General features: G+C 36.0%; 112 protein-coding genes, 1 pseudogene and 2 riboswitches (2 of these 115 only partly in view). Of the genes and pseudogenes, 67 read left to right on the forward strand and 46 right to left on the reverse strand.

Translation table 11 applies throughout. From position 1 onward, the window contains the following. The 19 genes and pseudogenes from mutL to E7B10_RS01460 all read left to right on the forward strand — a co-directional run. Nucleotides 1-1,316, forward strand: the 3' portion of a protein-coding gene (gene mutL / locus E7B10_RS01370; protein ID WP_287510705.1) for a DNA mismatch repair endonuclease MutL. The gene continues 736 nt to the left of window position 1, outside the view; the window shows 1,316 of its 2,052 coding nt (coding positions 737-2,052); its start codon lies off the left edge, out of view; its stop codon occupies nucleotides 1,314-1,316. Between the two features lies 1 nt (nucleotide 1,317). Further along, nucleotides 1,318-2,130 (forward strand): class I SAM-dependent methyltransferase, encoded by an 813-nt coding sequence (locus E7B10_RS01375; protein ID WP_021148121.1) that lies wholly within the window; start codon nucleotides 1,318-1,320, stop codon nucleotides 2,128-2,130. Continuing rightward, entirely contained in the window at nucleotides 2,127-3,056 is a 930-nt protein-coding gene (gene miaA / locus E7B10_RS01380) for a tRNA (adenosine(37)-N6)-dimethylallyltransferase MiaA (protein WP_021148122.1), read from the forward strand. The genes E7B10_RS01375 and miaA overlap by 4 nt, the downstream gene beginning before the upstream one ends. Next, nucleotides 3,053-4,291 (forward strand): methionine gamma-lyase family protein, encoded by a 1,239-nt coding sequence (locus E7B10_RS01385; protein WP_021148123.1) that lies wholly within the window; start codon nucleotides 3,053-3,055, stop codon nucleotides 4,289-4,291. The genes miaA and E7B10_RS01385 overlap by 4 nt, the downstream gene beginning before the upstream one ends. A gap of 198 nt (nucleotides 4,292-4,489) precedes the next feature. Next, nucleotides 4,490-5,551, forward strand: a complete 1,062-nt coding sequence (mnmA, locus tag E7B10_RS01390) for a tRNA 2-thiouridine(34) synthase MnmA (protein ID WP_021148124.1) — start codon at nucleotides 4,490-4,492, stop codon at nucleotides 5,549-5,551. Nucleotides 5,552-5,589: 38 nt separating this feature from the next. Beyond that, nucleotides 5,590-7,389 carry a translation elongation factor 4 gene (lepA, locus tag E7B10_RS01395; RefSeq protein WP_316055448.1) on the forward strand — a complete coding sequence of 600 codons (1,800 nt, stop codon included), beginning with the start codon at nucleotides 5,590-5,592 and terminating at the stop codon, nucleotides 7,387-7,389. A 4-nt stretch (nucleotides 7,390-7,393) separates the two neighbouring features. Continuing rightward, nucleotides 7,394-8,578 carry a radical SAM family heme chaperone HemW gene (hemW, locus tag E7B10_RS01400; RefSeq protein ID WP_077708391.1) on the forward strand — a complete coding sequence of 395 codons (1,185 nt, stop codon included), beginning with the start codon at nucleotides 7,394-7,396 and terminating at the stop codon, nucleotides 8,576-8,578. An 81-nt stretch (nucleotides 8,579-8,659) separates the two neighbouring features. Further along, nucleotides 8,660-9,262: a nitrite and sulphite reductase 4Fe-4S domain protein gene (locus E7B10_RS01405; protein ID WP_004695732.1), complete on the forward strand. Its 603-nt coding sequence runs from the start codon at nucleotides 8,660-8,662 to the stop codon at nucleotides 9,260-9,262. Between the two features lie 397 nt (nucleotides 9,263-9,659). Then, nucleotides 9,660-10,689: pseudogene (gene hrcA, locus E7B10_RS01410) on the forward strand (heat-inducible transcriptional repressor HrcA). Beyond that, a complete protein-coding gene (grpE, locus tag E7B10_RS01415; RefSeq protein WP_287510712.1) occupies nucleotides 10,689-11,234 on the forward strand; it encodes a nucleotide exchange factor GrpE in 546 nt (181 codons plus the stop codon). The pseudogene hrcA and the gene grpE overlap by 1 nt, the downstream one beginning before the upstream one ends. 27 nt (nucleotides 11,235-11,261) lie before the next feature. Further along, nucleotides 11,262-13,103 carry a molecular chaperone DnaK gene (gene dnaK / locus E7B10_RS01420; RefSeq protein ID WP_004697142.1) on the forward strand — a complete coding sequence of 614 codons (1,842 nt, stop codon included), beginning with the start codon at nucleotides 11,262-11,264 and terminating at the stop codon, nucleotides 13,101-13,103. Between the two features lie 16 nt (nucleotides 13,104-13,119). Beyond that, on the forward strand, nucleotides 13,120-14,277 hold the full coding sequence (gene dnaJ / locus E7B10_RS01425) for a molecular chaperone DnaJ (RefSeq protein ID WP_316055449.1): 1,158 nt from the start codon (nucleotides 13,120-13,122) through the stop codon (nucleotides 14,275-14,277). 55 nt (nucleotides 14,278-14,332) lie between these two features. Beyond that, entirely contained in the window at nucleotides 14,333-15,196 is an 864-nt protein-coding gene (locus tag E7B10_RS01430) for a 50S ribosomal protein L11 methyltransferase (RefSeq protein ID WP_021148129.1), read from the forward strand. Next, entirely contained in the window at nucleotides 15,193-15,924 is a 732-nt protein-coding gene (locus E7B10_RS01435) for a 16S rRNA (uracil(1498)-N(3))-methyltransferase (RefSeq protein ID WP_060919782.1), read from the forward strand. The genes E7B10_RS01430 and E7B10_RS01435 overlap by 4 nt, the downstream gene beginning before the upstream one ends. A gap of 24 nt (nucleotides 15,925-15,948) precedes the next feature. Beyond that, complete coding sequence (mtaB, locus tag E7B10_RS01440) at nucleotides 15,949-17,244, forward strand: tRNA (N(6)-L-threonylcarbamoyladenosine(37)-C(2))-methylthiotransferase MtaB (RefSeq protein ID WP_004695745.1); 1,296 nt, start codon at nucleotides 15,949-15,951, stop codon at nucleotides 17,242-17,244. A gap of 11 nt (nucleotides 17,245-17,255) precedes the next feature. Then, the gene (locus tag E7B10_RS01445; RefSeq protein WP_004695748.1) at nucleotides 17,256-17,600 is read left to right on the forward strand and encodes a histidine triad nucleotide-binding protein; all 345 of its coding nucleotides are present in this window, start codon (nucleotides 17,256-17,258) and stop codon (nucleotides 17,598-17,600) included. A 157-nt stretch (nucleotides 17,601-17,757) separates the two neighbouring features. Continuing rightward, complete coding sequence (gene rpsU, locus E7B10_RS01450) at nucleotides 17,758-17,937, forward strand: 30S ribosomal protein S21 (RefSeq protein WP_004695751.1); 180 nt, start codon at nucleotides 17,758-17,760, stop codon at nucleotides 17,935-17,937. An 82-nt stretch (nucleotides 17,938-18,019) separates the two neighbouring features. Then, entirely contained in the window at nucleotides 18,020-18,463 is a 444-nt protein-coding gene (locus E7B10_RS01455) for a GatB/YqeY domain-containing protein (RefSeq protein WP_004695753.1), read from the forward strand. 236 nt (nucleotides 18,464-18,699) lie between these two features. Beyond that, entirely contained in the window at nucleotides 18,700-20,604 is a 1,905-nt protein-coding gene (locus E7B10_RS01460; protein ID WP_287510715.1) for a glutamine synthetase, read from the forward strand. Nucleotides 20,605-20,709: 105 nt separating this feature from the next. Here E7B10_RS01460 and E7B10_RS01465 read toward each other — a convergent pair whose 3' ends face one another. Further along, the gene (locus E7B10_RS01465; protein ID WP_004695756.1) at nucleotides 20,710-21,105 is read right to left on the reverse strand and encodes a phosphate-starvation-inducible protein PsiE; all 396 of its coding nucleotides are present in this window, start codon (nucleotides 21,103-21,105) and stop codon (nucleotides 20,710-20,712) included. A gap of 107 nt (nucleotides 21,106-21,212) precedes the next feature. Beyond that, complete coding sequence (tpx, locus tag E7B10_RS01470; RefSeq protein WP_287510716.1) at nucleotides 21,213-21,728, reverse strand: thiol peroxidase; 516 nt, start codon at nucleotides 21,726-21,728, stop codon at nucleotides 21,213-21,215. Between the two features lie 411 nt (nucleotides 21,729-22,139). On the opposite strand from tpx, the gene E7B10_RS01475 reads away from it, so the two are divergent. From E7B10_RS01475 to E7B10_RS01525, 11 genes are all read left to right on the forward strand, one after another. Beyond that, nucleotides 22,140-23,867: an ABC transporter ATP-binding protein gene (locus E7B10_RS01475; protein WP_287510717.1), complete on the forward strand. Its 1,728-nt coding sequence runs from the start codon at nucleotides 22,140-22,142 to the stop codon at nucleotides 23,865-23,867. Next, nucleotides 23,854-25,599: an ABC transporter ATP-binding protein gene (locus E7B10_RS01480; protein WP_024061682.1), complete on the forward strand. Its 1,746-nt coding sequence runs from the start codon at nucleotides 23,854-23,856 to the stop codon at nucleotides 25,597-25,599. The genes E7B10_RS01475 and E7B10_RS01480 overlap by 14 nt, the downstream gene beginning before the upstream one ends. 1 nt (nucleotide 25,600) lies before the next feature. Continuing rightward, nucleotides 25,601-26,395, forward strand: a complete 795-nt coding sequence (locus tag E7B10_RS01485; RefSeq protein WP_024061681.1) for an RNA methyltransferase — start codon at nucleotides 25,601-25,603, stop codon at nucleotides 26,393-26,395. Nucleotides 26,396-26,554: 159 nt separating this feature from the next. Next, nucleotides 26,555-27,409 carry a ChbG/HpnK family deacetylase gene (locus E7B10_RS01490; protein WP_105086513.1) on the forward strand — a complete coding sequence of 285 codons (855 nt, stop codon included), beginning with the start codon at nucleotides 26,555-26,557 and terminating at the stop codon, nucleotides 27,407-27,409. Continuing rightward, nucleotides 27,406-28,398, forward strand: a complete 993-nt coding sequence (locus E7B10_RS01495; RefSeq protein ID WP_024061679.1) for a lysylphosphatidylglycerol synthase transmembrane domain-containing protein — start codon at nucleotides 27,406-27,408, stop codon at nucleotides 28,396-28,398. Before E7B10_RS01490 ends, E7B10_RS01495 begins: the two co-directional genes overlap by 4 nt. 13 nt (nucleotides 28,399-28,411) lie before the next feature. Next, nucleotides 28,412-28,861, forward strand: coding sequence for an ACT domain-containing protein (locus tag E7B10_RS01500; RefSeq protein WP_004695770.1), 450 nt, complete (start codon nucleotides 28,412-28,414; stop codon nucleotides 28,859-28,861). Nucleotides 28,862-28,885: 24 nt separating this feature from the next. Then, nucleotides 28,886-30,175 carry a homoserine dehydrogenase gene (locus E7B10_RS01505; protein ID WP_024061678.1) on the forward strand — a complete coding sequence of 430 codons (1,290 nt, stop codon included), beginning with the start codon at nucleotides 28,886-28,888 and terminating at the stop codon, nucleotides 30,173-30,175. A 2-nt stretch (nucleotides 30,176-30,177) separates the two neighbouring features. Continuing rightward, on the forward strand, nucleotides 30,178-31,092 hold the full coding sequence (gene thrB / locus E7B10_RS01510; RefSeq protein ID WP_004695774.1) for a homoserine kinase: 915 nt from the start codon (nucleotides 30,178-30,180) through the stop codon (nucleotides 31,090-31,092). A 55-nt stretch (nucleotides 31,093-31,147) separates the two neighbouring features. Continuing rightward, nucleotides 31,148-32,023: a zinc metalloprotease HtpX gene (htpX, locus tag E7B10_RS01515; protein WP_105086512.1), complete on the forward strand. Its 876-nt coding sequence runs from the start codon at nucleotides 31,148-31,150 to the stop codon at nucleotides 32,021-32,023. A gap of 22 nt (nucleotides 32,024-32,045) precedes the next feature. Next, nucleotides 32,046-32,453, forward strand: coding sequence for a nucleoside-diphosphate kinase (ndk, locus tag E7B10_RS01520; RefSeq protein ID WP_004695778.1), 408 nt, complete (start codon nucleotides 32,046-32,048; stop codon nucleotides 32,451-32,453). Nucleotides 32,454-32,516: 63 nt separating this feature from the next. Further along, entirely contained in the window at nucleotides 32,517-33,032 is a 516-nt protein-coding gene (locus E7B10_RS01525) for a cob(I)yrinic acid a,c-diamide adenosyltransferase (protein WP_287510720.1), read from the forward strand. Between the two features lie 46 nt (nucleotides 33,033-33,078). On the opposite strand, the gene E7B10_RS01530 is transcribed toward E7B10_RS01525, so the two are convergent. After that, the gene (locus tag E7B10_RS01530) at nucleotides 33,079-33,414 is read right to left on the reverse strand and encodes a hypothetical protein (RefSeq protein ID WP_004695781.1); all 336 of its coding nucleotides are present in this window, start codon (nucleotides 33,412-33,414) and stop codon (nucleotides 33,079-33,081) included. 63 nt (nucleotides 33,415-33,477) lie between these two features. On the opposite strand from E7B10_RS01530, the gene cobU reads away from it, so the two are divergent. The 29 genes from cobU to E7B10_RS01675 all read left to right on the forward strand — a co-directional run bounded on the left by cobU (nucleotide 33,478) and on the right by E7B10_RS01675 (nucleotide 58,029). Continuing rightward, nucleotides 33,478-34,056, forward strand: coding sequence for a bifunctional adenosylcobinamide kinase/adenosylcobinamide-phosphate guanylyltransferase (gene cobU / locus E7B10_RS01535; RefSeq protein ID WP_004695782.1), 579 nt, complete (start codon nucleotides 33,478-33,480; stop codon nucleotides 34,054-34,056). Beyond that, nucleotides 34,049-35,566 carry a cobyric acid synthase gene (locus E7B10_RS01540; protein WP_004697395.1) on the forward strand — a complete coding sequence of 506 codons (1,518 nt, stop codon included), beginning with the start codon at nucleotides 34,049-34,051 and terminating at the stop codon, nucleotides 35,564-35,566. Before cobU ends, E7B10_RS01540 begins: the two co-directional genes overlap by 8 nt. A 12-nt stretch (nucleotides 35,567-35,578) precedes the next feature. After that, nucleotides 35,579-36,571 (forward strand): adenosylcobinamide-phosphate synthase CbiB, encoded by a 993-nt coding sequence (gene cbiB, locus E7B10_RS01545; RefSeq protein ID WP_004695785.1) that lies wholly within the window; start codon nucleotides 35,579-35,581, stop codon nucleotides 36,569-36,571. Further along, a complete protein-coding gene (cobS, locus tag E7B10_RS01550) occupies nucleotides 36,571-37,464 on the forward strand; it encodes an adenosylcobinamide-GDP ribazoletransferase (protein ID WP_287510721.1) in 894 nt (297 codons plus the stop codon). Before cbiB ends, cobS begins: the two co-directional genes overlap by 1 nt. A gap of 73 nt (nucleotides 37,465-37,537) precedes the next feature. Further along, a complete protein-coding gene (locus E7B10_RS01555) occupies nucleotides 37,538-38,422 on the forward strand; it encodes a GHMP kinase (protein WP_008713891.1) in 885 nt (294 codons plus the stop codon). Nucleotides 38,423-38,446: 24 nt separating this feature from the next. Then, entirely contained in the window at nucleotides 38,447-39,577 is a 1,131-nt protein-coding gene (locus E7B10_RS01560; protein ID WP_008713893.1) for a histidinol-phosphate transaminase, read from the forward strand. Nucleotides 39,578-39,584: 7 nt separating this feature from the next. Next, nucleotides 39,585-40,223, forward strand: a complete 639-nt coding sequence (gene cobC / locus E7B10_RS01565; RefSeq protein WP_004697091.1) for an alpha-ribazole phosphatase — start codon at nucleotides 39,585-39,587, stop codon at nucleotides 40,221-40,223. Next, a complete protein-coding gene (locus tag E7B10_RS01570) occupies nucleotides 40,223-40,921 on the forward strand; it encodes a pseudouridine synthase (RefSeq protein ID WP_287510723.1) in 699 nt (232 codons plus the stop codon). The genes cobC and E7B10_RS01570 overlap by 1 nt, the downstream gene beginning before the upstream one ends. Nucleotides 40,922-40,991: 70 nt before the next feature. Further along, nucleotides 40,992-42,065, forward strand: a complete 1,074-nt coding sequence (locus E7B10_RS01575) for a Xaa-Pro peptidase family protein (RefSeq protein ID WP_101928266.1) — start codon at nucleotides 40,992-40,994, stop codon at nucleotides 42,063-42,065. Between the two features lie 15 nt (nucleotides 42,066-42,080). Next, a complete protein-coding gene (gene efp / locus E7B10_RS01580) occupies nucleotides 42,081-42,638 on the forward strand; it encodes an elongation factor P (RefSeq protein WP_077708408.1) in 558 nt (185 codons plus the stop codon). Nucleotides 42,639-42,773: 135 nt separating this feature from the next. Further along, entirely contained in the window at nucleotides 42,774-43,154 is a 381-nt protein-coding gene (locus E7B10_RS01585; RefSeq protein ID WP_077708409.1) for an Asp23/Gls24 family envelope stress response protein, read from the forward strand. A gap of 11 nt (nucleotides 43,155-43,165) precedes the next feature. Then, nucleotides 43,166-43,561 carry an Asp23/Gls24 family envelope stress response protein gene (locus E7B10_RS01590; protein WP_077708410.1) on the forward strand — a complete coding sequence of 132 codons (396 nt, stop codon included), beginning with the start codon at nucleotides 43,166-43,168 and terminating at the stop codon, nucleotides 43,559-43,561. Next, entirely contained in the window at nucleotides 43,551-43,955 is a 405-nt protein-coding gene (gene nusB / locus E7B10_RS01595; RefSeq protein WP_077708411.1) for a transcription antitermination factor NusB, read from the forward strand. Before E7B10_RS01590 ends, nusB begins: the two co-directional genes overlap by 11 nt. Next, the gene (locus tag E7B10_RS01600) at nucleotides 43,955-44,908 is read left to right on the forward strand and encodes a metallohydrolase (protein WP_077708412.1); all 954 of its coding nucleotides are present in this window, start codon (nucleotides 43,955-43,957) and stop codon (nucleotides 44,906-44,908) included. The genes nusB and E7B10_RS01600 overlap by 1 nt, the downstream gene beginning before the upstream one ends. A 2-nt stretch (nucleotides 44,909-44,910) precedes the next feature. Then, the gene (gene xseA / locus E7B10_RS01605; RefSeq protein WP_077708413.1) at nucleotides 44,911-46,134 is read left to right on the forward strand and encodes an exodeoxyribonuclease VII large subunit; all 1,224 of its coding nucleotides are present in this window, start codon (nucleotides 44,911-44,913) and stop codon (nucleotides 46,132-46,134) included. Then, the gene (xseB, locus tag E7B10_RS01610) at nucleotides 46,109-46,315 is read left to right on the forward strand and encodes an exodeoxyribonuclease VII small subunit (RefSeq protein WP_008713906.1); all 207 of its coding nucleotides are present in this window, start codon (nucleotides 46,109-46,111) and stop codon (nucleotides 46,313-46,315) included. The genes xseA and xseB overlap by 26 nt, the downstream gene beginning before the upstream one ends. A 9-nt stretch (nucleotides 46,316-46,324) precedes the next feature. Further along, nucleotides 46,325-47,203 (forward strand): polyprenyl synthetase family protein, encoded by an 879-nt coding sequence (locus tag E7B10_RS01615; protein ID WP_077708414.1) that lies wholly within the window; start codon nucleotides 46,325-46,327, stop codon nucleotides 47,201-47,203. A 28-nt stretch (nucleotides 47,204-47,231) separates the two neighbouring features. Then, a complete protein-coding gene (locus tag E7B10_RS01620) occupies nucleotides 47,232-47,711 on the forward strand; it encodes a divergent PAP2 family protein (protein WP_004695814.1) in 480 nt (159 codons plus the stop codon). Continuing rightward, nucleotides 47,708-48,511, forward strand: coding sequence for a TlyA family RNA methyltransferase (locus E7B10_RS01625; protein ID WP_077708415.1), 804 nt, complete (start codon nucleotides 47,708-47,710; stop codon nucleotides 48,509-48,511). Before E7B10_RS01620 ends, E7B10_RS01625 begins: the two co-directional genes overlap by 4 nt. A gap of 9 nt (nucleotides 48,512-48,520) precedes the next feature. Beyond that, nucleotides 48,521-49,405 (forward strand): NAD(+)/NADH kinase, encoded by an 885-nt coding sequence (locus E7B10_RS01630; protein WP_077708416.1) that lies wholly within the window; start codon nucleotides 48,521-48,523, stop codon nucleotides 49,403-49,405. Nucleotides 49,406-49,429: 24 nt separating this feature from the next. Beyond that, nucleotides 49,430-50,005: a class I SAM-dependent methyltransferase gene (locus E7B10_RS01635; protein WP_021148148.1), complete on the forward strand. Its 576-nt coding sequence runs from the start codon at nucleotides 49,430-49,432 to the stop codon at nucleotides 50,003-50,005. Nucleotides 50,006-50,325: 320 nt separating this feature from the next. Continuing rightward, entirely contained in the window at nucleotides 50,326-50,781 is a 456-nt protein-coding gene (gene argR / locus E7B10_RS01640) for an arginine repressor (protein ID WP_004695825.1), read from the forward strand. 4 nt (nucleotides 50,782-50,785) lie between these two features. Next, nucleotides 50,786-52,450: a DNA repair protein RecN gene (recN, locus tag E7B10_RS01645; protein ID WP_287501874.1), complete on the forward strand. Its 1,665-nt coding sequence runs from the start codon at nucleotides 50,786-50,788 to the stop codon at nucleotides 52,448-52,450. 41 nt (nucleotides 52,451-52,491) lie between these two features. Then, nucleotides 52,492-52,664: riboswitch (Lysine riboswitch) on the forward strand. 76 nt (nucleotides 52,665-52,740) lie between these two features. Next, nucleotides 52,741-53,538: a 4-hydroxy-tetrahydrodipicolinate reductase gene (dapB, locus tag E7B10_RS01650; RefSeq protein WP_287510727.1), complete on the forward strand. Its 798-nt coding sequence runs from the start codon at nucleotides 52,741-52,743 to the stop codon at nucleotides 53,536-53,538. A gap of 23 nt (nucleotides 53,539-53,561) precedes the next feature. Then, entirely contained in the window at nucleotides 53,562-54,593 is a 1,032-nt protein-coding gene (locus tag E7B10_RS01655; protein WP_021148151.1) for an aspartate-semialdehyde dehydrogenase, read from the forward strand. A 21-nt stretch (nucleotides 54,594-54,614) separates the two neighbouring features. After that, nucleotides 54,615-55,502, forward strand: a complete 888-nt coding sequence (gene dapA, locus E7B10_RS01660; protein ID WP_287510728.1) for a 4-hydroxy-tetrahydrodipicolinate synthase — start codon at nucleotides 54,615-54,617, stop codon at nucleotides 55,500-55,502. Nucleotides 55,503-55,774: 272 nt separating this feature from the next. Continuing rightward, nucleotides 55,775-56,167 (forward strand): aspartate 1-decarboxylase, encoded by a 393-nt coding sequence (panD, locus tag E7B10_RS01665; protein WP_316055450.1) that lies wholly within the window; start codon nucleotides 55,775-55,777, stop codon nucleotides 56,165-56,167. Between the two features lie 72 nt (nucleotides 56,168-56,239). Next, nucleotides 56,240-57,082, forward strand: coding sequence for a pantoate--beta-alanine ligase (panC, locus tag E7B10_RS01670; protein ID WP_287501980.1), 843 nt, complete (start codon nucleotides 56,240-56,242; stop codon nucleotides 57,080-57,082). Nucleotides 57,083-57,093: 11 nt separating this feature from the next. Next, nucleotides 57,094-58,029: a bile acid:sodium symporter family protein gene (locus E7B10_RS01675; protein WP_287510729.1), complete on the forward strand. Its 936-nt coding sequence runs from the start codon at nucleotides 57,094-57,096 to the stop codon at nucleotides 58,027-58,029. A gap of 57 nt (nucleotides 58,030-58,086) precedes the next feature. Here the strand turns inward: E7B10_RS01675 and lexA are convergent, their stop codons facing one another. Then, the gene (gene lexA / locus E7B10_RS01680; protein ID WP_008600953.1) at nucleotides 58,087-58,758 is read right to left on the reverse strand and encodes a transcriptional repressor LexA; all 672 of its coding nucleotides are present in this window, start codon (nucleotides 58,756-58,758) and stop codon (nucleotides 58,087-58,089) included. Between the two features lie 254 nt (nucleotides 58,759-59,012). On the opposite strand from lexA, the gene E7B10_RS01685 reads away from it, so the two are divergent. Continuing rightward, nucleotides 59,013-59,324, forward strand: coding sequence for a LysM domain-containing protein (locus E7B10_RS01685; RefSeq protein ID WP_101928276.1), 312 nt, complete (start codon nucleotides 59,013-59,015; stop codon nucleotides 59,322-59,324). Nucleotides 59,325-59,447: 123 nt separating this feature from the next. Here the strand turns inward: E7B10_RS01685 and E7B10_RS01690 are convergent, their stop codons facing one another. After that, entirely contained in the window at nucleotides 59,448-60,458 is a 1,011-nt protein-coding gene (locus tag E7B10_RS01690) for a site-specific integrase (RefSeq protein WP_287501569.1), read from the reverse strand. 106 nt (nucleotides 60,459-60,564) lie between these two features. Between E7B10_RS01690 and E7B10_RS01695 the strand changes: the two genes are divergently transcribed. Both E7B10_RS01695 and E7B10_RS01700 read left to right on the forward strand, forming a co-directional pair. Beyond that, entirely contained in the window at nucleotides 60,565-61,911 is a 1,347-nt protein-coding gene (locus E7B10_RS01695; protein ID WP_101928278.1) for a VanW family protein, read from the forward strand. Between the two features lie 364 nt (nucleotides 61,912-62,275). Beyond that, nucleotides 62,276-62,719, forward strand: a complete 444-nt coding sequence (locus tag E7B10_RS01700) for a phosphatase PAP2 family protein (RefSeq protein WP_316055451.1) — start codon at nucleotides 62,276-62,278, stop codon at nucleotides 62,717-62,719. A 185-nt stretch (nucleotides 62,720-62,904) separates the two neighbouring features. Here the strand turns inward: E7B10_RS01700 and E7B10_RS01705 are convergent, their stop codons facing one another. Then, nucleotides 62,905-64,203, reverse strand: coding sequence for a WG repeat-containing protein (locus E7B10_RS01705; RefSeq protein ID WP_316055452.1), 1,299 nt, complete (start codon nucleotides 64,201-64,203; stop codon nucleotides 62,905-62,907). Between the two features lie 226 nt (nucleotides 64,204-64,429). Between E7B10_RS01705 and E7B10_RS01710 the strand changes: the two genes are divergently transcribed. Continuing rightward, nucleotides 64,430-64,579 carry a hypothetical protein gene (locus tag E7B10_RS01710; RefSeq protein WP_009352573.1) on the forward strand — a complete coding sequence of 50 codons (150 nt, stop codon included), beginning with the start codon at nucleotides 64,430-64,432 and terminating at the stop codon, nucleotides 64,577-64,579. Between the two features lie 65 nt (nucleotides 64,580-64,644). On the opposite strand, the gene E7B10_RS01715 is transcribed toward E7B10_RS01710, so the two are convergent. The 4 genes from E7B10_RS01715 to E7B10_RS01730 all read right to left on the reverse strand — a co-directional run bounded on the left by E7B10_RS01715 (nucleotide 64,645) and on the right by E7B10_RS01730 (nucleotide 68,171). Next, nucleotides 64,645-65,394, reverse strand: coding sequence for a DUF4241 domain-containing protein (locus tag E7B10_RS01715; RefSeq protein ID WP_024062572.1), 750 nt, complete (start codon nucleotides 65,392-65,394; stop codon nucleotides 64,645-64,647). Between the two features lie 45 nt (nucleotides 65,395-65,439). Next, the gene (locus E7B10_RS01720; protein ID WP_287510734.1) at nucleotides 65,440-66,183 is read right to left on the reverse strand and encodes a DUF4241 domain-containing protein; all 744 of its coding nucleotides are present in this window, start codon (nucleotides 66,181-66,183) and stop codon (nucleotides 65,440-65,442) included. 1 nt (nucleotide 66,184) lies between these two features. Further along, nucleotides 66,185-67,093, reverse strand: coding sequence for an HAD family hydrolase (locus tag E7B10_RS01725; protein ID WP_024062570.1), 909 nt, complete (start codon nucleotides 67,091-67,093; stop codon nucleotides 66,185-66,187). A 139-nt stretch (nucleotides 67,094-67,232) separates the two neighbouring features. Then, nucleotides 67,233-68,171: a DUF1848 domain-containing protein gene (locus tag E7B10_RS01730; protein ID WP_287510737.1), complete on the reverse strand. Its 939-nt coding sequence runs from the start codon at nucleotides 68,169-68,171 to the stop codon at nucleotides 67,233-67,235. A 146-nt stretch (nucleotides 68,172-68,317) separates the two neighbouring features. Here E7B10_RS01730 and E7B10_RS01735 point away from each other — a divergent pair, with 146 nt between their 5' ends. Further along, on the forward strand, nucleotides 68,318-69,067 hold the full coding sequence (locus E7B10_RS01735) for a class I SAM-dependent methyltransferase (RefSeq protein ID WP_316055453.1): 750 nt from the start codon (nucleotides 68,318-68,320) through the stop codon (nucleotides 69,065-69,067). Nucleotides 69,068-69,178: 111 nt separating this feature from the next. Here E7B10_RS01735 and E7B10_RS01740 read toward each other — a convergent pair whose 3' ends face one another. The 10 genes from E7B10_RS01740 to ribD form a co-directional block, all read right to left on the reverse strand. Further along, nucleotides 69,179-69,841, reverse strand: coding sequence for a hypothetical protein (locus E7B10_RS01740; RefSeq protein ID WP_316055454.1), 663 nt, complete (start codon nucleotides 69,839-69,841; stop codon nucleotides 69,179-69,181). Between the two features lie 108 nt (nucleotides 69,842-69,949). Then, nucleotides 69,950-71,239, reverse strand: coding sequence for an amidohydrolase (locus E7B10_RS01745; protein WP_287511157.1), 1,290 nt, complete (start codon nucleotides 71,237-71,239; stop codon nucleotides 69,950-69,952). A 118-nt stretch (nucleotides 71,240-71,357) separates the two neighbouring features. Further along, nucleotides 71,358-72,602, reverse strand: a complete 1,245-nt coding sequence (locus E7B10_RS01750) for an adenosylhomocysteinase (protein ID WP_004697218.1) — start codon at nucleotides 72,600-72,602, stop codon at nucleotides 71,358-71,360. A 175-nt stretch (nucleotides 72,603-72,777) separates the two neighbouring features. Next, complete coding sequence (mtnA, locus tag E7B10_RS01755; RefSeq protein ID WP_024061654.1) at nucleotides 72,778-73,842, reverse strand: S-methyl-5-thioribose-1-phosphate isomerase; 1,065 nt, start codon at nucleotides 73,840-73,842, stop codon at nucleotides 72,778-72,780. A gap of 42 nt (nucleotides 73,843-73,884) precedes the next feature. Beyond that, nucleotides 73,885-74,679 (reverse strand): S-methyl-5'-thioadenosine phosphorylase, encoded by a 795-nt coding sequence (mtnP, locus tag E7B10_RS01760; RefSeq protein ID WP_021148163.1) that lies wholly within the window; start codon nucleotides 74,677-74,679, stop codon nucleotides 73,885-73,887. A gap of 109 nt (nucleotides 74,680-74,788) precedes the next feature. After that, nucleotides 74,789-75,667 carry an Hsp33 family molecular chaperone HslO gene (gene hslO, locus E7B10_RS01765; protein WP_287511159.1) on the reverse strand — a complete coding sequence of 293 codons (879 nt, stop codon included), beginning with the start codon at nucleotides 75,665-75,667 and terminating at the stop codon, nucleotides 74,789-74,791. 198 nt (nucleotides 75,668-75,865) lie between these two features. Next, nucleotides 75,866-76,327 carry a 6,7-dimethyl-8-ribityllumazine synthase gene (gene ribE, locus E7B10_RS01770; protein WP_316055455.1) on the reverse strand — a complete coding sequence of 154 codons (462 nt, stop codon included), beginning with the start codon at nucleotides 76,325-76,327 and terminating at the stop codon, nucleotides 75,866-75,868. 69 nt (nucleotides 76,328-76,396) lie between these two features. Then, nucleotides 76,397-77,599 carry a bifunctional 3,4-dihydroxy-2-butanone-4-phosphate synthase/GTP cyclohydrolase II gene (locus E7B10_RS01775; RefSeq protein ID WP_155086223.1) on the reverse strand — a complete coding sequence of 401 codons (1,203 nt, stop codon included), beginning with the start codon at nucleotides 77,597-77,599 and terminating at the stop codon, nucleotides 76,397-76,399. Between the two features lie 15 nt (nucleotides 77,600-77,614). Continuing rightward, nucleotides 77,615-78,271 (reverse strand): riboflavin synthase, encoded by a 657-nt coding sequence (locus E7B10_RS01780; RefSeq protein ID WP_024061652.1) that lies wholly within the window; start codon nucleotides 78,269-78,271, stop codon nucleotides 77,615-77,617. After that, the gene (gene ribD, locus E7B10_RS01785; RefSeq protein WP_119562968.1) at nucleotides 78,252-79,466 is read right to left on the reverse strand and encodes a bifunctional diaminohydroxyphosphoribosylaminopyrimidine deaminase/5-amino-6-(5-phosphoribosylamino)uracil reductase RibD; all 1,215 of its coding nucleotides are present in this window, start codon (nucleotides 79,464-79,466) and stop codon (nucleotides 78,252-78,254) included. Before ribD ends, E7B10_RS01780 begins: the two co-directional genes overlap by 20 nt. Before the next feature lie 67 nt (nucleotides 79,467-79,533). Then, nucleotides 79,534-79,649: riboswitch (FMN riboswitch) on the reverse strand. 293 nt (nucleotides 79,650-79,942) lie between these two features. Here ribD and poxB point away from each other — a divergent pair. Continuing rightward, entirely contained in the window at nucleotides 79,943-81,685 is a 1,743-nt protein-coding gene (poxB, locus tag E7B10_RS01790; protein WP_270278718.1) for a ubiquinone-dependent pyruvate dehydrogenase, read from the forward strand. 95 nt (nucleotides 81,686-81,780) lie between these two features. Here the strand turns inward: poxB and E7B10_RS01795 are convergent, their stop codons facing one another. From E7B10_RS01795 to E7B10_RS01820, 6 genes are all read right to left on the reverse strand, one after another. Beyond that, nucleotides 81,781-82,239: a hypothetical protein gene (locus E7B10_RS01795; protein WP_119562970.1), complete on the reverse strand. Its 459-nt coding sequence runs from the start codon at nucleotides 82,237-82,239 to the stop codon at nucleotides 81,781-81,783. A gap of 56 nt (nucleotides 82,240-82,295) precedes the next feature. Then, a complete protein-coding gene (locus E7B10_RS01800) occupies nucleotides 82,296-82,505 on the reverse strand; it encodes a hypothetical protein (RefSeq protein WP_021148165.1) in 210 nt (69 codons plus the stop codon). 127 nt (nucleotides 82,506-82,632) lie between these two features. Next, nucleotides 82,633-86,424: a PolC-type DNA polymerase III gene (locus E7B10_RS01805; RefSeq protein WP_287511161.1), complete on the reverse strand. Its 3,792-nt coding sequence runs from the start codon at nucleotides 86,422-86,424 to the stop codon at nucleotides 82,633-82,635. Nucleotides 86,425-86,426: 2 nt separating this feature from the next. Next, complete coding sequence (gene holA, locus E7B10_RS01810) at nucleotides 86,427-87,404, reverse strand: DNA polymerase III subunit delta (protein WP_287511163.1); 978 nt, start codon at nucleotides 87,402-87,404, stop codon at nucleotides 86,427-86,429. An 11-nt stretch (nucleotides 87,405-87,415) separates the two neighbouring features. Further along, nucleotides 87,416-89,644, reverse strand: coding sequence for a ComEC/Rec2 family competence protein (locus E7B10_RS01815; RefSeq protein ID WP_287511165.1), 2,229 nt, complete (start codon nucleotides 89,642-89,644; stop codon nucleotides 87,416-87,418). Then, nucleotides 89,601-90,170 (reverse strand): ComEA family DNA-binding protein, encoded by a 570-nt coding sequence (locus E7B10_RS01820; RefSeq protein ID WP_287511167.1) that lies wholly within the window; start codon nucleotides 90,168-90,170, stop codon nucleotides 89,601-89,603. Before E7B10_RS01820 ends, E7B10_RS01815 begins: the two co-directional genes overlap by 44 nt. A gap of 111 nt (nucleotides 90,171-90,281) precedes the next feature. Between E7B10_RS01820 and E7B10_RS01825 the strand changes: the two genes are divergently transcribed. Next, nucleotides 90,282-91,511, forward strand: a complete 1,230-nt coding sequence (locus tag E7B10_RS01825) for an aminopeptidase (RefSeq protein WP_004697444.1) — start codon at nucleotides 90,282-90,284, stop codon at nucleotides 91,509-91,511. Nucleotides 91,512-91,589: 78 nt separating this feature from the next. Here E7B10_RS01825 and E7B10_RS01830 read toward each other — a convergent pair whose 3' ends face one another. From E7B10_RS01830 to E7B10_RS01840, 3 genes are all read right to left on the reverse strand, one after another. Continuing rightward, on the reverse strand, nucleotides 91,590-92,069 hold the full coding sequence (locus E7B10_RS01830; RefSeq protein ID WP_004697136.1) for a dCMP deaminase family protein: 480 nt from the start codon (nucleotides 92,067-92,069) through the stop codon (nucleotides 91,590-91,592). Between the two features lie 83 nt (nucleotides 92,070-92,152). Next, nucleotides 92,153-94,621, reverse strand: a complete 2,469-nt coding sequence (gene leuS / locus E7B10_RS01835; RefSeq protein ID WP_004697073.1) for a leucine--tRNA ligase — start codon at nucleotides 94,619-94,621, stop codon at nucleotides 92,153-92,155. Between the two features lie 90 nt (nucleotides 94,622-94,711). Next, nucleotides 94,712-96,394, reverse strand: coding sequence for a glycosyl hydrolase family 18 protein (locus E7B10_RS01840; protein ID WP_060919823.1), 1,683 nt, complete (start codon nucleotides 96,392-96,394; stop codon nucleotides 94,712-94,714). A gap of 157 nt (nucleotides 96,395-96,551) precedes the next feature. On the opposite strand from E7B10_RS01840, the gene lgt reads away from it, so the two are divergent. Continuing rightward, a complete protein-coding gene (gene lgt / locus E7B10_RS01845) occupies nucleotides 96,552-97,376 on the forward strand; it encodes a prolipoprotein diacylglyceryl transferase (protein WP_008713970.1) in 825 nt (274 codons plus the stop codon). Nucleotides 97,377-97,484: 108 nt separating this feature from the next. Here the strand turns inward: lgt and trmFO are convergent, their stop codons facing one another. The 17 genes from trmFO to E7B10_RS01930 all read right to left on the reverse strand — a co-directional run. Then, nucleotides 97,485-98,801, reverse strand: a complete 1,317-nt coding sequence (trmFO, locus tag E7B10_RS01850; RefSeq protein ID WP_287511169.1) for a methylenetetrahydrofolate--tRNA-(uracil(54)-C(5))-methyltransferase (FADH(2)-oxidizing) TrmFO — start codon at nucleotides 98,799-98,801, stop codon at nucleotides 97,485-97,487. Then, nucleotides 98,791-101,166 (reverse strand): type I DNA topoisomerase, encoded by a 2,376-nt coding sequence (gene topA / locus E7B10_RS01855; RefSeq protein ID WP_287511171.1) that lies wholly within the window; start codon nucleotides 101,164-101,166, stop codon nucleotides 98,791-98,793. The genes trmFO and topA overlap by 11 nt, the downstream gene beginning before the upstream one ends. Next, the gene (dprA, locus tag E7B10_RS01860) at nucleotides 101,156-102,382 is read right to left on the reverse strand and encodes a DNA-processing protein DprA (RefSeq protein ID WP_077708447.1); all 1,227 of its coding nucleotides are present in this window, start codon (nucleotides 102,380-102,382) and stop codon (nucleotides 101,156-101,158) included. Before dprA ends, topA begins: the two co-directional genes overlap by 11 nt. 106 nt (nucleotides 102,383-102,488) lie before the next feature. Beyond that, the gene (locus E7B10_RS01865; protein WP_024061636.1) at nucleotides 102,489-104,195 is read right to left on the reverse strand and encodes a YifB family Mg chelatase-like AAA ATPase; all 1,707 of its coding nucleotides are present in this window, start codon (nucleotides 104,193-104,195) and stop codon (nucleotides 102,489-102,491) included. A 12-nt stretch (nucleotides 104,196-104,207) separates the two neighbouring features. Next, nucleotides 104,208-104,606: a YraN family protein gene (locus E7B10_RS01870; RefSeq protein WP_004696986.1), complete on the reverse strand. Its 399-nt coding sequence runs from the start codon at nucleotides 104,604-104,606 to the stop codon at nucleotides 104,208-104,210. Nucleotides 104,607-104,899: 293 nt separating this feature from the next. Beyond that, nucleotides 104,900-105,697: a ribonuclease HII gene (locus E7B10_RS01875; RefSeq protein ID WP_024061635.1), complete on the reverse strand. Its 798-nt coding sequence runs from the start codon at nucleotides 105,695-105,697 to the stop codon at nucleotides 104,900-104,902. Further along, nucleotides 105,690-106,595: a ribosome biogenesis GTPase YlqF gene (ylqF, locus tag E7B10_RS01880; protein WP_287508229.1), complete on the reverse strand. Its 906-nt coding sequence runs from the start codon at nucleotides 106,593-106,595 to the stop codon at nucleotides 105,690-105,692. Before ylqF ends, E7B10_RS01875 begins: the two co-directional genes overlap by 8 nt. 181 nt (nucleotides 106,596-106,776) lie before the next feature. Continuing rightward, on the reverse strand, nucleotides 106,777-107,118 hold the full coding sequence (gene rplS / locus E7B10_RS01885) for a 50S ribosomal protein L19 (protein WP_004695921.1): 342 nt from the start codon (nucleotides 107,116-107,118) through the stop codon (nucleotides 106,777-106,779). 142 nt (nucleotides 107,119-107,260) lie between these two features. Next, nucleotides 107,261-107,647 carry a MarR family winged helix-turn-helix transcriptional regulator gene (locus E7B10_RS01890; RefSeq protein WP_024061633.1) on the reverse strand — a complete coding sequence of 129 codons (387 nt, stop codon included), beginning with the start codon at nucleotides 107,645-107,647 and terminating at the stop codon, nucleotides 107,261-107,263. Nucleotides 107,648-107,813: 166 nt separating this feature from the next. Next, complete coding sequence (gene glyS, locus E7B10_RS01895) at nucleotides 107,814-109,865, reverse strand: glycine--tRNA ligase subunit beta (RefSeq protein ID WP_287511175.1); 2,052 nt, start codon at nucleotides 109,863-109,865, stop codon at nucleotides 107,814-107,816. Between the two features lies 1 nt (nucleotide 109,866). Further along, a complete protein-coding gene (gene glyQ / locus E7B10_RS01900) occupies nucleotides 109,867-110,742 on the reverse strand; it encodes a glycine--tRNA ligase subunit alpha (RefSeq protein ID WP_060919832.1) in 876 nt (291 codons plus the stop codon). A gap of 370 nt (nucleotides 110,743-111,112) precedes the next feature. After that, nucleotides 111,113-111,550, reverse strand: coding sequence for a hypothetical protein (locus tag E7B10_RS01905; protein ID WP_101928302.1), 438 nt, complete (start codon nucleotides 111,548-111,550; stop codon nucleotides 111,113-111,115). Between the two features lie 283 nt (nucleotides 111,551-111,833). Beyond that, the gene (locus tag E7B10_RS01910) at nucleotides 111,834-112,199 is read right to left on the reverse strand and encodes a hypothetical protein (RefSeq protein ID WP_257876752.1); all 366 of its coding nucleotides are present in this window, start codon (nucleotides 112,197-112,199) and stop codon (nucleotides 111,834-111,836) included. Between the two features lie 639 nt (nucleotides 112,200-112,838). After that, nucleotides 112,839-113,297: a hypothetical protein gene (locus tag E7B10_RS01915; protein ID WP_257876753.1), complete on the reverse strand. Its 459-nt coding sequence runs from the start codon at nucleotides 113,295-113,297 to the stop codon at nucleotides 112,839-112,841. Nucleotides 113,298-113,386: 89 nt separating this feature from the next. Further along, the gene (locus E7B10_RS01920) at nucleotides 113,387-113,740 is read right to left on the reverse strand and encodes a hypothetical protein (RefSeq protein ID WP_257876754.1); all 354 of its coding nucleotides are present in this window, start codon (nucleotides 113,738-113,740) and stop codon (nucleotides 113,387-113,389) included. A 136-nt stretch (nucleotides 113,741-113,876) separates the two neighbouring features. Further along, nucleotides 113,877-115,196 (reverse strand): amidohydrolase, encoded by a 1,320-nt coding sequence (locus tag E7B10_RS01925; protein ID WP_316055456.1) that lies wholly within the window; start codon nucleotides 115,194-115,196, stop codon nucleotides 113,877-113,879. 132 nt (nucleotides 115,197-115,328) lie between these two features. Then, on the reverse strand, nucleotides 115,329-115,343 hold the end of the coding sequence (locus tag E7B10_RS01930) for a hypothetical protein (protein ID WP_004695934.1). Its footprint extends 447 nt past the window's final position; only the last 15 of its 462 coding nucleotides appear in the window; its start codon lies beyond the right edge, outside the window — the gene reads right to left on this strand; its stop codon occupies nucleotides 115,329-115,331.

A 115,343-nucleotide genomic window follows, 5' to 3' on the forward strand; every position in this document is an offset into this window, starting at 1 on the left:
CAAGGATATGGCAGACCATTATCGTCAATAATCGCGTGATTTCTGATAAAACCATAATGAAGGCTATCGATAATGCATACCATGCACTATTGCCGAAAAATGGTCATCCTTTAGTGGTACTAAATATTACTGTGCCTGCGAGAATGGTTGATATAAACGTACATCCTCGCAAGAGTGAAGTTAAATTCTCAGATGATAAGATTATATTTAAAGCCGTATATCACGGTATCTTAAATGCTTTAAATAATCCACTCCATGAGAGATACGAACGAGAGTCATCATCTTATATGACTGGTACAGTTGCTAACATATCCGATAAATATGGTAATGATATTGCTAGTAATAGTAATAGTAATAGTGATATTAAGAATTTTAGTTCTAATAGTACATTCTTAGCTGGTAATACTACTTATGATTCTTATCAAGCACCTACTGTTGTACACGATTCGATGCAGTCAGCTGAACATATAGCAACAGCTATAGATTATGATAAGGTTTTTGGTGGACGCCGTACAAAAGGCTATGAAGTCATGCGCGGTGAAACTTCGCAGTTTGTGGAAAATCTTAAAACAAAGGGGTATACACCACCTGCACCTAAAGCTACTTATGAACAATCCTCTTTTGTAGATGAAAGTTTTGAAGCTGTTCCTACTGCATACACTAGTTATACTTCGGAAGATGTAGAGAAGTTTAAATCCTTGTCTCACGATATTCGTAACGAAGAGATAGAAGAACGTACAATTCAAAACTCGGGCTTTTTACCAATGGGTCAAGTTGCATCTTGTTATATATTAGCTAAAAAAGGTGATGATCTATATATCATAGATCAACATGCTGCACATGAGCGTGTGCGTTATGATAAGTTGTGTAAGTCTTCTGAATCGATTCCTATGCAATCTATTTTGGTTCCTCAGTATAGTGAGACCACAAATGATGAAATGAATTTAGTAGAGGAAGAACGAGAAACATTACTTGATCTTGGCTTTGATGTAGAGTTAGGTGGTCCTACTAAGATAAAATTAGTAGGGGCTCCAGTAGATTTAGTAGAGTCAAAAGCATTTGAAATTCTGCAATATATATTCTCTTACTTACATGATCATCAACAGCCTACTAAGGCCCAATTACGACATGAAATGTTAGCTTATGCATCTTGTAGAGGGGCCATCAAGGCAGGTCATAATTTAAATATGTATCAAATGACTACCTTAATTGAGGACTTATTTAGTACCGAAAAACCATATGTATGTCCTCATGGTCGTCCTACGATTATCAAATTTACACCTGATGAATTAGGTAAATTATTCTTACGGTCTTAATATGAATATATTAACTACAGCTCAAAAATCTAATGAGGCCATTCAAGAGGAAGCCAAAGCTTTGGCTTCCTCTATGCATATGGCCTATATAAAAAGAGGAAAATTATCTATACCAGCATTATTTAATGCTCATCCATGTGATTTTATTGCTGTTCTTTCTGGTAATGGCTTAACTATTCATTTTCCTGATAATCAGCAACATAGCTTTCATTTATCCATGGCTCAATTACGTATACTACGTTTGCAACGTGGAGAAGGAGATCATTTAATTAATGCTGTTCAGACAATACTAAGTACTAATGAAATAACTGATAAAGAAGAATTTTCGTTTCTTGATTGTACAATTGGTCTTGGTAGTGACAGTATCGTCATGAGCTATGCTTTTCCTCAGGCTAAAATAAAAGGTCTAGAAGGTTCTCTATCTATATGGCTTGCCACATCTTATGGTTTATCTCATTATTCGCATAATGTGAAAAGTGTGACGGACGCATTACGTCGTATTGAGGTAAGTTATGATACCTTTGAAAACTATGTACCTAATCTACCAGATGAAAGTATAGATATTATTTATTTTGATCCTATGTTTGAGGTCCCTGTAGAGGATAGTCCTCAATTTAAACCACTTCGTGGACATACTGTGGAAAGTCGTATTGATGATAAAATTATGGAGGAAGCTATGCGTGTTGCCTCTTATGGTGTTATTATTAAAGAACGACCATTTAGTTCTGTCTTTCAGAAATATCCACCTCACCAATGGGTGGGGGGAAAATATAGCCGTATAGGTTATGGAATATATATGAAGGAGTTATTGTGAATCCCTTAATTACCATCGTTGGACCTACTGCGGTAGGCAAAACAGATCTTACCTTGGAATTAGCAGAACAGCTACATGCTGAGGTTATTTCTGGTGATGCTTACCAGGTTTATAAACAACTTAATATTGGTACCGCTAAACCATCGGTGGATGAACTTAATCGGGTGAAACATCATCTCATCGATATACTGGAACCAAATGATTCATATTCGGTATCTATTTTTCAAAATCAAGCTAAAGAAATAATTGCAAGATTAAAAGATAGAAATATTCTTCCTATTCTGTCTGGTGGTACAGGACTGTATGTCCAATCATTATTGGAGAACTACAACTTTAATGATGTTAAACCTGACGAATATTTGCGAGCAGAACTCGATGAGATCTATAGTACAAAAGGTATTGAAGGCTTACGAGACTATGCTTTCACATTAGGTAAAGAGCATAATATAGAGATACAATATAGCGACAAACATCGTTTGTATCGAGCTATTGAGATATTACATCATGGTGATGTAGATTCGTTGCGAAATCAGACAAAAGATGGTGTATCCTATAAAGGACCTGTTATCGGTCTTATGAGAGATCGTGATAAACTATATGAGCGCATCAATTTACGGGTTGATATGATGTTTGATGCAGGCTTGATTGAAGAAGTGGAACAACTCATAAAATTTGGTGTGAAGCCAGATTGCCAAGCATTTAAAGGTATTGGCTATAAAGAAGTTGTTGACTATATAAATGGCAATATAATATTAGATGAGTGTCGTGACTTAATTAAGAAGAATACACGTCACTTTGCTAAGCGCCAAATTACATGGTATAAACGTATGCCATATATAGAATGGATACATATTGATAGCAATACATCTAAAGATTTTATATTTAATAAAGCTATGGATTTAATCCGTAGAGAAGGATTAGCATGACATTAGAAGAAATACGTAGTAAAGCCCTAGAAATGGCTGAACCAGAATTTAAGAAATTTGAACCTATTGCATTGGCCAATACAAAAAAAGTATTAGAAGCCTTTAAGGAATGCCAAGTATCTGATTATCATTTCACTGGTACTACTGGTTATGGATATAACGACGTAGGGCGTGAAAAATTAGATGAAGTATTTGCCTATGTATTTAAAGGTGAAAAGGCTATCATTCGTCCTCATTTTGTTTCTGGTACACATGCGTTAGCTACTACATTAATTTCTTTGATGGGAAATGGCTCTAAAGGGACAGAGTTTATCTATGCCGTAGGGGCTCCTTATGATACGATGCAATCCGTTATCGGTGCCGCTCGTGAAGTACGTGGTTCTTTAGTAGAAAAAGGCTTTACCTATACTGAGGTACCATTGAAAGATAATACTTATGATGTTGAAGCTATTGCTAACGCTGTTAACGATAATACGCGGGTAGTAGTCATTCAACGGTCTAGAGGCTATAGCACTCGTGAACCTTTATCTATTGCAGATATTAAGATTATTGTAGATGCTGTAAAAGCTAAAAATTCTAAAACGATTTGTTTCGTAGATAATTGTTACGGTGAATTTACAGAGCTGCAAGAACCATTAGAAGCTGGTGCTGATATTATGGCTGGCTCTCTCATTAAAAATGCAGGTGGCGGTTTAGCACCAACTGGTGGTTATATTGTTGGTAGAGAAAACCTTGTAGAGGATGCAGCGTATCAATTGACAGCTCCTGGACTTGGCGATCATATGGGTTCATATGCTCCTGGTTATCGCTTGTTCTTCCAAGGTTTATTTATGGCACCTCACGTAGTATTACAAGCTCTTAAAGGTGCTGTATATACGGCTGCTGTAGGTGAGTTACTAGGCTATGATGTATTCCCTAAGGTAAATGCTGATCGCTATGATTTGATTCAAGCCATTAATCTGAAAAATGGGGAAGAAATGGAGCATTTCTGTGTAGGTATGCAAGCCTATTCTCCTGTAGATGCTCACGTACATCCTATTCCTGGGGATATGCCTGGGTACGAAGATAAAATCATCATGGCTGGTGGTACCTTTGTACAAGGTTCCTCTATTGAACTCAGTGCCGATGGTCCTATACGTCCACCATATACAATTTTCATGCAGGGTGGCCTAGTATTTGAACATTCCATGCTTGGTATTTTAGGAGCTGCTGAAGAACTATTAAAACATAGATAATATTTAGAATCTCTTTCTTTTGTGAAAGGGATTCTTTTTATTTCAAATCTTTTCAATATACCTATTTCTAGGCTATAATATAAGTTGCTATAATTTTATAGCAATACTACTCGGACTTTTACACCGAACTAGTGTTTTACACGTCAGGCTTTCACCCTGATTAGTTTTATGATCAAGAGATCATTAAAAGGAGAAAGTATGGAAAAAGTTATCGCTGTAGCTATGAGTGGCGGCGTAGACAGTTCTTTAACTGCTGCAATGCTATTAAAACAAGGCTATAAAGTATTTGGTATTACCCTATGGTTATGGGTGAGTGGTACGCCCTATGATGAGGTGCCTCTTGCCGTAACTGATGCTAAGAAGATGTGTGATTTTCTTGGTATCGAGCATCATGTTATCGATGCTCGTGATGTATTCTACGAAAACGTAGTAGATTACTTTGTAAAAGAATATGCCTATGGTCGTACGCCAAATCCTTGTGTATTTTGTAACAAGAACATCAAGTTTGACTTGATGCTCAATCGTGCTCTTGAATTAGGTGCCACACATATGGTAACTGGTCATTATGCACAAGTAAATTATAATGAAGAAACAGGTCTATATGAGTTACATAAAGGTGTTGATCCCACAAAAGATCAAAGTTATGTTATGTACAATATGAACCAACGTATTTTGAGTCATCTTATGTTCCCATTAGGTGGTCAATGTAAGACTGAAACACGTAAATTAGCTGCTGAATATGATTTGCCAGTCGCTAAAAAACCAGATAGCGTGGATATTTGTTTCTTGCCTCATGGGAACTATCAAAAGCTAGTGGTCGAAGAAATGAAGGGTAAACCAGAGTCTGGTAATATCGTTACCGAAGATGGTGAGGTATTAGGTAAGCACAACGGCTTATTTAATTATACGATTGGTCAACGTAAAGGTCTTGGTATTGCATATAAACACCCTTTATATGTTATTGGATTTAATGGGGATCGTAATGAGGTCATCGTGGGTCCTAACGAACGTCTCTTTACAAATCGCATGATTTGTAAGTTCTATAACTTCTTAGATGATACAATTCATAAGGAATTGAAGGCAGAAGGAAAAATTCGCTATGCAGCTAACCCTTCTCCTTGCATAGCACGTATTTTAGATGACGATACAATGGAGGTTATTTTTGAAGAACCACAACGGGCTATTACCCCAGGTCAGTCTGTAGCCTTTTATAATGGCACTCAATTATTGGGAGGTGCTGTTATCGATCGCGTATGTTAGAAAGGAGAATACAAGTTCTTTGAACTTGTTTACATAGTATGTCAACGAAAAAGATTCGAAACTTCTGTATTATAGCTCATATCGACCATGGTAAATCAACCATCGCTGATAGATTAATTGAATATACTGGTACATTACAAAAACGTGAAATGGAGGCTCAAGTTTTGGACTCCATGGACCTTGAACGTGAACGCGGCATTACTATTAAAGCGCAATCTGTTCGTATTTTGTATAAAGCTCAAGACGGTGAAGAATATATTTTGAATCTCATTGATACTCCGGGCCACGTCGATTTCAGCTATGAAGTATCTCGTTCTCTTGCAGCCTGTGAAGGGGCATTACTCGTAGTCGATGCTGCACAAGGTGTGGAAGCACAAACGTTGGCAAATGTATATCTCGCTTTAGAACATGATCTTGAAATCATTCCTGTTATTAACAAGATTGATTTGCCGTCAGCAGATCCTGATCGCGTTAAACAAGAAATTGAAGATATTATTGGTTTAGACGCTTCTGATGCTGTATTATGCTCTGCCAAATCAGGTATCGGTATTCCTGATATTTTAGAAGCTATTGTAAATAAAGTTCCTGCACCACCAGATAAATCTGATAAGCCAACAAGAGCCTTGATTTTTGATAGCCGTTTTGATGCGTATAAAGGTGCTATTGCTTATCTCCGCGTAAAAGAAGGGTCTATAAAAGCAAAAGATACAATTCGCATGATGCATGATAAAAAGGACTTTGATGTTACAGAACTCGGTATTTTTACTCCCAATCTTGTACCTGTGCAAGAATTACCATGTGGCTCAGTAGGTTGTATTGCAGCTAGCATCAAAAATGTAAAAGATTGCCATGTAGGCGATACTGTAACATTAGCTAATAATCCTGCATCAGAACCATTGCCTGGTTATCGTAAGGCTGTATCTATGGTGTACTGTGGCCTTTATCCAACAGAATCTAAAGATTATGAAAACCTTCGGGATGCATTAGAAAAGTTACAGCTTAATGATGCTGCCTTAGAATATGAAGCAGAAACATCATTGGCATTGGGTTTTGGTTTCCGTTGTGGGTTTCTCGGTCTTTTGCATATGGACGTAATTCAAGAACGTTTAGAACGTGAATATAACTTGACGCTTATTACGACGGCTCCATCTGTAAATTACAAAGTGTACAAAACAAATGGGGAAATGCTCGAAGTCGATAATCCTGCTAAATTACCACCTCCAACGGAAATTGACTATATCGAAGAGCCTTATGTAAAGGCTACAACAATTGTACCTAAAGATTTTGTTGGTACTATCATGGAATTATCTCAAGATAAACGCGGTGAATATCAATCTATGGAATATTTGGATGAAACACGCGTATCTGTCGTTTATCACTTGCCATTGAGTGAAATCATTTATGATTACTTTGATAAATTAAAATCCGCTACAAAGGGATATGCATCTCTTGACTACGAATTGATTGGATATAAACAATCTCCAATGGTTAAGATGGATATTCTCTTAAATGGAGATCCTGTAGATGCATTATCCATTATTGTACACAAAGACCGTGCAGCTACACGTGGTCGTGCATTAGCTGAGAAATTGAAAGAATTGATTCCTCGTCAAATGTTTGAAATTCCTATTCAAGCGGCGGTAGGTACAAAAATTGTGGCTCGTGAAACTGTAAAAGCTTGGCGTAAGGATGTTTTGGCAAAATGTTACGGTGGTGATATTTCTCGTAAGCGTAAATTACTTGAAAAACAAAAAGCCGGTAAGAAACGCATGAAGTCCGTCGGTTCCGTAGAGATCCCGCAAGAAGCATTCATGGCGATTCTCAAGGTTGAGGACTAATAAAATGAAAACAGATTCTGATATTCTGAATCTGTCTACGCTGAGGGATATGGGGCTGTATGTCCATATCCCTTTTTGTAAACAGAAATGTATGTATTGTGATTTTCCTGCTTATCAAAATTTACAAGATTATTACGAAACCTATGTATATGCTTTAGTTCAAGAAATCGATTTATGGGTCTTTGAACATCCAGAGTCTACATCTAAAGCTATTGATACAATTTATTTTGGTGGAGGTACGCCTACAGAATTATCGATTCAACAACTACAGATGATTCTTGATAAAATCAAAAATACTTTTACAATTTCTGACGATTGTCATATGACTATTGAATCAAATCCTGGGGAAGTAGATCTATCGTATTTAACGAAACTTGTTAAACTAGGATTTAATCGTATAAGCTTTGGTGTTCAAACATTTGATGATAAGGCGCTTACATTGCTTCATCGCAGTCACAACGGGGAACAGGCAAAACAAGCCGTTTATGATGCTAAAGAGGCGGGCTTTACCGATATCAATATTGATTTGATTTATGGTTTGCCACGACAAACATTAGAGGATATTCAACATAATTTAGATATTGTAAAAGATTTACCGATTAATCATATTTCAACGTATGGACTTCAAGTTGAGGTAGGAACGTATCTATATCATTTAGTACAAAAGAACCTTATTTCTATTCCTAGTGAAACCATTGATGAATCCATGTATGATACGATGATGGAAGGATTAAAAGATTTAGGCTTTGAACGATATGAGATTTCAAATTTCGCCAAGGCTAATTCCTATAGTCGTCATAATTTAAAATATTGGCACTATATAGATTATTTAGGCTTTGGTGCTGGTGCTCATTCCTTCTATGACGGAGTACGCCGTAGTAATAATCGTAATGTAATGCCCTATATACAATCTGTTGACAGATATATTATGCCTACTATCGATACGGAGACGATTACTTTAGAACGAGCTCAAGAGGATTTTTGTTTTTTAGCTCTTCGCACTAAATGGGGCCTTGATAAGCAAAAATTCGAAGATAAATTTGGCGTATCTATCCATGATTTGTTTGCTACTACTTTAGAGGATTTAGTTAGTAAAGGTCTATTAGAGTATCAAAATGCAAGTTATCATTTAACCGCTGAAGGTGCCAAGCATGGGAACTATGTATTTAGTCAATTTATTCGTGAGTAATTTCTCACAGTTTCTCAAAATCTAATATGTTAGTATAAATAGGATGATGGTGAATAAGCATGCTAGTTTTGAGGAGGAGCGATGAAGACATCTGTAATATTACACGGTTTACATAATGAATTTACTTTAGATCAAATGAAAGCATGCATAGAACTTGCTGAAAAATATGGTGGATCCTTCCGTCATGTTGTAACAGGTATACAAATTACAGGTATTGAAAAAGATGATAAGGAACAGTTTATTTCTGAATTGCCTGATGGCGTGACAACTGTTATTCATAGAGGTGTTAATTCCTTAATTGCTTGTGTAGGTAAAGGCCATTGTAAAAATGGACAAATGGAAACTAAAGAATTGGCTGATTATGTAGAGAGAAAACATTACGGCCGAAAAACCTCTCACAAGTGCAAAATCGGCATCAGTGGATGTGGACGTAACTGCCCAGATGCAATGGTAAAGGATATTGCCTTTATCGGTACATCTCAAGGTTTTATGTTGGCTGTTGGTGGTAATACAGGCATGAGACCTGAAGCAGGAAAAATTTTAGCAAGAAAACTAACTATTGAGCAATCTAAAAAAGCTGTAGATATTTTGATTGATTGGTATGCTAAATATGGTGAACCTCGTGAACGTATGGGGAAACTGTTGGAGCGTCTTGGTAATCCATTAGAAGGGGTAGATCTATAAATTAATTAGTACATTTTAGTTCTAATTGATTTATAGTTTATAGTCCGTAAATTCTTGGGCCAAAAAAGTATTTTAACTAAGAGTTTATTGACAACTAAATTATTATATATAAACACTTATACTATTTCAGGTTTTAATAATATAAATTTTATTAGACCAATATATTCTAATATTTAAATTTTAGGATATGACATAAACGTAGATAGTATAAGTGTTTTCTTATTGTTACACTTTGATTTTTTGACCAATTAATTAAAAATATTGAATTGTCTTTTTGACTAAATAGATATTATTTGACTTTTTAAGGATTTTTCTGCTTGACATTTTTTTTGAATATGATAATATTATACATGCGATTAGCACTCAAAGTTAATGAGTGCTAACAAGAGGTGTCATTATGGATGAAAGAAAACAGCGCATCTTGCGAGCCATAATTGAAGACTATGTTAAGTCCGCAGAACCTGTAGGATCTCGAACGATTGCTAAAAATTATGATCTTGGCATCAGTCCTGCTACGGTGCGGAACGAAATGTCCGATTTAGAGGAATTAGGCTATTTAGAGCAACCTCATACATCGGCTGGGCGTATTCCTTCAGCTAAGGGCTATCGCTTATATGTTGATTCTATGTTGAGTCGACAACCTGTTCCATTACAGGATGCTGAAAAAATTGAAATGTTATGGAAACATTCCAATAGGTCAACGAGTGAACTCTTTCTAAATATGGCTAAACTACTTTCACAGGTAAGCCATAGCATGAGTTTATTCTTAGCACCAGCCCATGATAGAGCATTAATCAAATACATTCATGTATTACCGCTAGATAGTCATCAAGCCATTATGGTTGTTATCACTGAAACAGGGGCACTCGATAATGAGTTGATGTACTTTGGTGAAAGTGTTTCACCAGAGCTTCTACAAAGTCTAGCCATGCAATTTAGCAATGCACTACAGAATGTAAGTATTGGTCATGTAACGGCTGAGGCTTTAGGAACTGTATTGGTCCATATGGAAGGTCCGCAAGGAATTTTATTAATCCTTTCGGAAACATTATTACGAGTTATTAATAAACGTAAGTTGTTCTATTCGGTAGGTACCACAGAGTTGTTGAATCAACCAGAGTTTAAGTCTGTTGAGAAGGTGCAACCCTTGCTTTCATTAGTGGAAGAACAAAATCAATTAGGACAGTTATTAAAAGATGATTCCCCAACACCTGTTAAGGTTAAGATAGGAATAGAAAACCAAACTGAAGCACTTCATTCTATGAGTGTGGTACAAGCTGATTTTACGAATCAAGATCAGCCTATAGGAACTCTTGCTATTCTTGGCCCAACGAGAATGGAATATGGACGTATCATTGGCATGTTGTCCCATATGAAACATATAATGGAAACTATGGTAAAAGAACAAAAATAGAAAGGGCATATAATGGCTGAAGAACAAGACATTAAACAAGAAATAGTGGAGGAAACAGTGGACACTACGAATGTAGAGGAACCAACTGTTGAGGAAACTGAAGAGGTTGTGGCTGATGCTGCTCAAGTGTTAGAAGAACTTAAAGCCGACTTTGATAATCGATATAAACGGTTACAAGCGGACTTTGAAAACTTCAAACGTCGTACTAACCAAGAAAAAGAGCAACTTGCTGGATATGTAAAAGGGGATGTATTAACGGACCTTCTTCCTGTATTGGATAACTTTGAACGGGCCGTTCAAAGTCCTGCAGAAGGGGAAGCAAAAGTATTCCTCGATGGATTCATTATGATTCATCAAAATTTGATGGCTATGTTATCTAAACATGGTTTAGCTGTTATTGAAGCTGTGGGTCAACCATTTGATCCAAATTTCCATCAAGCGATTATGCGTGTACCGTCAGATGAATATGAATCCGATACGGTGTGTGAAGTTTTGCAAACTGGTTATACTGTTGATGGTCGTTGTATACGTCCAGCAATGGTAAAAGTTGTTGAATAGATTATAAAGTTTTAGGAGGTATATATTATGGCAAAGGTAATTGGTATTGATTTAGGGACAACAAACTCTTGTGTTGCTGTTATGGAAGGCGGCGAACCTACGGTTATTACAAATCAAGAAGGTGCACGTACAACTCCTTCCGTTGTTGGGTTTGCAAAAAATGGAGAACGTTTAGTTGGTCAATTGGCTAAACGTCAAGCTGTATCCAACCCAGAAAACACAATCATTTCTATTAAACGTCACATGGGTACAGACTACAAAGTAACTGTAGAAGGTAAATCTTATACTCCTCAAGAAATTTCTGCAATGATTCTTCAAAAAATCAAAGCTGATGCAGAAGCTTACTTGGGCGAACCTGTAAAACAAGCTGTTATTACAGTTCCTGCATACTTTACAGATGCTCAACGTCAAGCTACAAAAGACGCTGGTGCCATTGCAGGTCTTGAAGTACTTCGTATCATCAACGAACCTACAGCAGCTGCTCTTGCATATGGTGTAGATAAAGATGAAGATGGTAAAGTTCTTGTATTTGACCTTGGTGGTGGTACATTCGACGTATCTATCCTTGAACTTGGTGATGGTGTATTTGAAGTATTAGCAACATCTGGTAATAACCACCTTGGTGGCGATGACTTCGACCAACGCATTATGAACTACCTTATTGAAGAGTTCAAAAAAGAAACTGGTATCGATTTGTCTAATGATAAATTAGCTGATCAACGTTTAAAAGAAGCTGCTGAAAAAGCAAAAATTGAATTGTCTGGCGTAGCTAGCACAAATATCAACTTGCCATTTATCACAGCTGATGCTACTGGTCCTAAACATTTGGATGTAACATTGACTCGTGCTAAATTTGAAGAATTAACTGCTGATTTGGTACAAGCTACTATAGAACCTACTCGTAAAGCTATGAGTGATGCTGGCTTATCTGCATCCGATATCGATAAAGTATTGTTAGTTGGTGGTTCTAGCCGTATTCCAGCTGTACAAGAAGCAATCAAAAAAGTATTGGGTAAAGAACCAACTAAAAATGTTAACCCTGATGAATGTGTAGCTATTGGTGCTGCTATTCAAGGTGGCGTATTAGTAGGTGAAGTTAAAGACGTATTGTTACTTGACGTAACGCCATTGTCCCTTGGTATCGAAACAATGGGTGGCGTATTCACACGTATTATCGATCGTAACACTACAATCCCTACATCTAAATCTCAAGTATTCTCCACTGCCGCAGATAACCAACCATCTGTAGATATCCATGTATTGCAAGGTGAACGTGAGTTCGCAGCAGATAATAAAACATTGGGTCGTTTCAACTTGGATGGTATCCCAGCTGCTCCTCGTGGGGTTCCTCAAATCGAAGTAACATTTGACATCGATGCTAATGGTATCGTACATGTAAAAGCTAAAGATTTAGGTACTCAAAAGGAACAAAAGATTACCATTACTTCTTCTAGCGGCTTGAAAGAAGAAGAAATTGACCGCATGGTTAAAGAAGCTGAAGCTCATGCAGCGGAAGATAAAGCTAGAAAAGAAGAATTAGATGTTAAAAACAATGCTGATTCCTTAGTATATCAAGCTGAGAAAGCATTGAAAGACCTTGAAGGTAAAGGCGATGCTGCTTTGATGAAAGAAGTAGAAGAAGCGAAAGATAAATTGAAAAAATCTATCGAAGCTGGCAATATCGAAGACATCAAAAAAGATAGTGAAGCTTTGGAACAACCATTACATAAATTAGCAGAACAAATGTATGCAGCAGCTCAACAAGCTCAACAAGCAGCTGGTGGTGCTGAACAAGGTCAACAACAAACAAAATCTGATGACAATGTAGTTGATGCTGATTACACAGTAGTGGATGATGACAAGAAATAAGAAGGGTTGGTAACGAATGGCACGAGATTATTATGACATCCTAGGGGTTAGTAAAAATGCCTCTCAAGATGAAATCAAAAAAGCCTTCCGTAAAAAGGCACGCCAATACCATCCAGATGTAAATAAAGATAATCCAAAGGAAGCGGAAGCAAAGTTTAAAGAAGCTAACGAAGCTTACGAAGTATTGTCTGATGAAACTAAAAAAGCTCAATATGACCAATTCGGCCACGACGCCTTCAAACAAGGAGGCGGCGCTGGTGCCGGTGGTTTCCAAGGTGGCTTTGGCGGTTTTGGTGGTCAAGCTGGAGGCTTTGGTGATATCTTTGGCGACATTTTTGGTGGCATGTTTGGTGGTGGACGCCAACAACAAGGCCCTCAAAAAGGTAATGACTTGCGTGAAGATATCGATATTTCCTTTGAAGATGCAGCCTTTGGTAAATCTATGGAAATTGAAGTGCATCGTCATGAAGAATGTGATCACTGTCATGGTACTGGTGGTGAACCAGGCTCTCGTGTCGATACTTGTCCAAACTGTCATGGTTCTGGTCAAGAAGCGGTTATTCAAAATACTCCATTTGGACGTATGCAGTCCGTTCGCACTTGTTCCCACTGTCATGGTACGGGTAAAAGCATTGAAAAACCTTGCTCTAAATGCCGTGGTACTGGTGAAATGTTGGCTAAACGGAAGATTTCCATTAAGATTCCAGCTGGTGTAGATAGCGGATCTCGTTTACGTGTAGCTAATGAAGGGGAACCTGGTATTTTAGGCGGTCCTAAAGGGGATCTCTATGTATATATCTTTGTTCGTCCTCACAAGGAATTTGAACGAAATGGTAATGACGTTATTAGCCGTGTAAATATTAGCTTTGCTCAAGCTGCTCTTGGTGCGACTATACAAGTTAACACCTTAGATGGTAAAGTAGAGTTAAAGATTCCGGAAGGTACTCAAACGGGAACGGCATTCCGCGTAAAGGGCAAAGGTATTCCATATTTGCGTAACCCTAACCAAAGGGGTGATCAACACATTGTGGTAACCGTCCAAACGCCTAAGAAGTTGACAGACACTCAACGTGAGCTATTGTTACGCTTTGCAAATGAAAGTAATGAAGATGTAAATAACTTACAAGTGAGCAAAAGTCTCTTTGAAAAAATCAAGGACTGTTTAACGAAATGAACAGCTCATGTGAAGGAATGGTTTGTTCCATCACATTCCCTATAAAGGAGCATATATGCAATGGATAGAAATATCCGTTGTCTGTGAAAGAGTAGCCACCGATGAGGTGACTACTCTTTTTGACAATTATGCAGACAATGGAATTATAGAAGAAGATGTTGAAGATCAGCCTAATTTAATAAAATTGTCTATGTACAGTGATCCATCACTAGATGACGATATGATTAAGTCTGATTTGAAAAAACGTCTTACAGAAGCAAATATTGGAATTATATCGATAGATACACATATTCTTGATGAGTCAACTTGGTTAAACTCTTGGCAACAGTATATTGAACCTACAGAAATTTTACCTAACTTAGTCATTAAACCAGCATGGCAGGAATACAATAATGTAGATAATAAAACTATTATTATAATCGATTCAGATATTTCCTTTGGTACCGGGTCTCATGAGACAACACGGACTTGTGCAGAGTTATTAAAATCCTATAGTGAATCTATGGATCTTGATACAGCTACTTGTTTGGATATTGGTACTGGCACAGGTATTCTTTTATTAGTAGCAGCCCATTTAGGTATTAAAAATTTAGTTGGTATAGATATAGAAGAGTATGCTGCAAATCAAGCTCGAATTAACTGTGAGAATAATCATGTATCTGCTGAAATCATTTGTGGTAATTTGGATAGTGATTTCAATAGTACTGCCCAATTAATTTTAGCTAATTTAACAGTAGATCCCCTTAAAATACTATTACCTCAAATTGGTAAGAAACTGGATGATAAGGGCATTTTGATTATTAGTGGCATTATTGATGATCGTTATGATGAAATCATGCCATATATTGAGGCTCATTGGCATATTATTGAGGAGCGCGTTGCAGGACCTTGGCATACATTTGCGCTAGAAAAACGATGAAAAAGATTTTTATTCCTACACCATTAGATGAAATAATAGAATTGCCGAAAGATGTGACCCATCATGTACTACATGTATTTCGCCATAATATTGAGAAGCCTATAACTGTAACAGGTAGTGACAATCGTTGTGGTACATATCAAATTACAGAAGAAGTAGACGGTAAAGCTCAAGCAAAACTGATTGAATATGTAGATGCAAATCTAGCATCGTATCGTACTATTCTAGTTCAATCATTATTAAAAGGTGAAAAGCTAGAATGGGTGTTACAAAAGGCGACGGAGTTAAATGTGGATACAATTTATCTTGTGCCCACAGCTAACTGCGTAGCTAAATATGATGAAAAAAAGCTTCAATCAAAAGTAAATCGTTGGGAAAAAATAATGCTAGAAGCAGCTCAACAATGTGGACGAAATCACTTGCCTACACTCGTAGTAGGAGAGACGCTTTTACAAGCATTAGACATTGAATCTGAGGCGTTGAAATTGGTAGCCTATGAAAATGAAGCAGGGCAGACTATCAAAGATGTACTTAAAACTTTACATTCCGATAAGTCTGTAACTGATGTTTTAATTTGTATAGGTCCTGAAGGGGGCTATCAAGAGAAGGAAATCAATGCTATTATAAAATATGGTGGAAAATCAGTATCGCTGGGAAATACAATTTTACGGGCTGAAACTGCTGCTATTGGATCGTTAGCGATGATTCGATATGAATTAGAATTATAAATTAAATAAGAATAGAGAGGTGCAATGAAAACCGTTGCTTTTACAACCTTAGGGTGTCGCGTAAACCAATATGATACAGATGCCATGAAAGGTTTATTTTTACAAAATAATTACGAAGCGGTAGACTTCGATGAAAAAGCTGATATATATGTAATTAATACCTGTTCTGTAACGAATATGGGGGAAAAGAAATCCCGTCAATTAATCCGCAAGGCAAAGCGTCAAAATGAAGATGCCTATGTTATTGTAACTGGTTGTTATGCTCAGCTTGATCCAGATGCGATTGCCGCTATAGATGGTGTTAATCTCGTTATTGGTACCAATAATCGCTCTAAAATTGTTGAATTAGTAGAGCAATTAGAATCTACAGAACGACAAATTAATGCTGTTCGGGATATCATGAAGGAATCTAACTTCGAGGAAATGCCGTTATATGGTAATGAATCTGACAAAGCTCGTGCGTTCATGAAAATTCAAGAAGGTTGTAATAACTATTGCGCCTTTTGTATCATTCCTTATACTCGAGGAAAGTTAAAATCTCGTAAAGTTGATGATATTGTACAAGAGGCAAAACGTTTAGTAGATCATGGATTCCATGAAATCGTATTAACTGGTATACATTTGGGTAATTACGGTGTCGAATTACCAGGTCGTCCAACATTAGCTGATGTGGTAAAAGCTTTATTAGAGATTCCTAATTTATACCGCATTCGTTTCGGGTCCATTGAATCCGTAGAGGTTTCTGATGAGTTAGTAGAATTAATGGCTACCAATAAACGTGTTTGTCCTCATTTACATTTACCATTACAAGCTGGTTCTGATCATGTATTAAAGTTGATGAAACGCCATTATACATTACAAGAATATAAAGATTTAATTACAAGTTTACGTTCTCGTATTAAAGATTTATCAATTACAACTGATATTATTGCTGGTTTCCCTCAAGAAACTGATGAAGACTTCGAAGAAACATTGAATACAGTACGTGAAATTGGATTTACGCACATTCATGCCTTCCCATACTCCATTCGTGAGGGTACACCTGCAGCCACCATGGCGGATCAAGTACCAGAAGCTGTTAAGAAGACTCGTGTAGCACTTTTAAATGGCCTTAGCCAATCTGGTTATGAACGATACGCAAAATCTCGCATTGGTAAGCCTGGTGAGATTCTCATCGAAAAGGAAGAGAATGGATACTATATGGGCTTAACAAATGAATATATAAATGGTAAAGTTAAGTCTGATGGGACACGTAAAATTGGTGATCTCGTTGGTGGAACTGTTGTAGGTTTAGAAGATAATTATTTAATTATTGAGTAAGGAGTTAGATTATGAGTGACTGCATTTTTTGCAAAATTATCAATGGTGAAATTCCGTCTAAAAAAGTGTTAGAAAATGATAAATTCTATGCTTTTTATGATATTCAACCTGTAAAAAAAGTTCATGTATTAATCGTACCTAAAAATCACGTGTCTAATATTGCACATCTTAATGAAAAGAATGCAGATTATGTTGAAGGGTTACTGCCATTTGTTCGTGATGTAGCAAAAGAGCTTGGTATCTCTAAAGATGGATATCGTTTAATTTTTAATACTGGTGAAAAAGCAGGCCAAACTGTATTCCATATGCATGCACACCTTTTAGGTGGAGAAGAGATGGGCTGGCCAGAAGCCTAATTTTGAGTATTATGCATTCTTTTTATAATACTCATTAAAAAACCTATAAAATATACTTGAAAATATTGACAACATCTATACCTATACATATAATATTATATGTGCGTATGTAAATTATCAGCACTTCCCGAGATTATTTTTGGAGGGAGGGATATAGATGTCTGAAATCAAAGTCGGTAAAAACGAAACGCTTGAAAGTGCTCTTCGTCGATTCAAACGCTCCTGCCAAAAAGCGGGTGTTTTGTCTGAAGTAAGAAAACGCGAACACTATGAAAAACCAAGCGTAAAAAGAAAGAAAAAATCTGAAGCAGCAAGAAAACGCAAATTCAGAGCATAAGATGATTACCCTAATTCTGCCTTTTCATGGCTTTATGAAATCCAGAATTAGGGTTTCTTTATTATATACATAAGGAGGAAATATGAGTTTAAAAGATCAATTAAAGGAAGATATGAAAGCAGCTATGAAAGCTCGTGAAGAAGGTAAAACAGCGTTATCTGTAATTCGTATGGTCAATAGTGCCATAAAAAATACAGAAATCAATGACAAAATTGAGTTAGATGATGCTGGCATTCTTGGCATTTTAGCTAAGGAAATGAAAACTCGTCAAGATTCCTTAACAGAATTTGAAAAAGCAGGCCGTGAGGACTTAATTAGTCATGTAAAAGAAGAAATGGCTGTATTACAAAAATATTTACCAGAGCAATTGAAAGAAGATGAAATTCGTACAATTGTACAAGAAGCCATTGCTGCATGTGGTGATAACGTAAATATGGGCAATGTTATGAAACATGTAATGCCAAAAACAAAAGGGCGTGCAGATGGTAAGGTTGTCAATAATATTGTTAAAGAATTACTTGGATAATATATAGTGATATCAACGACCATTCTATATACAGTTATTGATTAAAGTTGATAGTATTGGATGTGTTAGATGTAACTTTAAAAGAATAATGAAATTCTATAGAAAGTTATTGACATATATTTTCAACATATGATAATATGAACTCAATAAAATAATTGGTCAACGAAGACTCCACTTTAGATATATAGATTTATATATTTATTTGTTGGAGTCTTTTTCTTTTAGGAGGAACAAATATGTCGACAACTAACGAATTATTATATTACATTCCGGCGGGTCAATATGGGAAAGAAGGCGTTCTTGCATTATTAGAACAACATCCTGAAATCAAGTTCGTATCTCTTGTAGGGATTGACTTAGCAGGTAATGATACTGATGAAAAGATTCCTATGTCAGCATTCTTCGATGACTACGAATCTTTCTTTGAAGGTCGTGCTGTTCAAACAGATGGTTCCTCTGTAGTACTTACAAATATTGCTACATTAAATAATGCTCGTGTAGATATGTGGGGCGATCCAAGTGTAAACTGGTTTGTTGATTACAACTACGAAAATATTGATCCTGTTACAGGATTACCAACTGGTACACTTCGTATTCCTGCATTCTTGATGCATAACTATCGCTATGTAGATTCTCGTTCTATTTTAAAACGCAGCTGCGACTATGTACGTGCTGAATTATTGGCTTTGATTAAAGAACATGGTTTACCTGGTATGCCGCATGTGAAAGCTGATGAAGTTGTAGATATCATTTTCACATCTGCAACAGAACTAGAATTCTGGGTAAAAACTCCATCTAGAACAGTTACCAAAAAAGAATTATCCGTATCCCAAAAATTACAAGAACAATACTGGCAACGTACTCATGGTACAGTTCGCACTGCATTAGAACAAGCTGTTGAACGTCTTGATAGATATGGTATGGTTGCTGAAATGGGTCATAAAGAAGTAGGTGGCGTTAAAGCTAAACTTGATGAAGATGGTCATGAAGCAGTTGTATTAGAACAATTAGAAATCGACTGGAAATTCTCAAATAATCCATTACAAACAGCAGATAATGAATTACAAGCTCGTATCATTGTTCGTGAAGTATTCCGTGAAAATGGTCTTGATGTAACATTTAATGCAAAACCAATAATTGGTGTAGCTGGTTCTGGTGAACATACTCATTTTGGTGTTATGGCTAAATTAAAATCTGGTAAAGTTGTTAACTTATTTAGCCCAGAAGATATGCGTAAAGAATCTGCTAGCTCTTTAGGCATTGGTGCAATTATGGGACTTTTAAAACACTATGAAGCCATTAATCCATTCATCAGCTCTACAACAGATTCTTTAAACCGTTTAAAACCTGGGTTTGAAGCGCCAGTATGTATTGTTACATCTTTAGGTACTGATCCATCTGAACCTAGCCGTAACCGTACAATCCTTTGCGGTTTAATTCGAGATATCGATAATCCTATGGCGACACGTTATGAATTGCGTTCTCCAAATCCTTACACTAATACATATACTGCTTTAGCATTGATCTTTATCTCTGCATTTGATGGTATGAAATATGCCATTACATCTGGTAAAACACAAGCTCAATTGGAAGCAGAGCTTTCCAAAGAAGTAGGTGAAACATCTGATTATCTTGCTACAAATCGTGCATACCGTACTGAAAAAGATGTGTTTGATGATTTCACACAAGAAGAACGTAATCAAATGTTTGGTGTTGCTCCAGCTACTGTATGGGAAAATATAAAGGGTTACCAAAATAATCCTGAATTAGTAGAAACATTGGCTCAAGGCAATGCATTTGCTAAAGATTTAATGGACTCTTTTATTGCGTCCATTCTTAAACGCTGGAAACTAGTATTGGCTAACCGCTTAATCCCAAACAATTTGGATACAGTTCGTAGCATGGTTGCAATTCATACTGACAGCCGAAATAGTGTAGATGATAAACGCTTTGCAGAAGTTAATGACTTACGTTTCTACCTTGCGAAAGATAGTGATGATCGTAAATCCTTATTCACTCGTTTAATTGATGTACTTAATGATGGTGAATATGATTTAGCATCCCAATTACAAATCGAAATGAATGATAAAATGGAAGAATTAGAAGCTAAGTACGCTAACTACGCTAAAAATATCTTCTAATAAAATCAATTTATTAATAAAAATGGCCTCTACTACGGTAGAGGCCATTTTTCATTTAAATATATCTAAATAAATTAGATATATTCAAACAAAACGATTTAAATTTTATTCGTTATGTCCAATAAATTTTTCTACTAATACTAAGCTACATACAAGTACAAAAATTGCAACAGACCAAATTAAATTATCAAATGATGATTCATGATTGATAATTAGAAGTCTTACAATTGCAGTTATGCCAATGTATAAAAAGAAGTTAAGCGGAAAGTGGAAGTTATTTTTAAAATATTTAACGATGAGTGCAATAAACTCAAAGTATAGAAAGAAGGTAATTAGTTCTTCAATCAATAAAGAGTATGTACTATAACCTTGAATATTCGCCCACGTAACATAGACAAGACTAATCAATGTATTAATAAGTGCAATACAAAGTGCAATACCAACGCCTACAAGGGCTATATTTTTTATCGTTAATAATAGTTTAGAAATACGAATCCACATATATAATTCACCTACAATAAAAATCTAAATACTATACTACATAAAAAAGACCGTACACCGTACGGTCTTTTTACCTTTATATTAAGCTATTAGCAAAAATCTTAAGATTAGATATCAGCTTTAATAGCTTCTAATGCAGCATCGAAGTTAACTGCTTGAGTTACTTCAGGTACATATTCAACATAAGTTACTTTGTTATCTTTGTTGATTACTACAACGCCACGAGTTAAAAGACGAAGCTCTTCAATCAAGAAACCATAGTTTTCACCGAAGGAAGCATCTTTGTGGTCAGACAAAGTAATAACTTTATCTACGCCTGCAGCACCACACCAACGTTTTTGAGCGAATGGTAAGTCCATAGAAATTGTCAATACGACTACATCTTCGGAAAGTGCTGTTGCATCTTGGTTGAACCAACGAGTTTGAGCATCACAAACACCTGTATCAAGGGAAGGAACAACGGAGATAACTTTTACTTTACCTTCGAAGTCTTTTAAAGTTTTAGCTTGCAAGTCATTGCTCAATACAGTGAAGTCTGGAGCTTGTTGACCTACTTTAATTTCTGGGCCAACTAATGTGATAGGGCCACCTGCAAATGTTACTACGCCAGTACGTTTTTTCATGTTGTATTCCTCCTAAGAGTTTTAATTCTAATTATGTAAAATATAATTTCTTTATATGCATAGTATAACATTTACATTACCATAAGTAAACTAAAAAATTCGATATAGTATTAATTAAAAAGATCTTTACGATTGATTACTGTAAAAATTTAAAGAGGCCATTTAACTAATATTAATATTGATGAAATAGAACTGCTACTGTAATAAAATATTTAATCTAACTGTTATACGTATAGGTGTATTAATGTATCATAAAAAATGTGTATACTATAAAGAGAAAAGTTAACGTAATAAAATTTGTTGATTTAGCTTTTACAGTATTGATTTAAATTCAATTACAATATAATGATACTAGTAATTATATAGGCAATGATTTTGATTAGACTTAATAGGATATGTTAGAGAGGACCTATGAAACCAATAGATTTATTTATGCAGTTTTTCCGGCGTGAAGGCTGGATCTATGCCATTGGCTTAACTATGTTGATGGCAATTGACGTGGCTTTTTTATTTGTTCCTCAATTTATTGGTAATGCTATAGATACGTTGAGCAATAATAAGGAAGGGTTAGTCACTTATATTTTTTATTTCATTTTATTATTTATTATTATCACTATTTTAAAAGTTATCTCACGCAGAACCCTATTAGGCTCTATTCGTCGCATGGAGTATCTTTTTCGTGAGATTTTGTGTAGTAAAGCATTACAAGTAAAAACAACGTACTATGAGGCTAATGGACCTGGTAAGGTTATGGCGCTCATGACTAACGATGTAACATCGCTACGTGTTGCCCTTGGTCTAGGTGTAATGATTATAGTGGATATTATTTTCTATTCCATTGTGGGCTCCATAATTTTAATTCAAAAGATTAATACTGTATTAGCTTTTAAAATTATGACACCTGTATTCTTAATTATTGTGGCTATATTTGTACTAGGCAGAAAGCTACGTATTAAACAACGTAGTGCACAAGCTACTTATAGCGATTTAACAGAGTTTGGACAAGAGTTATTTCAAGGGATGGATGTTATTCGAGCTTTTAATCGTGAAAGTATAATCTCTAATTCTTTTGAAAAAATAAATAAACTTAATTATAAGAAGAATATGGATGTTGCACTACTAGATGCAATATTAACACCGTTAACAAGAATTGCACCCTTTATTTGTATCAGTATTAGTATATTTATTTGTGGACATTTAGCTGTAGAAGGCAAAATGACTATAGGCGAATTTGTTACTATCAATTCTTTTATCATGTTAATTGTAGGGCCTTTAATAGGCTTTGGGGGACTTATTTCTATTGTACAAAAAGGTCTTGCTTCCTTAGATCGTATCATGGATTTCTTGCATTTGCCTACTGAAATAATAGAGGATACTGATGAAGTATTGCCGCTTGAGGATATTCATATTCGATACTTAGATTTTACTTATGAAAACTCTAAAGGGCATGCATTATCTCAGTTGACAACGACAATACCAAAAGGTTTATTTATTGGTTTAGTTGGTAAACCCGGTTCTGGCAAAAGTACATTGTTTAAATTGCTTATTGGATTACAAGAGTGTCCGGAAAAATCTATTTATTTTGGCAGTCAAGATTTAGCTACTGTTTCTTTATCAAAGCTTAGAAACTCAATTGCTTATGTGCCGACACAATCTTACCTATTAAGTACGACCATTGCTGATAATATTAAATTTGGTAAAGATTTATCCATGCATGAAACTGTAGAGTTGGCAGCACAAAAGGCAGACTTATATAGAGATTTAGGCGATTTGTTAAACGATGATTTACATGAGCTTGCTGAAGAAGGTCATGATTTATCAGGTGGACAGAAACAGCGAATCAATATGGCTCGCGGCTTTTATAAAAATGCGCCATATGTATTGCTAGATGATTGTTTTTCCGCTTTAGATGCAGTAACAGTTACAACAATATTAAATTCATTACATAATGTAAAAGATCAGACGATTCTATGTATTTCACAACGACTAGAGGTTGTAGAGAAAGCAGATAAAATACTAGTATTTGATGAGGGGCGTATCGTAGAAGAAGGTACTCATGAGGAATTATTAGCTAACAATGGTTTATACCGTACCTTATATGAAGCGCAGAATGGAGGAGACCATCATGAAGAAGCGTGATCTAAGAAATGACTGGGCTCTATTCTTCTATATAACTGCCTACATTAAGCCTTATTTAGGTATTCTATTTTTAGCAACTGTTGCGCTCGCAGGAAATTTAGTACTATTACTTTTACGCCCATATTTAACTAAGCAAGTTATCGATCTTGGATTTGCCACTAATGATATCGCTGTTATTGAATACTATGCTTTAATGTATGGCTTTACTATAATTGGTAGTGTATTATTTATCTTTGTAGAGAATTACTTTTTAAAAAGTTTTGGTCAAAAAATTATCTATAATATTCGTAGTATTATATTCCAAAAGATTCTTAATAAACCACATGATGAATTTTATAAGTTGCCAATTGGGAATTGGGTAACTCGCATTACTAATGATGTAGAGTCATTACGTACATTATATACAGATGTAATTCTGAATTTGGCAAGTAGCGGTTTAATGATTATTGGTATATTAGGATTTATGTATGCCATTAATGTACCTTTAGCAATAATCATGACAATTTTACTACCTATAATGGGTGGAATTATTTGGGTGTTTCAAAAGTTTTCTCGCAAAGCATTCCGTCAGGTAAGACGTTCTGTAGCGGCTTCTAATGCAAGCATCAAGGAACTGTTAAATTATATTGTAATCGTAAAATCCTATGGTGGCGAAAGAGCAATTGAGGAACGTTATAATACTGTTAATAAAGGTTTCTTAGAAGCAGGTCTTTTTGAGGTTACCACATTTTCTATTTTTAGACCGCTCGTAGATGGTCTATTCTTTGTTGCGTTAATTGTTATTTTTACAACTACGAATTTAATAGACTCCGTAGCTGATGCTGGTACAGTATTTGCCTTTATACAATATATGGACCGATTTTTCCAACCATTAAAGGAAATTGCAGATAAATATAACTCCCTACAAAGCGCATTAGCTGGTGCTGAAAGATTAGTTCCCTTATTAGAGGAAGAAGAGCGTCAGATGGCTAATGAAGTTCCTGATGAATTTAAACATATAGAGACTATTGAATTCGAGCATGTATGGTTTTCCTATGAGAATAACGACGTTTATGCGCTAGAGGACTTTACATTCACTATTAAAGCTGGAGAATTCATAGGTATTGTAGGCCCTTCTGGTAGTGGTAAATCAACACTTTTATCATTGTTGATGGGAATCTACAAACCAACAAGAGGGGCTATCTATATTAACGGTATAAATATTGCTCAATATGATAGTTCTGTGCTTCGTCATTTAATGGGATATGTTTTTCAGCAAGCTTATCTATTTAAGGGTTCCATTAGAGATAATTTAACACTTTTTGATACATCAATTTCTAATGAGGATATGGTCAATGCAGCAAAACAAGTTAACTTGCATTCTATGATTGAACACCTTCCGGAAGGGTATGACACACCGGTTGGTTATTTAGGCTCTTTATTATCTGATGGGCAAAAGCAATTATTGGCTTTTGGCCGTACCTTGATTAAAAAAACACCTATTCTATTGTTAGATGAAGCAACGGCTAACATTGATAGTCATACGGAGAAGCAAATTCAAGCAAGTATTGAAAATATTCGAGGTAGTAAAACAATCGTAAGTATTGCTCATCGCCTTTCAACAGTTAAAGATGCCAATAAAATAGTGTATATGGAATATGGTAAAATAATAGAAATAGGATCTTTTGATGAACTTATCAACTTAAAAGGGGCCTTTTATAATCTCTGGAATAATCAACACAGTGGGAGTTAGTATGGAATATATCCAATCTAAAGATAATAAGACCATTAAGCGAATTATCTCTTTAGGGCAGCGTAAAAATCGCCAAAAATATGGAGAGTACATTGTTGAAGGTATTCGATCTATTCGAGATATTGCAGCTATGGGGGCAGTAAAAACAATTGTTATACGTGAATCTAAAGCGCAAGATAAACATGTATTAGATTTATTAGACTTAGATACTGTTCAATTTGTACCTAAATTTATTGCACAAGATCCAATATTTGATAAGGTGGATAATACCGTAAATGGACAAGGTGTAGTTGCTATTGTATCAAAACCAAAATACGATATGGAAAGCATTCACATTGATGATGGTTTATATATTACATTAGATGGAGTTCAAGATCCTGGCAATCTAGGTACCATAATTCGTACAGCAGTTGCAGCAGGTGTAAAAGGTATATTTTTGATGAAAGGAACTGTGGATCCTTTTAATGACAAGACAGTGCGCAGTACTATGAGCGCCTTACATAAAATACCTTTATATGAGGATATTACCTTATCTCTGTTACATGATATGGTAACTGAGTCTAATATGACTACCTATGTAACTGCTTTAGAACATTCCAATCCTTATCATACTGTACGTTATGCTAAGCGAACTATGCTAGTATTAGGAAACGAAGGGAATGGCGTAACACCAGAGGTTATGAATCTATGTACAAATCGTATTATGATTCCTATGTATGGTGATATGGAATCCTTAAATGTAAGCGTAGCTGCTGCATTATGTATGTATAAAGTACAAGAACAATTGATGCCTTAGTATATATGATAAAAATTTATGACCTTATAAAAAGTCCTCTACTAGTATACAAGTAGAGGGCTTTTGTATTGATTTTTTAGTTGTGTATTTGGTACAATAACATATATCCTTTGTGGGAGAACAAAGTTCTCCCTTTTTTTCATGAAAAGGAAGATAACTATGTCCAAATTAATTGTAAATGCAGACGATTTTGGCCTTCATAGTGCAGTTAATGCTGGTATTATTGATGGTCATCGTAGGGGTATTATTACCAGTACCTCTTTAATGGCAGGAGGAGAAGCTTTTACAGAAGCCGTAAGTATGGCAAAACAGAACCCTAAGTTGGGCATTGGTATTCATATTACCTTGGTAGGTGGGGTGAAACCAGTATGTGATCCATCAGAAGTTTCATCACTTCTCACACCAGAAGGTGTATTTCCAGAGAACTATGTAGAATTTATTAAACGTATTTACTCTGGCAAAATCAATTATAGTGAATTACGTAAAGAGATTCATGGACAAATAGCTCAAATAATGGATACCGGCTTAAGGGTAACTCATATTGATGGACATCAACATATGCATGTTCTACCAACGGTATTGCCAATTGTGATTGAACAGGCAAAATCCTTTGGTATACATGCTATACGTATACCCGATGAGTCTACTGGTTTTATGAATTATATGTATTCCCCAATTCGATTTCTTGGTAAAGTTGGTTTATCAACGGTTGCGGCTAATGCGCGACCAATCATACGAAATAATTGTATGACTACAACCCAATATTTTTGGGGCATGGCAAATGGAGGCCATATAAATCAGAAATCTCTAATGGGTATCCTAAAAGCGGTAAATAAACATTCTGGTACCCATGAATTGATGGTTCACCCAGGTAGTAATAGTAGTATTCTTAGTAAGCTTTATAATTGGGGTTATCATTGGGAAGATGAGTTGCAAGCACTCTGTTCCAGTCATACGCGATTATATATAAGTCAACATGATATAGAGCTCATTAATTATGGAGACTTGGTATGAGTAAAATGATGAAGAGAGGCATCTTTATGTTTCTCTTGTTGTTGGCTGTATCAATCGGTATCATTTACTATACTATTGATTTAGATGCATTGAAAGCCATATCATCTTTTAATAGTATTTCCTTATTATTAGCTGTAGTTGCTTTAGTATCAGGTATGTATTTTGATGGATTACGACTTCAAAGGCTCGTAAAAATTGGTGGTTACAAGTTATCGATACGAGCAGTGCTACGAGTTATTTTTAGTAATTATTTTATGGCTATGTTGACACCTGGAGCTAGCGGGGGGGCTGTCGCGCAAGTACTGGTGTTGAGAAGTTATGGCGTACCTATATCTAAAGGTACACCGATTGTATTAATACGTACCGTATTTTCCATTATGTTTTTGGTCATTATGCTGCCATTAGTATTCTTACGAGATGCTATTGAAATTCCATATATCTCTCGTGATATGCTTTTGATTTTTGCCGTGCTTGCTGTTATAGCGGCCTTAGTGGGAACTTATATATTACAGACTAAATATATGCGTCAATTTGTCTATAATCTAGCACAACGATTTAAAGCACATAACACTAAAGATTGGCTTTCTAAATTAGAAACATTAAATCAAGGTCTTGGTTTACTTTATAAACAACCTGTCCAATCTTTAATAGTTTTTATTGAATCTGGTTTGAGTTTATTATGCTTATATTGTATTGCACCCGCTTTAATGTATGCTTTCACACCAGATATTCCTATTATCGATATTTTAGATCGCATGATTTTATTAAATCTTATTTTGTATTTTGCACCAACCCCAGGGGGAACAGGCATTGCAGAAGGTCTATTTGTAGTATTATTTAGTGCCTTTGTACCTAATGGAACAGTGGGCATCATCGCTGTAGGATGGCGTGTTGTGGCTGAATATATGCCATTCTTCATCGGTATGTATGCAGTATTAACATTATATGGACGACAATTCGTTGCCCAAGAAACTTCAAGAGAACAATAAGGGAGTGTGCTCTATGTCTAAACCAAAAAAAGATAAATTTTATCTGGTTCAAGAAGATATTTTACCAGAGGCTATAAAAAAGACGATAAAAGTAAAAGAAATTCTAAAACTAGGTGAGGTTAAAACAATTAACGAAGCAGTTGAAAAAATGGATTTAAGTCGATCTGCGTATTATAAATACAAGGATTATGTTTTTCCATTTTTTGAAATTGCTCAAGGGAAAATTGTTAGTATTTATGTTTCTATGTCAAATGAATCTGGTATGTTATCAAGCGTTTTGAAAGCCATTGCTGAACGTAACGGTAGTATTTTAACGATTAATCAAGATATTCCATTACAAGGCATTGCGAATAGTAGTATTTCTTTTGAAACCAAGGATTTACAAGGTTCATTAGAAGATTTATTGCTAGATATTCGCTCTATGAAGGGTATTATCAAGGTAGAGATTTTAGGCCAAGCATAGGCTAATTAAGAGAGTAGGACGATTATGACCACTATAAAAATTGCTTTATTAGGTTTTGGTACTGTTGCACAAGGTACTTTTAACTTATTGCAAGACAATGCTGAATTAATTAAAAATCGTACAGGTGTCAATGTTGAAATTTCAAAAATTTATGTACGAAATCCAGAAAAATATAGTCATATTACATTACCAGAAACAGCTAAATATGTAACTGATATTGATGAAGTGTTAAAAGACGATTCCATCCAAATGGTAGTGGAATTGATGGGTGGTACAAACTTTGCAAAAAATTGCGTAGAAGGAGCCTTAAAAGCTAAGAAGAATGTGGTAACTGCAAATAAAGACTTACTAGCAGAAGCTGGTCCATACTTATTAGACTTAGCGAGTAAAAATGGGGTAGATCTACGTTTTGAAGCATCTGTTCTAGGTGGTATTCCTATAATCCGCACATTATATGAATCGTTAGCCGGTAATCGTATTACTGAAATCATTGGTATTATGAATGGTACTACAAACTTTATTTTGACTAAAATGTCTGAAGAAGGTTTAAGCTACCAAGATGTATTGAAAGAAGCACAAGATTTAGGATATGCAGAGGCAGATCCTACAGCTGATGTAGAAGGACTTGATGCAGCTCGTAAATTGGCAATCCTTGCATCTATTAGCTTTAACCGTCGTATTTTCTTTGAAGATGTAACTGTAGAAGGTATTACTTGTATTGATACTGAAGATATAAAATTTGGGAAAGAGTTTGGTTACAATATTAAATTATTAGGTATTGCTAAAGAAACTGCTCAAGGATTATCTTTAAATGTATATCCTGCATTTATTCCTACGACACATCCATTAGCATCTGTTCGAGGATCCTACAATGCAATTTATGTTAAGGGCAATGGTATCGATGATGTCATGCTATATGGTCGTGGTGCAGGTAGCTTACCGACAGGTAGTTCTGTAGTATCTGACATAATGGAAGTGGCAAAGAATGTCTCTTATAATGAAACAGGGCGCTTGAAACCGTTCTATTATGATCAAAAAGATATTTATTCTCCAGGTAAAATCCAATCTAGCTACTACTTGCGTTTAGCAGTGGATAATAAAACAGGTGTTCTAGCAAAAATCTCTGCAAAATTAGCAGAACAAAAAATTTCTGTTTTATCCATCGTTCAACGAAATATGGATCCAGAAACTGCAGTTCTTGCCATTGTTACATCTAAATGCCCAAGATCTTATATTTTAAATCTTATAGACTCTTTTAATAGCTTGCGCTCCGTTAAGGCTGTTAATAGTGTTATTCGTATTATGGAAGCTTAATTATGAATACTGTTCGTGTACAAGTACCTGCCACTAGTGCAAACTGTGGCCCAGGTTTTGATTGCTTAGGATTAGCACTAAATCTTTATAATATATTCAGCTTTACACCAGATGAAAATGCTACAGAATATACATATACTTTTGAAGGTTTTGGTGCAGATATTTTACGCGCTGAAGATCCTAAAAAGAATCTAATTGGTTTCGCTATGGATCAAGTTTTTGCTACTGCTCAAGAACCAATTCGATATGGTCATATAACTTCTGAAACCTTGATTCCTCCCTCTCGTGGACTAGGTAGTAGTAGTACGGCTATAGTAGGGGGACTTTTACTGGCGAACGCATTAGTAAAGCATCCACTTTCAAAAGAAGAGTTACTGGTTATAGCAAATCGTATGGAAGGTCATCCAGATAATGTAGCGCCAGCTATTTACGGAAATTTATGTTGTGCTACAGGTTTAAAAAATAAGGTACTAAACACGGTCATTTCTATTCCTCCGGAGCTACATTTTGCTGTTGTAGTACCAGAAGTCATGGTATCTACTGAGTATGCTCGTTCTGTGCTACCAAATCATATTCCATTCAAAGAAGCTGTACAAAATGTAAGTCATGCTTCATTATTTGTAACAAGCTTAATTACGCATCAATTAAGTAATTTATCTGTTGCCTTAGATGACAACTTGCATGTACCTTATCGTAAGACATTGATTCCTCATTGTGATGAAGTTTTTGAAGCCGCAAAAGTTGCTGGAGCTTACGGTGCTACTATCAGTGGATCGGGTTCTACTCTAATTGCATATGTTGATAAAGCTCATGTACAAGAGGTAGCAAAGGCTATGGGGGCTGTATTCACAGCAAATGAGATTGAAAATAAAATATATTGCTTAGAAGCTGATACAACTGGAGCGTTAATTATATAGTTTATGGTATAATTATAGTGTTAGGCATAGTCCATAACAATAATTGGAGGAAACTATGAACAATATAAAAACAACACTTTTGTTAGCTACGCTAACGGCCATTTTAGTGGTTATTGGTGATATGATTGGCGGCAGAAGCGGTATGATTATGATGTTTGTCATATCCATGGGTATGAATTTTATGTCTTATTGGTACAGCGATAAAATCGTTTTAGCCCAATACAATGCTCAACCTGTTACTGCACAGTCTAATCCAAAACTATATGCAATGGTAGAGAAATTGACTAAAAATGGTAATTTACCAATGCCAAGGGTTTATATCATTCCCAGTGAAGTACCGAATGCATTTGCAACAGGTAGAAATCCTAGTCATGCAGCAGTTGCTGTTACAGAAGGTATCCAACGTCTATTAACTGATGAAGAATTAGAAGGTGTGCTTGCACACGAATTAACACATGTTAAGAATCGAGATACATTGATTAGTACAATTGCAGCTATGATGGCTGGTGCTATTTCTATGATAGCCAATATACTTCAATTTACTGCCATATTTGGGCGTTCCGATGATCGAGAAGGTACTAACCCTTTGGCGCTTCTTGGTACAATAATTATTGCACCTATCGCAGCTGGTCTTATTCAGATGAGTATTTCCCGTACTCGTGAGTTTTTAGCTGATGAGGGGGGCGGAGATATGTGTCGCAATCCATTAGCACTGGCTTCTGCACTTGCAAAAATTGACTACTACTCTAAACATGGTGCATTGCCTAATGCAAGTAATGCTACAGCCCATATGTTTATTATTAACCCTATGATGGGAATTGGTGAAAGCTTGAGCAATCTTTTTAGTACACATCCTCGCACGGAAGAACGTATTCAAAAGTTAAAGAAACAAGCTATGAATCCAAAGTATAAAGAAAAGGCAATATTATAATTAGTATCTACTGGAGGGTATTATGCAAGAAACATTAGTTTTAATTAAACCAGATGCAGTTAAACGTCAATTAAGTGGTGAAATTCTTAGCCGTTATGAACGTAAAGGCCTTGTTATTAAAGCATTAAAACTCTTACAAGTACCTCGTGAATTAGCGGAAGAACACTATGCAGAACATAAGGAAAAGCCATTCTTTGGTGAATTAGTTGATTTTATTACATCAGGCCCAGTTCTTGCTTTTGTGTTAGCTGGTGAGAACGCAATTGTATCCGTACGTGCTTTAAACGGAGCAACAAATCCTGTAGATGCTGCCCCTGGTAGTATTCGTGGTGACTATGCCCTAACAATGGATGCTAACGTAGTACATGCTTCTGATTCTCCAGAAGCCGCTGCTCGTGAAATTCATCTTTGGTTCCCTGAATACAAATAATCTCAAGGTTGGGATTCTTTAGCTTTTATTTCTACATCCATGTTATCTATAGGAGGTAATCATATGGCAAGTAGCGTTTATACAAAAACAGGTGATGCTGGTACAACTGGTTTATACACGGGCGAACGTGTACAGAAATCATCTTTACGCGTAGAAGCTTATGGTACAATCGATGAATTACAAGCTTTTTTAGGATTGGCTCGCGCTTATGCTGAAAATCCACGTGTTGCTGCTGAATTATACGATATTGAGCGAAACTTATGGACATTAATGGCCGATATTGCAAGTTTAAATGCCGCTCCGGTAATTACTGAGCAATATGTAAAGCATTTAGAAAAAGTTATTGATCGCTTTGATGCAAAGTTAGAACCTTTATCTAGTTTTGTCATTCCCGGTGAAAAACAATCTTCTGCTTATTTACATGTAGCTAGAACGATTATTCGACGTGCGGAACGCGCTTTATGGCGAGTATTAGACGCTGGTGAAAGTGTTCACGAATCTAATTTAAAATACTTAAATCGTCTATCCGACCTTTGCTTTATCTTGTGTCGTGTAGAGGAAGAACTTGGGGCTGAATAAACAAAAAAAGCTATGTATTTTACATAGCTTTTTGCTCGTTATAGACCTATTGTGAAATTGTTTGGTTTAAAACATCTTGAGGGCTAGGATAGTAAAAGAAGATATGAGGAATTTCATAACGGAATTTTTCTCTTAATAAATTGGCTAATGTTGTTTCAAAGTTTATAATTTTATCAGCGCCGAAATCAAAGTCTTCAACTAATACTAATAGTTGTGCTTCAACTTGCGGTGCGTTTTCAGGTAAAGCTTCTGGTGGTAGAGGAACATTCACTACTACTCGTGCAGTACCAATATATTTACCTTGTCCGTCATCGATGGCAACACGATATGTATTATCCCATAGCGTAGCCATCATTTTTAGTTTCATATTCATAATTTCCATAGTATCGCTCCTTTGTTATACTTATAATGATACTGAAATTATAAATTCTTGTATAGGTGCATTATGAAATCACAAATTATATTGTGTTCCGGTGGGGCACGCAGTGGAAAAAGTGAATTTGCTGAACGTTTAGCATTGGCTACAAAGGGGCCAAAAGCTTATGTAGCTACGGGCCAAGCTTTTGATGAGGAAATGGTGGATCGCATCAAAAAACATCAAGAGCGACGAGGAAAAATATGGAATAATTTTGAAGTACCTTTACATTTAGCTGATGAATGGGAAAATATCAGTCAATCAGCAGATGTAATTCTTATAGATTGTTTAACCATGTTCACTACCAATCACATGATGGCTTATGGCTCCATTCGTGGTCAAGAAGATGCTAATAGATTAGAACAGACAATACTTTCAGAATTAGACACTTTATTAGACTCGATACAATCATGTGAAGGTAAAACAGTTATATTTGTGACCAATGAAATTGGGTTAGGTATTGTGCCGGATAATAAACTGGCTAGATATTTTAGAGATATTGCTGGTCGTGTGAATCGAGCAGTAGCTTCTGTTGCAGATAAACTCTATTTAACAATTAGTGGTGTTACCATTGAATTGAAATCACAGGAGGTTCATATAAATGGCTAAGAAAATCATGTTTCAAGGAACGAGTTCTAATGTAGGTAAAAGTATTCTTTGTACTGCATTATGCCGTATTTTTTATAGAAAAGGTTTTAAGACCGTTCCTTTTAAAGCACAAAATATGGCCCTCAATTCTTATGTGACAAAATGGGGCGATGAAATTGGCCGTGCTCAAGTCGCTCAAGCCGAAGCCGCTGGTATTGATCCAATTGTTCAAATGAATCCTGTGTTATTAAAACCTACAGGAAATCAATCGTCTCAAGTTGTATTGATGGGGAAACCTGTTGGCGTATATAGTGCCAAAGAATATCATACAAAATATTCACTAACCGCTTTAGATAAGGTTAAAGAATCTATTGATTTCTTAGACTCAAATTTTGATATGATGGTTATCGAAGGTGCCGGTAGTCCTGCAGAAGTTAACTTAAAAGCAAATGATATTGTAAATATGCGTATTGCCAAGATGACTCAAGCTCCAGTTTTTCTCATTGCAGATATTGACCGAGGTGGTGCTATTGCGTCCATTGTTGGTACCTTAGAATTATTAGAACCAGAAGAACGCGATCTTATTAAAGGTATCGTTATCAATAAATTCCGTGGTGATATCAAACTATTAGAACCAGCTCTTACATTTATTGAAGAAAAAACAGGTAAAAAAGTGGTAGGTGTTATTCCTGCCATTGAGAACCTCGATATTGATGAAGAAGATTCTGTTGCATTAGAGAACAAACGCAATAGTGGTACTAAAGATATTCAGGTCGTAGTTATGCAAACACCTAAAATCTCTAATTTTACAGACTTTGATGCACTTAATTATGAGCCAGATGTATCTGTCCGTTTTGTAGGCCCTGGAGATGTTATCGGTACGCCAGATTTAATTATATTACCTGGTTCTAAAAATACATTGGCTGACTTAACATATTTACGTGATACAGGCTTTGCTGATGAAATCAAAAAATTGGCTGCTCAAGGTACACCTGTTATCGGTGTTTGTGGCGGTAACCAAATGTTAGGTAAAACTATTTATGATCCGCATCATATGGAAGGTGATATCGAGGAAATTGAAGGACTTGGCCTTGTTGAATCCTCCACGACTATGAAGGCTCAAAAAACTACCCATCAAGTACAATTCAATGTATCTAATTTACAGTTTTTAAATGGTACTTTCAGGGGTGAAAAATTAGTAGGCTATGAAATTCATATGGGGGATACTACGCCACTAGCAGATTCGGTGTCTCGTTGCTTTACAATTACAAGTCGCAGTGAAGAGGCTGTCAATGTTATTGATGGTTTTATTGATGGTAATCATCAAGTAATGGGTACATATATTCACGGTGTATTTGATAATGACGAGTTTAGACGTTTTATTATCAATCAATTACGTGAACGCAAGGGATTACAACCATTAGATGTAGTATTCCATTATTTTGACCATAAAAATGCGGCATATAATCGCTTAGCTGATATTGTGGAGGAACATCTAGATATGGATTATATTATGTCTACCTTGGGATAGTAGAGGCGATATATGGAACATTTAGCAATTTTTCACTGGTTTTCAAAGTATAACTTTGTGTGCATACCAGTTTTAGCATTTTTATTGGATTTAATTATTGGAGATCCCAATAGTAAATATCATCCAGTGGCCATTATTGGACGTATAATATCTTTTTTTGAAGCCGTTCTTTATAAAGACACTGATAATGATACGAAGAAATTGTGGTACGGTGGTATTGCAGTAGGTTTAATTCTTATATCGGTATATATCATAGTATCTTTATTGTTATGGCTAGGTGGAGTAGTAGACGAATGGGTATACTATGCTTTCGAAGTAGTGATCCTCTACATTGCCATTTCTCCACGTTCATTGGCTGGCGCAGGTTTTACCATTAGTCAGTTAATAAAACAAGGTAATATTGTAGATGCTCGCAAACGTTTATCATGGATTGTGGGACGAGATACGGAAGACTTAGATGAAAGCGAAATCACTCGGGCTACAGTAGAAACGATTGCGGAAAATACGGTAGATGGTATTATTGCACCTTTTTTCTTTTTTATTATCGGTGGCCCTATGGGGGCTATTCTTTATAGAACTGCTAATACTATGGATTCTATGTTAGGCTATAAGAATCAAAAGTACTTGTACTTTGGTCGCGTAGCTGCACGCTTTGATGACATATTAAATTGGATTCCTGCCCGAATTACCTTTGTATTATTTGTAATTTCTGCATTCTTTTTACGCTTTGATGCTAAAAAGGCAATAGAAATCGGTTTACGTGATGCAAAAAAACATCCTAGTCCTAATGGGGGGTATGCAGAAGCACCTGTGGCAGGGGCCTTACATATCCGTTTAGGTGGTTACAATCAGTATTTCAAAAAAATGACCTTCCGTGAATATATGGGCGATCCTATTGAAAAGCTAAACCGTAACCATATTACTCGAACAATTTATATGATGTATGTTACGACTATACTAATGGTTATCATTAGTACAGTCATTACCTATGGGATGAATGTATAATGACACCTTTTTTTATAGCACTACAATTTTTAACGCGTTTAAAAATTGTAAATCAAACTGAATGGTCTGTAGAGGACTTTGGTAAATCTGTTGTAGCCTTTCCTTATGTGGGCCTTATTATTGGTCTCATATTAGCTATATTATATGGCGTATTATCGCCATTTATTCCGATTATGCCATTGATGTTAATTATCGTTGTGGCTGAGTTTTTAATAACTGGTGGCCTTCATGCTGATGGTTTGATGGATACAAGCGATGGTTTGTTTTCCGGCCGTGAAAAAGAACGTAAACTAGAAATCATGAAAGATAGTCGTATAGGCTCCTTTGGAGTTGTTGCTTTTGTATTTGTTACACTTTTGAAATGGCAATTATTAGCTTCGATTCCATCGGCTGAATTTATACCTATGGCACTCATTATGATGCCTTTAATGAGCCGTTGGTCTATGGTTTTTAGTATTCGATCCTATCCATATGCTAGAGAACAGGGGATGGGGGCAGCATTTGCTAATTTAGCACCTAAACATGTTATTACTTATAACACCATATCTACGTTCTTTATGCCTATTCTATTACTATTAATCGGTTTAGTATTATATACACTTTTATATGGTGCTTATGCAATTTTTTCAGCACCTGATGTAGGGTATTTAGTAGGATTAGGTGTGTTAGTATATGCTACTATAGGTATTTTCCAAATCAATATTGTTAGCATGATTATTACGTATATTATTAACCGATTATTAAACCGCTATATTGTAAAAGCGTTAGGTGGCACTACTGGTGATACATATGGATTTGTTGTGGAAGTAACTGAAGTATTATTGATATTGGTATATAGCATAATTGTATCTATACTATCAGCTACGGTAGTTAATAATCCAACTATGTTCTAACTCTAAATTTTTGATTTTCAAAGTTTTAATATTTTTAGAACGTATACTTTATTTGATGTGAAAGGAGTTTAATGTGACCTATTATGTAAGAGCCCCAGGTACATGTGGGGAATTTCTACAAGGTTCTATTGATGGTCAGTCATTTTTAGTGACATGTCCAATTAATCGATACTCCTATGCATTGAGTAATGTAATACAACCTTTTTCTAAAGAATTTTGTGCACTTCAACCAAAGTCTGCACAAGCTCGTAAATTAGTACAAGAGTTGGTCCAACAAAAAAATAAAAATCAAATTTGCCCGCCTGTGTATGTAAGATCTGATATTCTGCAAGGAAAAGGCATGGCTTCAAGTTCGGCAGATATTTCTGTAACAGCTATGGCTACAGCTTTGGCCATGGACTATGATTTATCATTAAAAGAACTTGAGCAAATTTGTCTATCTGTAGAGCCTACAGATGCCTCTTTTTATCAAGGTGTAACTCAGTTTGATTATATTAAAGGGACTATCTCTAAGCCATTAGGTATGTGCCCACCTTTAAAAATCCTCGTTTTTGACGAAGGCGGTAGCATTGATACAGTTAGCTTTAATAAACAAGCAGATTTACAAAATAAAATTTTAGAAAAAGAATCTATTATACAAGAATCCTTTGATTTGTTTAAACAGGGGCTTACAACGCATGATATAAAGCTTATTGGCCAAGCTGCTACATTGAGTGCCTTTGGCAATCAGCGTATTTTATATAAACCTAATTTATATGACTTTCACGATGTAGGTAATTCTTATAATAGTGTAGGAACAATCATCGCTCATAGCGGAACCATTATGGGACTATTATTCCCCGTTGATTATGGTCGTATTAATGATTGTAAGAATGAGATTTTGCGTAAGTTGCCACAATTATCCTATGTAGATACGGTTGAAACTACGAATGAAGGATTAACTTATATCAAACGATAAAGTATTTCATAGAAAGAGAATAGTATGTCTAAAATACATGGGGGCAATATCTTTCAGTTTGCCCATGAACAACGAATTGAACCATATGAGGTTATTGACTTTAGTGCTAATATCAATCCACTAGGCCCTAGCCAACGTGGCTTATCTGCATTAGAACCTCAATTGCGATATATATCACATTATCCGGATGCTACAAATGATGATATATTAAATGCCATTGCTGATATCTATGGTATGAATAAAAATCAAATTGTAGTTGGCAATGGAGCGGCAGAGCTATTATATGCAATTTGTCGGTTACCTGGCTATACGGGCGCTTTTGTTCCCGCACCAGGTTTTTCTGAATATAAAGCTGCTTTAGAAGCAAGTAGAATTCCAGTACGCGATATTTATTATAGACCACGGGAAGATGAACATGGAAAACCTTATTTTGAGGTTCCTTATTTAGCATTAGAAACTTTTGCAGCCGAGTTAAAAGGGCAAGATGGTCGTATTATTGTATTTCTAGGTAATCCCAATAATCCAGATGGTACGTTACTTGATAAGAACCATATTCGTACTATTGCAAGCATGCTGAAAGATGCTAATAGTTTACTTGTTATAGATGAGTCCTTTATCGATTTTGTTGGTAACGACACATTACAAGATAATGAATACTCCATGCGCTCCCTAGTTAACGAGTTTGATAATATTATCGTGGTTCATTCTTTTACAAAATTCTATGCCGTGCCAGGGCTACGAATTGGTGCTGCTTTCAGCAATCCTCTTATCATTGAGCAACTAAATAGTTTTATTCCAACTTGGTCTGTTAACACATTAGCTCAATCCTATACAGAGGCGGCTTTGAATGATGTAGAGTATGTGAAACGAACAAAACAAGTATTACATGAAGAGCAACTTTTTATGTATAACTCATTAGATACTATAAATGGTATTACTGTATATCCGCCTTCAGCTAATTTTATATTGTTCCACATTGAACAAGAAGGAATAACAGCAGAGTCGATTAATGAAGCGCTTAAAAAATATAATATGATTGTTCGCAACTGTGATTCTTATATGGGATTAAATAATCAATGGGTTCGCGTTGCAATAAAAGATCATGATACTAATGTTAAGTTAGTAGAAAAATTAACAGATATTTTGAAAGTATAGGAAGACTATGAAAACATTGTATATTGTGCGCCATGGTGAAACTGATTGGAACAAAATGGGAAAATACCAAGGCATCACAGATGTTCCACTTAATGAAAATGGTTTAAATCAAGCAAAGGCATGTGGTCAGGCTCTTAAAGATGTTAAATTTGATCGCATATTATCTAGTGATTTGAGTCGTGCTTTAGTTACAGCTGAAGTCATTCGCGGTGAACGTACTACTCCTATTACAGTAGATAAACGCTTACGAGAACTTAATTTTGGTGATTGGGAAGCTATGTTATTTTCAGATATCGAAGATCGTTGGCCTGGTTTGATAGATGAAATGTATTTGCGACCACATCTAGTTAAGGTTCCTAATGGTGAAAGCTTTAAGAATTTACAAGACCGTGCATGGGCAGGTCTAGAGGAATTCATCAATGTTAATAATGAGGAGGAAACACTTCTCATTGCTTGTCATGGTGGAACTATACGAACATTATTGTGTAAATTATTAGATATTTCCATTAGTCATTGTTGGAATTTTAGTCAAGGTAATACAGCAATAAATCGTATATTCTATAATGGCATGGGAGAATTTGATCATAATATTTTAAACTTGCTCAATGATACAGCACACGTAGATGTATTACAAGGTCATGCATAATGCGACTAGATAAATTATTAGCCAATAAAGCTTATGGTAGTCGAAAAGAAGTCCATCAAATCATAAAAGATAGAAGGGTTACCATCAATGGTAGTATAACAACGAAAAAAGATACTCATATTGATATTGATGTTGATATAGTTGCTGTTGATGGTAAGATTGTTAGTACTACTCAACTATATTATGTAAAATTTCATAAGCCAAAGGGCTATGTTACCGCCGTAGAAGATTCTAGTCACCCTGTTGTTATGGATTTACTCCCTCCAGAATTCGTAAAAATGGGAGTTGTTCCAGTAGGCAGATTAGACAAGGATACAGAAGGACTTTTATTATTAACTAATGATGGTGTATGGGGACATTCTATCATCAATGGTAAAAAACATGTGCCTAAGGTTTATTACGTAGAATTTGAAGGAACGCTATCTGATGAAGGTATACAACGTATTAAAGAGGGAATTCTTCTTGGAGATGGTACGGAATGTAAACCGGCAGAAATTAAATTTGTATCGTTACACTCAGCACATATAACGATTGAAGAAGGCAAGTATCATCAAGTTAAGCGCATGATTGGTGCTGCAGGTGGTACTGTAACATATTTGAAACGTCTTACGATTGGTCATATTGATTTAAGTGGCATTGAAGAGGTTGGTTCTGCAATGGAATTGACCTTTGAACAGATAGAGGGCTTTAAAAAATAGCATAAAATTCTATTCAATATAGGTATTTTATGGTAAGATTAATTGTACTTTATAGACTAGGAGCATGATTATGAATGGATTAAATCTGCTACAACAGTATATTAAAGAGCAAGAATTAACAGGCGTCATTTTAATAAGCCCTATAAATCTACATTATTTTGCAGGCTTTACTGGTACTACAGGCTTTGCTATCATTACTCAAGATAAAGCCTTTATGATTACTGATTTCAGATATACTGAACAAGCAACAAAACAATGTGAAGGGTACACAGTGATTCAATATGAAACAACTGTTATGGATACTCTTATAGATATATTCAATGAACATCATATTCACGAAGGTTTATTCGGTATAGAAGGCAAACAAATGCCTGTGGATACGTATGAAACTTTATGTGATACATTAGATGAACGCTTTAATTTTACATCTATCAATTTTGCAAAACTACGTGCGGTTAAGCGTGAAGACGAATTAGACTTATTGCGTAAAGCTGCTAAAATTGGTGATGATGCTTTTGCTGCCTTGCTACCACAACTAAAGGTAGGGATGACAGAAAACGAAGCGCGCATTATATTAGAATCAGAAATGTTAAAACGTGGATCAGAGGAACCTTCCTTTGCAACCATTGTTGCTTCTGGTAATCGTTCTAGTATGCCTCATGGTGTAGCCAGTGATAAGGTCATTGAAGCAGGTGATTTTGTTACCTTTGACTTTGGTGCAGTATATAAGGGTTATCATTCTGATATGACTAGAACTATTGTAATGGGGCCTGCCTCTGAATTACAAAAGAAGCTGTATGGTATAGTTTTAGAAGCACAAAAACGTGGCGTAGCTGCAGTTCGGGCTGGTATTACTGGTAAAGAACTTGATGCAGTTTGTCGTGATTATATTAAAGAACATGGATATACCAAGGAATTTAATCATGGTACTGGGCATGGCGTAGGTCTTGAGATTCACGAAGAACCAGTAGCCAATACTAAATCCGATACGGTATTTACAGAAAATATGATCATTACGGTAGAACCTGGCATTTATATAACAGGTACTATCGGATTGAGAATAGAGGATAGTGTCATCGTCAAATCTGACGGCTATGAGGTGTTGACACATAGTCCAAAAGAGTTAATTGAAATAGGTATTTAAAAGGAGAAGAGTTAGATGATTTCCAGTAATGATTTTCGTCCAGGTGTAACCGTTGAAATTGACGGTAATGTATGGCAAGTAGTTGATTTCCAACACGTTAAACCAGGTAAAGGTGCTGCATTCGTACGTACTAAAATGAAAAACTTGCAAACTGGTTCCGTAGTAGAGCGTACATTCAATGCAGGTGAAAAAGTGCCAAAAGCACATGTTGATCGTCGTCGTATGCAATACTTATACGAATCTGATGGCGCTTATACATTCATGGATAACGAAACTTACGACCAAGTTGAACTTACCCTTGAACAATTAGGTGATGCTAAAAACTTCCTTCTTGAAAATATGGAAGTTTCTATCATGTTCTTCCAAGGTATCGTAATCGGTCTTGACTTGCCTGTAGCTGTTGAGCTTCGCGTAGTTGAAACAGATCCTGGCATCCGTGGCGATACTGCAACTGGTGGTAATAAACCAGCTGTATTAGAAACAGGCTACACTGTAAAAGTACCTCTCTTCATTGAAGTAGATGATGTACTTCGTATTGATACTCGTACAGGACAATACATCGAACGTGCCTAATACTCATTGATATGTATTGGGGCTAGATCTTTTCATGGAATCTTATTCCCCATATATCGTAACATTTGCACTGTAAGCACTTGTCGTCTATGTAATTATATATAGGGACAAGTGCTTTTTTTGAAAGAGGCCAGTATGACAAAGAAAAATACTGAACTAGAGTCTGGTAAAATCAAGATTAACGAAGATGTATATGCCACAATTGTAACAATGACTGCACTTGATACAAAGGGCATACATCATATGAGCTCCACCTTTAATGATGGTGTTAATACCTTCTTTAGACGAAAGTCTGATCATGAAGGTGTTAAGATATCTTTTAATGATGAAGGAGCTATATTAGTTACACTCTATGTATGCATTCAATACGGATATCGTATTCCAGATGTTGTTTTACGCCTACAAGAGCGTATTAAAACGGCCTTAGTATCTTATACAGAAATTGAGGTTCAAACTATTGATGTGGTCGTACAAGACATTATTTTTGATGACTTAGTAACGCCGCAACAACCATAGGAGGTATCTCTATGAGTTCAGACAATCAATTAAATTATGGCTTAGATACGGATACCATTGATATTGCAGATTCTGTCATCATTGATGTAGCGACGAAAACTTTAGGTACTATTCCTGGTATTCATTCTTTAAGTCCACGCTTTTACGATGAGTTAGTAGAGGGTATTACCCATGCGTTTGGTCAACGTAGTTTACCTGGTATCAATGTAAAACATCGTAAAGGGTTTATTGAAATTAACATTTATATCAAAGCATTGTATGGATATAATCTTATTGAATTATCTAAACAGCTGCAGTCAGAAATCAAACAAATCTTAAAAAATATGCTAGATCTTGATCATGTTAAGGTTGATGTACATATTGAAGGGATTGTAAAAGAAAAGGAGCCAGTTTTACATGGTAACTAAGCGAAATCGACGAGAAGCTCGTCAATACGCATTCCAAATGTTATATGCTAATGAATTTCATACCGATCAAAATGATGTTCAATTTCCTGAAGGAAATATCCATAAAGCTATGGATAAGGCATATGCAAATAGTATTATAGAGGGTGTACTATCAAACGCTGAAGCAATTGATGCTATATTACAGCCATTCTGTAAATCTCGTAAGGTAGCAAATCTAGATAAGGTGGATCGGTCTATTTTACGTATTGCCGTTTGGGAAATGACAAATAAAGTGGAACCTTTAGAGCCATCTATTGCTATTAATGAAGCCATTCAATTAGCTAAAGAGTTTGGCTCTGATGCATCTTATAAATTAATTAATGCAATCTTAGACGCATATAATAAGAGTAAATAATGAAACGATATTACTTAGGCATTGATACGAGCTGTTACACCACAAGTTGTGCCATTGTAGATAGCGACTTTCACATAGTAGGGGAAGCACGTAAAATCTTAGAGGTAAAACCAGGTGAACGAGGACTACAACAATCAAATATGGTCTTTCAGCATACAAAGGCATTGCCTAAACTAATGTCAGAATTACCTCAAGTACCGATTAGCGGTATCGGTGTTAGTGGTTTTCCGCGGCGAGAAGAAAATTCGTATATGCCGGCTTTTATGGTTGGTTTAGGACAAGGGGAAACCTTGAGTCATTTTATGAATGTGCCTTTACACATTTTTGCGCACCAAGAGAATCATATATTAGCAGCACTGAGAGATTTAGCACATATTCCGACTGATCCATTTTTGGCATTACATCTGTCAGGTGGTACTACAGAGCTAGTATATTGTCATTATCAAGGTGAAGGGATTTTTGAATCTCAGATTGTTGGCGGTTCTAAAGATTTACAAGGTGGACAATATGTTGATCGCATCGGTGTCGCTATGGGCTTACCATTTCCTGCAGGTAAACATTTAGAGGCGTTAGCATTACAAACTACAGAGTATGAACCATTGCCATCATCTGTAAAAGATGGCTGGATTAGCTTTGCCGGCCCTTGTAGTGCTGCTATGCGCCGTACAAGTGAAGCTATGAGTGATACGGATAAAGCTAATTTAGCTAGAGCTGTTTTTACTTCTATGGGAAATGCTCTAGAGAAAATGATAACTTATCATACTAAAGAGAAACCTGTACGTACACTTATCGCTGTAGGTGGTGTGATGAGTAATAGTTTACTTCGTAAGCGAATGGAAACCTATTGTAAACGAAATCATCTCAAATTACATGTGGCACAGCCACAATTTTCTATTGATAATGCTACAGGCAATGCTTTTGGTGCTGCTTATTTACAAGAATCTAGAGGATAATCGTGAATGTATTAACCATTACACAATTAAACAATCTCATAAAGCGTACTTTAGATCGTGAGTATCTATTAAAGAATGTATACGTAAGTGGTACCATCATTAATGCAAAACGTCATAGTAGTGGTCATATGTATTTTTCTTTGAAAGATGAGGAATCTGCTATTGATGTGACAATGTGGTCTAGTACAGTTATGCAAAAGGGTCTAGCCAATGCCATTCAAAATGGTTTATTAGTGACTGTAAAAGCATCTGTTAACTTTTACAATAAAATGGGTCGTTTAAATCTCATTGCATCTGATATGCAAATAGGTTCTAAAAGCCCGTTGCAGCTTGAATTTGACGCTTTAAAACGAGAATTAACTGCTTTAGGATACTTTGATGATAGCCACAAACAAAGTTTACCGTATATGGCGAGCTGCATTGGTATTGTCACGTCTCAATCTGGCGCCGTATTACACGATATTTTGCATGTCAGCGAGCGACGTAATCGATTAGTTCAATTTAAATTATTCGCTGTTCCTGTACAAGGTAATACGGCTGGACCGATTATTGCTAAAGGTATTGCTGCTGCTGATGCAGATCCCGATGTAGATGTTATTATCGTTGGTCGTGGTGGCGGTTCTATGGAAGACTTGTGGTGCTTCAATGATAGAGTAGTGGTAGAAGCTATTTATAAGGCCAATACTCCTGTTATTTCTGCTGTAGGACATGAAACTGATTACACCTTATGTGATTATGTTGCTGACGCACGCGGTGCTACGCCTAGCCATGCTGCAGAAATGGCAGTACTTCCAATTACTACATTACAAGATCAGCTGACAGAAAAAGAAGAGTATTTACACGAATATATACGCTATACACTACAACAAAAACGTACAGATTTAACATTGCTCTTTAATCGAAAACTTGGTATTCCAGCTCTGCAATTTTTACATAAGCAAAAATCACACTTACAAGAGCTTTCTCAAACTCTAACTAATGCAACTAAAGAACGATGTAATGCAGAGAGACATAGCTTAGCATTATTGGCACAACAGTTAGAGTCACTAAATCCATTACAAATGATGATTAAAGGTTTTGCAAAGGTTGAGCATGATAACAAACCTATTACTTCGGTTGCCCAATTACAACCAAATGACGATATACGAGTTACACTAGCTGATGGTTATATTACTGCTACGGTAAAGGAGGCGCACAAGGATGGCCGCATCACTAAAAAGTTATGAGAAAAAATATAAGGCCTTAGAAGATATTGTTAAGCAATTAGATGATGGGGATATGACCATTTCTGAGCTTTTATCACAATATAAAAAGGGCTTAACTTTGGTAAAAGAATGTGCTGAAATGCTCGATTCTGTTGAAAATGAAGTACAACAAATTATCGAAGAAGTCCGCATCAGCGAATAAGGAGATTCTATGTTCAAAGATTATTTAGCATCTAGCAAACAAAATATTGAACAATGGTTAGGCGAAGTACTTAATAGCCCAAATCAAGAATTTGAACAACTTTATGAATCTATGAATTATAGTTTAATGCAAGGTGGCAAACGAATACGACCTATTTTAACTAAGGCTGTGTTGGAAATGCTTCATAAAGAGCCAGCTGATTATAAGGAATTTCTATGTGCTATGGAGTGTATCCATACGTATTCATTAGTTCATGATGATTTACCAGCTATGGATAATGATGATTATCGCAGAGGTAATTTGACCAATCACAAAGTATACGGTGAGGGACTTGCTATTTTAGCCGGTGATGGGTTATTAACATATGCCTTTCAATTGATGACTTCAAATACAGTTGCTAGTGCACAGCAAAAACTAGATGCTATACAATGTGTTGCTACTGCGGCTGGTCCAGAAGGTATGGTTGGGGGACAAGCCTTTGATTTGCTCAGTGAAGATAAACATATTCCTTTAGAAGAATTAAAGGTTTTACATACTGGTAAAACAGGTGCACTATTTAACGCTTCTGTAGAATTAGGTCTTATTCTTGGAAGTGCTAATAAGACTACGCGAACAGCCCTTATGGAATATTCTAATTGCCTGGGATTATTATTCCAAATCACTGATGATATTTTAGATGTAACCGGTACTATTGAAGAATTAGGGAAAACACCCGGTAGTGATATTCGCCAACATAAATCTACCTATGTATCTTTACTAGGTTTAGAGCAAGCAAAACATCAAGCCTACTTAATAGGTAGCCAAGCTCATGATGCGTTAAACTTGGTTTCTTATGATACAACTATACTATCAGCATTAATTGATTATCTTTTAGAACGTACGAATTAATGGGTATTACCTGTAGAAGGTATAAACAATGATTGATATATTACCACAAATAGCACATAATTATATCGCACAAGCTGCATTTTGGGGCTGGTTTACGGCTCAAGCTATCAAATTTGTATGGCAACTCTTAAGACATGGTAAATTCCGACCAGAGCGCCTTGTTGGATCTGGTGGTTTTCCAAGTTCACATACATCATTTGTAATTGCTACAACAACAGCGATTTACCTTAAAAATGGTGTAACGGATCTATTTATATTATCCTTAGTATTTTCAATTGTTGTTATGTATGATGCGTCTGGTGTACGATTAGAGGCAGGACGACAAGCTCAAATACTTAATCAAATTGTAGATTACTTTACGAAAAAAAATATACCTGTTGTCATTACACGTAAAGAAGCATTAAAAGAGTTGTTGGGACATACACCTATCGAAGTATTTGGTGGTTTAATTCTCGGTATTCTTGTGGCCTTTATTCAGTTTTATTGTATTTATCATGGTGTAATATGAGCAATAAAGAACGATTAGATATACTCCTCGTTAATCGAGGCCTTTTTGAAAGTAGAGAAAAAGCAAAAGCAGCTATTATGGCGGGCCTTATATTTATGGATACTACGCGCATAGATAAAGCAGGCACCAAGATTCCTGTGGATGCCAATATTATTGTAAAAGGCAATACTTTACCTTATGTAAGTCGTGGAGGACTTAAATTAGAAAAGGCTATTCAAACTTACCCTATCGATTTACATGGGACTGTGATGATTGATATAGGAGCTAGTACAGGTGGTTTTACAGATTGCGCATTACAAAACGGTGCGTCTAAGGTCTTTGCCATCGATGTAGGATATAATCAATTAGCTTGGAAATTACGCCAAGATTCACGTGTAATTAATATGGAGAAACAAAATATCCGTACTGTTACTGCTGAACAAATAGGTGAACTTGTTGATTTTATTTCTATTGATGTAGCATTTATTTCTTTAGACAAAGTTTTACCAGTAGCTACTAATTTATTAAAAGATACGGGCTCACTTGTGGCCTTAATAAAACCACAATTTGAGGCGGGTAAAGAAAATGTTGGTAAGGGCGGTATAGTGCGAGATAGTGAAATCCATAAAGAAGTTTTACATCGTATTCTACACGTTGCGTATGATTGTGGATTGTATACACATGGCTTAACTTTCTCACCAATTAAAGGTATGGAAGGTAATATAGAGTTTTTAGGTTATTTTAAAAAGTACGAAGAAGGGGCCTTAACCATTGATAATACTTTGATTGATACAGTGGTTGCAGAAGCCCATTCATTATAGGAGATTACTATGCGTATCGGATTCTTCCCCAATATGGGGAAAAGCAATATTATGGCAGTTCTAAAAATGGCTGCACATATTTGTAAAGATGAAGGTATCGAAGTATTTTTGCCAGATGATCTCGAATCAGATGCACCTGCACGAGTACTTAAGATTCCTAAAACTCATATTTTAAGTCGCCCAGAAATCTTCAAACAAATCGATATTGCCTTTAGTTTTGGTGGTGATGGTACCATCATCCATCTTGCAAGACAAATTTATCCATATAATGTACCTGTTTGTGGTATTAATCTTGGCGAACTAGGTTTTTTAAATCAAATTGAAATTCATCAAATGCAAAGTCATATTAAACGTATTGCTAATGGTGATTATAATATTGAAAAGCGTGGACATTTATATGCTTATATAGAACGTCATGAGGGTAAAGAGGAAGAACTAGTTCCTATCATTAACGAAATTGTTATCACTCGTGCTGAGCCTGCTAAAATGGCTCGAATTAATATGTCCATAAATAATCAACACACGCAAATGTATCCATCGGATGGTTTAATTATTTCCTCTGCTACAGGTTCTACCGGCTATAATCTATCGGCTGGTGGTCCAATCATGAAACCAGATAATCGATCAATCATTGTCACCCCAGTAGCACCACATTTAATTCAAGGTGTAAGCCTTGTTTTGGAGGAACATGATACGATTCAAATTACAATGCCGGAAAGAGAACCACAATTACATATTTGTATTGATGGTACATTTGACTATACTTTTACAAATAAAGAAACCTTACATATAAGTTCTAACCCTGTATATTGTTTATTTGTACGATTCAAGGATCAATGTTTCTTTGGTACTCTATTTAAAAAGTTAGCATCTCGTCGAGATGAATTGTTATAACCAAATCTCAAGTGGGGTGGTTTTGTGATTAACATTAACAATGCTGTTCAATTCCAACATTTAATCTGGGATCGATGCATGGAAAATGCCAAAGTGGTAGTAGATGCTACATGTGGTAATGGCCATGATCTTTTATACCTTTCTAAACGGGCACAAAAAGCATGCCATCTATATGGAATTGATATTCAAATGAAAGCTATTAAAACTAGCAAGGAGCTTTTACAATCAAATGATATTGCGCCAGAAGTAAGTTTAACGTTTATTCATGACTCTCATGATTTGGCGGTAGCTCATCAATTAAAAGATGAAGTTATTGATTTAATGATTTTTAACCTCGGATATTTACCTGGAGGAGATCACCAAGTTGTAACAAAACCGCACCAAACCATTGATGCCATAAATGAAGGTTTACAAAAACTTTCCAAGTCTGGAGTTATTACAATAGTTGCTTACCCTGGAACAACAGAGGGATTTGAAGAAATGCAGTCTCTTAAATCGTATTTATCAGATTTAGATCAGAAAATATATAATGTATGTCATTGGCATCCGATGAACCAAATACATAATCCACCTGAGTTATTTATATTGCAAAAACGATAAAACGAAATATATCTTTATTCATTATGAATAAAACTCATACTCAGTTAGTAAAACCCCCTTTATAGGGGATTTTAATTATACATGTATATTTTTCTATTTTTAAATTATTAATTCCCTATAAATAGATGAACCTTATGAGCTATGAATTTGTACGTTATCAATATATAGAATATTAACAATATTTTAAATATTAATATAATATGCATAAGACGTATAATATATGCGATTTATACCATATATTAATTATGAATATATGGTATAATATTATCAGAAAGATACTATTCTCTTTTATGTGCAAGGTTTAAAAAAGGGAGTTCAAAATGAAACGCTATCGCTATAACAAAATTAAAGAGATCGTGCAGTCCAAGGCGATTGAAACACAAGAGGAATTAGCTGCGGCTTTACTAGAAGAAGGTATTGAAGTTACACAAGCTACAGTTTCTCGTGATATTAAGGAATTAATGTTAATCAAAATTCCTACAGGCGATGGACATTATCGTTATGCATTATCTCCAGAGGAAAATGTAGTTTTATCTCGTAGCCGTATTAACCGACTATTCCAAGATTCTTTGATTAAGGTTGATCACAGTTTAAACCAAGTTGTATTACATACAATCCCTGGTTCTGCTCAATCTGTAGCATTTTCTATCGACCATGCAAAATGGACTGAAATTATTGGTACATTAGCAGGGGACGATACTATTTTGTTAATTGCAAAATCCGAAGCTGAAGTTCCAGCAATTTTAGCGAAAATTCAAGATTTAATGAAGGACTAATAATATGTTAACGCAAATGAGCATTCGCAACTTTGCGTTGATTGAGCAAATGAATATTTCATTTAATGATGGCATTACTATCTTTACCGGCGAAACTGGGGCAGGGAAATCCATTCTTATGGATGCCTTTAGTATCCTATTAGGAGAACGCGCAAGTAGCGAGTTTATTCGTCACGGTAAAGATAGTTTTGTTATTGATGGAATATTTGATATTGCTAATCACCAAAGTATTCAAGACCTATTAGAGTCTAAAAATATCATGATAGAAGAAGGCCAGTTAATTCTATCTAGATCTTTTAATCGTAATGGCAAATCTAGTATATTGGCTAATGATCAACCAATACCTTTAAAAGCTTTAAAGGAGATTGGTCAATACTTAGCAGATATTCACGGACAATATAGCAACCAACGTTTACTAGACACTGATATACATCATGAATATTTAGATACTTTTAATAAAGAAGGAAAAGAAGCCTATAAAGCTTATACTGATGCGTATAAAATTTATAAGCAAGCAAAACAAGATGTAGATCATTTACAAGAGAATATGTCTGAGCGAGCCCGGGAGCTTGATATGCTTAGATACCAAATCGACGAAATTGAAGATGCTGGTCTGAGTGTTGGTGAAGATGTAACTATTGCTGAAGAACTTAAGCGTCTAGACAGTTTTGAACATATCGATAAGGTATTAGGTTCTTGTTATGATGCCTTTTATAATGGACGTCAACCATTACTTGATACGATTAACTCGATTAAGGTAGAGGTTAATGATCTAGTAAAATATGACAGTGAGTTAAAAGAAGTCTCAGAAATGGTGGACTCTGCTTATTTCCAACTAGAAGAAGCTGCACAGTCTTTAGATCGTTACAGGGATACTATCAGCTACGATGAAGAACGTTATAAGTATTGCCAAGACAGAGATACCACAATTTATAGCTTAAAGAAAAAATATGGTGAAACCGTAGAAGATATTCTAGCATACGAAGAAAAGGCGCAATCTCGTTTAGAAGAACTAGAAGGCCTTGTATTTGCTCAAGATGAATTAGAAACACGTTTTGAAGAAGCAAAAAGGGTAGCAGAAGAAGCGTTAACAGTTTTACACGAGGTACGTCAAAAAAATGCAAAAGAGATTGCTACGGCCTTACATCAAGAATTAGTGGATCTAGGGATGCCCAAAGGGGATATTCAATTTCATATTGAAGAGGGAACTGAATTATCCTCATTAGGTGCAAAGTCTATTGAAATGTTATTCTCCGCAAATAAAGGGGAACAGTTATTACCTCTACATAAAGTAGCATCTGGCGGTGAGTTAGCTCGCATTGCATTAGCCTTTAAATCAGTATTCCGCAGTGACGCTTTTAAAACGATGGTATTTGATGAAATTGACGTTGGTATCAGCGGTGATATAGCACTTAAGGTGGCAGAAAAAATACTTAATTTATCTAGAACAAATCAAGTATTTTGTATTACCCATTTGCCTCAAACTGCAAGTATTGCGAAACAACACTATCATCTATCTAAAATCGAGGAAGATGATCGTACAATCTCTACATTAGTAGTCTTAAATGAGGAAGAACGAGTAACACAAATCGCGTCTATGATGTCTGGTAAGGGAATGTCTGCTACAGCACTTGCGGCGGCGAAAGAACTTATTGACCATTTTAATTGACTAATATCGCATAATTACTTATACTAATAGTATTAAATGAATATGTTGATAGAGGTGCGAGTATTAAGAGTAATCATGAGGAGTAGGCATGCATTGATCCATGATAAAAGGGATGCTTGCCGAAGTTCGATGATTGCGACTCATCGTTCTGGTTGTCTATTTAATAGATAGACAACTGTCATCAATCTTGTATTGGTGGAGTGCTATCATTGAGCTTTTCGTAAGAGTATATATAGCTATATAATCTATAAGGCCAGTGGATGCATCCACTGGCTTTTTTGGAGGTATATATGATTCGAGTAATGGTAAATGGCGCTGGCGGCAAAATGGGTCGTGAAGTGGTCAAAGCAGTACATAACGATCCTGATTTAACTTTAGTTGGTGGTATTGATCCGACTAAGGCAGGGGAAGATGTAGGCTCCGTAGCAGGAATCGAACAAGTAGGTATCAAGATGAATGCCTCCATCGATGAGGTAATTGGTACAAATAAACCTGATGTTATCGTAGATTTTACAAATCCAGCTGTTATCTATGAAAACGCTAAGAAAATGTTAGCTGCCGGTATTCATGTAGTGATTGGCACTACTGGATTAACAAATGAGCAACGTGATGAACTAGATACAATTGGTCGTGCCAATAATGCAAATTGTCTAGTAGCTCCAAACTTCTCACTTGGTGCTGTTATGATGATGAAAGTTTCTGCGGAATTAGCTCCATATTTCCCTAATGTGGAAATTATAGAATTACATCATAATCACAAATATGATGCTCCTTCTGGCACAGCGATTTTAACAGCAAAATTAATTAATGATGCTAAACAAGCTGCTAAGGTAACTGCCGATGAAGACTTAACTCGTGAAAGCTTACCAGGTGCTCGTGGTGCTAAGGTTGACGATGTAACAATTCATAGTGTACGCCTTCCAGGTTATGTGGCTCATCAAGAAGTATTATTTGGTGGTTATGATGAAACATTAACCATACGTCATGATAGCTTAAGCCGTTTATCTTTTATGCCAGGCGTAGTATTAGCATGTAAAAAAATTAGTTCTAAAACTGGCTTAACATACGGTTTAGAACATTATTTATAATTTTTGTGCAAGGAGATGTATCAATGAAAAAACCTAATGTTGCTATTCTAGGTGCTACTGGTGCAGTAGGTGCTGAATTTATTACACTTATTGAAGAACGTAACTTTCCTTATGAAAACTTAAAACTATTAGCTTCCGCTCGTTCTGCAGGTACAGAACTTACTGTGAATGGTAAAACATATATTGTAGAAGAAGCAAAACCTGAATCTTTTGATAATATTGATATTGCGCTATTTGCAGGTGGCTCTATATCTAAAACATTAGCGCCTGAAGCCGCTAAACGCGGTGCTATTGTAATCGATAACTCTAGTGCATTCCGTATGGATCCTGAAGTTCCACTCGTAGTACCAGAAGTTAACCCAGAAGATATTTTGAAACATAAAGGTATCATTGCAAATCCTAACTGCTCTACAATTATCATGAGTTTAGGATTAAAACCTCTTCATGATCTCTCTCCAATTAAACGTGTAGTTGTAAGTACATACCAAGCTGTATCTGGGGCAGGTAAAGAAGGTATTGAAGAACTTGAAAATCAAGTAAAACAATATACTGCAGGCGAAGAAATGACAGCAAATCTGTTGCCAACCGGCTCTGCTCCTAAACACTATCCTGTAGCATTCAACTTATTGCCACAAATTGATGTGTTCTTAGAAAATGATTATACTAAAGAAGAAATGAAGATGGTTTACGAAACGCAAAAAATTCTTCATGACGAAACTATTCAAGTAGTTCCAACTACAGTTCGTGTTCCTGTATATCGCTCTCATTCTGAATCTGTCTTGGTAGAAACAGCAGAACCTGTATCTGTAGAGGCTTTCAAGGCGGCATGTGAAAAATTCCCTGGTTTACAAGTTAAAGATAATCCTGCTGAACAAATTTACCCTATGCCATTGTATACATCTAATCAAAACGACTGTGAAATAGGTCGTATTCGTAAAGACTTATACAATGACAACGGTATGAACTTCTGGATTGTAGGGGACCAAATTCGTAAAGGTGCAGCTCTTAATGCGTTGCAAATTGCTGAGTACTTGGTGGAAAAACAAGCATTTTAATCTATCAAGGGGAGGATATATATGAAAACCTTTGGTCGAGTGTTAACAGCTATGGTGACATCCTTTAATAGTGATGGATCTGTAAATATTGAAAATTGTATAGATATCGCCAATTATCTGTTAGATAATGGCTCTGATGGTCTTGTAGTTTGTGGTACAACGGGTGAAAACCCAACTATGTCTAGAGACGAAAAATTAGCTCTATTTAATGCGATTGCAAAAGAATGTGGACATAAAGGTTCGATTATTGCCAATGTAGGCAGTAACGATACAAAAGCTTCTGCAGAATTTGTAAAGGAAGTCTCTAAAATCGATGGTATCGATGGTTTGCTAGTTGTAGTACCTTATTACAATAAACCTAACCAACAAGGCCAATATTTGCATTTTAAAACTATTGCAGAAGCTACTACATTGCCAATTATGGTGTATAATGTACCAAGTCGTGTGGGGACAGGTATTTTCCCAACTACCTTAGTACAACTACATAACGAATATCCACATATTTGTGCTATCAAAGAGGCAAGTGGTAATTTAATGATTGCTTCTGAAATTAAGCGTTTAATGCCTGGAGATGATTTCATGGTATATAGTGGGGACGATGGTCTTACATTACCGATGTTATCTATTGGAGGATGTGGGGTAGTATCCGTAGTATCTCATGTAGCAGGCAAAGATATGAATGCTATGATTCAAGCTTATGAATCTGGTCATAACCACGAAGCGATTCGTATTCATCAAGGCTTATCAGAAATCATAAAAGCAATGTTTATCACCACAAATCCGATTCCTGTCAAATATGCAGCCCGTAAAATTGGCTTACCTGTGGGAAAATTTAATTTACCAATGTGTGAACCGACGGCTGATGAAGCAGCATATATTGATAAAGCATTAGCAGAATATCTAAAATAAAATATCAGTATAAAATAAAAACCAGTAACTACATTGTAGCTACTGGTTTTTATTTTATACTACAATCTTACTGTTATTTTTGATTAGAGTGACATTATTTGTATTATATTAATTGTATTTTAATGTAAAAATTTATAATTATGGTATAATTTCTCTGGAGATAGTATTTTTAACTATACTCTAGTCTACTGTTAATTCATGATAAACAGACAAATTGTGAAAGTTCGAACCGACCAATATGGCGGGTACATTTAAAACACAAGGAGTTTAGCATGATACTAACAATGTTAAAAGGTAAAATTCACAGAGCTACTGTGACACAAGCAGAGCTTGATTATGTAGGGAGCATTACAATTGATACAGATTTATTGAATGCATCCGGAATACGAGAATATGAACAAGTTCAAATTGTAAATATCAATAATGGAGCACGTTTTAGTACATATACTATTGCCGGAGAAGCAGGTAGTGGTGTTATATGTTTAAATGGTGCTGCTGCACGACATGTGCAAGTACATGATAAGATAATTATCATGTGTTATGCACAGCTTGATGAAAGCGAAGTTGAGAGCTATAATCCTCTCGTTGTATTTGTAGATAACAATAACAAGATAAGTCATATAAAAAACTATGAGAAACATGGTTTATTAGTTGATCAAAAATAATTGTCATTGATCGAATTACAGTAGACTGTATAGGAGACTATCTTCGTATTTACAATATAACGGAGGAATATAATGGAATTTATAACAACTATCGAAAATGTACGGAATACAGTAAATAGCTGGAGAAAAGAAGGTTACACAATTGGTTTTGTACCAACCATGGGATTCTTACATGAAGGACATGCTGCATTAATAGATCAAGCTAGAAAAAATAACGATAAGGTCATTGTCTCTATATTTGTAAATCCTATTCAATTTGGAGAAAATGAAGACTTAAGTACTTACCCTCGTGATATTAATAGCGATAAAAAGTTATGTGAATCACATGGTGTCGATCTTATTTTTGCTCCAAATCCGGAGGAAATGTACCAAGATAAAAAAGCATTTGTAAATATTACGGATTTATCTGATACATTGTGTGGTATTCGCAGACCAATTCACTTTAAAGGCGTTTGCACTGTGGTGGCAAAATTCTTTAATATTATTCAACCAACAAATGCGTATTTTGGTGAAAAAGACGCACAGCAATTAGCAATTATACGTAAAATGGTCTTTGATTTAAATTTTCCTGTTAATATTATTGGCGTTCCCATTGTTCGTGAAGAAGATGGTTTAGCAAAATCTTCTCGTAATACATATTTATCTTGTGAAGAACGGAAAGTCGCTACCATATTGTATAAAGCTATTCAATTGGGAAAACAAACTATACAATATGGTTGTCCTGCTAAATGTATCATTGATACTATGACAGAAACAATACAAACCGAACCGCTTGCTAAAATAGATTATATTTCAGTTGTTGATGCTAAGACTATGCAACCTGTACAAGAGGTTACTGCCCCAGTATTAGTGGCTATGGCTATATATATTGGTTCTACACGACTTATCGATAACTTCTCATACGATCCAAATTAAGGAGAGAAGTTATGAATCATTTACTTGCACTCAACAACGTTCTTTCCAAATACTTAATTTTTATAATCCTAGGCTTTTCATGTATTGCCTATATAGTACCAGAATACTTTACTTGGGCAATCGCTTATACACCATTTTTACTTGGTATAGCCATGTTTGGAATGGGGCTTACTATTAAGTTTGAAAGCTTATGTAGTATCCTTAGGCATCCAAAAGATATTTGTATTGGTGTACTTGCACAATATACGATAATGCCTCTATTAGCTTGGGGAATTTGCCATATATTCACATTATCACCAGATATTGTTATTGGTGTAATATTAGTAGGTTGTTGTCCTGGTGGAACAGCCAGTAATGTTATAACCTATATTGCCAATGGTGATGTCCCTTTATCTGTAGGAATGACAATTACTTCAACATTAATAGCTCCCATAGTTACACCATTATTAATCTTATATATCGGTGGCGCATGGGTAGATGTTCAAGTACTACCTATGATGATTACTATGGTAAAAGTTATTATTGTGCCAATTTTATTAGGCGCAGCAATCCAATATGTATGTAAATCACATATTAATACTTTAACCAGCATTAGTCCGATCTTCTCAATGATTGCTATTATACTATTAATAGCAGCCATTATTGCTATCAACAAGGATAAACTATTCGTTTCTGGGCTTGAAACACTTATTGTTGTTGGTATACATAATATACTAGGTCTACTACTAGGCTTAGGTGTAGGAGCACTGCTTAAATTAAGATATGATAAAACTACAGCGCTAGCAATAGAGGTAGGAATGCAAAATAGTGGTTTAGCCGTAACATTGGCAGCAACAAATTTTGCATTAAATCCATTAGCGACGCTAGTAGGGGCTATTTTTAGTGTATGGCATAATATATCAGGTGCTATTTTTGCTACTCTACGGAGAGAAAATAGTTTACATTAAAAATAAACTTTATATATGTAACAAAAAAACGGCAACAATATGTTGCCGTTTTTTTGTTTATATTCTATCTCGCACAAGACCGATTACGAGACCCTCAATATGACAATCATCTACAATAATTGGATCAAAATCATCATTTTCAGGCTGCAAACGAATGTGACCATTTTCTTTATAAAAACGTTTTACGGTAGCCTCATCATCAATGCGAGCAACAACAACATCACCGTTATTAGCAGTATTTTGATGCCGCACAATGAGCATATCACCTTCATACATACCGATATTCATCATAGATTCGCCTTGAACACGTAATAAGAAACAGTCAGAATCACCAGTCAATTGAACTGGCAATGTAAGCGTGGACTCTAGGTTTTCTACTGCAGTAATAGGCATACCTGCTTGTACAGTGCCGATAAGAGGTACTTGTTTAAGTCCAGCACCTAAAAATTCAAAGTTATCAGAGCTAGACGTTTCATTACCGGCTACTGAAATAGAAGGTTTAGTATCTTCTAATACAGTAATAGCACGATTTTTATTTGGATCACGTTTAATATAACCAAATTTTTCTAAAGTATTTAAGTGAGATTGAACGGTGGAAGTAGAACTTAGCCCTACATGTGTACAGATTTCACGAACTGTAGGACAACGATATTCATTATGTAATGAATCTTTTATAAATTCTAATATACGGCGCTGTTTTGTATTGATATCTGTAGCAGGGCGTCTCACGATAAACCTCCAAAGCCAATTTAATGTAAAAATAATGTTAACATTTCTATGCGTAAAAAATAACTCATATCATACTATATAATAAAAACATAAGGTATTTATTTAACTTATATCCCTATTATAGGAAATTTTGAAAGTTTTTGCAAACATTTGTTCTTAAATGCTTGACCGAACATTCGTTCGTGTGCTATTATAAACATGTAAACAAACAAATGTTCTCAGATATTATGTTCGATGTAAATGTGAGGTATGAGATGAAAAATATATTGATGATGTTAGGAATGTGTTTAACAGTATTATTTGGTTATAATATGTCAAATTCTGTAACAGAGGTAAATACACATAATAATGTACGTGAAGTAAAGGTTCAAGCAGGCGATACAATGTGGGATATTGCAGCACGTACAGCTCATAAAGATATGGATGTTCGTGAAATGGTATATGCTATGAAGGAACTTAACAATATTAGTGATTCTGGTGCGCTTGTACCTGGTACCGTTTTGAAAGTACCAGCAAATAAATCTGATAGTCCAGTTAGAGCTTTGGACTATATGGCTCAAAACTAAATATATATGGGTTAATCCCACGCAAAAAAGCAGCTACTCTAACAGAGATAGCTGCTTTTTGTTATCTAATGTATGTTATTAAACGATTTATAGTTATTGTCTAAATCAACTGATTTATGATTGTTATCTAAATCGCTTTTCAAAAATTGTAGAGATAGGATTATCTACAAACTTATTCGCTTCATTGATATAACGACGAACCATATTTACACTATGATGACGTGTTTGCCTCATAATATTACGTTCTTCAACACCATAAGCTGCTGCAGTCGTTGCAAAGCCATGACGTAAACTATGGGCGCCATACATAGTCGGATCTAGACCAATAAGAGAAATATATTTTTTTACGATTTCTGAAATCATCTTATCGGATATGGCTGTTTTACGTAATGACATATTTTTTGTAAACCCTCTAAATACAGGTCCTTCAGTAATACCAGAAACACGTAACCATTGTTGTAAGGCTCGTACTGCATCTAACGGAGAACCAGATAAATGTGGGATAGCTACCACGGCCCCTTGACCTTCTTGGTCGGCCTTAGAGGATGCTACAAAGATTTCAACACCTTGTGGTGAAAATTGAAGATTTTCTACTGTAATAGCTGCAATCTCACTGCGACGAAAGGCACCCATAAAGCCAATCAAAAGAATAGCTTTATCACGCAATAATTGAAGTTCTGGAACATCTAGCTTAGCCATACAGTCTATAATATCTTCAATATCTTCTAATAAAACTGGTGTTTTCCCTTGTTGAAACGTTCCTTTTAACCGTCTAATACCACGTAAGGCCTGTTTTACAATAGGCGCCATACACGGATTATTTCTTTGACTAGAAGCATTAAAATTTTCAGATATAGCACTTATACGACGTGAAATTGTATTTGCCTTTGCATAATCTGCTAGATCGTTAATATAATTTACTATTGTTTCTGGTGTAGCTGGAAAATAAGATATCTTTTGATAGGTACACCAATCTACAAAATCGTCCCAATCCGATTCGTAAGCATCAACAGTATTCTCGGCCTTAGATAACAATATGCTTTGTTTTGCTTTCATAGACAACTTTGTACTATTCATAAGCGCATCGTTATTGCGCAAATAGAAATGTTTTTGTTGTTTCTTAGACTCTGACATAATTCACCCTTACCCTTAAAATATCAATATAATTGTACCATAGATTAGATCTATATATGCTATAATTAGAGAATATAATAACTTATTTGGGAGAATTTACCAATACATGACGAAGAAATATATATTAGTAGGAACAGTCTTTGTTCTTTTAGGTACAACTGGCTGCTCATACATTCCAACAGAAAACATTTCTTATGGTGTATATTATAATGATACAGATCTATCAAATACACCAAAGAACAAATTACAAGCGCGTTTACAAGAGCTGAACGATAAGATACCTCAGACTATATCTATCGATATGGGAAATAATAAAAAACAACAAGCTACATATCATGATTTAGGCATTCAATTCGATACAGAGGGTATGGTAAAAGCTATTTCCACATACGGCTATGAGGATGATATGTGGACAGTACTGTCACATAGATTTAATGGCTTATTTTATGGTCATCATTTTAAACCACAATATAAGTTAGACGAAGTAAAGGGGAAAACATATCTCACTGAGTTAGCAAAAACAATTGATACACCTGGTCATGATGCATATCTTACTGTTGAAAATGGACAAGTAGTAATACATCCCGCAAAAGAAGGTAAACGTATTGATATCGATGCCACCCTCAAAAAGCTGAAAGATGATTTACAATCTGGCGATAGTATAAATTCACTTTCTATGGTATTTACTACGCAGAATACAGTAAAAGTTACCGATACTGATCTAAAACCTTTAAATACTGTATTAGCATCTTTCACAACGGAGTATAATCCAGGCAATGAAAGCAGAACACATAATATCCAATTAGCTTCTGATAAGATAAATGGTACACTCATTAAGCCAGGCGCACAATTCTCCTTTAACGATGTTGTAGGCGAACGTACTGCAGAAGCTGGCTATGATGATGCACCTGTTATGATTGATGGCAAATTAGTTCCTGGCATTGGTGGCGGTATTTGCCAAGTAAGTTCTACTATTTTTAATACAGCTTTATTATCCGGAATGAATATTGTTGAACGAACTCCTCATTTTGAGCCAGTTGGATATATTCAAGCTGGCAGAGATGCTACTGTAGCTTGGGGCTATTTAGATTTTAAATTTAGAAATCCATATCAGAATTCTATTTATATTTTAAGCGTTATGAATAATGGAACCTTAACTATTTATATTATCGGTACAGCTCAAGATAAACCAAAGAATATATCTATCTCTGTAGGCGATTACAGTGAGATTCCTAATAAAACAATAACTAAGGTAGATCCATCTTTAAAAGAAAAAGAGGTACAAGAAGGGCATGTAGGCTTGAAAATGAATACATATAGAACCATTACATATGGCAACTGGGTTACTCAAACCGATTCCTTTGAGTCTGTATATGACCCAGTAGATACAATTATTACAATGCCTACTACATCTGAAGCAGCAGTAAAAAAAGGTGACAAAAAGAAAACATAATTATAGTTTTTATGAAATATAGCCTAAACTATTGACCATTAGATATAAATAGTTTAGGCTATAATTTGGGCTGTAAATGAGAAATCATTATAGACGTAAATAAATTAGTATAGATTAATTATTAAAATAAAAAGCATAAGATATTCTCAATAATTATCATTTAGATGAGAGTAGAATAGAAGAGGAATTTATGGACACAATTTTACAATTTGATCACTCTTTAATCTTCTATGTACATGAACATTTTGTATATAGTTTTTTAACACCAATTATGGCATTTATTTCAAAAATCACAAGTAATGGCGCATTATGGATTATAATAGCCTTATTATTAATGCTACAAAAAAAATATCGCGTTTTAGGCGTGGCAATTATTATTGCTTTAGGATTTGTATTTATAATTGGCGACCAAGGTTTAAAACCAAATGTAGCGAGATTAAGACCATTTGTTGATTTTCCAAATGTAACGGTGCCGTTAGAATCTGCACTACCAAAAGCTACAAGCTATTCATTCCCATCAGGTCATAGTTTTGGTTCATTTGCATCATCTATGACCATTTACCTAGGCTTAACTCAAATAGCGCCTCAGAAGCGATATTTAGGGATTTTAGCATTGTTAGGTTCAATAGTAGTAGCGTTCTCTAGAGTTTACTTATTTGCACATTATCCAACAGATGTATTAACAGGCTTAGTATTAGGGATTATCGTAGGATTTATTGCCTGGAAGTTAGCAAGAATTGGTTGGAACTGGTGGACTAACCGTCATAATGATGTAGAATACGAACCATACACATTTAAACGTAAATAAGCAAAAATAAGCAAAAAACTTGATAACATAAGGGATTGGGCCATTTAGGCCCAATTTTCTTATATAAATAACTTCCGATAATATATCGTTATCGGAAGTAATTTAAAAACAAAAGAAAAACTAGCCTATATTTCTATAAGCTAGTTTATGTAAGTTACTTCTAAAAATAACAAGATATGCACTCATTATTTATCAAAGGATTCCATTTCTTTAATATATGCAGCTAATAATGGCTCATCTATGGTAACCTTATCAAATTTAGGTTCAACGACTATGTGTCCTTCATAATCCATGAGACCATATTTTCCGTCCGACTTATAAACATATAAATCATTATAGAATGATGTTATATCGTCATCATAATCCGGTAATTGGAATACTTCATATCCTGAATTAGTATCTATGACATATTTTTTCTGGCCTTTGGTTGCGGTCGTCACCTTATTCAATACATAAATAGGCTTTGATGTATCTATACTATCATATCCATCATTATATAAATTACCTAAATGTGCATTAAATATTTGAACACCTTTAGAATATTTTAATACAAAACTACGATCACTTAATCGTTCATAGGAGTCAAATTCAAAAGGAACAACTATTTTATTTAGTGAATCAATAATACCATACTTATGATTTTTATCAGTAACTACAAAGTAGTCAAACTTTTTACCTAAATGTTTGATTGAGGTATATACTGCAGGAATTACCAACGTATTCTCACTAGTTCTCATTCCATATAATGTATTGCCTTTTTTATCTATTTCTGCAAATAAAACATATTCATTTGATGGTGATCTACTGAAAAACTTCTCGGTAGAAAAGTCACCATATCCAGAACCATCGCCTGTAGTTGATTTCTCATAGTTATTTGTATGTATTAAGTTCAGAGCTTCACTTTCACTTAGTAATATTCCCTCATCTGTTACGTATTTTATATATCCATCAGCAGTATATATTTCAAACAAATTCTTTTTATCTACTGCTGACCAATAAAATTTAATGTTCTCCCATCCACCCTTTATAGGATTCCCCATAATTTGAACGCCATTAGTTTTATTATATAGATACCAATAGTCCCCTTTTTGTCCTAATATTAATTTATCATTGATAGCGCTATAGTTATGTACTACGTCATTAATAGCATAGGTACCATTAGAATTAACTAGTTTAAATCCTCCATCAGTTAAGGCTCTCGCATAATAGTAATCAAATTCATATTCATAGCCTGCCGGTAAATAAGATAGGTTACTTAAATTAACATATCGTTTTTGACCATTTTCATAAAAGGATCCATACACAAATTCATTAGAGGCTTTCATATAATCAACGTGTAAGTTATCATATGGACCAAGTATCCAACTCCCTTTTTCATCGACGATAGTATTACCAGCTGGGGATTCTAAGGTAATATATTCTTTTGCAGATGCTATATTACATGCAACCAATACTATAGCTAAGCCTAATACAAACTTTCTCATATATAGATCTCCAGTATACAAAACAATAATAATTAATCTCATAATACCATATTTTAATACTATAATTAAGAGAATCATTTCATACTTAATGAGCTAATATGGAAATGATTTTTATTTGAAGTAATTCATATATTAGCAATTTTATATTGAATTTTTTAGAATTAGGTTGTAAAATAAGCATATAAACTATGTAATTTACTCATATCAACTCTTTTGGAGGTATTATATGTGCTGGTGTGATATTGTAAGCAAAGCCAAAATTGGCGGTTTAAAACATCTTGGTAATGGTATGGAAAGTTCCTTAAGATTTCTTGCGGAAATTGTTCTTACCCTAAGTATTATTCGTGTACTTGTAAACTGGATCTTTGGTATTTAAAGATCTAAACTGAATAAGATACTATAAAAGGCGCTTAGTTATCTAAGCGCCTTATTTATATTCAATTATATTTGATGATTAGTTGTATCACAGCTAATATATTCTACAACTATTTGGCAAATATCTCCATCCCTATCAATACCCCAATATACAGGATAAAGACCACATCCGTATCCTGAGCGTATCATAGGAAATGATAAATTGGTATCTGGAATTTCAAAAATAATCCAATCTCCGAAAGGTTGTTGATATTTAGGATTATCTAATGCATTTTGTTTAAACTTTTCCTCTAATAAATCTAAGTAAATATTACCATTTGGATTGTTTTGATACCATTGATTTTCAAATTTTTTATAAGCCTCTGCTGTAGATACATCAACAATAGTTGCCAAAGCACTATCTACAGAAAAGCCAACAAAACTTTCTTCACCTGTTAATTCAGAAAGGTCTTCATCGCCAATAAGCGCTAATTCATATCGTACTGGTTTTGTACTTTTAAATAACACTCTAGTTAAAACATAACCATAATCATTAGGACCTAATTCAGCAACTAATGTTTCAACTGGATATGTCCCAGGTTCAACACTCCTAAAATAAGGAAGATTTTCTAAAGTACCTAGATTTACAACGGGATCACATGCAAAGATATGTCCTGTTGTAAATGTAAAATCACCCATTGGTAATCTATATAACTTTTTATTAAATAGTTCTTCAGCATTAAATATATCATCATAATTGATAGGCGCCTCTAATTTTCCTTCACTATTTAATTGATCATATATAGTTAGCCATTCTTTAGAAAGCTGATTCCTCATTAGTATTTTCTCCTAAAATTTATGAAATACATTATAAATTAGTGATTACTGATACGCTTCGCTGCAATCAATATATTCCATAATAAGTTGGCAGATTTGTCCATCTTTATCAAATGCCCAATATACAGGGTATAAACCATCACCAAAGCCAGATTGAATCATTGGTACAGTTAATTCTGTTTCAGGGATGGTAAAGTTAATCCAGTCCCCTTTAGATCGTTGGTATTGAGGATATGCCATAGCATTTAATTGGAATAAATCGCTATAGTAATCATCGTAAATGTTCTTATCCGGATAGTTAGTATGCCATTGATCGTAGAACTTTCTGTAGGTCTCAATTGTTTCAGCATCCACAACTGTAGCAAGACCAGAGTCTACCGGAAAACCGATAAAGCTTTCACCATCATCTAGAATTTCAATATCTTCTGTACCTTTCAAGGCTAATTCGTAGTTTACCGGCTCATTTCCATTAAATATAACGCGGCTCGCTACATAACGATATTGATTTGGTTCCATTTCAATGATTTTAGTTTCCAATAAATACGTGCCTGGTTCCACCGTTCTAATATAGGTATCAGGTTTGCTCGGTAACGTTACCAATGGATCACAGCATGTAATATGACCTGTTGGGAAGTTTACAGTCCACATAGGCAATGTATGTAAAGGAAACCCTTTTAACTCTTTACGAGAAAATAAATCGTGATATGGTACAGTAGGTTTTAACTTACCTTCGGAACCTAATCGGTTGAATGTTTGAATCCATTCGCTAGTTAATTTAGATTTATCCATGTTACTCCTCTGCTTCGTATTTACAATGAATATATTCGCCCTCTAATACTTCGTACGCCGCTGTTTTACGTATAATTTGCTTCACTAAGGTATCTAGCTTTGAACCATTAGAATAGTCTGCTGGTGCATAATACCGAATACGGTGATGACGCATCATTTTATAGACCTTATCTTTATCCTTTTTAATAGGATCATATACACCTATGGAATGACCACCATTGGCATTTACAAGGCTCATGCAAGGAATATCTGTATCGCTATCCCCAATATAAATCATATTCCGGAACGGCACTCGTTGATTCTCAGGCTTAATATAATCATTAACTCCTGTATCATTAATATCGAGAATCCCTTTTTGTATGCGGAATAAAAATTGTGTTTTATTTGTATAGTTAATGGCTTGAGCTGGCCATACGGCTACGCCCTTATCATCAAACATAAATGCACTAGCGTAGATTTTTGTGAAAGCCCCCTCTTTTGCCATTTCAGTGCCTTCAATCATCTCTTTTAAACCAGAAGAAATGATGTAATGCTCAATGCGTACGCCATGTTCTAAGCCATAGTCCCGAATACGTTCAAACCAAGTACGAACGCCTTCATACAGTTCTACTTGATTGCCATATTCCATAAGCTTTTCTTTCGTTATATAGAAATGACCTACAGCCTCTTGAATCATCTTGTACATATAGGCTAAGTTATTATCCATGTCATTCTTTTTAGCCAATTCATTCGATTCTTGCCAGAATTGTTTAATTTGCTCTTCGTTATAGCCAACAGATTGAATAAAACCTTGTGCCTGCATATCATCAGGGGTTAAGGTTTTATCAAAATCGTAGCACATAGCTAGTACTGGCATAGATGATTCAGAAGATTCTATGGATGCTTTACTGTCAGTCTTATAGGTGATCATAGTCCACCTCCTTGTAATAATACATAAACAATTAAAAGTCGTTTAACTCTCTTATATTCTTGAGGTGACCCAACCCCTTTTGTTTATATTGTACACGATACGTCAATGATTTGAGTTTCGTAATTCCCCATAATTCTAGTTAAAATAAGCTATCTTGTGTAAAAGTTTCGTCTACAATCCAGCTCTTTTCCGTGCTTTCTTTGATAATTGCTGTTTTTGAAAGTGATCCAATGAGTAAGCTAGAATTTGGATCATGTTGCATTTGATTTTGGCGAACTGAGGCTTGATTCGTATTGGCATAACAATAACGACAGAAATGACTACAACTATCGTAAGCGCCAATATCTCCATGTAAATAACAATTACACTCTGGTCTAGCTGGTGTACGTTTCGGTGCTTTTAATTTTACGTTCCAAGCACGTTCATAACAGTCTAGTGTAAGACAGCCCTCTGTATTAGCACCTAATTCTTTGAAAACGTCCCCTTCTCCACAGGTTTTAAGTATCATCTGATGAGAATGCGCTATAGATACTAATTCTTTAATGATCTTCGTTTGAATATCTAAACTCGGTCTATAGCCTTCAGGAAAGTTATGAGCAACCTTATCAAAGATATCTAAAAAACTAACGATAACTGTATCAGTATAGCCCTTTAAAGACTTTGCCATTTTATAAAAGCTTTCAAAATGAAAATCTATGGTATATTCATTGGTTAAAATAATTGGATCATAGCGCCACACAATAGACTGAGGATTAAGCTCATTGGAAATATGTTTAAAACCATCTATTATAGACTCATATTGCGGTACATAGGGCTCAATATCACGGCCATAAGGTGTTATCGTCATATGCCAATATTGCCGATACTCTTCAATTTCATTTATTAATGGTATAAATGGCAAGGGATTTTTCGTACAAAAAGCAATACCATCTACTACTTCGCGATTAATAGTATAACGCGTTATTTGTAGTGAATTATAAGGATTTCGAACGTCTACGAAACCTTCATGTATACGATTAATCAGCCATTGACCATAAAAGGCAGGTATATCTGTACGTTGTCCAGTTTGTAATATCATATCGCTGCCCTTTCATTAAACAAAATATAAAAATATTATAACATATCTATCCCTATGTATTTATAGTATAAATGTGATTTTTGCTGTATAGTTTATTCATTGTTTATGGTACTATAAAGATTATAAAATATGAGGAGAACTAACGTATGAACGATATTTTTGAACAGAACCATCCTATGAAGGATGATAAAGAATTTATTACATCCTATTGGACAGATCGAGCTCACGATTTTGGAACCTTACGAGCTAAAGAATTAGAGAGCCCTAAACTTAAATTATGGAGAGATGAACTAACGAGTCATATCTTTGATTCTGATCGCTCTTTACGTATTTTAGACATTGGTTGTGGTGCAGGCTTCTTTAGTATTATCCTCTCTCAACTAGGACATACAGTACACGGCATCGATATTACGCCTAATATGATAGACGAAGCAAATCAACTAGCAGAATCCCTTGATTGTGATGCTACCTTCTCCGTCATGGATGCTGAAAATCTCAGCTTTGACTCTAATACCTTTGATATCGTTGTAGCCCGCAATGTAACATGGAACTTATCACATCCAGATAAAGCCTATGCTGAATGGTTACGCATCATTCGTCCAGGCGGTTTAATCCTCAATTATGATGCGGAACATGCTCGCAATCACCATGACTTACCACAATCTGTTCATCATGCCCATAAACATGTAAGCGATGAGCTAAAAGAGCGGTGCCATACGATTTATCATATGCTTGAAATTTCATCCTTTACACGCCCTCAATGGGATAAAGAACTACTTACAAAGTTAGGTGCTAGCTCTGTTACCATTGATACCACCGTAGGACCTCGTATTTACAGCGAAGAAGATGAATTTTATATTCCTGTACCAATGTTCTTAGTGAAGGTAATAAAATAGCCTTCAAAATAAGATATTACAAAATAAACCCACTCATATTAATGATATATTCCTTTATTAAGTATCTAATAAAGGAATATATCATAGTATGAGTGGGTTTACTTTTATTTATTACTTCTTATTATCCTTGATGATAGAGTCATCAAAGCTATAGGTTGTTATAAATTTTGTTTTAGGATTAGCAGCATTACCAACGTCTTCTAAATATTTATTAGAAGCTAGTTGAAGGTCTTGCTTATACGCATCGGCCAATGTTTGTAAATTGTTCGTATCACTAACTCGTTTAAAGGTTTGATCCATAAATTTAATAGTATCTGTTTTTGAATCATAAATAAGATCAGTATTTGGTATGTCCTTAATATCCATCTTGATTGTATTTGAATTTGAGCTATCTGCGTTACCTACTATATCGTTAGCACTCATTACAAGTGTAAGTGCCGTAATATAATTTAGACGAGCTTCCTTTATATCCCCTACCATTTGAGTAGATTCAATTACAGGTCTCTTTTCAGGCGTCGTATATTGATAGTTATAGGCTTTCATATCTGCTGTATAAATCGTCTTACTATCATTTCGAGCTGTAAGATTCATCGTAAAAATAGGTGTGTCAACAGCACTTACTACATTTTGAACGGTATAGCCTGAGTAAGCGATCCATTCACCTTCAGGTCTTTTAGACTGAGAAGACGCACTATTACTACTACAACCAGCTAATATCAATAAACTAACTAAGGCGATACAAAGTGAAAGGTATTGAAATATTCTTTTTAGCATAGCAGTACCTCGCATACAAACTTATATTATATAAATATAAACCTAAAAGAATACGAAAATAGACAAGAAAAAGCAAATCAGTTACAGATATAGTTCTTTACTAATATACTAGTTACTGAAATACTTTTGAGCCTTAGTGATTTCTGCACGAAGTTTTTCTTCATCAATAGTAAGCAATTCTTTGTTTTTCATAAGAACTTTGCCACCTACAATTGTAGTATTTACATCAGAACTGTTTGCAGAGTATACGAGTGCCGCTAAATCGTTGTAACGTGGCATCCAGTGCATACCAGATACGTCATATAGCACGATATCTGCTCGATAGCCTTTCGCTAAAATACCAAGGTCTGTATAGCCAATTGCTTTCGCTCCTTCTACAGTACCCATATTCCAAGCTGCTTGTGCAGGAATGGCTTTAGGATCGTAGAGACGTGCTTTATGTAAGGTAGCCGCAAGGCGTACTTCTTCAAGCATGTCCGCATTATTATTAGATGCGGAACCATCCGTACCAAGTCCAACAGTAATACCTTTACCAATCATTTCAGGAACGGGTGCAATACCACTTGCTAATTTAAGGTTAGATTGTGGATTATGTGCTACTGCTACATTATTTTCAGCCATAATTGCCATATCTTCGTCTGTAACATGTACACAGTGTGCTGCTAATGTAGTATTCCAGAATAAACCTAGGTCATGCATATGAGCGATTGGAGTTTTACCTGTAGCTTTCATTACATTCTCCACTTCCCCTTTAGTTTCGGACAAGTGCATGTGAATGCCACAGTTTAATTCATGAGATAAAGAGATAACCTTCTCCATATAAGTATCTGGACAAGTATATGGTGCATGTGGTCCTAATAATACTTTGATGCGGTCATTATCAAAGCCGTTCCAAGTGCGGAATAAGTCAGCATTTTCAACTAATGCTTGATCTGCTGTTGGGGATACACCGGCTAAGCCACGTGACAATACAGAGCGAATACCTGTTTCTTTTACCACCTCAGCAGTAGTATTCATAAAGAAATACATGTCGCTAAATGTAGTGGTACCAGTGCGCAACATTTCAGCAATACCGAGTTGTGTGCCGTACCGTACATAATCGTCATTTAATTTTGCTTCTGTTGGCCAAATAGCCGTTTCAAGCCATTCCATAAGCTCAAGATCATCTGCATAGTTTCTAAATAGACCCATCGCAATATGAGTATGTGTATTTACAAGACCTGGCGTAGCCAATTGACCTTTACCGTCTAGTACTTCCTTAGCAGAGACTTTTACCTTTTCAGCTTCACTATCGTTTAAAATAGCTGTAATATAACCATTATTAATTGCAATGGCATGATTTTTTAGAACCCCCTCATCGGTGAGGACGTCTACATGAGTAATCAATAAATCAGACATAGTCTTCCCTCATAGGTATAACCGAGCCATGATAGCTCGGTTATATTTGTTTAATTTGAAAGCTAGTATAGTTTAGATACAAAATGTATTACAGAAACCATTATATTTCAATACAGTATTAGTTTACTTTTGTTAGATAATCGATTTGTTCTTGTGTTAAAGAATCTAAGTCATAGCCCATGGAGTTCAACTTAAGTTTAGCGATTTCCACATCTAATTCATGAGGCAATACGTATACTTTTGGATCCATTTCTTTACCGTTTTTCAAGATATACTCTGCAGCAAGGGCTTGCATAGCAAATGACAAGTCCATAATTTCTGCAGGGTGACCATCGCCAGCTGCAAGGTTTACTAGACGGCCTTCAGCCAATACATAGAGTTTACGACCATCAGACATAGTATAGCCTTCGATGTTTTGGCGAACCCTTTCGTGGCTTACAGCAAGTTCAGTAAGATCAGAAACATTCACTTCGCAGTCAAAGTGACCAGCATTACATAAGATAGCTTTATCTTTCATCACTTTGTAATGCTCTTTTACAATAACATCTTTACAACCTGTTACAGTACAGAAAATATCCCCAACCTTAGCGGCTTCAATCATAGGCAATACTTTGAAGCCATCAAATACAGCCTCTATAGCTTTAATTGGATCTACTTCAGTTACATATACGTGTGCACCAAGGCCTTTTGCGCGCATCGCAACGCCTTTACCACACCAGCCATAACCAGCAACAACAACGTTCTTACCTGTTACAGTCAAGTTCGTAGTGCGCATGATACCATCCCAAACGGACTGACCTGTACCATAGCGATTATCGAAAAGATATTTACAGTAAGAGTCATTTACAGCAATCATAGGGAATGTTAATTGTTTAGCGTTCTCTAATGCATATAAACGATGTACACCTGTTGTAGTTTCTTCACTCCCCCCTAACAAACGTTCTTTTGCATCTTGTCGTGTAGTATGCAATAGATTTACTAAATCACCACCATCATCAATGATAATATGTGGTTTATGATCAAGTGCTTTATGGAGGAAGTTAAAATATTCTTCATCAGTACAATCGTACCAAGCATATACAGTAATGCCCATATCTACAAGACCTGCAGCTACATCGTCTTGTGTAGACAACGGATTGGAGCCCGTTACAATTACATCTGCACCACCGCGTTTTAATACAGTCGCAAGGTATGCTGTTTTTGCTTCCAAGTGAACACTAACAACAATTGTTTGGCCTTTGAAAGTTTGTTCTGCTTCAAAACGGTCACCTAATGTGTTTAATGTAGGCATAAAGTTAGAAACCCAATCAATTTTTTTGCGACCTTCTGTTGCTAAATTTATGTCTCTAATTAAAGATTGCATAATATCTCCTTTTACTCATACAAGTAGATACAATAAAATAAATAGTTGATAGTAAATCTACTTAGATTTATTGATATTATATAATGTTGTTAATATCGTTGTAGATACTTACTTATATAGATAATATATTGCTTATATTTTGAATGCTTAATAAGCTAATCATTAAGATAATAGATTATTTAGATTCTACAATCTGGCGTAGCTTACCGATTGATTCTTCATAATTTGGAGTCAATACTCCCTCTTCGGTGATAATCGCTGTTACAAGTTCATGAGGTGTTACATCAAATGCAGGATTAAGTACATCAATACCACTAGGGGCTGTTTGAACACCGTGTAAAGCGGTTACTTCATCATCGTTACGCATCTCAATAGGAATATCGCTACCATTTTCCAAAGTAAAATCAAATGTACTATAAGGAGCGGCTACATAAAACGGAATATTGTGGAATTTAGCTAGTACAGCCACACCATAGGTACCAATCTTATTGGCTACATCCCCTTTTGTAGTGATGCGGTCAGCACCGACGATAACGGCATCAATTAATCCATGTTGCATCGCATAGGCTGCCATATTATCTGTTTCAAGAGTAATAGGAATACCATCCTCGTAAAGTTCAAAGGCTGTGAGTCGAGCACCTTGTAATAATGGACGTGTTTCATCAGCATACACGCGTTCCAGTTGTCCATTTTCATGTAATTTACGAACAACACCAAGTGCTGTTCCTAGACCACCTGTAGCTAGTGCACCCGCATTACAATGAGTTAAGATGCGAATATTCTTTTTACCTTCAAATAATGTAGAACCTGCTTCGGCCATACGTCTATTCAAAGACACATCTTCTTCGTGAATGATAATAGCCTCTTTTGTAATGAGGTCTACTACTTCACTCATTGAGGACATACTGTCAACATTAGTTTTCACAAGAGAAATGACACGATCTACAGCCCAAGCTAAGTTGATTGCCGTAGGGCGAGTTTCTTTTAAGATCTCACTAAACTCATATAAGCTTGTAAGTTGTTCACTAAATGGCGCCTCTAAACGTCCTGCTTCCATAGCAGCTAAAATGAGACCATAACTAGCAGCTACGCCAATAGCAGGTGCGCCACGAACGCGAAGCATTTTAATAGCTTCGGCCACTTGGCGCCAATCTGTACAGTGAACGTATGTAATTTCAGTAGGCAATTTAGTTTGATCTAATAGTACCAGCGTATCTTTACGCCATTCAATATTAATCATAACTTCTCCTTCGATAAACTATTGTGTATCATTATGAGTTGATTATAGTTTAAAACCACCATATTCATGCATGCGATTATGAGCATCATAACGAGCATCCACATCGATTGCATCAATAGCTCCTAAGATAAGAGATTTTAGTTGAGCCGCCATATTGCCCATCATTTCTACAACTTCCGCATGTGTCAAAGCAGATTCAGAAATACCTGCTGCATAGTTGGTAATCATAGAGATCGTAGCATATGCCATTTCAGCTTCATTCGCTAAATTTACTTCCGGTACATTTGTCATACCTACTGTATCGCCACCGAGCATGTGGAACATTTTGATTTCTGCAGGAGTCTCAAAACGAGGGCCTTCAGTACATACATAGGTACCGCCATTATGTATCGTAAGGCCTTGTTCCGTACCTACCTTTTGAAGAATATCACGTAATTCAGGGCAGTATGGATTTGTTACATCAAGATGTGCCACTGGACGGTCCCCACCTTCATAAAACGTAGTGATGCGGTTCTTTGTAAAATCTAAGAATTGGTCAGTCAAAACAAAATGACCTGGCTTAAAGTTCTCATTTAAAGAACCTACTGCTGTCGTGGAGATAATAAATGTAACGCCTAGTTTTTTGAGGCCCCAAATATTAGCACGATAGTTAATTTTGTGTGGAGGAATTGTATGATCTTTGCCGTGACGAGCTACAAAGATTACAGTTTTCCCATGGTATGTACCTTGTACATAATCTATTTCACCATATGGTGTCATTAAGGATTCTTCATGAATATTTTCAAAGATGGACGGATCATAAACACCAGTACCACCAATTATGCCAATTGCACTCATTGTGACCTCCTATTATTAATAACTCTATCTTTTATTTTCTCATAGAATAGAAAAACAGGCTATAGGAAAAACCTAGTAGCCTGTATTTTTTCTACATATTATAAAGTTTTTATTGAATTGGACCTTTTGGGATGAACATATCTTGTAACTCTTCACGTGTGAAATGATATTTTTCATTACAATAATGGCAAACAAGCTCTGTTACGTCATCTTCCAAAATAGCATTCTTATCTTCTTCACGTAATGTCATTAGCACACTGGCAAAGCGATCACGACCACAACGACATTGGAAATGAATTGGTTCATTATATACTTCATTCACAGTTAAACCATCGAGAACACGTTCCATAAGACCTTTACCATCTGGGTTTGCTTTCAAATATTCTGTAATAGGACCAAGTTCATTAATATTCTTTTCTACTTGTGCTAATGCTTCATCTGTAGCATCCGGTAAGGCTTGTACGATAAAACCTCCAGCTACAACCGTATGGTAATCTGGATCTACTAATACACCTAAACTAATCGTAGACGGTACTTGTTCAGATGCATATAAATAATATGCCAAATCCTCTGCTACTTCACCACTTTGAATCGGGCTTGTAGAAGTATAGTCTTGCGCTAACTGCGTGAAACGAGTCACTTGCACTTCCCCATTATGACCTACGGCAGAACCAACATCAAGCTTACCAGCATGCTTTAAAGGTACATCAACATGTGGCTCGTCTACATAGCCTCGAACCGTATTATCAGAGAATGCATCTACATGAACTACACCTAGTGGACCATCACCTTTGATACGAAGACTTACGTTTTCATGGTTTTTAAAATCACCAGCTAATAAAATAGCTCCCGTCATAGCACGACCTAAAGCAGCTGTTGCTACAGGCCATAAATCATGACGTACACGAGCTGTTTCAACTGTATCGGTTGTTACAGCTAAAGACATACGAACCCCTTCTCGGGTTGTAAAACGTTTTATATAATCCATTCTATCATTCCTTATTTCTACTTATTTTATATAAGATATTATATTTATATTGCTTATATAGTATATCATGTCAAATATTTAACTTTCAATAATAGAGAATATATGTTCGTCTAGTCTGATTTAAAGTTAAAAGAACATATTTTCGATGATATAAAAACACCCAGTACCATGAGATACTGAGTGTTATATATACAGTTCTTAGATTTGATCGATAAGGTTAACCATTTCGATTCCACCCATCGCACAATCATAACCTTTATTACCCGCTTTTGTACCTGCGCGTTCGATAGCTTGCTCAATGTTTTCAGTAGTTACTACACCAAACATAACAGGAATACCAGTTTCCAAAGATACATGTGCGATACCTTTGGCTACTTCGTTGCATACATAATCATAATGAGTAGTGGCCCCACGAATAACAGCACCTACACAAATAACTGCATCATAACGACCAGATAAAGCTGCTTTCTTAGCAATCAAAGGAATCTCATAAGCACCTGGAACCCAAATTACTGTAATATCCTCTTGTTTAACATCGTGACGAAGTAAACAATCTTCAGCGCCTCCGATTAATTTAGATGTAATGAACTCGTTGAAACGAGAACCGATAATAGCAAATTTCTTACCAGTACCTAATAAGTTACCTTCTTGAACCATCATTATATTGACCTCCTTTATTCCATCTAAGGAAATATATATGTAACGACCGAGTTATATGGTGAAAGTTAATTAGTCTTCTAACATATGACCCATTTTCTCTTCTTTTGTTTTTAAATAGCCTGCATTAAATTTATTTGCAGCAATGATGAGTGGTACACGGCTAGTTACATTGATTCCCCAATGTTCTAAGCCATGACGCTTTTCGGGATTGTTAGTTAATAAGCGGATGCTTTTAATACCCAAGAAACGGATAATTTGAGCCGCTAAGGAGTATTCACGCATATCTGCAGGGAAGCCTAATTGTTCATTTGCTTCTACTGTATCAAGGCCCTGTTCTTGTAATGCATAGGCTTTAATTTTATTGGTCAAACCAATGCCACGGCCCTCTTGTCGCATATATACAACAACGCCTTTGCCTTCTTTTTCAATAGCGCGCAACGCATTGTCTAATTGTTCGCCACAATCACAGCGCTTAGAACCAAATACATCGCCTGTTAAACATTCAGAATGAATACGTACAAGCACATCGCTACAATCTTGAACATTGCCCTTTACGATAGCTAAATGCTCTTTATGATCTAATTCATTTTTAAATACAAAGATATTAAAATCACCAAATTTAGTAGGCAACTTAGAACAAGCACCAAGCTCAACCATATCTTCATGTTGTTTACGATATTCTATAAGTTCTGCTACAGAAGCAATTTTCAAGTCATGCTCCTTAGCAAATTTCATAAGATCTGGCAAACGGGCCATATCGCCATTGTCTTTAGTAATTTCACAAATAACGGCAGCCTCTTGTAACCCTGCTAGGCGACAAAGGTCGATAGATGCCTCAGTATGACCTTGACGTACCAATACGCCGCCCTCTTTATATACAAGTGGAAATACGTGACCTGGACGACGGAAATCTTGAGGTTTCGCATTAGGATCTAATAGTTTTTGAATTGTATAAGCACGCTCTGCAGGAGATACGCCTGTTGTAGTATCTACATGATCCACAGTCACAGTAAAAGCAGTTTCATGGTTATCAGTATTTTTGGTAACCATTGCAGGAATGCCAAGTTTTTCTAACGCTTCGCGGCGCATAGGCGTACATACGATACCGCGAGCGTATTTAACCATGAAGTTAATGTTTTCTTGCGTCGCAAACTCTGCAGCAATGATAAGATCGCCTTCGTTTTCACGGCTTTCATCATCAACGATAATAACAGGTTTACCAGCTTTAAGGTCTTGTAAGACCTCATTAATAGAATGTAATTGTTCGCTCATAGGAACGCTCCTTACTTATATAAATCCATTCTCTACTAAGAGGGATTGCATAGATTTTTTAGGCTTTTCTTCGGTAGGTTCACTACCAAGATTCATAAAATGACGAATATATCGTCCAGCAATATCCGTTTCTAAATTGACCTCTGTTCCAATATGAGCAAAACCTAAAATAGTTTCACTCAAAGTGTGAGGAATGATAGAGACGGAAAAACTGCTGTCTGTTCGTCGCATAATAGTGAGGCTAATCCCATCGATGGTAATGGAGCCCTTATAGATAACATAATCCATAACAGATTTTGGAGCCTCGATAGTAAAGATAATGGCATTATCGGTTTGTTCACGATTAATAATACGACCTGTACCATCTACATGGCCTGCCACAATGTGACCACCAAATCTACCATTAGCAAGCATAGCTCGCTCTAAGTTGACTGGTTGATGGACTTTCAAATTAGTAAACGTAGTCATCTTAATGGATTCTGGCATCACATCCGCTGTAAATATACTATTGCCAATCGTTGTGGCCGTCAAGCACACCCCATTAACAGCTACGGAATCACCAACTTTTAAATCGCTAAAAATTTTTTCTCCTCGAATTGTTATGGCTAAGGATTTAGGGCCCTTTTTAATGTTCTCGATGCGGCCGATTTCTTCAACGATTCCCGTGAACATAAGTGCCCCTCCTTCCTTGACGATACGCTTCAATGCGAATGTTATTATCTAATACTTTAGTCTTGGTAAAAGTTAATTGCGGTGAAACCTCTAAACTTTCAAAACCTCGACCTCCTACAGCAGGTGTTGCATCGTTACCACCAATAATGGTATTTCCAATATATGTTACGACCTTATCAAAGTTCTTCGTTTCCACAAAGGAACTGATAATTGCAGATCCACCTTCAACAAGAATAGATGTGTAACCTAGTTCACCTAGTTTTGTAAGAATATCATCGATAGATAATTTCTTAATATCTATGACAATGTCTGTGCTCTTGCTTTTACGAGTAGAAATAGATTCTACTACGGTTACTTGAGCACCAACTTGTTCTAAGGCTTGTATCCGATCCTTAGGACAACCTTTAGATACGAATATATGAATCTTGCGATTATTTATTTCAAAGACACGACTAGTAGTAGGTGTTCTACCAAGACTATCCAAGATAATTACATTTGGTTGATGAATCGTAATCGGTTCATCAAGTATGCTTTTATCTAATAACGCATCTGATAATTCACTATCCGTTAAACGACAATTTAACTGTGGATTATCTGCCAAAATTGTACCAATTCCAACGAGCATGGCATCATGCGTGGCACGCAACACATGTCCATCACGACGAGAGGACTCATTTGTAATCCATTGAGATTGTCCAGTAGATGTAGCAATTTTCCCATCTAGTGACATAGCACTTTTTAGAGTGACAAAAGGCTTACCTGTCTGTATATAGGTAAAGAAATGCTCATTTAGTTCAGCACATTCATCACTACATACGGGGCAAACAACCTCAATACCTGCTTCACGAAGTAACTCCATTCCTTTTCCAGAAACTAGTGGATTTGGATCCGTACTACCTACTATTACTTTAGCTATACCAGCCTCAATGATACGAAGCGCACAAGGTGGTGTTTTTCCATAATGGGAACATGGCTCTAATGTTACGTATAAAGTAGCACCTTTGGCATTATCACCTGCTTGATTTAGTGCATGCACCTCAGCATGAGCTGTACCAGCTTTATGGTGATAACCTTCACCGATTATTGTATTATCTTTTACCACAACAGCACCAACCAAAGGATTTGGTGAGGTGTGACCTGTGGCTAATTTTGCCAGTTCAATGGCGCGCTTCATATATACTACGTCATCCACCATATCACCTCAATAAAAAAAGGACTATTACATAGTCCTTGGGTCATCATAAATGCGCACAACAAACGTGCCTCGTCTTTTCTCATCCAGACTCTACTGTCGGTATCGGAATTGCACCGATTCATACCAAAAAGGTTCGCGGACTTTACCGCCGGTAAGGAATTTCACCTATCCCCAAAGACTTATCTATTTTGTTTATGAATTAATAGTAACACTTTTATTAATGTTATGCAAGAATAATAGTTTTGTATTGAGAAAGAATATTAAATAATTTAATTAAAATATAATTTTTAGAACACAAATACTAGAACAATATAAATAATAATATATATTTACTTTTAATATAAACATATATAAACTATGTATACAGTAAATAGTAACTTTTATCACATAATTACAAGTTAAACAAGTCTAATATAGTATATATGGTTTGGATAACCATATTTTAATGATAGTAATTATTAAATATAGGTGATAATATGGCAAAAAAACGAATTTCTGATGTACTTATAGAAGTCTTAGCCAATGCGGGCATCGAACGCATTTACGGTATCACTGGAGATAGTCTAAACTCTGTAAATGATAGTTTACGCCGCAATGGTAAAATTGCTTTTGAACATGTACGACATGAAGAAACAGCAGCCTTTGCTGCCGGTGCAGAAGCATCCCTAACTCATAAACTAACTGTATGTGCTGGTAGCTCTGGTCCAGGCAACTTACACTTAATTAATGGTCTCTTCGACTGCCATCGCAATCGTGTTCCAGTATTGGCCATTGCTTCTCACATTCCTCAATCTGAAGTAGGTTTGAACTATTTCCAAGAAACACATCCAGAAAACTTATTTAAAGAATGTTCTTGTTTCTGCGAACTTGTATCCAATCCTAAACAAATGCCGGAAATTCTATTCCGTGCTATGAACGCTGCTGTTGGTAACCAAGATGTTGCTGTTATCGTTCTTCCTGGGGACGTTGCAGTTATGGAAATGGAAATTGATGAATTACCTGTGTGGAACCCACCTCGTTTACCTCATATCGTTCCACAACGAGAAGATATTGAAGAAATGGCGGCTCATTTAGAAACAGGCAAACGTATTACCCTATTCTGTGGTGCCGGCTGTGAAGGTGCTCATGACGAAGTAGTAGAATTAGCAAAACGCTTACAAGCACCGGTTGTACATGCTTTCAGAGGTAAAGAATGGGTTGAATGGGATAATCCATATGATGTAGGTATGACTGGCCTATTAGGCTATACATCTGGCTACCGTGCTATTGAACAATGTGATACATTGGTAATGCTTGGTACAGACTTCCCTTATCGTCCATTCTATCCAGAAAATGCGAAAGTAATACAAGTAGATAGAGATCCTAGTGCTTTAGGTCGTCGCGTACCTCTTACACAAGGTATCATTGGTACTGTAAAAGATACGTTAAAAGAATTATTACCTCTTGTAGGCCAACGTGGTGATACTGAATTTATTGATACTGTACGTAAAGCATATACAAAATTTAGAGCTGATTTAGATAGTTATGCCGTAGCTGAACCAGATGGTGTAGCAATTCACCCTCAATACTTCGTAAATCGCCTCAATAAACTAGCAGCAGAAGACGCGATCTTTACCTTTGACGTAGGTACTCCAGTTATTTGGACTGCTCGCCATCTAAAAACAAATGGTAAACGCCGTATTTTAGGATCCTTTAGCCACGGCTCCATGGCTAATGCTATGATGCATGCTATTGGCGCTCAAAATGCATGTCCTAACCGTCAAGTCATCTCCCTCTCTGGTGATGGTGGCTTTACAATGATGATGGGCGAAATGTTAACATTAAAACAACTTAACTTACCTGTTAAAATCTTTGTATTCAATAACGAAGAACTTAGCTTTATCGCTATGGAAATGAAAGCTTCGGGCTATCTAGACTACGCTACAGACTTTGTAAATCCAGATTTCGGTAAACTTGCTGAAGCTGCTGGTATCAAAGGTGTGAGCATTCATAACTCTAGCGAAGTTGATGAAAAAATCATGGAAGCCCTTAACCATAATGGCCCAGTCATCGTTAATGTTCGCGTAGATAAACAAGAACTTGCTATGCCTCCTAAAATTGCATATCAACAAGCTAAGGGCTTCAGCAAATACTTGATCAATGCAATCCTTGATGGCCGTGGTACAGAGCTTAAAGAAATGGCCAAAACAAACTGGATGAAATATAAATCCCTATACTAATATTGCCAATTTACAAAATCTGCCAAAATAAATAAACTGCAAAACTTTCAAAAAGAGGCGTCATCAAATGATGACACCTCTTTTATTGCATAATTTTAATCATATACTGTTATAAAACCTTCAGTCCAGCCCCTTAAATTGAGAGTAATTGTATCAATTCCTAAACAATCTAAACCATATACATTAAATATATCCCAGGTCTTATACCAATCTAATGCTTTCTCTGCATATTCTAAAGTGCTAAATAAACCTATGTATCCAGAACTGGAATAATATGGATCTATATCGTAATCATACCAAACACCATAAATTTTGTTATTTACTATTTCATAGTTAATATCATCACCTATATGAGTACAATCATTTAAATAGTGAGTTTTTATAGAAAAGGAATCATCATTTAACTTAGAAAATCCAGACAATATTTTAGATTCAACTAGAGCCTCTTCAGCTAATGATATATCAGAAAAAAATCCTAATCCAAAATATTCTGTATAAGGTAGCTCTTCATTTTTTTTATAGTGTGCTAAAGCTTCATATATTGGAACTCTCATAACTAACCCACTCACTGTAATATAAAAATAATATAAATATGACATTTTAATTATTTCTATCTATAATAATCGTCCTCGTAGTCACCTTTATACCGTAATCGATCGACCTCTGATGGGGACAGTATATTCCCCTCTTCATCAACATATTCTCGGAATTCGTTAAAGTATACTCCTGGAATATCTGATGCTTCTAGATTAGGCATATCCTCTAACTCAACATCCCAAAGTTCTATTTCATCCACTTGATTTTGAAGTCGCTCTATCATATTTCAACACTCCCTAGTATCAAAGACATATCCTAAATATATTGTAGCAAATTACATAAAAATAAGCACTATATCCACATTTGAGATATAGTGCTTACTTTGTATTTAAATCTTATCTTGTATTTTATTATGCTCCAAATAGTGACATTTGTTCGTCTTCAGGCAGTTCACCACAGCATTTGAGGTCTTTCATAAGATCAATGATGGTATTTGATACTTTACAACGGCGTTGTAAGTCTTTTAAAGATGTAAATGGACGTTCATTTCTTTCCTCAACGATAGCATCAGCCACTGTTTCACCTAGAGAATCAATAGCTAAGAATGGTGGCAATAAAGCGCCATCCTTAATACTAAAGCGTCTAGCTTCGGAGTGTTGAATGTCTACATTGATAAAACGATAGCCCCGTTGATACATTTCCATAGATACTTCCAAGGCACTCATAAGGTCCTTATCTTTAGGACTGGCAGCACGATCAAGAGCTTTGATACGGTTAAACTCGGTCAATTGTGTTTTAAGGTCTCCTGTCATGATTCGTAAGTCGAAGGCTTTCGCGCGAATGGAGAAATATGCTGCATAGAATGCCAATGGATGGTATACCTTAAACCATGCAATACGGAAGGCCATCATTACATATGCTACCGCATGGGCCCTTGGGAATAAATAGGAAATCTTTTTACAAGACTCAATAAACCATTCAGGAATATTATTTTCACGCATTTCTGCTTCAAATTCCGTCGTAGCTTGACCTTGTTTATTTCGTTTTTCAATCCCCTTCCCTTTACGTACGTTTTCCATAACGAAGAAGCTGTGCTTTCTATCCATACCACGATGGATTAAGAAATTCATTACGTCGTCACGGGTGGAAATAGCTTCGTTTAACTTACAAGTTCCATTTTTAATAAGGTCTTGCGCATTATCGAGCCATACATTCGTACCATGAGAGAAACCAGAGATACGTACTAAGTCAGAGAAGGTTTGCGGACGAGAGTCTTCCAACATGCCTCGTACAAACTTCGTACCACATTCTGGTACGGCCAAGCTGGCTACCTGGTCACCTTGCAATTGTTCAGGTGTTAAACCAATCCCCTCTGTAGAGGAAAACAAGCTCAATGTCTTTGGATCATCAAATGGTATTGTCTTAGCATCGATACCTGTCAAATCCTCTAGCATACGAATAATTGTGGGATCATCATGGCCCAGAATATCAAGCTTAGTCATACGACCTTCGATGGAGTGATAATCAAAGTGTGTCGTTAATACGCCACTTTCCTTTTTATTCGCTGGATGTTGTATGGGCGTAAAGTGATGCACATCCATATCTCGAGGGCATACCATAATACCACCAGGATGTTGGCCTGTAGTATTCTTCACATTTGTAAAGCCCTTTGCTAAATGTTCAAAGAAACCATTACGAGCTTGAATGTCTCTAATTTCGGCGTACTTTTTAACATAACCAAAAGCAGTTTTATCAGCAATTGTACCGATTGTGCCTGCTTTAAATACATTGTCACGGCCAAATAATTCTTCCGTATATTTGTGAGCTTTTGCTTGGTAATCACCGGAGAAGTTAAGGTCAATATCTGGAACCTTGTCACCTTCAAAACCAAGAAAGATAGCAAATGGAATATCGTGACCATTTGTTTGTAACGCATGACCACACTTAGGACAATCTTTACGAGGCAAGTCAAAGCCCCCTGCATATTCACCCTTTTCAAAGAACTCTGAATATTTACAATTAGGACATACATAATGTGGCGGTAATGGATTTACCTCTGTAATCTCAGACATGGTTGCTGCAAAGGAAGATCCTACGGAACCACGAGAACCTACGAGATACCCATCATCAAGAGATTTTTTTACCAATTTATGAGCGATATAATACAATACACCATAACCATTGGAGATAATACAATCTAGTTCATAGTCGAGACGTTCTTGTACGACACGCGGCAATGGATCACCGTAAATAGCCTTCGCATTTCTATAGCACATTTCTGTAAAAGCTTCGTCAGCACCTTCAATCTTAGGTGAATATGTACCATCAGGAACGGGCTTAATATCTTCAATGCTATCATTAATAGCACGTGTATTAGTAACGACTACTTCGTATGCTTTCTCTTCGCTTAAATAAGGGAAGGACGCAAGCATTTCATCTGTAGTACGTAAATGTAAATCTGGTTGTTCATCTGCATCTGGATAACCACATGCAGTTAACATGATTTCACGATATATTTTCTCTTCTGGTTTCAAATAATGAACATCACAAGTAGCACATACAGGTTTATTCAAGGCTTCCCCTAATTCGATAACGGTCTTATTCATATCGATGAGGGCTTGCTCATCTGGCATGAGACCTTTACGAACCAAAAACATATTGTTAGTATGTGGCTGAATTTCAAGATAATCGTAGAAGTATGCTATTTCCAAAAGCTCTTCTTTTGTAGCTCCACGAACAATAGATTGCATAAGTTCCCCTGCTTCACAAGCAGAACCGATGATAATACCTTCACGATGTTCTTCAATAACGGAACGAGGCAAACGAGGACGAACCTTGTAATGTTCAAGGTGAGAAATAGAAATCATTTTATATAAATTACGCAAACCAACCATATTTTTAGCTAATAAAATAATATGATAGCGTTTATCTTTTTCCTTCTTCTTCTTTTTATCTAATACAAGTTCCTCATCTTTTGTTACCGTTTCATCTTCAATAAGATAACCTTCTACACCATAGATAACCTTAACACCTAGCTCTTTACCAAGGGCTTGCGCTTCAGGAAAGGCTTGTACAACACCATGGTCAGTAATAGCAACCGCAGGATGACCCCATTTTTTAACTGTTTTAAATAAATCCTTAACAGATACGAGAGCATCTTTATCACTCATCTTAGTATGTAAATGAAGCTCTACACGAGAATCTGGACGGTTTTCAGTTCGCTCTACACTTGTAGTTTCCACTGCTTCAATACTACGAATCGATAAGATATAATCTTTATCAAAACGATCGTCAAAGTTGACACTACCTTGTACACGAACCCGTTGTAAGCCTTTTAATTGTTTAAGTAGCGCATCCCCTTCTTCAGGGCTATTCGTAAACTTGATAAATTTAATGCTGTTTGTATCATCTACAATGCTGCCATTAACGATACTTTTACCAGTCTTAGTATCACGTTTATCTAAACCTACAAAGACACCTTCAAAAATTACACTAGGTGTATCCAAGGTGCCCATGATTTTAGAGGTGACCCCTTGAATTTTTGGCCCTAAAATCATGCCTTCATCAGTAGGTGCATCCTTTGGAGCACGACGAGGATATTTGCCATCCCCTTCACTTCCTTTAGCCGTAGATTTTGTAGTTTTTTTAGGTCCAAAGCCTTTGCTTGCTTTAGGTGTACTGCTCACAGATGCGATAGTATCGCTACTGCTAGATTCGGCAGCCGTATGATTAGAACGAGACACAACAACTGGACTATTGTTGAAATAGCCTAATTCAACAGCTTCTACAAATGGGGCAAAATCATCTTCGTCTACATCATCATATTCATCTTGTTGATCATAACCTGCAAAAGACTTACCTCTAGGTACTTGATTTTTAGCCTCTTCAGCTTCACGTTGTGCTTCAGCCGCTTCAATCCATTCACCAGCACCACAGCCACCGCCATAATAATAGGTATCTAACCCTTCACCCGTTTCAGTATCTATCTTCCACGCAAAGCAACAAGCTGTATCTGTATTTGTTGGAATATCATCAAAAGAGATACTTTTTTCCTTATACCATTCAGACAACCTTTCACGTAGACTAAGCAATGTGGAAAATGCAGAGTCCGCTGCTTGAATCGTCACATGTTGGCTATGACAGTTCACATAGAAGGATGATTTCTTATTCTGTTTTGGTACAACACGATAACGTACTTTCATTTTTATCCTTTATACCCACAATAGGTAATACATAAATCTCTAAATCGCCAAATATCGCCCTTACTGCTACGACTATCTAAAATAATCTCATAGAGCCCTTTTAATAAAGCTCGCAAGGCCTTAACTGAAATTCTAGGACTTGCTTCGTAAGCCAACTTAATCGGATATGGTTTAAATGACGAATCATGGTCCTTACATAAGTTTTGTATGGCTTGAACAGACATTCCCGCTTGGCGACATTCGCTAACCAGTAGCTGCAAACGTAACTGCCCCTCAATATAGCTCATAGCACGGTCTAATTCTTTATAGCCGAACATAAATGGAAATAATTCAAGTAATGTATCGATATCTCTTTTTAACAGAGCCTCTTTAAAAGTAAAAATGTTTTTAGCTCCATAGTCACTACCGTTTTCTTCGAGAAATTCTTTGGTAATAACCTTTTCCCCAGTAATTTGCAAGAAATATCGGTCAAACTCAGTTCTCATAAAAGAAACAGGTACCTCTTGCCACAAATCGATAAGATGGGCTACATATTCTTGTGCATCAGGAGTCATTTTAAATCCATTAGATGTACAATATTGACGAATCCACATCACAAGGTCTGCCCCTTCAAGGCGCTTGCATTCACGATTCGATATTTTATTTAAAAGCTCTTTATTCTGCTTGATTCGTTTATCTATCATGTTATGATAAATCAAAACAATTGGATTATCCCCATTATATTCCATGATGAGCTCATATAATGGGACCCAAGCATCACTATTTTTACCGCTTTTACGAATAATGGGCAAATTAACTAAACAGAATACCTTTTGATCTCCAAAGAGTGAATCTTCACAGAGCTTTTCACTAATCTTCTGTGGGCCCGCCTCATCGTCTAATACGGTCACTGGAAGGTCTGGATAGGCACTTAAAAATTTGCGTTTTTCTTCTTCAATTAATTGTGGCTCATCGCCATAAATGAGTTGAATATGTGCCATGTTTTCTCCTTTCACAGATAGATATCTTTGATATAGCCGTATCCCATTATATACATATGTTCTGTTGATGGATCCACATCGCGTAACGCACCGTGGGGACTGCCAAATAGAATTGTACTATGAGGTGAAATACGCCCTATTTCATTCATTACACTGGATCGACTCGTTATATATAACACATTAGTCTTATCATTTAATTTTAGATTTTTTTCTCTACTTTGTCCATTATATACGACGATTTGGTTCATACCATTTTTATATACCACCTGTACAGAACTGTTACTATGAAAGTACTCAACTTTTACATCTTTAGGCTTTACACCATATGCCCTTATGGCCTGATTAATAAGTCTTTCATTAGGTATAGTTTTAATATAATCTGGTGCATCGATTAATAGATATGCTCCTCTATGGTTTGGGTCTATGCAAAGTAACACATTACACTGTTTCATAGGAATATAATGGATTATTGTGTCCTTATGATACTGAGTCACATAGTATGAAGCACCAAAGGTTGCAACCATACATAATAAGGACATCACTATATATACAGTATACTTATTCTTATGTGTCAAAAAATACGTAAACAAACCTAATAGAGCATAATATATATAAACACAATAAAGATGCATCATACCAAGCCAAAGTAGACTATAACTACGTCCTAACACATGATTTAAATATAAAGATATTCGCAATAGTACATCTACTAAAGACCATATTAACGATATAGGGAATACGTAACTGACTAAAGTACTTACAAAAATTAAAACTATGGATATATCTAATAGGGGCGCTACTATACAGGCTGCTAGCAAACTAGCAATACTAATATAGTGAAAGTAATAGAGTTGTAATGGCAATATGAGTAACTGTGCGGATACACATAATACAAAAGGTGTTTTTATCCACCTTGGTAACCACTGTATCCGTTCATATAGTACCTTTCCCCATATGAGTAAACCATAGGTTGCACCAAAGGATAACTGAAAGCTTACATCAAATAAAGAAAAAGGATCATATACAAGACATATAATAGCGCATATACATAAAGCCTGTTTAGCTTGATATAATCGTCCTTTTACATAAGCCATGCACATGAGTATACTCATCATCGTTGCACGTATAACTGGTGCATCTCCACCAATGATACAGCAATATGTACAAGCTACTAATATACCTAAAATTAAGCATGTGCGCTTCCGTAATTTAACGAGTCTTCCTAAACCGTAAATTAAGGCTAATAGCAGTGCAATATGTGAGCCAGAGATAGAAAGAATGTGGATGAGACCCGTATAAGCAAAATCTTTTATTCGCTCTTCCCCTAGCTCACTATAATGACCACCCAAGCATAAGGCTTGTGCTAATACCTTTTGTGGACCATCTAGATTACTAGCAATATTTTTTTCAATAGATTCTCGTATTTGACCACATAAATATAAACTTTTTCCATATAGTTTTTCAGAAAATGTTTCTTTAAAGTGGAATGCTTGTAAATCTTTATTAGTAGCAGATCGATATACACCATCATAGATTCGACCTCTTGTATTAGAGCTCATATATCTACCTCTAAGATTAATGCGTCCTTCCTCTTCGATAAGAAATAAGCTTTTTGGTGTACCTTCAATTATTGCTTGTTCTCCTAGCCGTATTGAATACTTTGTAGTAGATACCTTTGAGTAAATCTGTAATCGACCCTGTGCCTTAATATAGTCATTTTTAGCAGTATCTTTATAGGGATGTAATCCATGTAACTCTACATTATATTTGTAATATTCCTGTTTATCGATAGTTACTAATTCAGGAAATGATATGACAGTGCCAAAATATTCCCCTTCTTGCTGTAAATAGAAAGATGTATAGCTGTTATAGTTAATAATTCGTAAGTCTGTTTGATAATAGGATAATCCCATTGCGACGAAAACTAATATTAGTAATTTAGTAAACAAACGCCACCTAAAACGAGATTGTATTATTCTAATAATAGTTACACCAATAATGGCTATAGCAATAGCAAAAATATAATACATTTGACCCAGTACAGGATAATATTTCCCATATCCTAATATAGTGCCAATTATTATAGATCCCAATATAGTATGTGCCCATTGGCTATGAGTTATAAATGGCTTTGTATTGACTAATACTTGAGTATTGAAGATTGATTCCTCAAACGCTCGTTCTGTATTCCTAAATTTAGATTGTAATTTTATCTTTAATCTTCTTAAATACGCCATCACCGATGCCCTTCACCCCCTTGATACCTTCAACGGATGTAAAGGGTCCTTTTTGTGAACGATACTCTTCAATTCTTTTTGCCATAGCGGGGCCTATGCCTGGTAATGCATCAAGCTCTTTTGCAGAAGCTATATTAATATTAATTTTATTACCACGCAATAAAGCCTCTGGATTACCGTGAAAGTTAAATACTATGTGGATATGATCTCCCGCATTAACCGACTTTGCCATATTGACTGATTCTACATCAGCATAAGGTAATAGCCCACCTGCTAACTTAACTACATCACCTACAGTAGCACTACTTTCAAACTCATATAAACCAGGTGAAACTACGGCGCCCGTAATATAAGCTATAGGTTTGTTGGATGTTTGTTCAACAGTTGATATAGAAGAATTTCCATCTATTGCTCCTTCAACTAAGACAGAATCGCTTTCATCTGTTATAATAGGCCATAGGAAATAAATTCCTACTAAAATACATAGGATTAATATAATTGTCATATATGGCTTCAATTTTACTTTCATAGTGCACCTCCTACTGAAAGATTTCCCTATGAAAGAGTAAACTCCTACCGTTGACTCTATTGGTCACACCAGCAGGAGTTTTATAATTGATGTCGAATATAAGGAGACTCAATGAATCAAGATACATTAAGAAAATATGCCCGTACATTATTACAATACGGCGTAAATTTACAACAAGATCAAACTTTAGTTATTTCTGTTGATGTGGAAAATAAAGACTTTGCAGTTATCGTTACAGAAGAAGCCTATCAATTGGGGGCTAAAGAGGTTGTCCTCAACTGGCGCTGTTCACCTATTGCACGTCAACGTTTAATGCATGCCAAAGAAACAGTCTTAGAAAAACCTGCTAACTGGATTCCTGAATTCTATAAGCAATATATCGATGATAAAGCGGCATTCTTATCTTTAATTAGTGCCAACCCTAAAGCCCTTGCTGGCATCCCGACAGAACGTATTTCTTTACATTCTCGTAATTTAAACAAAGCCTTATCCTTCTATCACACAGCTATTATGAATTCGTCTGTTACTTGGTGCGTTGCTTCTGTGCCAACTGTCTTATGGGCAGATTTACTCGGTTATGAAGGTACCGATGAAGAAAAAATTGACCAATTGTGGGCAACTTTGCTTAAACTTTGTCGCATCGAAGGCATTGAGGCAAAGGATACATACCGTCACCACATGGCTAAATTACGCCATCGTCGCGAAGCAATTAATAAACTAGACTTAAAAGCATTGCGTTACACTTGTGAAAATGGTACTGACCTCTTACTAGAATTACCAGAAGGTCATATTTGGCAAGGCGGTGAAGAAGCGTCTAAAGATGGTACTATCTTCAATGCTAATATTCCTACCGAAGAAATTTTCTCTGCACCACAGTACAATGGTGTAAACGGCATTGTATATAGCACAAAACCTTTAATTTACCATGGCAATACGATTTCTGATTTCTCCTTCACTTTCAAAGAAGGTAAAATTGTAGAGTACACTGCCAAAGAAGGTTATGAAGTACTAAAAGAATTAGTTGAGACAGATGAAGGCTCACACTACCTTGGCGAAGTTGCATTAGTTGATCATTTTAGTCCAATCAGCCAATCTAATCAAATCTTCTATGAAACATTATTCGATGAAAATGCATCATGCCATCTAGCAATTGGAGCCTCTTACCCTACATGCCTCAAAAACAGTGATGGTTTATCTGACGACGAATTAAAAGAACGTGGTTTGAACCACTCTTTAACACATGTAGACTTTATGATTGGTCATGAACATATGAATATCAAAGGCTATACACGTGATGGCCAAGAAGTAGACATCATGATCGATGGTCGCTTACAAGTATAAACATAAATAAAAGATAACGAAATCCCCCATATACAACTGTATATAGGGGATTTTAAAAGCAATTAAATTTTTATTACATTACAATGTGATATTCAAAGTGCGGCCTGTAGGCTTGTATTCAATAATTTCTACACCTGCGGTTTTTAACATTCGTTTAGAAGCTTTTACCTCTTTCGTATCCTTATATAGGTCATCACGATAGATAACGGCCTTAATACCACTTTGAATAATGGCTTTCGCACATTCATTACAAGGGAAAAGTGTTACATATATTTTAGAACCTTCTAAAGAACCGCCCCGATAATTAAGTATGGCATTCAGTTCACTATGAACGGTATAAAAGTATTTATTATCATCCGCCGTATCGCGTTCCCATGTGAAATCATCATCACTACAATTTAATGGCATCCCATTATAGCCAATAGACAATATTTTATTATCATTGCTCACAATACAGGCACCTACTTGTGTGTTGGGATCTTTAGAACGCTGTGCCGCTAAAATGGCAACACCCATGAAGTATTCATCCCAGGAAATATAATCGTTACGTTTTGCCATAGTTACCTCTCTTAAAAATAAGCCCCCATCTACCTATGTAGTTGGGGGCTTACATTATTAACCAAAAATATCATCATTTATATTTATTTAACAACGATATTTACAAGTTTACCTGGTACATAAATAACTTTTACAATGTTTTTACCTTCTGTAAACTCTTGAACACGGCTAGACTCTTTAGCCATTGTTTCTAATTCTTCTTTCGTAATATTTACGGAAACAGTAAGTTTATCGCGAACTTTACCATTTACTTGCAATACTACTTCTACTTCATCTACTACAAGCGCAGCTTCTTCGTATACAGGCCAATTTTCAGTATGAATGGATGTAGCTTCACCCAATTCATGCCATAACTCTTCTGTAATATGAGGAACGAATGGCGCTAAAAGAAGCAATAAGGAACGAGTCAATTCATTTGCTAATGCGCTATTGATAGTCTCTGCTTTGTCCTTATGAGCGTACATAGCATTCACAAGTTCCATGATTGCAGAAATTGCTGTATTAAAGTTGAAATTATTATCTAAGTCTTCCGTAACCTTTTTGATGACACGGTGTAACTCACGACGTAATCCGAATTCGTCTTTTGTAAGTTCACCGGTTACATTCTTCTTAGCTTCTTCGTTATACGCATCAATGATACGCCATACACGACCTAAGAAACGGTAAGAACCTTCAACACCTTGATCAGACCAATCAAGGTCACGATCGACAGGAGCCGCGAATAGAATAAACAAACGAGCAGTATCTGCACCATAGGTATTGATGATTTCTTCTGGAGAAACTACATTACCTTTAGATTTAGACATTTTGCTGCCTTCTTTAAGAACCATACCTTGCGTCAATAAGCCTCGGAATGGTTCGTTAGCTTCGATAAGACCTAAGTCGTGAATAACTTTCACAAAAAATCGAGAGTACAACAAGTGCAAGATAGCATGTTCAATACCACCGATATATTGGTCTACATTCATCCAGTAGTTAGCGATTTTTTTATCGAATGGAGCTTGATCGTTTTTAGCATCTGCATAGCGCAAGAAATACCAAGAAGAATCGATAAATGTATCCATTGTATCTGTTTCACGACGTGCAGGGCCACCACACTTAGGACATGTAGTATTTAGGAAGCTTTCAGATGTAGCTAATGGAGATACGGCACCAGATTCAAATTTAACATTCTCTGGCAAGCGTACTGGCAACTCTTCTTCAGGAACGAGTTGTTCACCACATTTTTCACAATATACTACAGGAATTGGCACGCCCCAGTAACGTTGACGAGAAATCAACCAGTCACGAAGGCGGAAGTTTACTTTACCTTCACCAATACCGCGTTCATTAAGAGCAGCTGTAATATTTTTACGAGCCTCTGCAGATGTTTGGCCGTTATAATCGCCAGAGTTAACTAGAATGCCATCTTCATGGTACCATTCTTGCCATTTTTCAAGGCTATATTCTTCGCCTTCACAAGCTACAACCTGTTTAATTGGCAAATCGTATTTATGAGCAAATTCCCAGTCACGTTCATCATGTGCAGGAGAACCCATTACAGCGCCTGTACCGTAGTCTACTAATACATAGTTAGCAATCCAAACCGGTACTTGTTCGCCAGACATAGGGTTTACTGCATAAGAGCCTGTGAACATACCTTCTTTAGGTGCCTCTGTAGATGTACGGTCGATATCGCTCATATTCCGCATACGTGTAATAAAAGCTTCTAATTCAGCTTTATTAGGAGCGTTTTCAATAATGCGTTCTACATATGGATGTTCAGGAGCCAGTACTACATAGCTTACGCCATAAATTGTATCTACACGGGTCGTATACACAGATACACGTTCATTAATAGACGGTACTTCAAAGGAAAACTCCGTACCTTCTGAGCGGCCAATCCAATTCTTTTGCATCAATTTAACGCGTTGTGGCCAGTGATCAAGAGTATCCAAATCAGTTAACAAGCGATCTGCATATTCAGTGATGCGCAAGAACCATTGAGACAAGTCTTTTTTCTCAACTGGGTTATCACAGCGCCAGCAAGCACCATCGATGACTTGTTCGTTTGCCAATACAGTATGACAAGTTTCACACCAGTTTACTTTAGCTTCTTTTTTGTACGCTAAGCCTTTTTTATAAAATTGTTGGAAGAACCATTGAGTCCATTTATAGTAATCTTCTTTGCAAGTCGCTACTTCACGGTCCCAATCGTAGGACAAACCAAGAGCTTTTTGTTGTAATTTCATGTTCTCGATATTATCAAGAGTCCATGTTTTAGGTGCAATACCATGTTTGATAGCCGCATTTTCAGCAGGCATACCAAAGGAGTCCCAGCCCATTGGATGCAACACGTTGAAGCCCTTCATTTTTTTGAAACGAGCTACTACGTCACCGATGGAATAGTTACGCACGTGACCCATGTGTAAGTTACCAGATGGGTACGGGAACATTTCTAATACATAGTATTTTTCTTTAGATTCATCATATTCTGTTTTAAATGTATGGTTATCTTCCCAATACTGTTGCCACTTTTTTTCAATATCTTGGGCTACATACTTTTCGTTCATGTAGGGGCCTCCTCATATGGTCAACCTCATAGGTTGCCATTTTATAATTAATATTTTTATTTTACTACGTACTGTAAAAGCAGTCAAACACTAGCGTTTTACGACTTGAATAGTTTTTATTAAATCATTTTTAGGGCTTGTATTTTGATCAGAACTATGACTAGTATATAAATCATTTTGCTCTTTAACAGTTTGTTTATTGTGTTCTTTTCTAGCTTTAGCCTCTTCTTCTAAGCGTTTTTTCTCAGCTTTTACTTTTTCAACTTCTTCTTTTGCTTTGCGTTTAGCAGCTTCTTTCTCTTCTTTAGCTTTCCGTTTTGCTTCCGCTTTAGCTGCTTTTTCTTTTTCTTTTTCTTCTAAGCGTAATTTGTATTGTTCAAGCTTTGTTAATGGTTTAGCTTCTTGAACTACAGGTTCAGGAACAACTGCTGTAGGAGATTTAGGAATACCACGTCCTAAGTCTTTTTCTTGAATCATAGTAATCGTAGAAATATCTTCAAACCCTTTACGCCATGCTGCAAACCCACCAAGGTGTAATTCTTTTACCAGATCAAGTTTTAAGCCTAACGATGTATTATCTTCAAACCAAATACGATCTGAACCAGAAGCTGTTGGAATAGATAAATAGTATAACTTTAATCGATCGTCCCAAGTCATTTTATCTCTGTAATTAGCAAAGTAATTACTTGTATTCTTCATAGCCAATGTCTCGCTTTTTGCATAACCATTCGTTTCATGCCATAAGCGCATATAGAATGGTACGCCTAATATTAACTTTTGAGAAGGAACTTCAGATAGCATTCTTTCTGTATGGCTACGGACCCAAGGATAACTTGCAACAGGACCTGCAGTAGTACTCTTAGCCCAAGTTTCGTCATACGCCATAAGAACTACATAATCTACTGTATCTGCCAAAGCTTTACGGTTATACACTAATGACCATTCTGGACTATCAGAATAGCCAGTCACATCGATAGAAGTTTTAATATTATACTGATGTAAATGATTAGACAAATATGCTACAAATGTTGTTAAACGATCACGATCAGCATAATTAATGTTTTCAAAGTCAAAGTTATAACCATCAAACCCATATATATAGGCATATTGAACAAGGTTATGAGCAAATTTCTTCCATACCGATTGATCCGACAAAATACCACTTGTAAAATTAGAGTCAAACCGATTAGTAATTAACGGCCAAATATGATAGCCTTTATCCTTATACGCTTTCACATAATCAATATTTACATTTGAACTTGCTTCTAAACCTAAGCTATGCAATTTAAACCAACTTGGAGAAATAATATTATCACCACTCGTATTGAGTTTTGCCTGATACGGAATTCCCTCTGTTGTCCATGGATCAAAAGCCCAAGCCAATGGTGTTTGCAATGTATAAGGTGCTTTCACCGTAGATGCTTCTGGTGCAGGTCCTAAAATAAGTTGACCATTATTTTTTGTATAACTAACACCCAGCATAGCTGGCTCAGACTCAATATCTACATAGGATATACCATCTTTTTTGGTAATGGGCAATTTAACAGGTTCACCTACGGCTGCAGGATTTAAAATAACCGTATCACCTTGTAATTCACTTTGTGGAATATATACTGTATATGCTGTTTTATATTGATTTGCTTCGTAATGACGTGTAGTAGTGGCTAAAAATTGATCTAATGGTACCAATACCTCTGCTTGTACGATTGTACTAGATAATGCAGACATTACTAAAGCTGTTAATGATTTTATAATAGTAGATTTACGAATCATGTACTCTCCTAATTCTAGGTCCCATACTGGGATACAATACCAATCTCTATATTATACCATATTATATATAGTTCATCTCTTTTCTTGCATGAAGGATATATGTAATTTATAATTTAATTTATGTACTAATAAAAAATTATCACATAAGGAGTTTTGTATGCATCAATATTTATTTTTCATAGGGGACTTCCCTATTAGAGCCTATGGTACCATGTTAGCTTTGGCTATCATTTGTGGTGCCTCTGTTGCCTATGTACTTTTGAAAAAGGATGGCCGCGGTTGGCATGAACACATCATCGACTTTTCCATTACTGTAGCCGTAGCTGGTCTCATCGGTGCTCGTCTATGGGACGTATTCTTCTTTGATTGGGATTATTACGGTAATCATTTATTAGAAATTCCCTTTGTTTGGCAAGGAGGTATGGCCATTCAAGGTGGCGTGGTACTAGGCACAATTGCTGGCTATTGGTATCTTCGTAAAAACAAAATTGACTTTTGGGCTTTTGCCGATTTATTTGCCCCTGCATTGATTTTAGCTCAATCGGTAGGCCGTATGGCAAACCTTTTAAACGGTGATGCTTTCGGTCATCCTACGGGTGGTAATTATGGTATTATCTATCCTGAAAGTACCCTTGCCTATCGCACCTACGGTAATCAGCCGCTTTGGCCTGCCGAAGTATGGGAAGGTCAAATTGATATTCTCATCTTTGTAGCCCTTCTATTATTTGGATCTTTCAAACATGCTAAGGGCCAAGTGTTCGTACTATATGCCATTCTCTATTCTACGGCTCGCTTCTTCTTAGAGTTCTTACGTGGCGATTACGTAAACTTAACGCTAGGTTTAAAATCTGCTCAAATGACGAGTTTAATAGCCATCATTGTAGGTATCTGTGTATTCATTTATCTAGGCTATCTTGAAAAGAAAAATCAAGCTGTTATAGTAGCTACAGAATCAACAACAAAAACTAAAAAACGTAAATAATAAATACAAAAATACTTAACAAAAAAGTCCTACACTCATGGGTTTTACCTATGAATGTAGGACTTTTACTATTTTTTGAAATAAAACTATTTCTTAAAAGGCTATTTCTTATAAATTTTCTTTAGCTTTTAGAGCATCCAGTTCTTCTAAAGCACGATTTGCAATCAGTGCATTTTTTTCTTTTTTCTTGCGTACTTTTTGAGGCCATGGATCCATGATGCCAAAGTTGACATTCATCGGTTGGAAGTTAGAGCCTTCGTAGTTAGAAATATAGTGACTAAGGGAACCGATAGCCGTCGTCTTAGGAAACTCAATAAATGGTTGTTCCTCTAAGTAACGGTCTACTTGTAGGCCTACCATTAGACCACTAGCAGCAGATTCTAAATAACCTTCAACTCCAGTCATTTGACCAGCAAAGAATAAACGCGGTTCCTTTTTAAGCTGGAATGCATGATTCAATAACTCAGGAGAATTGATATACGTATTGCGATGCATAACACCATAACGAATAAAATCGGCATTTTCAAGGCCTGGAATCATACCGAATACACGCTTTTGCTCGCCCCATTTTAAATGAGTTTGAAAGCCTACCAAATTAAACATGGTACCTTCTTTATTCTCCTTACGCAATTGCACAACTGCATAAGATTCCTCATCGGTGCGTTTATCCACTAAGCCCACAGGCTTTAAGGGCCCATAACGCAATGTATCTTCCCCACGGCTCGCCATAATTTCTACGGGCATACAGCCTTCAAAGTAGATTTCCTTTTCAAAATCTTTTGGTTGTACGGCTTCAGCCGTTGTAAGCTCATGCCAGAACGCTTTATATTCTTCTTCGGTCATAGGACAGTTAAGATAATCCGCATCGCCCTTATCATAACGTGAGGCAGTAAAAACTTTATCATAGTTTAAGGATTCAGCCGTTACAATAGGTGCAGCAGCATCGTAGAAGTAAAAGCCTGTTTCACCAGTTAAGGCCTTAATCTTATCTCCTAATGCTTCAGATGTAAGCGGACCAGATGCAAAAATAACAGTTGCTTCTGTAGGAAGTTCAGTGACCTCTTCTAGATGAACTGTAATATTAGGATGACCTTTTACTTTTTTCGTCACCATTTCACTAAATAAATGACGATCAACGGCTAAAGCACCACCTGCAGGAACAGCAGTTGCATCAGCACATTCCATAATGATGGAACCGAGACGACGCATTTCTTCTTTCAAAAGACCTACCGCATTTTCAATATTACCAGCGCGCAACGAGTTACTACATACGAGCTCTGCAAATTGATCTGTTTGGTGCGCAGGAGAACTCTTAACAGGACGCATTTCATATAAGTCTACATGAATGCCTCGGTTAGCAAGCTGCCAAGCTGCTTCGGATCCTGCAAGGCCTGCACCAATAACGATAACATTTTTATGATTCAATTGTAGTTTCCTCTTTTTTAGCTTTGCTAGACTTTTTAGATTCTTTTACAGTTTCTTCACTAGCTTCGCTTTTTTTCTTTCTTGTTTTCTTTGGTGGCCTAGTAGGACAAGTTTCATTGGAACAGAACTTTTTAACTGTACCATTTTTATATGTCTTTTCAACCATTATAGAACCACATGTTTCACAGAAATCATGAGTTGGCTTATCCCATAATGTAAAGTCGCATTGTGGGTATCGATTACAGCCATAGAAAATACGCCCACGACGAGACTTGCGTTCTACGATTTCCCCTTCTTTACATTTAGGACATGTTACACCAGTTCCTACTGTAATAGGTTTAGTATTTTTACATTCCGGGAAGTTAGAACATGCTAAGAACTTACCGTAGCGACCAAATTTATATACCATTGGGCTATTGCAAAGTTCACAGATTTCATCACTTTCCATAGATGCAATTTCAATGCGGTCTACGTCACTTGCATCTTCTAGCTCTTGCGCAAAGACCTCGTAGAAATCAGATAATACTTTTACATACGTATCCTTGCCAGACGCAATAGCATCTAGTTCTTCTTCTAGATCACGGGTAAAGCCAGTATTGATGATTTTTTCAAAGTATGCAATCAAGAAATCTACCACCACAAAGCCTAGCTCTGTAGGCACGAATTGTTTATTCGTATTTTCCACATAGTTACGGCTTACGATAGTATCTAGAATTGGTGCGTATGTACTAGGGCGACCAATGCCGAGTTCTTCTAATGTCTTGATAAGACTCGCCTCGGAGTAACGTGGAGGTGGTTGTGTGAAATGTTGTTCAGGCAATACCTCTACCGTATGGGCAGCATCATTCTTTTTTAAAACAGGTAATTGAGGTACATCCTCTTTTTTTGCATCTTCATAAACGGTACTGAAACCTGGGAAGATAACACGAGAGCCAGTCGCTTTAAATGTATAGTCATCTTTTACATTCAACTCTATCGTTGTGGATTCATTTAGTTGCGGCGCCATTTGGCTAGCCATAAAACGATTCCAAATCAACGTATATAGCTTAAGTTCATCACGACTCAAGAATGGTTCCACCATTTTAGGTGTTAACTCGAGAGATGTAGGACGAATAGCCTCATGCGCATCTTGTGCAGAACCCTTAGAGCCGTACACATTTGGTTTAGACGGATAATAGTCTTCCCCATAATTGCGAAGAATAAAGTCCTTAGCCATAGCTTGCATCTCTTTAGAGATACGCGTAGAGTCTGTACGCATATATGTAATCAAACCTACGTGGCCATAGGAGCCAATTTCTAAACCTTCATATAAATGTTGAGCAATCATCATCGTACGCTTAGCACCAAAGTTCAATTTACGCACACCATCTTGTTGCAAGGTAGATGTTGTAAATGGAGGTGCCGCTTTACGAGAACGCTTGCGCTTTTCAATATTAGTCACTACTGCATCTTCATTGCCAATAGCATCAACTATGGCTTGTGCATCACTTTCAGTAGTAATATCGATTTTTTCACCTTTAATATGGGTTAATTCCGCTGTGAAAGCCTCTTTTTTAGGCGTTTCAAAATTGCCTTCAATAGTCCAATATTCTTGTGGCACGAAAGCTTGAATTTCTCGCTCTCTTTCACAGATAAGTCGAACTGCAACGGATTGCACACGACCTGCACTGAGGCCTTTACAAACCTTTTTCCATAATAAAGGACTCAATTTATAGCCTACGATACGGTCTAATACACGGCGTGCTTGTTGAGCATCTACCATGTTCATATCGATAGTACGTGGAGAACCTAATGCTTCTGCTACCGCATTTTTAGTAATCTCATTGAACGTAATACGGCATGTAGATGTAGGATCTACATTTAGAATGTACGCTAAATGCCAAGAAATAGCTTCCCCTTCACGGTCAGGGTCTGTTGCGAGCAATACGGCACTACTCTCATCAGCATAGGAAATGAGTTCATCAATAACCTTTTTACGTGTTACTAAATTGCTATAGCGCGGCGTAAAATCATGCTCGATATCGATGCCCATTTGAGATTTAGGCAAATCTCGTAGATGGCCCATACTTGCTTTTACCACATAGTTAGGACCTAAGAATTTTTCAATTGTTTTAGATTTAGCAGGAGATTCTACGATAACCAAGACTTTGCCGTCTGGATTATATATGCGAGGCTCCCGTTGCTCCGGTGGCACGGAAGTTTGTAGTACAGATTTATCCCGTACAATCCCCATTGGAGTAAGGGCTTCTTTAGTAACCTTACGCTTTATAGTAGTACTCTCTTTCTTAGTATTTTTCTTTTCTGTATCTTTACTAGTACTAGCTGCTTTCGGCTCGCCAATAACGATAGATCGTTTAATGGACAAGTATATCACTCCTAGTCATATTAATATAGCCTCTCGGCGGATGATTCTCTATAGCCCCTTCCATTTCTAATGTTAGTAATAAGGGCTGTAGTTGTTGTAATGGAATACGAGTCGCTTTCAAAATATCACTAACCGTAATACATCGATCATGAGGTATTTCATTCAATATTACACTCCTATCCACATTAAAGCTTAACATAGAGCACCCTTTTCTATCAACACTTTGACTATGATTCCCTATTTGAACGCTAGCTTTTACGCCTTTATTACCTTTATTATTTGTTGGTAAAAGTTTATGTTCACTAGAAAAATATTCCCGCATTGTTAAATGGTATTGTTCAACTATATCCTCATAACCAGTAAGTACATATGCACCATTTTTCATTAAGAATTTATTTCCATCTGCCGTATGGTCTAATAGATTACATGGTACCACAAATACATCTCGACCTTCACTAACCGCCATATCTGCCGTAATCAAAGAACCACTACTGGACTTGGCCTCCACTACGATAACACCTCTGCATAATCCACTAATGATACGATTCCGTGCAGGAAAATGTTTTGCAGACGGCGGTGTGCCTGGCGGGTATTCGGAGAGAAGTAACCCATTATTTTGTAATATACGATCAAATAATTTTGCATTTTCTCGAGGATAGGTAATATCTAAACCACATCCCATAACAATGATTCCATACCCCTGACTAGCCAGAAGGCCTTCATGACCATGTGAGTCTATACCACGCGCCCCACCACTAACAATAATGGTACTATATTTACCTAATTCCTTGCCGAGCATTCTCGCCACATTCCGACCATATAAGGAGCAACTTCTTGCTCCAACAATAGCAATACGATTTAAGCGTCCATCTAAGAGTGCCCGATTACCTCTCATAAATAAAATGGCTGGAGGATTATATATATGATTTAAAATAGACGGAAAGTCTTTGTCTAAAAAGGTAGTAAAATCCATCTGGTATTCGTCTACTTTATGGATAATATACTCTAATTTTTCATCTTTAGCCGATGCTGAAATGGCACGTTTATCAGATGCAGAAATATATGTATAAGATTTTAAGTTTTCTACATTCTTAATAGCTTGCCACGCATCATAAGGGGATCCAAAATCCTCTATAAAACGCCTTACATATGTGGCTCCAACATTGTATAAGCTTTGTAATCCTGCAATATAAATATTGTCATCGTATCTAATCATATAAACACCTAGTAATTCTTTCTAAGTATATAATCATTAATTTTATATAGAATCAAACAACTACTTTTGGCAAATAAACAACTACTAAATTTATGAGATAATTACTTTATTTGCCAGTTCTAAATAACATTGCTTCAGAAATATGATGTGGTTCTACTTTTGGATTTTCTTCTAAATCAGCAATTGTACGAGCCACCTTTAATATGCGATCAAAAGCTCGCCCACTTAAATGAAAATGGTCAAATATATTGCCTAAAACACTCCAAGCCTTATCTGTAATATTGCATAGTTCACTAATTGCCTTATGGGGAACTGCTCCATTCGAATTAAAGTCAAAACCTTCATATCGTTTCTGTTGCATAGCAGTGGCCATGATAACTTGTTGTCTCATACTTTCACTCGTCATATTTGAAGATGATGTATCTAACAGCTGTTCAAGGGTCGGTCTCTCAACGGGAATATGCAAATCAATACGATCCATAATCGGCCCTGATAACCGTTGCTGATAGTTTTTAACCATCGTTTCTGTACAGACACATTCCTTATAAGGATCATGGTAATACCCACAAGGACAAGGATTGGCCGCAAGAATACAAATAAAATTAGCTGGATATATATAATTTCCTTGAGACCGATTTATAGTAATCGTTCTAGACTCTAAAGGCTGTCGTAATGCATCGATTACTTGGCGTTGAAACTCAGGCGCTTCATCCATAAATAATACGCCTCCATGAGCTAATGTTACCTCTCCAGGACGTCCCTGTATCCCTCCACCGACCATACTAGCCAAAGTTGCCGTATGATGAGGATGTCTAAAAGGTCTAGATTTCACTAGCCCATTATCACCTAGTAAACCTATTACATCTTGTATACGACTCACTTCAACAATTTCATTCCAAGTCATAGGAGGCAATATGGTCGGCAATCGTTCGGCCATCATCGTTTTACCCCCACCTGGAGGCCCTATCATAATACAATGATGATGACCTGCAGCACTGATGAGCATGGCTCGTTTGCCTAACTCTTGACCTTGTACATCGCCAAAATCAACTGTATATGGTTGATTAGTCTTTATAGTTATACTTTCATCCGTAACAGACGTATCAACACAATTATTACTAATCATAGTTACTTGTGGTTTACTGATTGTATCTAGATTTTCATTGCTTCCGGTTAATGGCATAGACTCTAAAGGCCCTAGAATTGATTTATTGGCATTGTGTTTATCTACTTTTCCTTTTTTGATACTTATTTGTTTATTTTTATCAACTACCTTTGGCTTAATTTGTTCCTCTAAAATAGTAATAATTTCTTGTAGTGATGATCCACCATATATAGTTAAATTAGGAATAGACTGTAGCACTTTACCATTTTCAATACTTGTATAAATTTTTGAATAATTAGCATCTAATCCTGCTAGCGACATAGCTAGAGTCCCAAAGGTCGGTAATAACGAACCATCTAACGCTAACTCTCCCATAAACAAACTCTTATCAAATAAAGCCGAAATTTTAGCTTTACGCCCATTTATCTGTCCTGATGCAAGCAGAACCCCTAAAGCGATTGCTAAATCGAGCCCAGCGCTACTTTTACGAATTGTAGCCGGGGCTAAATTGACTACGATGCGTCTCATTGGAAATTCGTATCCACTATTTTTAATGGCCGCTCGTACCCGTTCACGAGCCTCTTTAACAGATTGATTAGGTAGTCCAACGATATCAAAGACCGGCAAACCTTGTGATATATCAACCTCTACAGTAATGATACATCCATCAATGCCGTGTAAGGTGGCTCCATTTAATTTTGCGTACATAAACTGACCTCACTAAAAGCACTGTGGTAAATAATGAATAGAACTTTGAAAGTCCTCGTGCAAATACACCTCTATTACATCAAAGGATATTTCCTTCCAACGGCGCTTTTTTTGATTTAAATCATATAGAAACAACATAGCAGCTCGTTTAATATGCTTTTGTTTTTTCTTGGTAACTGCCTCACGTGCTAGTCCATGTTGCATACCTCGGCGAGCTTTAATCTCTATAAAATGATAGACTAAATCACGTTTAGCAATGATGTCTATTTCGCCTAAACGGGTTCGATAATTTGTATCTACTACCGTAAGTCCCATTTTTTCAATATAATTGGTAGCTACTCGTTCCCCCCATTTGCCCAGTTCTTTTGAATCGAGTTCATTAAATGCTTTACCAGTACTAATCGTTTTCATATATACCTCCTAATAAGGTGTATCTGCAACAATAACTCATAGAATTTAATATCTATACTATATTAATCTTTCAACAGGTAATACTTACTTGTAGCGTAAATTATGGAGGTAACAAAAGTAAATACAAAAGAGGTTCCTAATAGTCACATAGGTGACCAATAGGAACCTCTTTACGGATATAAACTATATGCAATTTATAATGATATAACGAATAAAACTAATACGACTATAGGACTTAACTTAATAGTCGAATCATAAAGTAAATCTATTACCCATATATAAATAACTAAGATTTACTCAGGTTTAACCCAACGTACAATAGATTTAATAGGCTCAAAGCTCTTACGATGAAGCGGTGTTACCCCTTGTTGCTCGATAGCTTCTTTATGTAATTCCGTATAGTAACCTTTATGAATACCAAAGCCATAACCAGGGAACTCAACATCAAGGCTCTTCATATATCGATCTCGCGTAACCTTTGCAATGATGGATGCAGCAGCAATATTAGCGCTTTTACTATCGCCCTTAATAATGGATTCAACAGGAATCGTTAAATCAGGCAACTTCATGGCATCAGCCACTACTGCTTCAGCTGGTACGCTGAGCGTACGAATAGCCTCATACATCGCTTGTCGCGTTGCTTCATAGATATTTAGCTCATCAATCTTTTCTGGACCGTAGGAAATACAGCTAACAGCAACGGCTTCGTCCATGATGATATCATAGAGTGCTTCCCGTTTTTCCTCTGTTAGTTTTTTAGAGTCATTGAGCCCCGGAATTAATGTCATAGGTGGCAAGATAACAGCAGCTACCGTAACAGGCCCCGCAATAGGACCACGCCCCACTTCATCGACGCCAGCCACATGATAGATACCTTGATCGTAGAACATGCCTTCATAGTCATACATACCCATGAGGCGTTGCTGTTCTTTTAACTCTTTTTCTTGGCGCTTAATATAAGACGCAGCCAATTTCTGTACAGAACTACGTGTATCCTCTTGAGCAAAAGACAAAATCTCTAAGGCTTGTTCAGTTTCAAAGAGAGCTTTAATATCTGCTACTTTTAACTTAGAAAATACATCCTTATCCATTATGACTCTCCTCACCATCTGCAGGGTAGTACGGTTCTTCATCAACTTGATCGAGAGTAATTGTACCTAATTTAGTATTGCGGTAGTCTTGCAAGATAATACGGCGAGCCTTGTCAAAATCTACAATGCCACCGCTTACAAGACAACCTCGACGACGTCCGATGCTTTCAAGAATGGTATCAACATCAGTCATCTCTTCTTCTTTTAATTTATAACGCTCTACCAGAATATTTGGCGTGTTCGTCAATAAGTAATTTAATAGCTGTTTTATAACATGCTCTAAATCATAAACATCATCGGAAATGGCACCTGTCATAGCGAGGCGAGCCGCTGCACGTTGGTCCTCTAATTTTGGCCATAATACACCTGGTGTATCAAGCAATTCAAGATTTTTACCGATTTTAACCCACTGTTGACCACGTGTATGACCTGCCTTATTAGCTGTACGCGTTGCAGCAGAACCAGCTAAAGAGTTAATTAATGTAGATTTACCAACATTAGGAATGCCTAAGATGATAGTCCTAACAGAACGACTGCGAATACCTTTCGCTACCCAACGATCAATGATAGGTTTACTTAGACGTTCTACGGTAGATAGTAATTTTTTATTGCCTTTGCCAGATTTAGAATCGATAGCCAATACTGTAATGCCTTGTTTAGTAAAGAATTCAGTCCATTCCTTTGTGGCTTTAGGATCTGCTAAGTCAACTTTATTTAACAGTACAATATGTGGTTTTTGACCAACGAGTTCTGTGATGACTGGGTTCGCACTAGAGCGAGGAATACGCGCATCTAATAATTCGATAACTACGTCTACCTTTTTGATGTACTCTGTAATCATACGAGTAGCTTTCGCCATATGCCCAGGGAACCAATGTACAATAGGTGAATCTGCCATTTTATATCCTTTCTACATACTATATATACATCTCATAGAGATACTTAGTATATTTTATATTTTTTTTACAGTTCTATATTTCTCTATTATAACTCTTTGATTCATAGAATAATAAAATAGAACTATTCATATCTAATTTTAGCAAAAATAAAAGGCTGCCAACGGCAGCCTTTTATGAACATTAGCGTTTTTCGCGAATACGAGCAGCTTTACCAGTAAGGTTACGTAAGTAGTACAATTTAGCACGACGAACAACACCACGGCGCATAACTTCGATTTTAGCTAAACGTGGGCTGTGAAGTGGGAATGTACGTTCTACACCTACTCCGGATGCAATACGACGAACTGTAAAAGTTTCACGTACGCCACCGTTTTGACGTTTAATTACCAAACCTTCGAACACTTGGATACGTTCACGAGTACCTTCCACTACTTTTACGTGTACACGAACTGTGTCACCAGCGCGGAATGTAGGGATGTCTGTACGAAGTTGTTCTTGTTCAAGTACGTTAATAATGTTCATTGTTTCCTCCTGTTTGCAGACATTCAATACCTACACCTTATAGGCAGCGGACTGTCTCAAATTAACAGCAATATAGTATCATAAATCACGTACTGTTAGCAAGTATTTTCTATATTATTTTAATAATCCAAATATTTACGTATTATTTACGTATAATTGGTCGTTTTAACTTACCTAATAAGCGGTATAAGTTCTCCTGTTCTTCATCCGATAAATCAGAGAACATTACATTAAGAAATTCGTTATATGTATGTAAAAGAGTTTTGCCTAATCGTTTCCCCTCATCTGTTAAAGTAACTACAGATATACGTTTGTCCATATAATCAATATGTTTTGTAACATATCCCAATTCAATGAGAATGTCTGTCTGCTCTGACACAGTAGCAGGACGCATATTTAGAGCATCTACTAACTGCTTCTGTGATGCTCCTTGAGAACGCATATATAATTCAATAATAATTCTATCACGAGACTTTTCTTTGCCGCTTGGCACCTTACATAAGGCTTTATATAATTCATCATGATTCATAATCATCTATCTCCTCATACAACTTTGTATATTATAAAGTATTCGCTATAGTCTCTAAAAATCCTGCATAAAATTTGCATATTCTTCGTAAAAGCAAAAAAGAGGTACACATGGTACCTCTTCTCTTGTATATCATTGTAAAAATTTAAACTTTTACTATAACATATTATTTTAATGCACTAATATCACCGATAATAGCCATTACACTGTACGCTAAGCGAACAAGTTGTAAACGGTTTGCTTTAATAGCTTCATCTTTGTCCATAACCATTACATCTTCAAAGAATTTGTTGATAGCTGGAACTAAAGTAGCCGGAACTGCCACGACTGCATCGTAATCGCCAGCTTCCCAAGCAGCACTACTTGCTTCAGATGCTTTAGAAGCAGCTTCGAACAATTCTTTTTCAGCATCTTCTTTCAACAAATCGCTATTAACACCAGTATATTCCACATCTTTTACAAGATTGTACATACGAGTATAAGCTTGAACAAGTTCAACGTCTTCATCGATGCGGTTAACTAACAATGCATTTACAAGACCTTCTGCATCAGCAACGGACAATTCGTTGTTGGACAACAACAAGTCGATTACATGATGAGGAACCTCGCGATCAAGTAAAATATTTTTCAAACGAAGTGTGAAGAACTCTTCTACTTGGCCAAGCAATTCGTCTTGTTTTTCAGCTGGTACATTAAGTAACTCCATAGATGCTTTGAAGATTGGACGTAAGCTGATATTCCATTCGCTACCAAGCAAGATGTTCAAGATACCAATTGTTTGACGACGCAATGCATATGGATCTTGAGAGCCTGTAGGAATTAGGCCACGGCTGAAAGTAGCTACGATATTATCTACTTTATCGATGATGGACAATACTTTACCTGCTTCCGTTTGAGGCAATACATCACCTGCAAAACGAGGTAAATATTGTTCAAAAATAGCTTCTGCTACTTCAGGAGATTCACCATCAAGTAAAGCATACTCTTTCCCCATTACACCTTGTAATTCAGTAAACTCTGTAACCATACCTGTAGTAAGGTCAGTCTTAGCAAGCTCTGTAGCGCGTTCCAATACAACAACTGTATCTTCGTGCAAGCCACATTCTTCACCAAACACACGGCCCAATTTAAGTAAACGTTCAGTTTTATCTGCTAAGTTACCAAGACCTTCTTGGAATACAATTTTAGTCAAACCATCTTGACGGTCGATAAGAGGTTTCTTGCGGTCTTCGTTAAAGAAAAATTTAGCATCATCAAGACGTGCACGCAATACACGTTCATTACCAGCTTGAACTACTTCGATAGAATGATCGGAGCCGTTACGAACTGTTAAGAACATTGGCAACAATTTGCCGTCTTGGTCAACCAATGGGAAGTAACGTTGATGGTCTTTCATAGGTGTAATAATAGCTGCATCTGGAAGTGCCAAGTAGGACTCTTCAAAGCCACCACACAATGCTGTAGGCCATTCAACAAGATAGTTGATTTCTTCTAACAAATCATCATCCCAAACGATGGATGCATTTTTAGAGGCTGCAATATCATGTAATTGTTTGGAGATCAATTCACGACGTGCATTTTGATCAACCATAACAAAGTTTTCTTTTAATGTGTCGACATAGGATGCTGCATTTTTGATAGTGATTTCATCAGCACCTAAGAAGCGATGACCACGTGTTACATTACCAGATTTTACAGTAGCAAATTCTACAGGAATTACTTCTTCATCAAGTAATGCTACAAGCCAACGTACAGGACGTACGAACTTAGCATCTAGGTTGCCCCAATGCATGGATTTAGGGAAGTTAAGACCTGTAATCAATTGTGGCAACATATCTGTGACGATATCTTTTGCTGGTACGCCAGCAGTTTTAGTTTCAGCGTAAATATAGCCGTCTTCTACAACAAGATCAGCTACATCAAGACCTTTACCACGAGCAAAACCGATAGCTGCTTTTGTTACATTACCGTCAGCATCATAGGCGATAGACGCGGAAGGACCTTTATGACGTTCGCTGATTTCAGCAGATGTGTCAGCAAGACCTTTCACGATAAGAGCCAAACGACGTGGTGTGCCGTATGTTGCGATGCTTTCAAAAGGAAGATGGGCATCATTTAATTTTGTTTCAGCCAATTGTTTCAATTGACCTAAGATATTTGGCATAAAGCCGGCAGGAATTTCTTCTGCACCGATTTCAAATAATAAATCTTTTGCCATCTTATTTATCTCCTTTCAAAAGTGGGAAACCTAACTCTTCGCGTTTAGCGAGGTATTGTTGTGCACAAATACGAGCCAATGCACGTACGCGACCGATGAAAGCAGTACGTTCGCTGATGGAAATAGCGCCACGGGAATCAAGCAAGTTGAATGTGTGGGAACATTTCAATACATAGTCGTAAGCTGGTAATACATAACCAGCTGCACAAACGCGTTTTGCTTCTGCTTCGTACATATCAAACAATTTAAAAAGCATATCTGTATCAGCTAATTCAAAGTTATAAACGGATTGTTCAACTTCGTTAGCATGCCAAACGTCACCATATGTAACATTTTCATTCCATTTAAGGTCATAAACGTTTTCTACGCCTTGAATGTACATAGCCAAACGTTCTAAACCGTATGTAATTTCTACAGAAACCGGTTTACAGTCGATGGAACCAACTTGTTGGAAATATGTGAACTGAGTTACTTCCATACCGTCGAGCCATACTTCCCAACCAAGGCCCCAAGCGCCCAATGTTGGAGATTCCCAGTTATCCTCTACGAAACGGATATCGTGATCTTCAGCATGAATACCAAGTGTTGCCAAGGATTGTAAGTACAATTCTTGGATATTATCTGGAGATGGTTTCACGATAACTTGGAATTGATGATGTTGGAACAAACGATTAGGGTTATCACCATAACGACCGTCTGCTGGACGACGAGAAGGCTCTACATAACATACAGCCCATGGTTCAGGACCAATAGCGTGTAAGAATGTAGCAGGGTTCATTGTACCTGCGCCCTTTTCGATGTCATATGGATTTTGAACGATACAACCTTGATCGCTCCAGAATTTTTGTAGATTTAAAATAATCTCTTGAAATGTCATTGCTGCCTCCACTTTACACAACCGACATAAAATCAACCATTTCGTTACAAACAAAAAAGTCCCTGTAACGAAAAACGTTACAGGGACGAGTATACCCGCGGTTCCACCCTATTTGGCTTGCGCCCTCTTTTTTCTATGTTGGCCTTTACTAACAGATACCTGCGTTCCTGCCAATGCTCTACAGCGCCTTCAACCAAATGTGAGCTTACACCATCCTCACTCGCTAGAGAGGTTTACTACTCTGCTTCATCGCATATATTATAGACAATATTGTAGCAATACAGAGGGATGAATGTCAACACAAGTAAATATATCAACTATATAAGAATGAAATCAAAGATTATTAATAAAACTAATGATTAACATTCTATTACTCGATTTCTTTATAATGTATCAACGAATCAATATCTCTTTCTAAATCTTTTTTCTTCACTAAGCTAAAATCTAAACAATCGATAGCTATATCCATAAATGCAAAGTTAATAGTAAACTCATAGCCTACTGCTGTAGCATAACCTTTATCAACATGTCTATTTTTTATAACACCTCTTGATCGAACGTCTTTAGTCTCTATAGAAATATCTTGAATAAAAAGACTAGATTTACCAGTTTTAAATCTAGGTAAAAAAAGTGTGTTCATTAAATCATTATCTATATTAATTTGAGTACAATACTTAAATTCTAGATAAAATGTCTCTGCCACTAAAACAGCTCTATTACCTAAATCAGTAACTAAAAAGTCCAACATTTGTTCATCAGCATACTGCAATGAAATTAATTCAGATTCTATAATTTGTATTTTATCCATAAATATCCTCAAAAACTTTAACTATTATCTATCAAAATATAAGAAAATATTTTTAATCAAATAAAATATAAAAAATATCAACTTAAAATAATCATTATTGTAAGATTAATATTACAAGTTATTTAATCGCTCAAGTATAAAGATCTCTTTTCTATAAAAATACCTAAAATCAGGAGACTTACCAATCCAAAAATTACTAACTCTATAACGAAGACTATAATTATTTTCAGAGGTAATATTTCTACTATTTTATCTCCAGATTAGAACTCAATATATTATTACACTAAATATATATCCCATAAATATACTCCATAAATATAAATATTAAAGCAAATACTAATACAGCTAAGACAAATAATGCTAAGAAAGTACGAGTCAGAATCCATCCTCTTTTTTCATACTCCGTTAGTGTTCCAGCTTTATTTTTACGCCATAAGATATAAGTACCTACCATACCTATTCCAAGCATAAATAGTGCATTAAAGTCCTCAATGAATTTAGGCAAACCAAAATACGATTCTATTAAAATACTGATTAAGAAATAGTTGCCAATTAGTGTTAAAATTGTAACCTTCCGAGTACCCCAAGATTTAATCATATAATAATTAAAACTTAAAAGTAAAAATATATTTACTATTTGTTTTTCCACACGTTTCCCCCTGAGGAAATATTCTAGCCATAAAAAATGTATTCTAATAACATAATTTAGTTAATGCAATACAATCCATAAAATAAACATAACTACAATTATATATATATATAATTTTCAATTACATAGAGAATAAGATAGCCATTAAAAATAACAATATTGTAAAAAAAGAAAATAGGTAATAAGTCCTTTTATTGTCACTATTTTTATAAATTAGTGAAAACAGGTATGTACTAAATGATAGCAATAAAAACTCAATTAGGTATTTAAATTCTTTATTTATAGTATCCAAGAACTTTAAATCCGTAAACATTACAAATAAAAATATGCCAAAACTAATCAATCTATATTTTTCATTTATGTCTTCATTAGATCTTCGGATATATTGAATTACACTATAGGCAAATGCTAAAAATAAGGATATAGTAGCAAAATAATATATAAAGTTCATTGATTTAATTACTCCTCATTTTTACTTCTTCATCCTCCAGAATATTTTCACATGGCTTATTTAGTAAATATACTATCCTCTTTATAAAAGAATCTAATACGATATAACAAATATATAAGCCCTAAAATTGTTACTATCTCGAACATAATTTATTCTCCAAATTAATTTAAGAGCATACTTACCTTAAATTAGTATGATCTAGTAACCCAAGTATCACAATCATATCGTGGTTTTGAGTCCTTCTTAGTTATCTCAGATATAATCTTTCTTTCATCTTCTGAAAATTGATCAATACTGTCTAAAATTATAAGTTCATCCCCATATGCTTTTTGCAAATACTGTAAATTACTATCTGCTGGAGATTCAAATGTTTTACTAAAGCCTTTATGATTTGGAATAATTCGTACTGTTCCATAGGGTAATACGTTAACAACAACTATACCGAAATCACCATTAGAATATATATAGGGAAAATCTGTAGCAAAACCAGTCATATTTTTATTGAGCCCTGTTTGTTTGCCATAATCTACAAGAGAGTTTATAAATATTTGATATTCGTATATTCTAATTCCAACAAAAAGTAGAATAATTACTAGTAACGATAAAACTACTGTACAAGTTATCTTTATAAGCTTTCTAATGGGCATAAAAACTCCTTAATTCTTCTGAGGTAAATACAAAAGGTATATTAGTAACTTTATTATTATAAGGTTGCTTCAATCCTAATTATACTAATTTACAAGTTTTGCTCTAAAGCTAATAAATCTACATTATTATATACTAAAGTCAATAACTTATAGTTTTGATCTATTGAAAATTTTCCTTTAAGGCCACCTGCATCAACAAATGAGTAGGTATTATCATTAATTTTATAGAATTCACTTTCTAAGGGTACAAAATATTTATCTAATGCTAGACCAACTTTCTCTGCCTCTTTTTCAGAGCACTGTAAAGTTTCTTGTACGCGTTTAAAGAATGGTTTGTGTACATTTTCTATTCTGTCTTCTATTGTTTTATTAACTTTCTTATAAGTCTTATATCTATAAATTAGATACAAGATGGCTAGTAGTAAAGCAATATTCTCTTTCATAATCGCCTCTAACATATACTAAATATACTTATATAATATATAAGAACATAGACTTAAATGAATCATTATAGTTATATAAATAAATTGTAAACCACCTACCAAAGATAATCAATTTATCTTCGATAGGTGGTTTATTTTATTCACCCTTAGCAATACGATCTAAGAGTTCAATATAGCTTTGTTTATTTAAGGCTGGTGTAAAGTGGTCTAATACATCTTTAGCGCCCGCTGCATCATCGTATAGTAAGTCTACAATAGTCATAGCCAAGGCTTGTGCTGTTTTAATGTACGCTACATCAGGTACAGAGATTTCATATTCCGCACTGTGTAGTACACCACTGATACAACCAACCCATGGATGGATGACCGGCATTAAGTGAGATACGTCCCCCATGTCTGTACTAGCTGTTATATGTGGGCCTTGGTATACATTGGCTTCATCAAAGATAGGGTTTGAATTTTCTCGTAATAGAGCATTCATACGCTCATCATTACGCATCGGTAAATAGCCTGGTAGGTCATTGATAACACATGTTGCCCCTACTGCATCCCCACCAGCTTTTAAGGCTCTGTTAATACGATGGTTACCATCTACAATAGCTTCAATATTAGAAGCACGCACGTAACTTTCAACTTGAACATAATCAGGCACACAGTTTACCAATGTACCGCCTTGATTAATGATGGGATGGAATCTGAAATAATCGCTTTCTTTGAAAGTTTCACGAATGGAGTTAACCCCCATAACGCCCATCAAAGCAGCATTAAGAGCATTGATGCCTTCATGAGGTGCCTGAGCCGCATGAGCTACCTTACCGTGATATTCAATCAGCTTAGATACAAAACCATTAGAGGTACTACCAAGCCCCATTTCACCAGCTGGAGTTTTGGCTGTCTCCACATGCATTTGCATAGCCATATCGATATCGTCAAAAGCACCTTCATAGATGAGCTGTTGCTTGCCACCCATATACTTAAGTTTGCCTTGCTCACGCAATTTATTGCGGTAATCAATCTCAATCATTTCCTCTGCCGGAACAGCAAATAGCACAACATCGCCTGCTAATTCGTCCATCACTGCTTGTAGGCCTATAGCTACGGCAAACATATTAGTAATTTGCACATTATGACCACAGCAATGAGCAGCCCCTGTTAAATCATCGGCACGAGGATGGCGAGGACAGAGAATGGCATCTAATTCCCCAACCATGGCAACCGTATATTTACTATCTCGGCCTTTCATTCTACCTTTTACACCTGTCAGTGCATGACCTGTAGTATAAGAAATGCCAAGTTCATCAAACATAGCTTGAACCTTTTTAGATGTTTTCACCTCTTTAAAACCTAGCTCAGGTTCAGCCATAATAGATTCTGCTAATTCTCGTAAACGCGGTTGTGCATCAACAATAGCTTTACAAACACGTTGTTTTACTTCTTCCTTTGTCATACGGCTCATAATATCTCCTTTATAAAATCGACCGTATAAAATACGGTCGATCATGGAATCATAATGTATAGATATCTTATAAAATATAAATCTATATGTATATCTTAACATAGTTTAGACATCTAACATTATGATTTAGTATTAAATTAAACCTTC

It is taken from the genome of Veillonella sp., from assembly GCF_032470285.1.
Classification (GTDB): Bacteria; Bacillota; Negativicutes; order Veillonellales; family Veillonellaceae; genus Veillonella.

What these genes read in the sequence shown, in the direction of transcription:
- grpE (WP_287510712.1), top strand. Translation starts at nt 10,689, where the DNA reads ATGGCTGAAGAACAAGACATTAAACAAGAAATAGTGGAGGAAACAGTG.
- E7B10_RS01385 (WP_021148123.1), top strand. Translation starts at nt 3,053, where the DNA reads ATGACATTAGAAGAAATACGTAGTAAAGCCCTAGAAATGGCTGAACCA.
- cbiB (WP_004695785.1), top strand. Translation starts at nt 35,579, where the DNA reads ATGGAACATTTAGCAATTTTTCACTGGTTTTCAAAGTATAACTTTGTG.
- E7B10_RS01490 (WP_105086513.1), top strand. Translation starts at nt 26,555, where the DNA reads ATGTCCAAATTAATTGTAAATGCAGACGATTTTGGCCTTCATAGTGCA.
- E7B10_RS01920 (WP_257876754.1), bottom strand. Translation starts at nt 113,740, where the DNA reads ATGAAAGAGAATATTGCTTTACTACTAGCCATCTTGTATCTAATTTAT.
- glyQ (WP_060919832.1), bottom strand. Translation starts at nt 110,742, where the DNA reads ATGACATTTCAAGAGATTATTTTAAATCTACAAAAATTCTGGAGCGAT.
- ribE (WP_316055455.1), bottom strand. Translation starts at nt 76,327, where the DNA reads ATGATGGTTCAAGAAGGTAACTTATTAGGTACTGGTAAGAAATTTGCT.
- E7B10_RS01475 (WP_287510717.1), top strand. Translation starts at nt 22,140, where the DNA reads ATGAAACCAATAGATTTATTTATGCAGTTTTTCCGGCGTGAAGGCTGG.
- E7B10_RS01625 (WP_077708415.1), top strand. Translation starts at nt 47,708, where the DNA reads ATGAGCAATAAAGAACGATTAGATATACTCCTCGTTAATCGAGGCCTT.
- tpx (WP_287510716.1), bottom strand. Translation starts at nt 21,728, where the DNA reads ATGAAAAAACGTACTGGCGTAGTAACATTTGCAGGTGGCCCTATCACA.
- E7B10_RS01615 (WP_077708414.1), top strand. Translation starts at nt 46,325, where the DNA reads ATGTTCAAAGATTATTTAGCATCTAGCAAACAAAATATTGAACAATGG.
- E7B10_RS01715 (WP_024062572.1), bottom strand. Translation starts at nt 65,394, where the DNA reads ATGAGGAATCAGCTTTCTAAAGAATGGCTAACTATATATGATCAATTA.
- E7B10_RS01685 (WP_101928276.1), top strand. Translation starts at nt 59,013, where the DNA reads ATGAAAAATATATTGATGATGTTAGGAATGTGTTTAACAGTATTATTT.
- E7B10_RS01830 (WP_004697136.1), bottom strand. Translation starts at nt 92,069, where the DNA reads ATGGCAAAACGTAACGATTATATTTCCTGGGATGAATACTTCATGGGT.
- E7B10_RS01430 (WP_021148129.1), top strand. Translation starts at nt 14,333, where the DNA reads ATGCAATGGATAGAAATATCCGTTGTCTGTGAAAGAGTAGCCACCGAT.
- E7B10_RS01435 (WP_060919782.1), top strand. Translation starts at nt 15,193, where the DNA reads ATGAAAAAGATTTTTATTCCTACACCATTAGATGAAATAATAGAATTG.
- E7B10_RS01655 (WP_021148151.1), top strand. Translation starts at nt 53,562, where the DNA reads ATGAAAAAACCTAATGTTGCTATTCTAGGTGCTACTGGTGCAGTAGGT.
- E7B10_RS01705 (WP_316055452.1), bottom strand. Translation starts at nt 64,203, where the DNA reads ATGAGAAAGTTTGTATTAGGCTTAGCTATAGTATTGGTTGCATGTAAT.
- E7B10_RS01725 (WP_024062570.1), bottom strand. Translation starts at nt 67,093, where the DNA reads ATGATCACCTATAAGACTGACAGTAAAGCATCCATAGAATCTTCTGAA.
- E7B10_RS01840 (WP_060919823.1), bottom strand. Translation starts at nt 96,394, where the DNA reads ATGATTCGTAAATCTACTATTATAAAATCATTAACAGCTTTAGTAATG.
- E7B10_RS01905 (WP_101928302.1), bottom strand. Translation starts at nt 111,550, where the DNA reads ATGGATAAAATACAAATTATAGAATCTGAATTAATTTCATTGCAGTAT.
- E7B10_RS01620 (WP_004695814.1), top strand. Translation starts at nt 47,232, where the DNA reads ATGATTGATATATTACCACAAATAGCACATAATTATATCGCACAAGCT.
- glyS (WP_287511175.1), bottom strand. Translation starts at nt 109,865, where the DNA reads ATGGCAAAAGATTTATTATTTGAAATCGGTGCAGAAGAAATTCCTGCC.
- lepA (WP_316055448.1), top strand. Translation starts at nt 5,590, where the DNA reads ATGTCAACGAAAAAGATTCGAAACTTCTGTATTATAGCTCATATCGAC.
- E7B10_RS01825 (WP_004697444.1), top strand. Translation starts at nt 90,282, where the DNA reads ATGAATCAAGATACATTAAGAAAATATGCCCGTACATTATTACAATAC.
- E7B10_RS01500 (WP_004695770.1), top strand. Translation starts at nt 28,412, where the DNA reads ATGTCTAAACCAAAAAAAGATAAATTTTATCTGGTTCAAGAAGATATT.
- mnmA (WP_021148124.1), top strand. Translation starts at nt 4,490, where the DNA reads ATGGAAAAAGTTATCGCTGTAGCTATGAGTGGCGGCGTAGACAGTTCT.
- E7B10_RS01480 (WP_024061682.1), top strand. Translation starts at nt 23,854, where the DNA reads ATGAAGAAGCGTGATCTAAGAAATGACTGGGCTCTATTCTTCTATATA.
- poxB (WP_270278718.1), top strand. Translation starts at nt 79,943, where the DNA reads ATGGCAAAAAAACGAATTTCTGATGTACTTATAGAAGTCTTAGCCAAT.
- dapA (WP_287510728.1), top strand. Translation starts at nt 54,615, where the DNA reads ATGAAAACCTTTGGTCGAGTGTTAACAGCTATGGTGACATCCTTTAAT.
- E7B10_RS01740 (WP_316055454.1), bottom strand. Translation starts at nt 69,841, where the DNA reads ATGCTAAAAAGAATATTTCAATACCTTTCACTTTGTATCGCCTTAGTT.
- E7B10_RS01445 (WP_004695748.1), top strand. Translation starts at nt 17,256, where the DNA reads ATGAGTGACTGCATTTTTTGCAAAATTATCAATGGTGAAATTCCGTCT.
- ndk (WP_004695778.1), top strand. Translation starts at nt 32,046, where the DNA reads ATGCAAGAAACATTAGTTTTAATTAAACCAGATGCAGTTAAACGTCAA.
- E7B10_RS01695 (WP_101928278.1), top strand. Translation starts at nt 60,565, where the DNA reads ATGACGAAGAAATATATATTAGTAGGAACAGTCTTTGTTCTTTTAGGT.
- mtnP (WP_021148163.1), bottom strand. Translation starts at nt 74,679, where the DNA reads ATGAGTGCAATTGGCATAATTGGTGGTACTGGTGTTTATGATCCGTCC.
- E7B10_RS01915 (WP_257876753.1), bottom strand. Translation starts at nt 113,297, where the DNA reads ATGCCCATTAGAAAGCTTATAAAGATAACTTGTACAGTAGTTTTATCG.
- E7B10_RS01525 (WP_287510720.1), top strand. Translation starts at nt 32,517, where the DNA reads ATGGCAAGTAGCGTTTATACAAAAACAGGTGATGCTGGTACAACTGGT.
- thrB (WP_004695774.1), top strand. Translation starts at nt 30,178, where the DNA reads ATGAATACTGTTCGTGTACAAGTACCTGCCACTAGTGCAAACTGTGGC.
- E7B10_RS01570 (WP_287510723.1), top strand. Translation starts at nt 40,223, where the DNA reads ATGCGACTAGATAAATTATTAGCCAATAAAGCTTATGGTAGTCGAAAA.
- E7B10_RS01720 (WP_287510734.1), bottom strand. Translation starts at nt 66,183, where the DNA reads ATGGATAAATCTAAATTAACTAGCGAATGGATTCAAACATTCAACCGA.
- E7B10_RS01530 (WP_004695781.1), bottom strand. Translation starts at nt 33,414, where the DNA reads ATGGAAATTATGAATATGAAACTAAAAATGATGGCTACGCTATGGGAT.
- E7B10_RS01800 (WP_021148165.1), bottom strand. Translation starts at nt 82,505, where the DNA reads ATGATAGAGCGACTTCAAAATCAAGTGGATGAAATAGAACTTTGGGAT.
- E7B10_RS01495 (WP_024061679.1), top strand. Translation starts at nt 27,406, where the DNA reads ATGAGTAAAATGATGAAGAGAGGCATCTTTATGTTTCTCTTGTTGTTG.
- E7B10_RS01540 (WP_004697395.1), top strand. Translation starts at nt 34,049, where the DNA reads ATGGCTAAGAAAATCATGTTTCAAGGAACGAGTTCTAATGTAGGTAAA.
- E7B10_RS01465 (WP_004695756.1), bottom strand. Translation starts at nt 21,105, where the DNA reads ATGTGGATTCGTATTTCTAAACTATTATTAACGATAAAAAATATAGCC.
- E7B10_RS01460 (WP_287510715.1), top strand. Translation starts at nt 18,700, where the DNA reads ATGTCGACAACTAACGAATTATTATATTACATTCCGGCGGGTCAATAT.
- E7B10_RS01505 (WP_024061678.1), top strand. Translation starts at nt 28,886, where the DNA reads ATGACCACTATAAAAATTGCTTTATTAGGTTTTGGTACTGTTGCACAA.
- E7B10_RS01485 (WP_024061681.1), top strand. Translation starts at nt 25,601, where the DNA reads ATGGAATATATCCAATCTAAAGATAATAAGACCATTAAGCGAATTATC.
- E7B10_RS01375 (WP_021148121.1), top strand. Translation starts at nt 1,318, where the DNA reads ATGAATATATTAACTACAGCTCAAAAATCTAATGAGGCCATTCAAGAG.
- mtnA (WP_024061654.1), bottom strand. Translation starts at nt 73,842, where the DNA reads ATGATTAATATTGAATGGCGTAAAGATACGCTGGTACTATTAGATCAA.
- leuS (WP_004697073.1), bottom strand. Translation starts at nt 94,621, where the DNA reads ATGAACGAAAAGTATGTAGCCCAAGATATTGAAAAAAAGTGGCAACAG.
- rplS (WP_004695921.1), bottom strand. Translation starts at nt 107,118, where the DNA reads ATGAACATTATTAACGTACTTGAACAAGAACAACTTCGTACAGACATC.
- E7B10_RS01575 (WP_101928266.1), top strand. Translation starts at nt 40,992, where the DNA reads ATGAATGGATTAAATCTGCTACAACAGTATATTAAAGAGCAAGAATTA.
- ylqF (WP_287508229.1), bottom strand. Translation starts at nt 106,595, where the DNA reads ATGGCAGATTCACCTATTGTACATTGGTTCCCTGGGCATATGGCGAAA.
- E7B10_RS01690 (WP_287501569.1), bottom strand. Translation starts at nt 60,458, where the DNA reads ATGTCAGAGTCTAAGAAACAACAAAAACATTTCTATTTGCGCAATAAC.
- E7B10_RS01870 (WP_004696986.1), bottom strand. Translation starts at nt 104,606, where the DNA reads ATGAAAACGATTAGTACTGGTAAAGCATTTAATGAACTCGATTCAAAA.
- htpX (WP_105086512.1), top strand. Translation starts at nt 31,148, where the DNA reads ATGAACAATATAAAAACAACACTTTTGTTAGCTACGCTAACGGCCATT.
- cobS (WP_287510721.1), top strand. Translation starts at nt 36,571, where the DNA reads ATGACACCTTTTTTTATAGCACTACAATTTTTAACGCGTTTAAAAATT.
- nusB (WP_077708411.1), top strand. Translation starts at nt 43,551, where the DNA reads ATGGTAACTAAGCGAAATCGACGAGAAGCTCGTCAATACGCATTCCAA.
- E7B10_RS01590 (WP_077708410.1), top strand. Translation starts at nt 43,166, where the DNA reads ATGAGTTCAGACAATCAATTAAATTATGGCTTAGATACGGATACCATT.
- E7B10_RS01675 (WP_287510729.1), top strand. Translation starts at nt 57,094, where the DNA reads ATGAATCATTTACTTGCACTCAACAACGTTCTTTCCAAATACTTAATT.
- hemW (WP_077708391.1), top strand. Translation starts at nt 7,394, where the DNA reads ATGAAAACAGATTCTGATATTCTGAATCTGTCTACGCTGAGGGATATG.
- E7B10_RS01560 (WP_008713893.1), top strand. Translation starts at nt 38,447, where the DNA reads ATGTCTAAAATACATGGGGGCAATATCTTTCAGTTTGCCCATGAACAA.
- E7B10_RS01735 (WP_316055453.1), top strand. Translation starts at nt 68,318, where the DNA reads ATGAACGATATTTTTGAACAGAACCATCCTATGAAGGATGATAAAGAA.
- E7B10_RS01865 (WP_024061636.1), bottom strand. Translation starts at nt 104,195, where the DNA reads ATGTACGCAAAATTAAATGGAGCCACCTTACACGGCATTGATGGATGT.
- E7B10_RS01585 (WP_077708409.1), top strand. Translation starts at nt 42,774, where the DNA reads ATGACAAAGAAAAATACTGAACTAGAGTCTGGTAAAATCAAGATTAAC.
- dapB (WP_287510727.1), top strand. Translation starts at nt 52,741, where the DNA reads ATGATTCGAGTAATGGTAAATGGCGCTGGCGGCAAAATGGGTCGTGAA.
- E7B10_RS01630 (WP_077708416.1), top strand. Translation starts at nt 48,521, where the DNA reads ATGCGTATCGGATTCTTCCCCAATATGGGGAAAAGCAATATTATGGCA.
- E7B10_RS01875 (WP_024061635.1), bottom strand. Translation starts at nt 105,697, where the DNA reads ATGGATAAGGATGTATTTTCTAAGTTAAAAGTAGCAGATATTAAAGCT.
- recN (WP_287501874.1), top strand. Translation starts at nt 50,786, where the DNA reads ATGTTAACGCAAATGAGCATTCGCAACTTTGCGTTGATTGAGCAAATG.
- ribD (WP_119562968.1), bottom strand. Translation starts at nt 79,466, where the DNA reads ATGGTGGATGACGTAGTATATATGAAGCGCGCCATTGAACTGGCAAAA.
- E7B10_RS01710 (WP_009352573.1), top strand. Translation starts at nt 64,430, where the DNA reads ATGTGCTGGTGTGATATTGTAAGCAAAGCCAAAATTGGCGGTTTAAAA.
- hslO (WP_287511159.1), bottom strand. Translation starts at nt 75,667, where the DNA reads ATGGATTATATAAAACGTTTTACAACCCGAGAAGGGGTTCGTATGTCT.
- holA (WP_287511163.1), bottom strand. Translation starts at nt 87,404, where the DNA reads ATGGCACATATTCAACTCATTTATGGCGATGAGCCACAATTAATTGAA.
- E7B10_RS01820 (WP_287511167.1), bottom strand. Translation starts at nt 90,170, where the DNA reads ATGAAAGTAAAATTGAAGCCATATATGACAATTATATTAATCCTATGT.
- E7B10_RS01455 (WP_004695753.1), top strand. Translation starts at nt 18,020, where the DNA reads ATGAGTTTAAAAGATCAATTAAAGGAAGATATGAAAGCAGCTATGAAA.
- E7B10_RS01775 (WP_155086223.1), bottom strand. Translation starts at nt 77,599, where the DNA reads ATGAGCGAACAATTACATTCTATTAATGAGGTCTTACAAGACCTTAAA.
- efp (WP_077708408.1), top strand. Translation starts at nt 42,081, where the DNA reads ATGATTTCCAGTAATGATTTTCGTCCAGGTGTAACCGTTGAAATTGAC.
- cobU (WP_004695782.1), top strand. Translation starts at nt 33,478, where the DNA reads ATGAAATCACAAATTATATTGTGTTCCGGTGGGGCACGCAGTGGAAAA.
- dprA (WP_077708447.1), bottom strand. Translation starts at nt 102,382, where the DNA reads ATGATTAGATACGATGACAATATTTATATTGCAGGATTACAAAGCTTA.
- E7B10_RS01745 (WP_287511157.1), bottom strand. Translation starts at nt 71,239, where the DNA reads ATGTCTGATTTATTGATTACTCATGTAGACGTCCTCACCGATGAGGGG.
- E7B10_RS01890 (WP_024061633.1), bottom strand. Translation starts at nt 107,647, where the DNA reads ATGAATCATGATGAATTATATAAAGCCTTATGTAAGGTGCCAAGCGGC.
- E7B10_RS01730 (WP_287510737.1), bottom strand. Translation starts at nt 68,171, where the DNA reads ATGATATTACAAACTGGACAACGTACAGATATACCTGCCTTTTATGGT.
- cobC (WP_004697091.1), top strand. Translation starts at nt 39,585, where the DNA reads ATGAAAACATTGTATATTGTGCGCCATGGTGAAACTGATTGGAACAAA.
- E7B10_RS01780 (WP_024061652.1), bottom strand. Translation starts at nt 78,271, where the DNA reads ATGTTCACGGGAATCGTTGAAGAAATCGGCCGCATCGAGAACATTAAA.
- panD (WP_316055450.1), top strand. Translation starts at nt 55,775, where the DNA reads ATGATACTAACAATGTTAAAAGGTAAAATTCACAGAGCTACTGTGACA.
- panC (WP_287501980.1), top strand. Translation starts at nt 56,240, where the DNA reads ATGGAATTTATAACAACTATCGAAAATGTACGGAATACAGTAAATAGC.
- E7B10_RS01750 (WP_004697218.1), bottom strand. Translation starts at nt 72,602, where the DNA reads ATGCAATCTTTAATTAGAGACATAAATTTAGCAACAGAAGGTCGCAAA.
- E7B10_RS01600 (WP_077708412.1), top strand. Translation starts at nt 43,955, where the DNA reads ATGAAACGATATTACTTAGGCATTGATACGAGCTGTTACACCACAAGT.
- argR (WP_004695825.1), top strand. Translation starts at nt 50,326, where the DNA reads ATGAAACGCTATCGCTATAACAAAATTAAAGAGATCGTGCAGTCCAAG.
- E7B10_RS01805 (WP_287511161.1), bottom strand. Translation starts at nt 86,424, where the DNA reads ATGAAAGTACGTTATCGTGTTGTACCAAAACAGAATAAGAAATCATCC.
- xseB (WP_008713906.1), top strand. Translation starts at nt 46,109, where the DNA reads ATGGCCGCATCACTAAAAAGTTATGAGAAAAAATATAAGGCCTTAGAA.
- lgt (WP_008713970.1), top strand. Translation starts at nt 96,552, where the DNA reads ATGCATCAATATTTATTTTTCATAGGGGACTTCCCTATTAGAGCCTAT.
- rpsU (WP_004695751.1), top strand. Translation starts at nt 17,758, where the DNA reads ATGTCTGAAATCAAAGTCGGTAAAAACGAAACGCTTGAAAGTGCTCTT.
- dnaK (WP_004697142.1), top strand. Translation starts at nt 11,262, where the DNA reads ATGGCAAAGGTAATTGGTATTGATTTAGGGACAACAAACTCTTGTGTT.
- mtaB (WP_004695745.1), top strand. Translation starts at nt 15,949, where the DNA reads ATGAAAACCGTTGCTTTTACAACCTTAGGGTGTCGCGTAAACCAATAT.
- E7B10_RS01795 (WP_119562970.1), bottom strand. Translation starts at nt 82,239, where the DNA reads ATGAGAGTTCCAATATATGAAGCTTTAGCACACTATAAAAAAAATGAA.
- dnaJ (WP_316055449.1), top strand. Translation starts at nt 13,120, where the DNA reads ATGGCACGAGATTATTATGACATCCTAGGGGTTAGTAAAAATGCCTCT.
- E7B10_RS01925 (WP_316055456.1), bottom strand. Translation starts at nt 115,196, where the DNA reads ATGAGCCGTATGACAAAGGAAGAAGTAAAACAACGTGTTTGTAAAGCT.
- E7B10_RS01405 (WP_004695732.1), top strand. Translation starts at nt 8,660, where the DNA reads ATGAAGACATCTGTAATATTACACGGTTTACATAATGAATTTACTTTA.